At 59.8% G+C, this 112252-nt stretch carries 110 protein-coding genes; 47 read left to right on the top strand and 63 right to left on the bottom strand.

Annotated elements, in window-relative coordinates; genetic code table 11:
• Window positions 1–3: 3 nt before the first annotated feature.
• The 4 genes from AAIS01_RS09265 to zur are packed head-to-tail and all read right to left on the bottom strand — an operon-like array spanning window position 4 to window position 2800.
• Entirely contained in the window at window positions 4–717 is a 714-nt protein-coding gene (locus AAIS01_RS09265; protein ID WP_343468727.1) for a PA5502 family lipoprotein, read from the bottom strand.
• Window positions 718–754: 37 nt separating this feature from the next.
• Window positions 755–1543: a zinc ABC transporter permease subunit ZnuB gene (gene znuB, locus AAIS01_RS09260; protein WP_047229780.1), complete on the bottom strand. Its 789-nt coding sequence runs from the start codon at window positions 1541–1543 to the stop codon at window positions 755–757.
• Complete coding sequence (gene znuC / locus AAIS01_RS09255; RefSeq protein WP_343468726.1) at window positions 1536–2318, bottom strand: zinc ABC transporter ATP-binding protein ZnuC; 783 nt, start codon at window positions 2316–2318, stop codon at window positions 1536–1538. The genes znuB and znuC overlap by 8 nt, the downstream gene beginning before the upstream one ends.
• On the bottom strand, window positions 2318–2800 hold the full coding sequence (zur, locus tag AAIS01_RS09250) for a zinc uptake transcriptional repressor Zur (RefSeq protein ID WP_343468725.1): 483 nt from the start codon (window positions 2798–2800) through the stop codon (window positions 2318–2320). The genes znuC and zur overlap by 1 nt, the downstream gene beginning before the upstream one ends.
• Window positions 2801–2866: 66 nt before the next feature.
• Here zur and AAIS01_RS09245 point away from each other — a divergent pair, with 66 nt between their 5' ends.
• Window positions 2867–3796: a zinc ABC transporter substrate-binding protein gene (locus tag AAIS01_RS09245; RefSeq protein WP_343468724.1), complete on the top strand. Its 930-nt coding sequence runs from the start codon at window positions 2867–2869 to the stop codon at window positions 3794–3796.
• A gap of 158 nt (window positions 3797–3954) precedes the next feature.
• Here the strand turns inward: AAIS01_RS09245 and AAIS01_RS09240 are convergent, their stop codons facing one another.
• Together AAIS01_RS09240 and AAIS01_RS09235 are read right to left on the bottom strand one after the other, a co-directional pair.
• On the bottom strand, window positions 3955–4905 hold the full coding sequence (locus AAIS01_RS09240) for a homoserine kinase (RefSeq protein ID WP_343468723.1): 951 nt from the start codon (window positions 4903–4905) through the stop codon (window positions 3955–3957).
• Between the two features lie 60 nt (window positions 4906–4965).
• Window positions 4966–5253: a DUF2782 domain-containing protein gene (locus tag AAIS01_RS09235; protein WP_047229784.1), complete on the bottom strand. Its 288-nt coding sequence runs from the start codon at window positions 5251–5253 to the stop codon at window positions 4966–4968.
• Window positions 5254–5327: 74 nt separating this feature from the next.
• On the opposite strand from AAIS01_RS09235, the gene polA reads away from it, so the two are divergent.
• Entirely contained in the window at window positions 5328–8096 is a 2769-nt protein-coding gene (gene polA / locus AAIS01_RS09230; RefSeq protein ID WP_343468722.1) for a DNA polymerase I, read from the top strand.
• A gap of 316 nt (window positions 8097–8412) precedes the next feature.
• Here the strand turns inward: polA and yihA are convergent, their stop codons facing one another.
• Window positions 8413–9054 carry a ribosome biogenesis GTP-binding protein YihA/YsxC gene (yihA, locus tag AAIS01_RS09225; RefSeq protein WP_092399677.1) on the bottom strand — a complete coding sequence of 214 codons (642 nt, stop codon included), beginning with the start codon at window positions 9052–9054 and terminating at the stop codon, window positions 8413–8415.
• Between the two features lie 191 nt (window positions 9055–9245).
• Between yihA and AAIS01_RS09220 the strand changes: the two genes are divergently transcribed.
• The 7 genes from AAIS01_RS09220 to AAIS01_RS09190 all read left to right on the top strand — a co-directional run bounded on the left by AAIS01_RS09220 (window position 9246) and on the right by AAIS01_RS09190 (window position 16567).
• On the top strand, window positions 9246–9536 hold the full coding sequence (locus AAIS01_RS09220) for a c-type cytochrome (protein WP_017341757.1): 291 nt from the start codon (window positions 9246–9248) through the stop codon (window positions 9534–9536).
• 46 nt (window positions 9537–9582) lie between these two features.
• Window positions 9583–10191 carry a c-type cytochrome gene (locus AAIS01_RS09215; RefSeq protein WP_343468721.1) on the top strand — a complete coding sequence of 203 codons (609 nt, stop codon included), beginning with the start codon at window positions 9583–9585 and terminating at the stop codon, window positions 10189–10191.
• 197 nt (window positions 10192–10388) lie between these two features.
• Window positions 10389–11033 carry a thiol:disulfide interchange protein DsbA/DsbL gene (locus tag AAIS01_RS09210; protein WP_186653426.1) on the top strand — a complete coding sequence of 215 codons (645 nt, stop codon included), beginning with the start codon at window positions 10389–10391 and terminating at the stop codon, window positions 11031–11033.
• Between the two features lie 14 nt (window positions 11034–11047).
• The gene (locus AAIS01_RS09205; protein ID WP_214916280.1) at window positions 11048–11923 is read left to right on the top strand and encodes an endonuclease/exonuclease/phosphatase family protein; all 876 of its coding nucleotides are present in this window, start codon (window positions 11048–11050) and stop codon (window positions 11921–11923) included.
• Window positions 11924–13996, top strand: coding sequence for a GGDEF domain-containing protein (locus AAIS01_RS09200; RefSeq protein ID WP_343468720.1), 2073 nt, complete (start codon window positions 11924–11926; stop codon window positions 13994–13996).
• Window positions 13997–14098: 102 nt separating this feature from the next.
• A complete protein-coding gene (locus AAIS01_RS09195) occupies window positions 14099–14878 on the top strand; it encodes an N-acetylmuramoyl-L-alanine amidase (protein ID WP_343468719.1) in 780 nt (259 codons plus the stop codon).
• 75 nt (window positions 14879–14953) lie between these two features.
• Window positions 14954–16567, top strand: coding sequence for an EAL domain-containing protein (locus AAIS01_RS09190; protein ID WP_343468852.1), 1614 nt, complete (start codon window positions 14954–14956; stop codon window positions 16565–16567).
• Between the two features lie 6 nt (window positions 16568–16573).
• Here AAIS01_RS09190 and AAIS01_RS09185 read toward each other — a convergent pair whose 3' ends face one another.
• Together AAIS01_RS09185 and algB are read right to left on the bottom strand one after the other, a co-directional pair.
• The gene (locus AAIS01_RS09185; protein ID WP_343468718.1) at window positions 16574–18364 is read right to left on the bottom strand and encodes an ATP-binding protein; all 1791 of its coding nucleotides are present in this window, start codon (window positions 18362–18364) and stop codon (window positions 16574–16576) included.
• Window positions 18361–19707: a sigma-54-dependent response regulator transcription factor AlgB gene (algB, locus tag AAIS01_RS09180; RefSeq protein ID WP_047229793.1), complete on the bottom strand. Its 1347-nt coding sequence runs from the start codon at window positions 19705–19707 to the stop codon at window positions 18361–18363. Before algB ends, AAIS01_RS09185 begins: the two co-directional genes overlap by 4 nt.
• Before the next feature lie 439 nt (window positions 19708–20146).
• On the opposite strand from algB, the gene AAIS01_RS09175 reads away from it, so the two are divergent.
• The 5 genes from AAIS01_RS09175 (at window position 20147) to AAIS01_RS09155 (ending at window position 24527) form a co-directional block, all read left to right on the top strand.
• Window positions 20147–20434, top strand: coding sequence for a hypothetical protein (locus AAIS01_RS09175; protein WP_343468717.1), 288 nt, complete (start codon window positions 20147–20149; stop codon window positions 20432–20434).
• Window positions 20435–20514: 80 nt separating this feature from the next.
• Window positions 20515–20679, top strand: a complete 165-nt coding sequence (locus AAIS01_RS09170; RefSeq protein WP_003177151.1) for a DUF1328 domain-containing protein — start codon at window positions 20515–20517, stop codon at window positions 20677–20679.
• A gap of 2 nt (window positions 20680–20681) precedes the next feature.
• A complete protein-coding gene (locus tag AAIS01_RS09165; RefSeq protein WP_339491078.1) occupies window positions 20682–21146 on the top strand; it encodes an inhibitor of vertebrate lysozyme family protein in 465 nt (154 codons plus the stop codon).
• A gap of 704 nt (window positions 21147–21850) precedes the next feature.
• Window positions 21851–23182 (top strand): glutamate/aspartate:proton symporter GltP, encoded by a 1332-nt coding sequence (gltP, locus tag AAIS01_RS09160; RefSeq protein ID WP_343468716.1) that lies wholly within the window; start codon window positions 21851–21853, stop codon window positions 23180–23182.
• Between the two features lie 115 nt (window positions 23183–23297).
• Complete coding sequence (locus tag AAIS01_RS09155; protein ID WP_343468715.1) at window positions 23298–24527, top strand: nucleoside recognition domain-containing protein; 1230 nt, start codon at window positions 23298–23300, stop codon at window positions 24525–24527.
• A gap of 43 nt (window positions 24528–24570) precedes the next feature.
• On the opposite strand, the gene AAIS01_RS09150 is transcribed toward AAIS01_RS09155, so the two are convergent.
• The 9 genes from AAIS01_RS09150 to AAIS01_RS09110 form a co-directional block, all read right to left on the bottom strand.
• A complete protein-coding gene (locus AAIS01_RS09150; protein WP_343468714.1) occupies window positions 24571–25206 on the bottom strand; it encodes an ABC-type transport auxiliary lipoprotein family protein in 636 nt (211 codons plus the stop codon).
• Window positions 25203–26141, bottom strand: coding sequence for an MlaD family protein (locus AAIS01_RS09145; protein ID WP_343468713.1), 939 nt, complete (start codon window positions 26139–26141; stop codon window positions 25203–25205). The genes AAIS01_RS09150 and AAIS01_RS09145 overlap by 4 nt, the downstream gene beginning before the upstream one ends.
• A 1-nt stretch (window position 26142) precedes the next feature.
• Window positions 26143–26949: an ABC transporter ATP-binding protein gene (locus tag AAIS01_RS09140; RefSeq protein WP_343468712.1), complete on the bottom strand. Its 807-nt coding sequence runs from the start codon at window positions 26947–26949 to the stop codon at window positions 26143–26145.
• Entirely contained in the window at window positions 26943–28091 is a 1149-nt protein-coding gene (locus AAIS01_RS09135; protein ID WP_343468711.1) for an ABC transporter permease, read from the bottom strand. The genes AAIS01_RS09140 and AAIS01_RS09135 overlap by 7 nt, the downstream gene beginning before the upstream one ends.
• 52 nt (window positions 28092–28143) lie before the next feature.
• Window positions 28144–29172 (bottom strand): DUF5924 family protein, encoded by a 1029-nt coding sequence (locus tag AAIS01_RS09130; protein ID WP_343468710.1) that lies wholly within the window; start codon window positions 29170–29172, stop codon window positions 28144–28146.
• 199 nt (window positions 29173–29371) lie between these two features.
• Window positions 29372–30754, bottom strand: a complete 1383-nt coding sequence (locus AAIS01_RS09125) for a M16 family metallopeptidase (protein ID WP_343468709.1) — start codon at window positions 30752–30754, stop codon at window positions 29372–29374.
• A gap of 171 nt (window positions 30755–30925) precedes the next feature.
• Window positions 30926–32584: a Na/Pi cotransporter family protein gene (locus tag AAIS01_RS09120; RefSeq protein WP_343468708.1), complete on the bottom strand. Its 1659-nt coding sequence runs from the start codon at window positions 32582–32584 to the stop codon at window positions 30926–30928.
• Between the two features lie 357 nt (window positions 32585–32941).
• Window positions 32942–33709, bottom strand: a complete 768-nt coding sequence (locus AAIS01_RS09115) for a TerC family protein (RefSeq protein WP_343468707.1) — start codon at window positions 33707–33709, stop codon at window positions 32942–32944.
• 75 nt (window positions 33710–33784) lie between these two features.
• Entirely contained in the window at window positions 33785–35092 is a 1308-nt protein-coding gene (locus AAIS01_RS09110; RefSeq protein WP_186653447.1) for a CitMHS family transporter, read from the bottom strand.
• Between the two features lie 472 nt (window positions 35093–35564).
• On the opposite strand from AAIS01_RS09110, the gene AAIS01_RS09105 reads away from it, so the two are divergent.
• Window positions 35565–36224, top strand: a complete 660-nt coding sequence (locus tag AAIS01_RS09105; RefSeq protein ID WP_343468706.1) for an NAD(P)-dependent oxidoreductase — start codon at window positions 35565–35567, stop codon at window positions 36222–36224.
• Between the two features lie 24 nt (window positions 36225–36248).
• On the opposite strand, the gene AAIS01_RS09100 is transcribed toward AAIS01_RS09105, so the two are convergent.
• The gene (locus AAIS01_RS09100) at window positions 36249–37199 is read right to left on the bottom strand and encodes a choline sulfate utilization transcriptional regulator (protein WP_343468705.1); all 951 of its coding nucleotides are present in this window, start codon (window positions 37197–37199) and stop codon (window positions 36249–36251) included.
• Between the two features lie 114 nt (window positions 37200–37313).
• Between AAIS01_RS09100 and betC the strand changes: the two genes are divergently transcribed.
• The 3 genes from betC (at window position 37314) to AAIS01_RS09085 (ending at window position 41539) form a co-directional block, all read left to right on the top strand.
• Complete coding sequence (betC, locus tag AAIS01_RS09095; RefSeq protein WP_343468704.1) at window positions 37314–38828, top strand: choline-sulfatase; 1515 nt, start codon at window positions 37314–37316, stop codon at window positions 38826–38828.
• 15 nt (window positions 38829–38843) lie between these two features.
• Entirely contained in the window at window positions 38844–39764 is a 921-nt protein-coding gene (choX, locus tag AAIS01_RS09090) for a choline ABC transporter substrate-binding protein (RefSeq protein ID WP_343468703.1), read from the top strand.
• A gap of 206 nt (window positions 39765–39970) precedes the next feature.
• Window positions 39971–41539 carry a SulP family inorganic anion transporter gene (locus AAIS01_RS09085; protein ID WP_343468702.1) on the top strand — a complete coding sequence of 523 codons (1569 nt, stop codon included), beginning with the start codon at window positions 39971–39973 and terminating at the stop codon, window positions 41537–41539.
• Window positions 41540–41669: 130 nt separating this feature from the next.
• On the opposite strand, the gene aroE is transcribed toward AAIS01_RS09085, so the two are convergent.
• Window positions 41670–42491, bottom strand: a complete 822-nt coding sequence (aroE, locus tag AAIS01_RS09080) for a shikimate dehydrogenase (RefSeq protein WP_343468701.1) — start codon at window positions 42489–42491, stop codon at window positions 41670–41672.
• A 12-nt stretch (window positions 42492–42503) separates the two neighbouring features.
• The gene (gene hemF, locus AAIS01_RS09075) at window positions 42504–43418 is read right to left on the bottom strand and encodes an oxygen-dependent coproporphyrinogen oxidase (RefSeq protein WP_214916325.1); all 915 of its coding nucleotides are present in this window, start codon (window positions 43416–43418) and stop codon (window positions 42504–42506) included.
• A 163-nt stretch (window positions 43419–43581) separates the two neighbouring features.
• Here hemF and AAIS01_RS09070 point away from each other — a divergent pair, with 163 nt between their 5' ends.
• Window positions 43582–44559: an NADPH:quinone reductase gene (locus AAIS01_RS09070; RefSeq protein ID WP_343468700.1), complete on the top strand. Its 978-nt coding sequence runs from the start codon at window positions 43582–43584 to the stop codon at window positions 44557–44559.
• A 151-nt stretch (window positions 44560–44710) separates the two neighbouring features.
• On the opposite strand, the gene tsaC is transcribed toward AAIS01_RS09070, so the two are convergent.
• The 3 genes from tsaC to AAIS01_RS09055 form a co-directional block, all read right to left on the bottom strand.
• On the bottom strand, window positions 44711–45268 hold the full coding sequence (gene tsaC, locus AAIS01_RS09065; protein ID WP_092399731.1) for an L-threonylcarbamoyladenylate synthase type 1 TsaC: 558 nt from the start codon (window positions 45266–45268) through the stop codon (window positions 44711–44713).
• 60 nt (window positions 45269–45328) lie between these two features.
• Complete coding sequence (gene dprA / locus AAIS01_RS09060; RefSeq protein ID WP_343468699.1) at window positions 45329–46423, bottom strand: DNA-processing protein DprA; 1095 nt, start codon at window positions 46421–46423, stop codon at window positions 45329–45331.
• A 79-nt stretch (window positions 46424–46502) separates the two neighbouring features.
• The gene (locus AAIS01_RS09055; RefSeq protein ID WP_343468698.1) at window positions 46503–47528 is read right to left on the bottom strand and encodes a LysM peptidoglycan-binding domain-containing protein; all 1026 of its coding nucleotides are present in this window, start codon (window positions 47526–47528) and stop codon (window positions 46503–46505) included.
• A gap of 158 nt (window positions 47529–47686) precedes the next feature.
• On the opposite strand from AAIS01_RS09055, the gene def reads away from it, so the two are divergent.
• The 5 genes from def to AAIS01_RS09030 all read left to right on the top strand — a co-directional run bounded on the left by def (window position 47687) and on the right by AAIS01_RS09030 (window position 52419).
• Window positions 47687–48193 carry a peptide deformylase gene (gene def, locus AAIS01_RS09050; RefSeq protein ID WP_092458005.1) on the top strand — a complete coding sequence of 169 codons (507 nt, stop codon included), beginning with the start codon at window positions 47687–47689 and terminating at the stop codon, window positions 48191–48193.
• A 71-nt stretch (window positions 48194–48264) separates the two neighbouring features.
• Window positions 48265–49224, top strand: a complete 960-nt coding sequence (gene fmt / locus AAIS01_RS09045) for a methionyl-tRNA formyltransferase (RefSeq protein ID WP_343468697.1) — start codon at window positions 48265–48267, stop codon at window positions 49222–49224.
• Window positions 49221–50531 (top strand): 16S rRNA (cytosine(967)-C(5))-methyltransferase RsmB, encoded by a 1311-nt coding sequence (gene rsmB, locus AAIS01_RS09040; RefSeq protein ID WP_343468696.1) that lies wholly within the window; start codon window positions 49221–49223, stop codon window positions 50529–50531. The genes fmt and rsmB overlap by 4 nt, the downstream gene beginning before the upstream one ends.
• A gap of 24 nt (window positions 50532–50555) precedes the next feature.
• Window positions 50556–51929, top strand: a complete 1374-nt coding sequence (gene trkA / locus AAIS01_RS09035) for a Trk system potassium transporter TrkA (protein WP_092399743.1) — start codon at window positions 50556–50558, stop codon at window positions 51927–51929.
• Between the two features lie 178 nt (window positions 51930–52107).
• Window positions 52108–52419 (top strand): tetratricopeptide repeat protein, encoded by a 312-nt coding sequence (locus tag AAIS01_RS09030; protein WP_343468695.1) that lies wholly within the window; start codon window positions 52108–52110, stop codon window positions 52417–52419.
• Between the two features lie 8 nt (window positions 52420–52427).
• Here the strand turns inward: AAIS01_RS09030 and AAIS01_RS09025 are convergent, their stop codons facing one another.
• The gene (locus AAIS01_RS09025; RefSeq protein WP_343468694.1) at window positions 52428–52694 is read right to left on the bottom strand and encodes a DUF2790 domain-containing protein; all 267 of its coding nucleotides are present in this window, start codon (window positions 52692–52694) and stop codon (window positions 52428–52430) included.
• A gap of 287 nt (window positions 52695–52981) precedes the next feature.
• On the opposite strand from AAIS01_RS09025, the gene AAIS01_RS09020 reads away from it, so the two are divergent.
• The 6 genes from AAIS01_RS09020 to AAIS01_RS08995 all read left to right on the top strand — a co-directional run bounded on the left by AAIS01_RS09020 (window position 52982) and on the right by AAIS01_RS08995 (window position 58856).
• Window positions 52982–53722, top strand: coding sequence for a response regulator (locus AAIS01_RS09020; protein WP_343468693.1), 741 nt, complete (start codon window positions 52982–52984; stop codon window positions 53720–53722).
• Window positions 53719–55032 carry an ATP-binding protein gene (locus AAIS01_RS09015; RefSeq protein WP_343468692.1) on the top strand — a complete coding sequence of 438 codons (1314 nt, stop codon included), beginning with the start codon at window positions 53719–53721 and terminating at the stop codon, window positions 55030–55032. The genes AAIS01_RS09020 and AAIS01_RS09015 overlap by 4 nt, the downstream gene beginning before the upstream one ends.
• 208 nt (window positions 55033–55240) lie before the next feature.
• The gene (locus AAIS01_RS09010) at window positions 55241–55888 is read left to right on the top strand and encodes a ferric reductase-like transmembrane domain-containing protein (RefSeq protein WP_343468691.1); all 648 of its coding nucleotides are present in this window, start codon (window positions 55241–55243) and stop codon (window positions 55886–55888) included.
• A 126-nt stretch (window positions 55889–56014) separates the two neighbouring features.
• A complete protein-coding gene (locus tag AAIS01_RS09005) occupies window positions 56015–56893 on the top strand; it encodes an alpha/beta fold hydrolase (RefSeq protein ID WP_343468690.1) in 879 nt (292 codons plus the stop codon).
• A 37-nt stretch (window positions 56894–56930) separates the two neighbouring features.
• On the top strand, window positions 56931–57734 hold the full coding sequence (locus AAIS01_RS09000; protein WP_343468689.1) for an alpha/beta fold hydrolase: 804 nt from the start codon (window positions 56931–56933) through the stop codon (window positions 57732–57734).
• Window positions 57735–58241: 507 nt separating this feature from the next.
• Window positions 58242–58856 (top strand): alpha/beta fold hydrolase, encoded by a 615-nt coding sequence (locus AAIS01_RS08995; RefSeq protein WP_343468688.1) that lies wholly within the window; start codon window positions 58242–58244, stop codon window positions 58854–58856.
• Between the two features lie 121 nt (window positions 58857–58977).
• Here the strand turns inward: AAIS01_RS08995 and AAIS01_RS08990 are convergent, their stop codons facing one another.
• Complete coding sequence (locus tag AAIS01_RS08990) at window positions 58978–59877, bottom strand: LysR family transcriptional regulator (protein WP_343468687.1); 900 nt, start codon at window positions 59875–59877, stop codon at window positions 58978–58980.
• Window positions 59878–60102: 225 nt separating this feature from the next.
• Between AAIS01_RS08990 and AAIS01_RS08985 the strand changes: the two genes are divergently transcribed.
• Window positions 60103–60729, top strand: a complete 627-nt coding sequence (locus AAIS01_RS08985; protein WP_092458019.1) for a hydrolase — start codon at window positions 60103–60105, stop codon at window positions 60727–60729.
• Between the two features lie 410 nt (window positions 60730–61139).
• Entirely contained in the window at window positions 61140–61796 is a 657-nt protein-coding gene (locus tag AAIS01_RS08980; protein ID WP_343468686.1) for a peroxiredoxin-like family protein, read from the top strand.
• 36 nt (window positions 61797–61832) lie between these two features.
• Here AAIS01_RS08980 and AAIS01_RS08975 read toward each other — a convergent pair whose 3' ends face one another.
• From AAIS01_RS08975 to AAIS01_RS08965, 3 genes are all read right to left on the bottom strand, one after another.
• Window positions 61833–62729, bottom strand: a complete 897-nt coding sequence (locus AAIS01_RS08975; RefSeq protein ID WP_343468685.1) for a LysR family transcriptional regulator — start codon at window positions 62727–62729, stop codon at window positions 61833–61835.
• 115 nt (window positions 62730–62844) lie between these two features.
• Window positions 62845–63567, bottom strand: coding sequence for an SDR family oxidoreductase (locus AAIS01_RS08970; protein WP_343468684.1), 723 nt, complete (start codon window positions 63565–63567; stop codon window positions 62845–62847).
• A 64-nt stretch (window positions 63568–63631) separates the two neighbouring features.
• Window positions 63632–64186, bottom strand: coding sequence for a carboxymuconolactone decarboxylase family protein (locus tag AAIS01_RS08965; RefSeq protein ID WP_343468683.1), 555 nt, complete (start codon window positions 64184–64186; stop codon window positions 63632–63634).
• Between the two features lie 565 nt (window positions 64187–64751).
• Here AAIS01_RS08965 and AAIS01_RS08960 point away from each other — a divergent pair.
• Window positions 64752–65402, top strand: coding sequence for a DUF2459 domain-containing protein (locus tag AAIS01_RS08960; protein WP_343468682.1), 651 nt, complete (start codon window positions 64752–64754; stop codon window positions 65400–65402).
• A gap of 130 nt (window positions 65403–65532) precedes the next feature.
• On the opposite strand, the gene AAIS01_RS08955 is transcribed toward AAIS01_RS08960, so the two are convergent.
• Window positions 65533–66228 carry a DUF1963 domain-containing protein gene (locus tag AAIS01_RS08955; RefSeq protein ID WP_343468681.1) on the bottom strand — a complete coding sequence of 232 codons (696 nt, stop codon included), beginning with the start codon at window positions 66226–66228 and terminating at the stop codon, window positions 65533–65535.
• A 664-nt stretch (window positions 66229–66892) separates the two neighbouring features.
• Between AAIS01_RS08955 and AAIS01_RS08950 the strand changes: the two genes are divergently transcribed.
• Complete coding sequence (locus tag AAIS01_RS08950) at window positions 66893–68326, top strand: P-loop ATPase, Sll1717 family (protein ID WP_343468680.1); 1434 nt, start codon at window positions 66893–66895, stop codon at window positions 68324–68326.
• 378 nt (window positions 68327–68704) lie between these two features.
• Here the strand turns inward: AAIS01_RS08950 and AAIS01_RS08945 are convergent, their stop codons facing one another.
• The 6 genes from AAIS01_RS08945 to AAIS01_RS08920 form a co-directional block, all read right to left on the bottom strand.
• Window positions 68705–69064, bottom strand: a complete 360-nt coding sequence (locus AAIS01_RS08945) for a DUF6124 family protein (RefSeq protein WP_343468679.1) — start codon at window positions 69062–69064, stop codon at window positions 68705–68707.
• Between the two features lie 728 nt (window positions 69065–69792).
• Window positions 69793–70428 (bottom strand): SCO family protein, encoded by a 636-nt coding sequence (locus AAIS01_RS08940; protein ID WP_343468678.1) that lies wholly within the window; start codon window positions 70426–70428, stop codon window positions 69793–69795.
• Window positions 70425–71324 carry a heme o synthase gene (gene cyoE / locus AAIS01_RS08935; RefSeq protein ID WP_343468677.1) on the bottom strand — a complete coding sequence of 300 codons (900 nt, stop codon included), beginning with the start codon at window positions 71322–71324 and terminating at the stop codon, window positions 70425–70427. Before cyoE ends, AAIS01_RS08940 begins: the two co-directional genes overlap by 4 nt.
• On the bottom strand, window positions 71312–72391 hold the full coding sequence (locus AAIS01_RS08930) for a COX15/CtaA family protein (protein WP_343468676.1): 1080 nt from the start codon (window positions 72389–72391) through the stop codon (window positions 71312–71314). Before AAIS01_RS08930 ends, cyoE begins: the two co-directional genes overlap by 13 nt.
• 10 nt (window positions 72392–72401) lie before the next feature.
• Window positions 72402–72995, bottom strand: a complete 594-nt coding sequence (locus AAIS01_RS08925; RefSeq protein WP_343468675.1) for a hypothetical protein — start codon at window positions 72993–72995, stop codon at window positions 72402–72404.
• A complete protein-coding gene (locus AAIS01_RS08920) occupies window positions 72961–73698 on the bottom strand; it encodes an SURF1 family protein (protein ID WP_343468674.1) in 738 nt (245 codons plus the stop codon). Before AAIS01_RS08920 ends, AAIS01_RS08925 begins: the two co-directional genes overlap by 35 nt.
• A gap of 70 nt (window positions 73699–73768) precedes the next feature.
• Here AAIS01_RS08920 and AAIS01_RS08915 point away from each other — a divergent pair, with 70 nt between their 5' ends.
• Complete coding sequence (locus tag AAIS01_RS08915) at window positions 73769–73972, top strand: twin transmembrane helix small protein (RefSeq protein WP_343468673.1); 204 nt, start codon at window positions 73769–73771, stop codon at window positions 73970–73972.
• Window positions 73973–73995: 23 nt separating this feature from the next.
• Here AAIS01_RS08915 and AAIS01_RS08910 read toward each other — a convergent pair whose 3' ends face one another.
• From AAIS01_RS08910 to coxB, 4 genes are all read right to left on the bottom strand, one after another.
• The gene (locus AAIS01_RS08910; RefSeq protein WP_343468672.1) at window positions 73996–74883 is read right to left on the bottom strand and encodes a cytochrome c oxidase subunit 3; all 888 of its coding nucleotides are present in this window, start codon (window positions 74881–74883) and stop codon (window positions 73996–73998) included.
• 24 nt (window positions 74884–74907) lie between these two features.
• Window positions 74908–75459, bottom strand: a complete 552-nt coding sequence (locus AAIS01_RS08905) for a cytochrome c oxidase assembly protein (protein ID WP_343468671.1) — start codon at window positions 75457–75459, stop codon at window positions 74908–74910.
• Between the two features lie 121 nt (window positions 75460–75580).
• Window positions 75581–77167 (bottom strand): cytochrome c oxidase subunit I, encoded by a 1587-nt coding sequence (gene ctaD, locus AAIS01_RS08900; RefSeq protein ID WP_092399773.1) that lies wholly within the window; start codon window positions 77165–77167, stop codon window positions 75581–75583.
• 82 nt (window positions 77168–77249) lie between these two features.
• The gene (coxB, locus tag AAIS01_RS08895) at window positions 77250–78377 is read right to left on the bottom strand and encodes a cytochrome c oxidase subunit II (RefSeq protein WP_343468670.1); all 1128 of its coding nucleotides are present in this window, start codon (window positions 78375–78377) and stop codon (window positions 77250–77252) included.
• A 373-nt stretch (window positions 78378–78750) separates the two neighbouring features.
• Here coxB and AAIS01_RS08890 point away from each other — a divergent pair, with 373 nt between their 5' ends.
• Window positions 78751–79401, top strand: a complete 651-nt coding sequence (locus AAIS01_RS08890) for a hypothetical protein (protein WP_343468669.1) — start codon at window positions 78751–78753, stop codon at window positions 79399–79401.
• Window positions 79402–79561: 160 nt separating this feature from the next.
• Here the strand turns inward: AAIS01_RS08890 and AAIS01_RS08885 are convergent, their stop codons facing one another.
• From AAIS01_RS08885 to prlC, 6 genes are all read right to left on the bottom strand, one after another.
• Entirely contained in the window at window positions 79562–81091 is a 1530-nt protein-coding gene (locus tag AAIS01_RS08885) for a SulP family inorganic anion transporter (protein ID WP_343468668.1), read from the bottom strand.
• Between the two features lie 92 nt (window positions 81092–81183).
• The gene (locus AAIS01_RS08880) at window positions 81184–81915 is read right to left on the bottom strand and encodes a carbonic anhydrase (RefSeq protein WP_047230057.1); all 732 of its coding nucleotides are present in this window, start codon (window positions 81913–81915) and stop codon (window positions 81184–81186) included.
• A gap of 195 nt (window positions 81916–82110) precedes the next feature.
• Window positions 82111–83169, bottom strand: a complete 1059-nt coding sequence (locus AAIS01_RS08875; RefSeq protein ID WP_343468667.1) for a PA0069 family radical SAM protein — start codon at window positions 83167–83169, stop codon at window positions 82111–82113.
• A 108-nt stretch (window positions 83170–83277) separates the two neighbouring features.
• Window positions 83278–85305 carry a M3 family metallopeptidase gene (locus AAIS01_RS08870; RefSeq protein WP_343468666.1) on the bottom strand — a complete coding sequence of 676 codons (2028 nt, stop codon included), beginning with the start codon at window positions 85303–85305 and terminating at the stop codon, window positions 83278–83280.
• Window positions 85306–85423: 118 nt separating this feature from the next.
• Complete coding sequence (locus AAIS01_RS08865; RefSeq protein ID WP_343468665.1) at window positions 85424–85702, bottom strand: YheV family putative zinc ribbon protein; 279 nt, start codon at window positions 85700–85702, stop codon at window positions 85424–85426.
• Complete coding sequence (gene prlC, locus AAIS01_RS08860) at window positions 85699–87777, bottom strand: oligopeptidase A (RefSeq protein WP_343468664.1); 2079 nt, start codon at window positions 87775–87777, stop codon at window positions 85699–85701. Before prlC ends, AAIS01_RS08865 begins: the two co-directional genes overlap by 4 nt.
• 72 nt (window positions 87778–87849) lie before the next feature.
• On the opposite strand from prlC, the gene AAIS01_RS08855 reads away from it, so the two are divergent.
• The 3 genes from AAIS01_RS08855 to AAIS01_RS08845 all read left to right on the top strand — a co-directional run bounded on the left by AAIS01_RS08855 (window position 87850) and on the right by AAIS01_RS08845 (window position 90235).
• The gene (locus AAIS01_RS08855) at window positions 87850–88395 is read left to right on the top strand and encodes a gamma carbonic anhydrase family protein (RefSeq protein WP_343468663.1); all 546 of its coding nucleotides are present in this window, start codon (window positions 87850–87852) and stop codon (window positions 88393–88395) included.
• Between the two features lie 281 nt (window positions 88396–88676).
• Entirely contained in the window at window positions 88677–89498 is an 822-nt protein-coding gene (locus AAIS01_RS08850) for a DUF3800 domain-containing protein (protein WP_343468662.1), read from the top strand.
• 86 nt (window positions 89499–89584) lie between these two features.
• Window positions 89585–90235 (top strand): HAD family hydrolase, encoded by a 651-nt coding sequence (locus AAIS01_RS08845; RefSeq protein WP_343468661.1) that lies wholly within the window; start codon window positions 89585–89587, stop codon window positions 90233–90235.
• A gap of 134 nt (window positions 90236–90369) precedes the next feature.
• Here AAIS01_RS08845 and AAIS01_RS08840 read toward each other — a convergent pair whose 3' ends face one another.
• Together AAIS01_RS08840 and AAIS01_RS08835 are read right to left on the bottom strand one after the other, a co-directional pair.
• On the bottom strand, window positions 90370–90828 hold the full coding sequence (locus AAIS01_RS08840) for an REP-associated tyrosine transposase (RefSeq protein WP_343468660.1): 459 nt from the start codon (window positions 90826–90828) through the stop codon (window positions 90370–90372).
• Between the two features lie 192 nt (window positions 90829–91020).
• Window positions 91021–92112, bottom strand: a complete 1092-nt coding sequence (locus AAIS01_RS08835) for an aminopeptidase (protein WP_343468659.1) — start codon at window positions 92110–92112, stop codon at window positions 91021–91023.
• A gap of 59 nt (window positions 92113–92171) precedes the next feature.
• On the opposite strand from AAIS01_RS08835, the gene AAIS01_RS08830 reads away from it, so the two are divergent.
• Both AAIS01_RS08830 and AAIS01_RS08825 read left to right on the top strand, forming a co-directional pair.
• Window positions 92172–92585, top strand: coding sequence for a PA0061/PA0062 family lipoprotein (locus AAIS01_RS08830; RefSeq protein WP_343468658.1), 414 nt, complete (start codon window positions 92172–92174; stop codon window positions 92583–92585).
• A 38-nt stretch (window positions 92586–92623) separates the two neighbouring features.
• Complete coding sequence (locus tag AAIS01_RS08825; RefSeq protein ID WP_343468657.1) at window positions 92624–93049, top strand: PA0061/PA0062 family lipoprotein; 426 nt, start codon at window positions 92624–92626, stop codon at window positions 93047–93049.
• 6 nt (window positions 93050–93055) lie between these two features.
• Here AAIS01_RS08825 and AAIS01_RS08820 read toward each other — a convergent pair whose 3' ends face one another.
• Together AAIS01_RS08820 and AAIS01_RS08815 are read right to left on the bottom strand one after the other, a co-directional pair.
• A complete protein-coding gene (locus AAIS01_RS08820; RefSeq protein ID WP_343468656.1) occupies window positions 93056–93289 on the bottom strand; it encodes a DUF1161 domain-containing protein in 234 nt (77 codons plus the stop codon).
• Between the two features lie 129 nt (window positions 93290–93418).
• Window positions 93419–93850 carry an OsmC family protein gene (locus AAIS01_RS08815; RefSeq protein ID WP_092399799.1) on the bottom strand — a complete coding sequence of 144 codons (432 nt, stop codon included), beginning with the start codon at window positions 93848–93850 and terminating at the stop codon, window positions 93419–93421.
• A gap of 240 nt (window positions 93851–94090) precedes the next feature.
• Here AAIS01_RS08815 and AAIS01_RS08810 point away from each other — a divergent pair, with 240 nt between their 5' ends.
• Entirely contained in the window at window positions 94091–95092 is a 1002-nt protein-coding gene (locus AAIS01_RS08810; RefSeq protein WP_343468655.1) for an LLM class flavin-dependent oxidoreductase, read from the top strand.
• A 54-nt stretch (window positions 95093–95146) separates the two neighbouring features.
• Here AAIS01_RS08810 and AAIS01_RS08805 read toward each other — a convergent pair whose 3' ends face one another.
• The gene (locus AAIS01_RS08805) at window positions 95147–95371 is read right to left on the bottom strand and encodes a DUF1161 domain-containing protein (protein WP_343468654.1); all 225 of its coding nucleotides are present in this window, start codon (window positions 95369–95371) and stop codon (window positions 95147–95149) included.
• Between the two features lie 117 nt (window positions 95372–95488).
• Window positions 95489–95704: a dodecin gene (locus AAIS01_RS08800; protein ID WP_003177209.1), complete on the bottom strand. Its 216-nt coding sequence runs from the start codon at window positions 95702–95704 to the stop codon at window positions 95489–95491.
• A 156-nt stretch (window positions 95705–95860) separates the two neighbouring features.
• Between AAIS01_RS08800 and AAIS01_RS08795 the strand changes: the two genes are divergently transcribed.
• Window positions 95861–96187, top strand: a complete 327-nt coding sequence (locus tag AAIS01_RS08795) for an ElaB/YgaM/YqjD family protein (RefSeq protein ID WP_003196426.1) — start codon at window positions 95861–95863, stop codon at window positions 96185–96187.
• Here AAIS01_RS08795 and AAIS01_RS08790 read toward each other — a convergent pair.
• On the bottom strand, window positions 96160–97077 hold the full coding sequence (locus AAIS01_RS08790) for a LysR family transcriptional regulator (protein ID WP_343468653.1): 918 nt from the start codon (window positions 97075–97077) through the stop codon (window positions 96160–96162). The genes AAIS01_RS08795 and AAIS01_RS08790 overlap by 28 nt on opposite strands.
• A 112-nt stretch (window positions 97078–97189) precedes the next feature.
• Between AAIS01_RS08790 and trpB the strand changes: the two genes are divergently transcribed.
• Together trpB and trpA are read left to right on the top strand one after the other, a co-directional pair.
• Window positions 97190–98422: a tryptophan synthase subunit beta gene (gene trpB / locus AAIS01_RS08785; RefSeq protein ID WP_343468652.1), complete on the top strand. Its 1233-nt coding sequence runs from the start codon at window positions 97190–97192 to the stop codon at window positions 98420–98422.
• Complete coding sequence (gene trpA / locus AAIS01_RS08780; RefSeq protein WP_343468651.1) at window positions 98422–99234, top strand: tryptophan synthase subunit alpha; 813 nt, start codon at window positions 98422–98424, stop codon at window positions 99232–99234. The genes trpB and trpA overlap by 1 nt, the downstream gene beginning before the upstream one ends.
• A 115-nt stretch (window positions 99235–99349) precedes the next feature.
• On the opposite strand, the gene AAIS01_RS08775 is transcribed toward trpA, so the two are convergent.
• The 10 genes from AAIS01_RS08775 to AAIS01_RS08730 form a co-directional block, all read right to left on the bottom strand.
• Complete coding sequence (locus AAIS01_RS08775; RefSeq protein WP_343468650.1) at window positions 99350–101311, bottom strand: DUF7844 domain-containing protein; 1962 nt, start codon at window positions 101309–101311, stop codon at window positions 99350–99352.
• On the bottom strand, window positions 101308–101628 hold the full coding sequence (locus tag AAIS01_RS08770; protein WP_047230076.1) for a DUF2388 domain-containing protein: 321 nt from the start codon (window positions 101626–101628) through the stop codon (window positions 101308–101310). The genes AAIS01_RS08775 and AAIS01_RS08770 overlap by 4 nt, the downstream gene beginning before the upstream one ends.
• Window positions 101629–101654: 26 nt before the next feature.
• Window positions 101655–101963 (bottom strand): DUF2388 domain-containing protein, encoded by a 309-nt coding sequence (locus AAIS01_RS08765; RefSeq protein WP_305387232.1) that lies wholly within the window; start codon window positions 101961–101963, stop codon window positions 101655–101657.
• Between the two features lie 109 nt (window positions 101964–102072).
• Window positions 102073–102390: a DUF2388 domain-containing protein gene (locus AAIS01_RS08760; protein WP_343468649.1), complete on the bottom strand. Its 318-nt coding sequence runs from the start codon at window positions 102388–102390 to the stop codon at window positions 102073–102075.
• Window positions 102391–102720: 330 nt separating this feature from the next.
• The gene (locus AAIS01_RS08755) at window positions 102721–102936 is read right to left on the bottom strand and encodes a DUF1127 domain-containing protein (RefSeq protein WP_047230079.1); all 216 of its coding nucleotides are present in this window, start codon (window positions 102934–102936) and stop codon (window positions 102721–102723) included.
• 318 nt (window positions 102937–103254) lie between these two features.
• Entirely contained in the window at window positions 103255–104748 is a 1494-nt protein-coding gene (scpC, locus tag AAIS01_RS08750; protein ID WP_092399811.1) for a succinyl-CoA:acetate CoA-transferase ScpC, read from the bottom strand.
• Window positions 104749–104946: 198 nt separating this feature from the next.
• Window positions 104947–106383 (bottom strand): NAD(P)(+) transhydrogenase (Re/Si-specific) subunit beta, encoded by a 1437-nt coding sequence (locus AAIS01_RS08745; protein WP_092399813.1) that lies wholly within the window; start codon window positions 106381–106383, stop codon window positions 104947–104949.
• Window positions 106383–106706 (bottom strand): NAD(P) transhydrogenase subunit alpha part 2, encoded by a 324-nt coding sequence (locus tag AAIS01_RS08740; RefSeq protein ID WP_003187010.1) that lies wholly within the window; start codon window positions 106704–106706, stop codon window positions 106383–106385. Before AAIS01_RS08740 ends, AAIS01_RS08745 begins: the two co-directional genes overlap by 1 nt.
• 15 nt (window positions 106707–106721) lie before the next feature.
• Window positions 106722–107843, bottom strand: a complete 1122-nt coding sequence (locus AAIS01_RS08735; RefSeq protein WP_343468648.1) for a Re/Si-specific NAD(P)(+) transhydrogenase subunit alpha — start codon at window positions 107841–107843, stop codon at window positions 106722–106724.
• Window positions 107844–108274: 431 nt separating this feature from the next.
• The gene (locus AAIS01_RS08730; protein ID WP_343468647.1) at window positions 108275–109174 is read right to left on the bottom strand and encodes a LysR family transcriptional regulator; all 900 of its coding nucleotides are present in this window, start codon (window positions 109172–109174) and stop codon (window positions 108275–108277) included.
• A gap of 157 nt (window positions 109175–109331) precedes the next feature.
• On the opposite strand from AAIS01_RS08730, the gene AAIS01_RS08725 reads away from it, so the two are divergent.
• The gene (locus AAIS01_RS08725; RefSeq protein WP_025216186.1) at window positions 109332–110513 is read left to right on the top strand and encodes an acyl-CoA dehydrogenase; all 1182 of its coding nucleotides are present in this window, start codon (window positions 109332–109334) and stop codon (window positions 110511–110513) included.
• 12 nt (window positions 110514–110525) lie between these two features.
• Complete coding sequence (locus AAIS01_RS08720; protein WP_343468646.1) at window positions 110526–111746, top strand: CaiB/BaiF CoA transferase family protein; 1221 nt, start codon at window positions 110526–110528, stop codon at window positions 111744–111746.
• The last annotated feature ends 506 nt before the right edge of the window (window positions 111747–112252 follow it).

Below are 112252 nucleotides of genomic sequence, written 5' to 3'. Positions count from 1 at the left end.
CTGTTAAGGCCTGCGCGGTGTCAGCACCATCTGCGCCGGTACGCTGCGCAAAATCTGCTTTTGCACTTTCAGATCAAACCCCGGATCAAGCTTCTTGACCCGCTTGGTCAGCAGAGTCGCCAACCACGGATAATCGTCGGTGCGCGGCGCTTGAATGCTGACGTCACATTGAAAACTCACCACATCGGCGGCAATGGCATCCAGTTGACGACGCATTTCCTGGATATCGCCGATGTTAAGCGCAACGGTGGTGCTTTTGGCACTCGGATCGATCACTTTGGCGACCGGTTGGGCTTCGGCGGCCTTGAGGGCGGCCTCGGCTTTTTCCAGCTCTGCCCGGCGGGCTTCGGCAATTTCGCTGTTGACCTCACCGGTGAGCGCTGGCGCTTTGGGCATCAAGGCGCGGGCACGGCTCAGGGCGGTGGCGGCGGCATTGACGTCACCTTTTTGCAGATCGATCTGGCTGCGGCGCAAATACGCCTCGGCCAGGCGCCGCTGATAGGGTTCCAGCGTCGGATCCTCGGGCGTCTGGGCTTGCAGTGCGGCCAGTTGACCTTCAGCGGTGGCCAGCTCATTGCCGGCCAGGCTCTGTTCAAACTGCGCGATGGCCGGGCCTCGGGTATCGGGGGCTTCGGCGACCGGCGGCGAACTCTGGCATGCGCCCAGCAGCAGGGAAAATGCGACAAGGAGCAGATAACGGGAGGCGAACGGCTTCATTCCTGCGACTCTCTATTTGCGCAAAAAGCGAGCAAGTCTACACCCCTCGACGGGGCAGGACAAAACTCAGCAGAAATAGCGCGGCGGCGCTGACCACAATCGACGGCCCGGCCGGGGTGTCCTTGAACCACGATAGCGCCAGCCCACCGCACACCGCGAGCATGCCCAGCAGGCTCGCGCCCAGGGCCATCTGCTCCGGGGAGCGGGCGTGCCGCTGTGCTGCGGCCGCCGGGATAATCAGCAAAGAAGTAATCAGCAACACACCGACGATTTTCATCGCCACGGCAATGACCACCGCAATCAACAGCATCAACGCCAGCCGTAAACCCACCACGGGCAAGCCTTCGACCCGCGCCAGTTCCTCATGCACAGTCACGGCCAGCAATGGGCGCCAGAGCGCTACCAGCAGCAGCAGGACCGCCGCGCTGCCGCCCAGGATCCATGAAAGATCCATGGGGCTGATGGCAAGCAGGTCGCCAAACAGGTAGGCCATCAGATCAATCCGCACGTCATGCATGAAGCTTAGTACCACCAGCCCGAGAGACAGGGTACTGGGCGCCAGAATGCCCAGCAGCGTGTCGGAGGCCAACGGTTGACGCTGTTGCAGGGTCACCAGCAGCACCGCCAGCAACAGGCAGCCGACAGTCACCGCCACGGCAGGGCTGACGTCCAGCAAAAAGCCCAGGGCCACGCCCAGCAAGGCCGCATGGGACAAGGTGTCACCGAAATAGGCCATGCGCCGCCAGACCACGAACGAGCCCAGAGGGCCGGCCACCATCGCGAGGGCCAGGCCTGCGAGCAGGGCGTACAACAGAAAATCAGCCATGCTTGCAGCCATCTCCATGAACATGGGTAGAAACAGATGAGTCGCTGACCACCGAACCATGCAGGTCATGGGCATGGTCGTGATGGTGGTGATAAATCGCCAGGCTTTGTGCGTTCTTTCCGAACAGTTCGACGAAGGCCGGATCGCCGCTGACCTGCTCGGGATGCCCGGAACAGCAGACGTGGCGATTGAGGCAGACCACCTGGTCGGTGGTGCTCATGACCAGGTGAAGGTCGTGGGAAACCATCAGCACGCCGCAGCCATGACGGTCGCGCAGGCGGGTGATCAGGCTGTACAGCTCGGCCTGACCGGCCACGTCGACCCCTTGCACGGGCTCGTCGAGCACCAGCAGCTCAGGCTCGCGCAGCAGGGCTCGGGCCAGCAACACGCGCTGCATTTCGCCGCCGGAAACACTTTGTACCGGGCTATCGATTACGTGTTCGGCGCCGACTTCGTTGAGCGCCGCCAGGGCCCGTTCGCGATCCACGCCAGGCACCAGGCGCAAAAAGCGCAGTACCGACAGGGGCAGCGTCGGGTCGACATGAAGCTTTTGCGGCATGTAACCGACCCGCAGCTTCGGCTTGCGCCAGACGGTGCCGCTGTCGGGCTTGAGCAACCCCAGCACGGCACGCACCAGGGTTGTCTTGCCGGCGCCGTTGGGGCCGATCAGGGTGACGATCTGCCCCGGCTCGACGCTCAGGTGGATGTTATCCAGCACGCTCTGGCCGGCGAACGTCACGGCGACGTGCTCGAGACGGATCAACGCATTGCTCATCAGGCCCCCTGGCAACCGGAGCAGAGCCCGACCACTTCAACGGTCTGGGTATCCACCACGAAGCCCACCTCTTGGGCGCTGGCAACGATGGCATCGCTGATGGACTTCTGCTCCAGCTCGATGGCAGCGTGGCATTCGCGGCAGATCAGGAACTGGCCCTGGTGGGCGTGCTCCGGGTGATTGCAGCCGACGAAAGCGTTCAACGACGAGATGCGATGCACCAGGCCGTTTTCCAGCAGGAAATCCAGCGCCCGATAAACCGTGGGCGGCGCGGCGCGGCGGCCGTCCTGCTCACTGAGGACTGCAAGTATGTCGTAGGCGCCCAGCGGCTTGTGGCTTTGCCAGACCAGCTCGAGCACGCGTCGACGCAAAGCGGTCAGGCGCAACCCTTGGCGCGCGCAGATGGCGTCGGCCTCGGACAGCGCCGTGTGCACGCAGTGAGAATGATCATGAGGACGACTGGCAAGGGGCGTAATAGGCATGGGCAGCGACGATTTTAGTGAGAGACGTTATTATGTTACCCGTTCTCGCCTCTTCGAGTGGTCATCGTGTCCCGAATTTTTTCGATCTTTGTCGCTTTTGTTGCCAGTTTTCTACTGATCGGCCCAGCCCAGGCCGAAGTCAAAGTGCTTACCAGCATCAAGCCATTGCAACTGATTGCCGCCGCCGTGCAGGACGGCGTGGCCGTTCCAGAGGTGCTATTGCCGCCCGGTGCCTCGCCTCACCATTACGCCTTGCGGCCATCCGACGTACGGAAGGTGCAGTCGGTGGATTTGCTCTACTGGATCGGCCCCGACATGGAAGGCTTCCTGCCGCGCGTGCTGAACGGTCGTACGCGTCCTTCGGTGGCGGTGCAGGATGTGCCGGGGCTCACGTTGCGTCATTTTGCCCAGGACAGTCATTCCCACGCCGAAGATGACCATGGCGCCGATGAGCATGATCATGACCATCGCCCCGGCACCATTGATGCCCACTTGTGGCTCTCGCCAGTCAATGCACGGGTGATTGCCACCAGAATGGCTGCCGACCTGAGCGCGGCCGATCCGGCCAATGCCAGCCGCTATCAAAGCAACCTCAAGGGCTTCAACCAGCGTCTTGATGCGCTGGATGGGCGTTTGAAGCGCCGTCTGGCCGGGGTCGCGGGCAAGCCGTATTTTGTGTTCCACGAGGCGTTCGACTATTTCGAAGACCACTACGGCCTCAAGCACGCCGGGGTGTTTGCCGTGGCCGCCGAAGTCCAGCCGGGTGCCCAGCATGTGGCGGCGATGCGCAATCGCTTGCAGACCGTGGGCAAGACATGCGTCTTCAGCGAACCGCCCCTGCGCCCGCGCCTTGCCGAAACCCTGGTGGCCGGGTTGCCGGTGAAGCTGGCGGAGCTGGATGCCCTGGGCGGCTACACCCCGGCGACGGCGCAAGGGTATGAGCAGTTGCTGGAGAAGCTGGGGAATGACTTGGCTGGGTGCCTGGAGTCGTTATAACGCAAAACCTGTGGCGAGGGGATTTATCCCCGTTGGGGCGCGAAGCGGCCTCAAGAAATATCTGCCACCGCAGTCCGTCAGACCGAAAGCAAAGGGCTGCTGCGCAGCCCAGCGGGGATAAATCCCCTCGCCACAAAGGCATTCAGATCTGCTTGCTGTCAGAGGGCAAATGGCAACATCGCGCTGACCGTCTGCCGCTGTGCCAGGCGCTGCTGGAACTCCATCGGGTCGTGAATCAACACGTCCTGCCCGGCAAACGATTCGGCGGCGATCAACCGCGACAGCCAAAACCGTACGCAGGCCACGCGCAGCATCGTCGGCCATGACTCGGCTTCGGCGGCCGTGAATGGCCGTAGCGCCGCATAAGCTCCCAACAAGGCCCGCGTCCGTGGGCCATCGAGCACACCGTTGTCATCCGAACACCAGTCGTTCAAGGCGATGGCGACGTCATACAGCATCGGGCCGGAGCAGGCGTTGTAGAAGTCGATCAGCCCGGTCAGGTGCGTACCCTCGAACATCGCATTGTCGCGGAACAGGTCCGCGTGGATGTTGGCCCGGGGCAGTGCCAGGATTTTTACCTTTTGTTGCGCGATTTCATCCAGCGCAGCTTCCAGCAACTGACGGGGTTCGGTCTCGAGGTGCGTCAACAGCTTCGCGCCCTCCTCCTGCATCCAGTCCAGGCCGCGGTCGGTCTTGCGCTTGATCATGTTGTCCTGGGTCGCCAGGTGCAGATGGGCCAGCAACTCCCCCACTTGGGCGCAATGTTGCGCGTTGGCCTGTTTGATGTGCTTGCCCGCCAGGCGCGGCTGCAGCAGCGCCGGTTTGCCGGCCAGTTCACGCAGCGCTATGCCGTCGGTGGTACGCAAGGCGTAAGGCACTGGCAGGTTGGCATCATGCAGCACGTCCAGCAGTTCGATGAAGAACGGCATTTCCTGTACCGGGCCGCGCTCCACCAAGGTCAGGACAAACTCGCCCTGCTCCAGGCTGACAAAGAAATTGGTGTTTTCGCTGCCGGCGGCGATCCCCTGGAAATCAAGCAGGCGGCCGAGCCCATAAGGGGCAAGAAAGGTTTCCAGCTCGGGCCGAGCCAGGGGAGTGAACACAGACATGGTTAAAAACTGCCAGTACGGGCGCCCATCAGCGAGCGCCGGTTGAAGTCGAGAGCGGTATTACCACTCAAAGATTTTCCACGATGGAATCAGCATATCCGGCTGATCCGAGCGGATGAAATTCCCGTCGCTGCCGTCGGCACGTACCAGGAAGTAAGGCTTGCCGTTTTTGGGCGTGACCTTGATCGCGTACAAAAAGCCGTTTTGCCGGTACTCCTGAATGGTTCTATCGCCTTCGGTGCGGATGGTGACATCCGGGTCCGCCGAGGGGGCGTCGTCCGCCGCCATGACGGCCAGCGGGGTGATTGCAAACAAGCCAGCGAGTAACAGGCGATTTAGTGTACGCATGATAACCTTGTCCCTTTGTCGTCAACGGTCCCGCTATTCTAGCCCCGGACCCGCCGAAAAGGTTGATCCTGCTCATGAGCCAAGCCCCCCTCGTCCTGGTGGACGGTTCTTCTTACCTCTATCGCGCCTTTCACGCGCTACCACCGTTGACCACTTCCAAAGGCCTGCCGACCGGCGCGGTCAAGGGCGTGCTGAACATGCTCAAGAGCCTGCGCAAGCAGTATCCGGACAGCCCGTTCGCCGTGGTGTTCGATGCCAAGGGTGGAACGTTTCGCGATGAGCTGTACGCCGAATACAAGGCCAACCGCCCTAGCATGCCCGATGACATGCGCGTGCAGATCGAGCCGCTGCATGCCAGCGTCAAGGCCCTGGGCTTCCCCCTGCTGTGCGTGGACAACGTCGAAGCCGATGACGTGATTGGCACCCTGGCCCGCAGCAGCGCGGCAGCCGACCGCCCGGTGGTGATCTCCACCGGCGACAAAGACATGGCGCAACTGGTCGACGGGCACATTACCTTGGTCAATACCATGACCGGTAGCGCCTTGGACGTGGCTGGCGTGAAGGAGAAGTTTGGCGTCGCTCCGGAGCAGATCATCGATTATCTGGCGTTGATGGGCGATTCTTCCGACAACATCCCGGGCGTTCCGGGTATTGGACCGAAAACCGCCTCCGGCCTGCTGGTGGGCGTCAATGGCGGCCTGACCGAGCTGTATGCGCAACTGGACATTGTCGCCACGCTGCCGATCCGTGGTGCCAAGACCCTGGCCGCCAAGCTCGAAGAACACAAGGAAATGGCCCTCCTCTCCTACGAGCTGGCGACCATCAAGACCGACGTGCCGCTGGATGTCGGTCTCGACGACCTGAAAATGGGCCAGCCGGATCACGAGAAACTCGCCGAGCTGTATACCTTGCTGGAGTTCAAGAGCTGGTTCGAGGAAAACCAGCGCGATGCCAAGCGTGCCGGTCAGGAGATCGTCGAAGCCGCCGACGAGCAACCCGATGGCGTCGAGGTGAAGTACGAAACCATTCTCGACCAGGCGCGTTTCGAGGCCTGGCTGGCCAAGCTTGAACAGGCGCCGCTGTTTGCATTCGTCACCGAGACCAATGGTAACGATGCGCAGCATTCGCAACTTGTAGGATTGTCATTCGCCATCGCGCCTTTTGAGGCCGCCTACATTCCCTTGACCCATTCCTACATGGGGGTGCCTGAGCAACTGGATCGCGACACGGTGCTCAAGGCGCTCAAACCGTTGCTGGAGAACCCGAACAAGCTCAAGGTCGGCCAGCATGCCAAGTTCGAAACCAACATCCTGGCCAATTGCGCCATCGGTGGTGATCAAAACAACGGCATTCTTGTACAAGGCATTGCCTTCGACACCATGCTTGAGTCCTACGTGCTGGACTCCACGGCCACCCGTCACGACATGGACAGCTTGGCGCTCAAGTACCTGGGACAAAGCAAGACCGATATCCAGGGCATCGCCGGCAAAGGCGTCAAGCAGCTGACCTTTGACCAGATTGCCCTGGAACTGGCCGGCCCTTATGCCGCCGAAGACGCAGACGTGACGTTCCGTCTGCACCAGGCCCTGCAGGAAAAACTGGCCGCCACGCCCAGTCTGGGCAAGGTGCTCAACGAAATCGAAATGCCGCTGATGCCGGTCCTGGCGCGGATTGAGCGCCAGGGTGCGTTGGTCGATGCCAACCTGCTAGGGGTGCAGAGTGTCGAGTTGGGCGAGAAGCTGGTGGCCTTGGAGCGCGAGGCATTTGCCATCGCCGGGGAAGAATTCAACCTGGGCTCACCCAAGCAACTGGGGGTGATCCTCTACGAAAAACTCGGTTTGCCGGTACTCAGCAAAACCGCCAAGGGCCAGGCGTCTACCGCCGAAGCGGTACTGGCCGAACTGGCCGAGCAGGATTATCCGCTGCCCAAGGTATTGATGCAGTACCGCTCGCTGAGCAAGCTCAAGAGCACCTACACCGACCGCCTGCCGGAGCAGATCAACAGCCGCACAGGGCGTGTCCATACCAACTATCAACAGGCCGTTGCCGCCACCGGGCGCCTTTCGTCCATCGACCCGAACCTGCAGAACATTCCTATCCGCACCGCCGAAGGCCGCCGGATTCGTCAGGCATTCGAGGCGCCGAAAGGCTACAAGCTGCTGGCGGCGGACTACTCCCAGATCGAACTGCGGATCATGGCGCACCTGGCCAAGGATGAAGGCCTGCTCCACGCGTTTCGCAATGACCTGGATGTGCACCGGGCTACTGCCGCCGAAGTTTTCGGCGTTGAGCTGGACGCCGTCACCCATGACCAGCGCCGTAGCGCCAAGGCGATCAACTTCGGTTTGATCTACGGCATGAGCGCGTTCGGCCTGGCCAAGCAGATCGGCGTCGATCGCAAGCAATCCCAGGCTTATATCGACCGCTACTTTGCTCGCTACCCAGGTGTACTGGCGTACATGGAGCGCACTCGCACCCAGGCCGCCGAGCAGGGGTTTGTCGAAACCATTTTCGGTCGCCGGTTGTACCTGCCGGATATCAATGCGAAAAACCCTGCTTTGCGCAAAGGGGCCGAACGCACGGCCATCAACGCACCGATGCAAGGCACCGCGGCAGATATCATCAAGAAAGCCATGGTGGCGGTGGATCGCTGGCTGACTGCGTCGGGGCTGGATGCCAAGGTCATTCTGCAGGTCCACGACGAACTGGTGCTGGAGGTGCGCGAGGATCTGGTCGACCAGGTGCGCGAGGAAATTCGCCAGCACATGAGCGCCGCTGCCACGCTGGATGTGCCGCTGCTGGTGGAAGTGGGCGTGGGAAACAACTGGGACGAGGCGCACTGAGTCGTAGGGCCCTGAAGCTGGTGCAAGTCCCGTGGCGAGGGAGCGAGCTCCCTCGCCACATGGGCTCACTGAAAACCCGGGGACGATGTGATGCCTTTAGGTCGGAAAATTCCTAAGGTTATTTCCAAAAATAATCTGAACTAAAACCGTGAATTGCTACTCAGAGTTTCTGAAAGGCTGGTGAAGCCCTTCAATGCTCCTATGTTGTGTTAAGTGTTGGCAGATATCTGGACCCCGCCCTAGCGGTCCGGAACTTGGACCCCGAACTTCCCCCTCCCCATAAGAAGTCCGGGGTTTTTTTTGCCTGCGAGTTGGCTTATTCCGCCTCTTCGCTGCCCTTGTCTGCCAATTCCATCCAGTCGGCCAATACAGTGTAGGCCTCTTCCAGGCCCATGCGCTTGGGCGCCGAGAACAACTGGATGGTGATCGCCTCACCCCACCCCTTGCGGATTTCCGACTGCACTTTGAGCAACGTATTCTTGGCCGCGCCGTAGGTCAGCTTGTCTGCCTTGGTCAGCAGAATGTGCATCGGCATGCCGCTGGCCACGGCCCAATCCAGCATCAGCAGGTCGAAGTCGGTCATTGGATGACGGATGTCCATCATCAAAATCAGACCCTTGAGGCTCTCGCGGCTGCCCAGATAGGCTTCCAGATGGCGCTGCCAATGTTGCTTCAGCGGAATCGGCACCTTGGCGTAGCCGTACCCGGGCAGGTCGACCAAACGGCGTTCATCGTCTAGCTTGAAGAAGTTCAAGAGCTGTGTGCGACCCGGGGTTTTCGAGGTGCGTGCCAGGCTTGCATGGGTCAGGGTGTTCAGTGCGCTGGATTTGCCAGCGTTGGAGCGCCCGGCGAAAGCCACTTCGAAGCCTTCATCGTCGGGGCATTGATCGACTTTGGCGGCGCTGAGCATGAAGGTGGACTGTTGGCACAGGCCAAGGATGGGGTTCTTCAGTTGCATGGGATTTCCGATGTGGGTGGCGTCGGGAATGGACGCGGCAAGCTGTGTCGTTTCCGTTTCAGTGACGCCAGTATATAATGCCGCAGATTTTGTGTGCGCTTTGTCCCAGCGTAGGATGAAGCTCACGGGAGCGACCGACTGAAATTGCGCACTAGAACGCAGCTCGCTCTCAACCCTGAAAAGGTCGTTTTATGACGAAATGGCTGCTAGCTGCCGGTGTCTTGATGCCGCTTTACAGCGCTCAGGCTACACAGGATCCGGAAGCTGTGTACAACCGTGTTTGTGGTGCCTGTCATTCCGGCCAACTCCCCATGGCGCCCCGCAAGGGTGATCAGGAAGCTTGGACGCCGAGGTTGGCGAAAGGTATGGAGACGCTGGTGCAACACGTAACCCAGGGTTTCAAGGCGATGCCGCCGCGTGGTTTGTGCATGGACTGCAGTGCCGAGGATTACCAAGCCATCATCCAGTGGATGAGCGAGTAAGCCCGGTCCATAACTCTTTAACCCTTAGCCGTAGTTGGATTAGCTGATGAACAAACTGATCGTGAGTCTGCTGTTGACATTGGGGATATCCGGCGTAGCCCATGCCGCTGGCGATGCCGCCGCCGGCCAGGCGAAAGCCGCCGTATGTGGGGCCTGCCATGGTCCGGATGGCAACAGCATGGCACCAAACTTTCCGAAACTGGCGGGCCAGGGCGAGCGTTACCTGATCAAACAGTTGAAGGACATCAAGGACGGCAAGCGTGTCGTGCTGGAAATGACCGGCCTGCTGACCAACCTTAACGATCAGGACCTGGCGGACATGGCGGCTTATTTCGCCAGCCAGAAGGGCAGCGTCGGCGCCGCCGATCCAAAACTGGTCGCACGGGGTGAAGCGCTGTTTCGCGGAGGCAACCTGGAAAAGGGGCTTCCAGCCTGCACGGGTTGCCACTCGCCTGATGGCAAAGGTAACGCGGCTGCCGGCTTCCCGCACCTTGGGGGCCAGCACGCTCAATACGTTGCCAAGCAGTTGACTGACTTCCGCAAGGAAGCAGACGGTCGTACCAATGATGGCGAAGCGATGATGCGCACCATTGCCCGCAAGCTGAGCGACGAAGAGATCGCGGCGGTGGCCAGCTACATTCAGGGCCTGCACTAAGACCGCTGGCGGGGCGTTGTGAGGGTTTACATCTCTTGCAACGTTAACGCTCGATTAATCCGTCGATGCAAACATCAAAAGGGTGGCTTTGGCCGCCCTTTTTTGTGGCCGCTGCCGTTACACTAGCGAACTTGAACCTGCCACGGCCTGTCTTAAAAAAGGCCTTGCGGGGTCCCCTCATTGTCCAGGAGTAAAGCATGCGTAATCTGATCATCAGCGCCGCGCTCGCCGCTGTCAGCCTGTTCGGCATGGCCGCCCAAGCCAACGCCGACGAATCGAAGGCCCCCTACGTCGAATTGAGCAATCCCGTTCCGGTGGCCGTGCCTGGCAAGATCGAAGTGGTGGAGCTGTTCTGGTACGGCTGCCCGCATTGCTATGCTTTTGAACCGGTTATCAACCCATGGGCTGAAAAACTGCCTTCGGATGTGAACTTCGTACGCATCCCCGCCATGTTCGGCGGTCCATGGGACGCCCATGGTCAGATGTTCCTGACCCTCGAGGCCATGGGCGTCGAGCACAAGGTTCACGCTGCAGTGTTCAACGAGATCCAGGTTGAGAAGAAGCGCCTGACCGATCCTGAAGAAATGGCTGAATTCCTCGCTACCCAAGGGGTGGACAAGGACAAGTTCCTGGCGACTTTCAACTCCTTCGCCATCAAGGGCCAGATCAACAAAGCCAAAGAACTGGCCAAGAAATACGAGATCACCGGCGTACCCACCATGGTCGTCAACGGCAAATACCGGTTTGATATCGGTTCGGCCGGTGGTGCGAACCAGGCGCTTGAGCTGGCCGACCAACTGATTGCCAAAGAGCGAGCGGCAACCAAGGCCGCCGCCAACTAAGCGCGGCGCTGACCATGGCCCGCTGGAGCACCGAACGCGTCGTTGGCCTGCATGAACCGCGGGTCAATGAGCACCATATCGCCTCCACGGGCCTGCCGGCCGACAACTGCCTGCGCCTGCTCAGTTTCAATATTCAGGTGGGCATCAGCACCGAGCGCTACCGGCATTACCTGACCCGTGGTTGGCAACATCTGCTACCTCACACCGGACGTGCCGTTAACCTGCAGAAGATCGGCGACCTGCTGAAAGACTTCGACCTGGTGGCTTTGCAAGAGGCCGACGGTGGAAGCCTGAGGTCAGGCTACGTCAATCAAGTGGAGCATCTGGCTCAACTGGGTGCTTTCCCCTACTGGTATCAACAACTCAATCGTAACCTCGGACGCCTGGGCCAGCACAGCAATGGTGTGTTGAGCCGCCTGCGACCGTGGGCGATCGAAGACCATCCGTTACCCGGCCCCAAGGGGCGCGGCGCGATCCTGGCGCGTTTTGGCGAAGGTCCGGAGGCGTTGATCGTGGTCATGATGCACCTGGCCCTTGGGGCTCGTACCCGGACGATGCAACTGGCTTACATCCGCGAGCTGATAGGTGATTACAAGCACCAGGTCTTGATGGGTGACATGAATACCCATGCCAATGACTTGCTGCAAAATTCGCCTCTGCGCGATCTTGGTCTGCTCGCTCCACAAGTCGAAGCCACGTTCCCGAGCTGGCGCCCCCAGCGCTGTCTGGACCATATTTTGCTGAGCCCCACCTTGACCCTCGAACGGTTCGAGGTGCTGGCTCACCCCATTTCCGACCACCTGCCTGTCGCGGTCGAAATTCGTCTGCCGGGTTCGCTCACGGCTGATGCATTCCCCGCGCTGAGTCCTGCCCCCTCGCGGATCCCATGAATGAGCGACGAAGCTGAACGCTGGAGAGAGAAGTACTTAAAGAGCATCGAACAGCAGGAAAAGCTCGAGCGCCGCTGGGCGGCCCGGCTCGACTTGCTGCGCCGCGGCCTGGTGCGCAGCACGCTGGCCGCAGAAGGCTCTGACCGGGCGGTTGATCAGTGCATGAAAGAAATGCGCGAAGTGGTGCGCACCGATGACATGGATGCCGCCCTCGCCGCTCTTTTGCCTCGCCTGGAGAAAGCCGTACTCGATTCCGAGCAGCGCCGCGAGACCCGGGTTGAACAGGTGAGCGCAGCATTGACTTCCCTGGTTGCTCAGTTGCAAACCTTGCCCCTGCCGAAGGAAGTCAGCCGGCCACTGAAGAAATTCTCCAAGCAGTTGGAGGACCGGGTGGACCAGGCTCGGGAGATTCCTTTGCTGCTCAGCGAATTGAGCAGCTTGCAGGGCCAGGCGCTGAGTGTGTTGGAGGCGCCCACTGAACCGAATCGTCCTGGCCTGTTGCAACGGTTGTTTGGCGGCCACGGCCAGCAAGAAGCGGCGCCCCAGCCGCATGAACCTGCCCAGCCCAGCGCGGTGCCGGTATTGGAAACGGCGCCGCCGACACCGGCACCGACGCAGCCAGCCACTGAGGCTGTGCCCGTCATAATTCCAGCTCCAGCATTGGTAGCAGGGCCTGCTGCAACGGTCGATGAGGCGCCTGAACCGGTCGTGTTCATTCCGCCGATGTTCGATCCTGATCCAGAACCCTCTTCGTCGCCGGTATCCGAAGCTGGCGAGCCGACTCTGGAACAAGTTGAAGCTCCCAAGCAGGACGAAACCACCGAGCCGGCGCCGCTTCCTGTGGAAAATGCAGTGCAGGTAGCCGCCCTTGAAAACCCTGATGAGCTGATGCCCGAGCAGCCGTCGCAAGGGCTGAACGAAACGCAGCCCCTCCCGGAGGAGCCCGTCGAACCCTCGGCAGCTGTTGAGTCGGAAACGTCTGATCTGGATGACGGCCATTATGAACTGCCCGACTCACCGGAGCCTTCCTACAGCTCGGTGGCCAGGCATATCGAAGACACCCTGTTGGGCCTGCTGGGTGACCTGACCCTGCCCGAGCGACATCGCCCCCAAGCCGAGGCCATGCGTGAGCGGCTGCAAAATGGCTTGAACTGGTACGAATTACTGCCAATTCTCGACGATCTGGCTGTGCTCATGCTGGCCATCACCGATACCGGGCAGCATGAGTTCGAAGCGTACCTACAGCGGCTCAACGATCGCCTTGAGTCATTCCAAAGCAGTTTACGGGCGGCCAGCGCAGACCATGCCGATAACCAATCGGCCTCCAGGGAGATGGACACCCAGATTCGTGAGCAAGTGGATGGCTTGCAAAGCAGCGTGCAGGAAGCTGATGACCTGGAAGGCCTCAAGCAAGTGTTGGAGAACCACCTCGAAGGCCTGCTCGGCACGATGGACCAGCACCAGAAGCAGCGCGATCAGCGCGAGCGGGAGGTTTCGGCTCGCCTCAAAAGCCTGGCCGAGCGCGTCGCGCTGATGGAGCAGGATGCCCAGGTTGTGCGGGATAATCTTGAAGAGCAGCGGCAAAAGGCGCTCATTGATCCGCTCACCGGGCTGCCTAACCGCGCCGCCTGGTCCGAGCGTCTCGAACAGGAAGTTGCCCAATGGCAGCGGCACGGCAACAGCCTGTTGCTGGCCATGCTCGATCTGGATCACTTCAAGCGCATCAACGATAACTACGGCCATCTGGCCGGTGACCGGGTGCTGAAGATCATCGCCTCGGTGCTGCGCAGACGGCTGCGTGGCGGTGATTTCATCGCCCGCTTTGGCGGGGAGGAATTTGTTCTGCTGGTGCCCGACACGCCACTGGCCAGCGGTGCAGGGCTGGCCGAGACACTGCGCGCAGCCATCGAGGCCTGTCCGTTTCATTTCAAGGGTGAGCCGGTCACGATCACCGTCTCCGTGGGCATGACCGCGTTCAAAAGCGGGGAGCACAGCGATTCAGTGCTTAAAAGAGCCGATCAGGCGCTCTATAGAGCTAAAAATGCTGGACGGAATCGAGTCGAGTTGGGTTGAAGGTAATTGTTCCATTTTGTGAATCCGCAGATACGAGCCAGATCATCGCAACGTGATACGTTACACTGTTGCATTATCTTCAGCGCGTAATGCACCTTTGCCATGAAATTTTTCTCGCTCATTGCTTCGTTATTGGTTCTGGCCGGCTGCGCCAGCGGCCCCAGGCTCGACACCAGCCACCCTTCAGTCAATCATGACAACCGTATCCAGTTCGTGGTGCTGCATTACACCTCCGCTTCCCTGGAGCGGTCCCTGGCCTTGCTGACCCACGGCGAAGTCAGTGCGCATTACCTGATCGGCGATGATAAAAGCGCGACCGTCTATAAACTGGTGGATGAAAGCCGGCGCGCCTGGCACGCCGGAGACAGTGAATGGGATGGGCGGACCTGGCTCAATTCCAGCTCCATCGGCATTGAGATCGTCAATCCGGGTTTCGTCGATACGCCCAATGGGCGCCTTTGGTATCCCTACAGCGAAGCTCAGGTCCAGGCCTTGATCGCATTGCTCAAAGACATCTCCCAGCGTAACGGGATCAACCCGCGCAACATCATTGGGCACAGCGATATTGCCCCCACGCGCAAGCTTGATCCTGGGCCGCTGTTTCCCTGGAAGCGCCTGGCGCAAGCCGGGCTGGGGATTTGGCCAGACGAGCAGGCGGTCATGCGCCAGCAGGCGGTTTTCGCGGCGCAGCTGCCGAACGCCAGTTGGTTCCAGGCCGAACTGGCCCGTTTCGGCTACCCGACGCCCCGCACCGGCGAATGGGATGTTGCCACTCATCATGTGCTCGCCGCTTTCCAGATGCGCTTCCGGCCGACCCGGTTTGACGGCATGCCGGATGCGCAAAGCGCGGCTATCCTGCAGGTGCTTAACCAGACAAAATAATGACGCCCGTCCGACGGTCAGGGCTAAATTCAAATCAGAAGCTATAACTCATTGGTAACTTTCGGATTACCAATGATGACGCCTGCCCGCGAAACCCTGCAAAGCTGGCTCCATCGCCCGTTTCTCCTGGCGATGATGGCGGCTGTCCTGAGTACCGTGCTGTTGCTGGGGGCCAGTCTGTTTGTCGTGATACAGCAAATCCAGCAGCGTGAAAGCGACCAGATGAATGCTCAGGGCGAACGCTTTTTGCAACGACTTGAGCAGCTTTTCGGACAGTTGCGCGAAAGCCTCGACGATCTGCAAAACCAGCCGCTACGCCGATGCGACGACGACATGATCGCGACGCTGCAACAGGTCAGCTTCAACTACCGTTTTGTCTACGAAGCGGCGTATATCGATAGCAGCGGGGTTTGTTCCAATCGCCCTCGCCTCAGCGGATTATCGGTGGTTCGACCGCCTGACATCCGGGGACCGACCTACAGTTACTGGCTCAATACCACCACTGAGCCCGATGAAAACCGTGCGGCATTGATGCTGGGTCGCGGCAATTTTCGTGTTGCCACTTCCCGCGGGCATCTGACCGATGTCGTTGATTTGCCGCCCGGCAGCAGCCTGTTGGTGGTGCTCGATCAGGGCCAGCGGGCTATACCGGTGCTGGGTACCGATCAATACTGGCCGCCCACGGAGCCTTGGCCTTCGGAAAGCCGCAATGCACTGCAAGTGACGCAGAATCGCCTGATCTATCGGATGCAGACCGACAGCCCGGAGTATCAACTGGTGCTGATTGCTCAGCGCAACGGTTTCAATATCCCCTCCAACGCCTGGTGGCTAATGCCCATCAGCCTGATGCTGGGTCTGGGGATTGGTTTCCAGGTATTCCTGCTGGCGCGTCAGCGTCAGTCGATGGACGCCGAATTGCACGGGGCCATCCGGCGCGGAGAGCTGCAGGTGCTGTACCAGCCGATCTTCGACCTGCGCAGTCGCAACTGCGTCGGCGCTGAAGCCCTGCTGCGCTGGCGGCGACCGGACGGCACGCTCACCAGTCCGGACCTGTTCATCCCGATGGCGGAGAACACTGGGCAGATCCGCCAGATCACAGACTTCGTGTTGCAACGCCTGTTCGACCAACTGGGCCAGTTACTGCGGGCCAATCCGCAGCTGTACATCTCGGTGAACCTGGCGGCGTGTGATGTGATGGTGCCACGCATCGGCGAAGTGATCGCCCGCCTACTGGCATTGCATCGGGTATCGGCGCACCAGATAGCGTTTGAAGTGACCGAGCGCGGATTGGTCGATGTCCTGGTCGCCCGGGACAATCTGCAATCGCTGCGCGATGTCGGGCATCAGGTGTTGATTGATGACTTCGGCACGGGCTATTGCAGCCTCGCTTATCTGCAAACCTTGCCGGTGGACTGCCTGAAAATCGACAAAGCCTTTATCGACGCTTTGGGACACGACGCCGCCAGCAGCGGCGTGGCCCCGCATATTATCCGCATGGCCCACGCGTTACAGCTCAAGGTGATTGCCGAGGGCATCGAGCATGAAGCCCAGGCGTCTTACCTGAGCAGCGAAGGGGTGACTTTCGGGCAGGGTTGGCTGTTTGCCCACGCGCTCAGTGCCGTGCAGTTGATCGAGCTGATTACCCGCGGCCGGCGTCGGCTGGGACGACGTATGGACGATGAGGCTTGAGCCAGCTTAAACCGTCAGCGCCATGTAGAACTGAGTGCCCTGCCCCGGACGTGAATAAACGCCCATGCGCCCGCCGTGGAGCTGGACGATTTCCTTGCACAGCGCCAGACCCAACCCTGCGCCGCCCTTCTTGCGCCCGACCTGGACGAAAGGTTCGAAGATCCGGCCCTGCTGGCCGTAGGGAATGCCTTCCCCATTGTCTTCGACGCTGATGATTACCCGCTCGCCGTGGCGACGGGCCTGCAGGCGGATCTGACCATGGTCGCCCGTGTGACGCATGGCATTGTCGATCAGGTTATCCAGCACTCGATCCAGTTGCGCAACATCGGCATGCAAGTGTGGCAACGGGCCTTGGATCGCCACGAGCAGTTCGATCCCCTTGGCTTGGGCGGGTGTGGCAAACCGCAGCCGTGCCGACTCCAGCAACTCTTCGATGGAGCAAGGTGCCAAGGTCAGCTTTTGCAGGCCGTTCTGGTAGCGGGAGAAGTTCAGCAGGTCATTGATAAGCTGCATCAGGCGCTGCATTTCTTCGTTGACGGTATTGAGCAGGTCGGCTTCGCGCGATTCTTCAGGAAAATGCACGCGCTCCTGCAACAAGCCAAACGCCATGTGCATACCGGTCACTGGCGTGCGCAGCTCGTGGGACGCGCGCAACACGAACTCACTGCGCACCCGTTCGAAAGCGCGTTGCTCGGTGACATCGTGCAACACCATCACCGCCCCGAGGATGTGCCCCTGAGTATGGCTCACGGGGGTGAGGCTGTAAGTCAGCAACCGCGACTCGCCATCCACGTCGATACTCAAATCCTCCGGCGCCCGTTCCAGCGTTCCCCCGCGCAGAACCAGTCGCAGTTCCTCATCCAGCTCCTTGCGTTCCAGCGCCTCGCCCAATCCCTGGCCCAGGCGCTCCTCGTCCCAACCCAACTGACGCTGGGCTACCGGGTTGAGGTGCTCCAGGCGCCCCTGGCGGTCGATCATCAGCAAGCCGTCGTCGATGCTGTCGAGTACCGCTTGCAAGCGTTGCTGGCCGGCGAGTAGCTCATCGACATTGGTGGCCTGATGCTCACGCAGGGCCTGAGCCATGATGCCGAAACGGCGAGTCAGCAGGTTCAACTCGGCGGCCGAGGAAATCGGCAGCGTCACTTCGAAATTGCCCTGGCCGATGTCATCCGCCGCCGCTGCCAATGCTTCGATCGGCGCCCCGAAACGTCGGGCGATGCCATGGGCCGTGATGAAGCCGATGATCAGCACCGCCAGTCCCACCAGGCCCAGTAAACTGGAAATCAGCAACGCGCGCTCGCGCGCCTTGTTCTGGGTGTCGCTGATGTTGTTCAAGGCCCGCCGATAAGCGTCAATCAAGCCCGTGCGCAGCACGTTGAATTTTTCGGTGAGGTTCTGGATCCCCGTGAGTTGGGTCGGTAGCTGGCGAGAGGCTGAAAAAGCCTCGAGAAAACTGATGTAATCGGCTTTGGCCTTGCTGAAGCTGTCGGCTGAATCATCCAGTACTTGTTCGTGGGCGATGCCTTCGTCAAGCAACTCGAAATATTGCCGTTTGGATTCTTCCAGAGCAGCCAGGTCGGGCTTGTCATCGAGCATGATGATCAACTGGTCGCCCAAGGTCTGGCGCAGCTTGAGGCCCAGATCGAGCAGGATGAAGTTGTCGCGCACCGATTGTTCCTGGGTATTGGCCATCTGTACCACGCTGACCAAGCCAAGCATCAGCCCCAGCAATGCCACGGTAATCAGCGCCGAGATACTCAGAAACAGCCGTGTGCGCAGCTTCATCGCCAGTTTCATAGGTTGTATTGCTTGCGTTTGCGATACAACGTGGAGGCATCGATACCCAGGGTCTTGGCGGCCTGATCCAGCGTGTCGGCCGTGGCCAGCACTGCGCCAATATGCGCCTTTTCCAGTTCGTCGAGGCTGAGCGCAGCGCCGATTCGCGGGGCATTGTTGACGGGTTGCTCAGCCATGCCCAAGTGGCTGATTTCGACTTTTTCCTGCGCGCAGATGATGCTGGCGCGTTCGACCACGTTGCGCAGCTCCCTGATATTGCCAGGCCAGCGATAGCCTAGTAGGGCTTCGCGAGCCTCGTCGCTGAAGCCGCGTGCCGGGCGGGCGTACTCCTTGACGAAGCGGGCCAGGAAGCGATCAGCCAATGTCAGAATGTCTTCGGCCCGTTCGCGCAACGGTGGCAGGTGCAGGGTGATGACATTCAGGCGGTACAGCAGGTCTTCGCGAAAGCGCCCGTCACGCACCATGTCTTCAAGGTTCAGGTTAGTCGCTGCGAGAATCCGCACATCGGCACGCCGGGTCACCGGGTCGCCGACCCTCTCGTATTCCTTGTCCTGAATGAAACGTAGTAACTTGGGTTGCAATGTCAGGGGAAAATCGCCGATTTCGTCGAGAAAAAGCGTGCCGCCGTCGGCCTGGTTGACCCGTCCCAGCGTGCTCTCACTGGCGCCGGTAAACGCGCCGCGGCTGTGGCCGAACAGTTCGCTTTCCATCAGTTCAGCGGTCAGCGACGGGCAGTTGATCGTCACGCAGGATTTCTTCGCGCGCTTGCTCCAGCCGTGGATGGCTCTGGCCAGTTCACCCTTACCTGTGCCGGACTCGCCAAGGATCAGGATGTTGGCGTCAGTGCTGGCGACCTGGCGAGCGGTTTCGAGGACGACCTTCATCGCCGGGCTGTGGGAGTCGAGGCCATCATTGGGTTTGCGCACTTCCCCTTCCAGCGCTTCCAGACGCGCCGACAACTGGCGCACCTCCAACTGTTTGGCGGTCGCCAGACGTAGTTGATCAGGGCTGCAAGGCTTGACCAGATAGTCGGCGGCGCCGGCCTGGATCGCATCGACCGCAGTGTCGACCGCCGAGTGGGCGGTGACGATCACCACCCGCATCCAGGGTGCCTGGATGCGCATTTGCGCCAGGACATCCAGACCGTTGTCTTCTCCCAGGCGCAAGTCCAGAAAACACAGGTCAAACACCTGCCGCTGCAGCAGGGTATCGGCCTGGGCAGCGCTGTTGGCAGTGGCGACGCTGTAGCCTTCGTCTTCCAGGCAGTAACGGAATGTACGCAGGATGGCGGACTCATCGTCTACCAGCAGAATACGGCCTTGATGCTCAGTGGCGGATTCCATTTTTCCTACGCTCCTTAAATGAATGATGATGGTTAGTGTCAGAAAAATCGGGCAAGTTGCATGGTCGTTTCTGAGGGGGATATTACCCACCGACAGCCTACCTGTGGGTATCTGACTCCTAAAAGATTGATTTGGGTCCTTTTTTTGCTCCTACACCCGCCTCGTACGGTACGGCTTGCTCCTTCCGACATCTATTTCCGACGAGCAATTCAAAAAAGATTCTATCGCGTCTGCCCCCGTCGTTCGTGCATTACGCACGACGCTTGACGGGACCATCGTGCAGGATGCGCTTCGGTGGTTTCGTAGTGTCTTCATAACTTGTTGATTTTAAAGGTTTTTGTTTCAGTAAAAGTTCTGGCATGGCGACTGCAATGGTCAGGTAAACGTGGCGTCAAGGCGCCTCAACCAGATCGCCACTCGGGGTGGGAGGAATTTCAGGATGAATCGTCAACGTGCCGCTCAGTTTCGAATCTCTGCCTTGCCTGTTCAGCAGGGTTTGTGGGCTGTAGTGGCCCTGTTGATCACGCTTGTGGCAGGCCAGCAGTTGATGCTTTGGCACCAGAGCCAACAACCTGAAGCGCCTCTGCTGTCGATTCAGCGAGCCCCGCAAACTCATTTCAGCGCGGTCAGCAGCCTCTCGGATGTTGCGGCCTCGATGCGGATGATGGAAGTCGACCAGGTTCAGCCTGAGCATGACCTGCCCCGGCAGGAGCGCTGGGTGTTTTAACTCGATGAACCGGTCGTCCACTGCACCGGAACCATCACCGCAAGACCCTCACTAAATAGAAAAGCGTAAGGAGAATCACCATGTTGAGCTGGGCAATTACATTCCTGATCATTGCCATCATCGCTGCGGTACTGGGCTTCGGTGGTATCGCAGGCACCGCCACGGGCATCGCCAAGATTCTCTTTGTCGTGTTCCTGGTGATGTTCATCGCTTCGTTCTTCTTTGGCCGCCGCGGTCGAGGCTGACCATGAGCGTCGCATTGAAAGGACTGGTCGCCGCCCTGCTGTTGGGCGGCGGTACCATGGCCATGGCTGCCAATGACGGACAGATGCGGGTCAATCAGTTGCTCAAGGCCGACCCGCAATATGTCGAGACTTGGCAGCAAGTGGTTAAAAAGGAAGAGCGTCTGCCCGAATGGGTGATGAACCTGTCAGGCGATTCGCAACAGATGAATGCTGTTGAGGAAGATGGCGATAAATACCTGGTAGGCCCGTTGTGCGAAACCGAGGCGACCTGCCGCAGCAAGCGCCTGTTTGTCGCTTTCAGTTTCGACAAGGATGAGGCCTATGCGCTGTTGGTTGAAGTCCCTGCCGGACTGCCCGCCGACAAGTCGCCGACCCGCCATGCCGATTACCGGTTCCTCGGCAATCCCGATGAAGGTATGCAAGAACTGTTAATGGAGCAACTCAAGAAAGACCCAAACTGGTACTGATTCTGAAAGCGAGAAAAGCACGGTGCTTTTCTCCTCTGCACAGTCCGATGAGGGCCGATGCATGACCAGGGGGCCGGGACGCTCTGCCTGCTTTTGGGGCGCAGTGACCTACGGGCACAAGGGGTGCCTGCGCAAGGGCCGGGTCAGGAAAAAGCGTCCACGCAGGTTCGCACAATCATGATGATTGACGAACTTGCGTGGAGCTTCGTGCCTTGTAAAACTCTTGCTAGAGCGGTTGCCTGGTCTGGTGTCTGTGCTGCCTCCCCCGTATCGCCCTCATTTTTCAACGCCGCCCCACTCCCGCGAGGCTGACCGTATATCGGAGATTTATCCGGCCGGTCCGCTCTTTCGGCCCCGCTTCATTCTTCTGACGTTTGACTGTTTTTAGCAGCACGGGACAAAAAGCCCGCGGCTCTGATAGGGCCGGTTCACGGCACTTTTGCCTGCTGAAATGGCGTATTCGCACCGATGGGTCCAGACGTTTTATTTCCCAATCTTCATGCCGATTCGGCATAGGGTAGGCGTTTACGGCATTAGACGCCCCACCTTTGCATCGCAATAGTTGCGCCTTTTTTCGCCTGCCAGTGCGCCTGTGGCGCGTACTCGGGGTGACCTTATAGGGGGCAGCGGCACGCATTCGTATCGCCATTGGGTGGTTCAGTGTGTGGCAGTTGCCCGAGTCCAACTGCAGTAAGGGTAATGATATGAAGAAGGCAAGACTCAGCCTCGCCTGGCAGATCCTCATCGGTCTGGTGCTCGGGATTGCGATTGGCGCGTTGCTCAACCATTTCAGTGCCGAGAAGGCCTGGTGGATCAGCAACGTGCTGCAACCGGCAGGCGATATCTTTATCCGTCTGATCAAGATGATCGTGATCCCGATTGTGATTTCCTCGCTGATCGTTGGTATTGCCGGGGTCGGCGACGCCAAGAAACTCGGGCGTATCGGCCTCAAGACCATCCTTTATTTCGAAATCGTCACCACTATCGCCATTGTCGTCGGCTTGTTGTTGGCCAATTTCTTCCAGCCAGGCAACGGCATTGACATGAGCACCCTGGGTACGGTGGATATTTCCAAGTACCAGGCCACGGCCGCCGAGGTACAGCATGAACATGCGTTCATCCAGACCATCCTCAATCTGATCCCGTCGAACATCTTCGCGGCGGTTGCTCGCGGCGAGATGCTGCCGATCATTTTCTTCTCCGTATTGTTCGGCCTGGGTCTGTCCAGCCTGCAATCGGACCTGCGCGAGCCGCTGGTGAAAATGTTCCAGGGCGTGTCGGAAAGCATGTTCAAAGTCACCCACATGATCATGCAATACGCCCCGATTGGCGTGTTCGCCCTGATCGCGGTGACGGTGGCCAACTTCGGCTTTGCGTCCCTGCTGCCGCTGGCGAAGCTGGTGATCCTGGTTTACGTCGCCATCGCGTTCTTCGCCTTTGTGGTGCTGGGTCTGATTGCACGCCTGTTCGGCTTCTCCGTGATCAAACTGATGCGCATCTTCAAGGATGAGCTGGTGCTGGCCTACTCCACCGCCAGCTCCGAAACCGTGTTGCCACGGGTGATCGAGAAGATGGAAGCCTACGGCGCGCCGAAGGCGATTTGCAGTTTCGTGGTGCCGACCGGTTATTCGTTCAACCTTGACGGTTCGACCCTCTACCAGAGTATCGCGGCGATTTTCATCGCTCAGTTGTACGGCATCGATCTGTCCATCAGCCAGCAATTGCTGTTGGTGCTGACCTTGATGGTGACTTCCAAAGGCATCGCCGGCGTACCGGGTGTTTCCTTCGTGGTGTTGTTGGCGACCCTTGGCAGTGTCGGTATTCCGCTGGAAGGTCTGGCATTCATTGCCGGTGTCGACCGCATCATGGACATGGCCCGTACCGCGCTGAACGTGATCGGCAATGCCCTGGCCGTGCTGGTCATTTCCCGCTGGGAAGGCATGTACGACGATGCCAAGGGCCAACGCTACTGGAACTCCCTGCCCCACTGGCGCAGCAAAGAGCCGTTGCCGATGGGGGAAGTTTCCAGTCGCTGACACACAAGGATCTTTGTGATCCCCTGAAGCAACAAACGAACCCCGGAGAAATCCGGGGTTTGTCGTTTCTGCCAGCCCCGCTATCATTCGCGGCATCTTCCGGGGGACTTAACCGATGCTCAATGGCCTGTGGCTTGGCTTCTTTATCGTGGCAGCCGTGTCGGCGCTGGCGCAATGGCTGATCGGCGGTAACGCCGGGATCTTCGCCGCCATGGTGGAAAGCATTTTTGCCATGGCCAAGCTATCGGTGGAGGTGATGATCCTGCTGTTCGGCACCTTGACCCTGTGGCTGGGGTTTCTGCGCATCGCCGAAAAGGCCGGTATCGTCGACTGGTTGGCCAAGGCGCTCGGGCCTTTGTTTTTGCGGCTGATGCCGGAGGTGCCGGCGGGCCATCCGGCGATCGGCCTGATTACCCTCAACTTCGCGGCCAACGGCCTGGGGCTGGACAACGCCGCGACCCCGATCGGCCTGAAGGCCATGCGGGCCCTGCAGGACTTGAACCCCAGCCCGACCATCGCCAGCAATGCACAAATCCTGTTCCTGGTGCTCAACGCGTCATCGCTGACGCTGCTGCCGGTGACTATTTTCATGTACCGCGCCCAGCAAGGCGCGCCAGACCCGACCTTGGTATTCCTGCCGATCCTGCTGGCCACCAGCGCCTCCACCCTGATGGGGCTGCTGTCGGTGGCCTTCATGCAGCGCCTGCGCCTGTGGGACCCGGTCGTGCTGGCTTATCTGGTTCCGGGGGCGTTGGTACTGGGCGGTTTCATGGCCCTGCTGGCGACGCTCTCAGCCACGGCGCTGGCCGGGCTTTCCTCGATTCTCGGTAACCTGACGCTGTTTGGCTTGATCATGTTGTTTCTGGTGGTCGGCGCGCTGCGCAAGGTCAAGGTGTATGAAGCTTTTGTCGAAGGCGCCAAGGAAGGCTTTGACGTCGCCAAGACGCTGCTGCCATATCTGGTGGCGATGCTGTGCGCTGTCGGCGTGCTGCGAGCCTCGGGGGCGCTGGATTTCGGTCTGGACGGGATACGGCACCTGGTGCAATGGGCCGGTTGGGATACCCGTTTTGTCGACGCCTTGCCGACTGCCATGGTCAAGCCATTCTCCGGCAGCGCCGCCCGGGCCATGCTGATCGAAACCATGCAGACGTCCGGCGTGGACAGCTTCCCCGCGCTGGTGGCCGCGACCATTCAGGGCAGCACCGAAACCACCTTCTATGTGCTGGCGGTGTACTTCGGCGCCGTGGGTATCCAGCGGGCGCGGCATGCGGTGGGCTGCGCGCTGCTGGCCGAGTTCAGCGGAGTCGTGGCGGCGATCGGCGTTTGCTACTGGTTCTTTGGTTGAACCCCATCCCCTTGCCACTGGCTCGGATGGCCATGCCGGGCCTTTAGGGGTGTGCCGGTAGCGCCAGGCGCTGGCCTTGTTCCACCGTCCAGCTCACAACCTCGGCCGTCAGTCGGTCGCTGGCCTGGCCGAAACCTTGCACCACGGCTGGCACTTGCACGTCGCTCAACGGCTGACGGACTTCAAAGCGATGACTGGCAAGAATGCGTTGGTCAAATCCCCGTACCAGCAATGCGTCCAGGCGAATCACCACGCTGGCCTCTGCACCTTGGTATTCGGTCTGGAAGGCCTGCAATTGGCCACCCAACTCCAGATCCGTTTGCAGGTTGCTGTCGGCGACACTCAATAGCCCGACACGTCCATCCTGGGCGAAACCATCGAGCAAGCGATTGCGCAGCAACACCGGTGCCGGGTCGCTCCAGCGGGAGGCGGCGTAGCTGCTCAACAGATTGCCGTGGGGAATGACCGCTATTTTAGGGCTGTTGAGCACTTCGCTGGCCTGCGGGCTGGCCAGGCGCAATGACCATTTCACAGGGGTGCCCGGTGCTATCGGCGCCTGTGTGGCGGGTAAGCGATAGATGTCCGAAGGCTCGGCCTGGGGCAGAATCGAGCAACCGCCAACCAGGACACATCCTGCCAGCAAGAGGATAGGGCGGACGAACCGGTCAAACGGCTTCATGGCGTGAATTCCTTGTTCTTGTCACTGCCCAGCAAATAGCCGCTGGGGTTGGCATCCAGGCGCCGGGAAATACCCCGCAATGCGCTCAAGGTGTCGCGCAGCTCCCGCACGGCCGGCGACAGGGCATTGAGCCCCTGCATGCCGTTATTGAGCGCGTCGCGATTGTCGTTCAGCAGTTTATCGAGGGTCGCGGTGCTGCGGGCCAGCGATTGCATGGCCTGGTCTGCGCTGCTCATGACCTCTTTGCCCTGATCGTTGAGCAGGCCGTTGGCGCTGCGCATCAATGCCGTCGTCTGCTCCAGTGTGGCGCTGGCCTGTTTGCCGACCGCTGCCAGTTGCTGCATGGCCTGGCGAATATCGCCGCGTTGATCGGCGATGACCCCGGTGGTTTGCTCCAAGTGTTCAAGGGTCTTGCCCAGCCGCTGGACATTGTCCGAGGAAAACACCTCGTTGGCGTTATGCAGCAGCAGGTTGATACTGGTCATCAGGTCATCGCTGTTGTTCAGCAGGCGGGCGATAGGCGAGGGCGCTGCGATGATCACGGCGGGCTCGCCATCGTGCCCGGTCAGTGGCGGGCTATTGGGAGTGCCGCCGCTGAGTTGGATAATCGAGGTGCCGGTGATGCCGGTCAGTGCCAGTTTGGCCTGGGTGTCCTGTTTGACCGGTGTTTCAGCACTCAACCGGACCCGCGCCAGTACCCGGCGCGGGTCGTTCGGGTCCAGGCGCAGATTGACCACGTCTCCGACCTTGATGCCGCTGTACTCCACCGCGCTGCCTCTGGACAAGCCGCTGACCGCTTCGTTGAACACCACTTCGTAATCCTTGAACTCGCTGTCCACGCTGGACTTGGCCAGCCACAACCCAAACAGCAGGGCCCCGACCACCACGATCACGGTGAACAGGCCGATCAATACATGATGGGCTCGGGTTTCCATGTCAGACCTCGTTCAATTGTGTCGCGGCCGTCAAGGCCGCGCGGCCGCGAGGGCCGTGGAAGTATTCATGAATCCACGCATCGTCGGTTTCCGACACTTTGTCGATAACGTCGGCCACCAGCACTTTTTTCTGGGCCAGCACCGCCACCCGGTCGGTGATGGTGTAGAGCGTGTCCAGGTCATGGGTGACCAAAAATACGCTCAAGCCCAAGGCGTCGCGAAGCGTCAGGATCAATTGGTCGAACGCTGCCGCGCCGATGGGGTCGAGGCCGGCGGTGGGTTCGTCGAGAAACAGGATGTCCGGGTCCAGGGCCAGCGCCCGGGCCAAGGCTGCACGCTTGATCATGCCGCCGGACAGCGAGGCGGGGTATTTGTCCGCCGCCGATAGCGGCAGCCCGGCCAACGCCAGTTTCACCGCCGCCAGATGCTCGGCATCGGCCCGGCTGAGCCCGGCGTGTTCGATCAGGGGCAGGGCGACATTCTCTGTCACGGTCAGCGAAGAAAACAGCGCGCCTTTTTGAAACAGCACCCCAAAGCGTCGCTCCACTTGCGAACGCTGGGCCTGGGGCAGGCTCGGCAGGTCCTGGCCGAACACTCGCACGGAGCCTTCACTGGGCCGGTTCAAGCCGACAATGCTGCGCAACAGCACTGATTTGCCACTGCCGGAACCGCCCACCACGGCAAGGATCTCGCCCTTGTAGACGTCCAGGTCGAGGTTCTCGTGCACGCTCTGCCGGCCAAAGCGATTGCACAAACCACGTACCTGAATCACCGCCTCGGTGGGCGGCCTGGAAGGTCGACTCACCATTGCATCTCCATGAAAAACAGCGCGGCCACCGCATCAAGCACGATCACCACAAAAATTGATTGCACCACGCTCGAGGTGGTGTGAGCCCCGACAGATTCGGCGCTGCCGCTGACTTTGAAGCCTTCCAGGCATCCCACCGCGGCAATCAGGAAGGCAAAGATCGGCGCCTTCACCATTCCCACCACGAAATGCTGGACGCCGATGTCCGACTGCAATAGCGTCAGGAACATCGCCGGAGAAATATCCAGCGACAGGGCACATACCACTCCGCCGCCGACAATGCCCGAGAGCATGGCCACAAAGGTCAGCATCGGCAGTGCCACCAACAGTGCCAGCACTCGCGGCACCACCAGCAACTCGATGGGATCGAGGCCCAGGGTACGAATCGCGTCGATCTCTTCGTTGGCCTTCATCGAGCCGATCTGGGCGGTGAAGGCGCTGGCGGTGCGACCTGCCATGAGAATCGCAGTCAACAACACGCCGAATTCGCGCAGAAACGAGAACGCCACCAGGTCCACGGTGAAAATACTGGCGCCGAAATCGGCCAGCACCGTCGCCCCGAGAAACGCCACCACCGCGCCCACCAGAAACGTCAGCAGGGCGACGATAGGGGCTGCGTCCAGCCCCGTCTGTTCGATGTGAACCACCATTGGGGTCATGCGCCAGCGTTTCGGGCGAAACAGGCCCCGGGCCAGTGTTTCAAGGATCAAGCCGACAAAGCCCAGCAATTGCAGGGTATCTTGCCAGACCTTGTCCACGGCTCGACCGATGCGTGTCAACAACTGGGTCACGACACTCACCGTCGGCTCTTTGACCGGCACGCAGAAGTCGGTCAGCGAGCAATAGACCGTCTGCAACAGTGCCCGATCGGCGGACGACAAAGTGCAGTCGCGGTGCTCGGCGGTCTTGCCCAGCCGCTCGGCGCCCAGCAGTTCCACCAGCAACGAGGCGCCGGCGGTGTCGAGGGCACCCAAGCCATTGAGGTCGATCAGGGTGTTGTCGTCGTACTGGCCGCGCAGCGAGTCGCTCAAACGCTTGAGCTGCGTGTAGTGAGCCAGTGTCCAGTCCCCGCTGATCCATAGCTGCGCCGGGGCGCGAGACCGATCCAGTCGGGCACTGCCAACAAGCGTGTCAGGGGTCATAAGCGCCATGCTCGTTCGGCTCGAAAAGTACTAGCTAATAGCACGACCGGCATTATTTTGCCCCAGGCTCGATTGCACCGCTGACCTTGAAGCGCAAGACACCAATCACCTGGCCATTTTCCGTCAGCACCCGCACCTGCCATTTACCCGTGGGGTTTTCCGGGAAGTTCTGCTTGTGGGTCCAGGCGCGATAGCCTTCCTTGCGCCCACCATGAATGTCCAGGGCGATGCGGTCCACTTCTTTGCCGTTGAATTGCCAGACGTGATAAATCCGCTCATCAAGGCCTCGGGGCGCGTTGATAGCGGTGTAGGCATACAGACCGTTGCCGCGGATCTGCTCAGCGCTGACTTCCTTCAGGCTGGCGCCCGGTGTGCGGTCCTCCAACTGGGTGCTGATCGCCACCTCGGTCATCCACAAGGTTGCCGGCGGCACCCAGGAGCGCAGCACCCACCCGGCGGCGCCGATCCCCACCGTGATGCACAGAATCGCCAGGGCGTTGCGCACGGTGCGGATCGGAAAGATCGAAGCCAGGCTGGGGAACGACAACAGCATGGCAATGCCCAGCGCCAGCTTGAAGCTCTGGTCGGTGGTCAGGTGCAGGATGATGGGCAGCGCGGTGAGCAGGGCGGCAAACAGCGTCAGGGTGTGCAGTGCCAGGAACGCCCAGCGCCGGGGCGCCAGCCATTTGTAGTACAGCGGATCAATGATCGAGACCAGTGCCGAGGCCGCCAGCAGGCCGGTGAAAATCACTTGGCTGCTGTTCCAGGTGGTGGTGATGAAAAAGAACGGCAGGACGAAAAACAGGCTTTCCTGGTGAATCATCTGCGTGGCGTAACGCAACAGCGGCTGCGGGATTTCCCGTTTGAAGATGCGGGTAAAAAGCCGGGTCAGGCTATTCTCCAGCATCAGCCAGAGCCAGCTCACCAGCATGATGATGGCGATCCAGGTGGCCAGGCCCTGCTGGCGGTCCACCAGCATGAAACTGCCGACCCCGGAGATGAAGCCACCGAGCGCAATGACCCCTGGATAGCGCTTCATCAATTCAAGGATGCGCTGGATATAGACCGTCAGGTTTTGCATTCGGTAGTTTCACAATAAGTCGTAGGAAATATCCCTGACAGAGTATCGCCAGGACCTCGATGTGACGAGCACTCTTGTGGTGAGGCCTGTAGGAGCTGCCGAAGGCTGCGATCTTTTGATCCTTTGATCTTTGATCTTTCGCTTGCGATTCAATTGCCAGGGGAAAGATCGCAGCCTCGTTGCACTCGTCAGCTCCTACTCAGCTCCTACGTCGTCGGCGTACCTGCCATGTCACCAAGCCGAGCAGCAACAGCCCCAGCAAACCGCCTACCCCCCATACGAACTCATCATCACCGAGCAAGGGCTTCTCGATACGCAGGTAACCGGGATCCTTGAGCAATTCACGCAGGGCTTGGTTGGCCTGCTCCAGGCTCACCGCCTGAAGGCGAACGGCCGGATTGGTGAAGCGGCCGTCATCGTAATCGCCAAGGGCACCCCAATAGTAATCGGCCAGTGCGCTGTTGCCTTGAACCGCCCAGGACTGATGGGCGATGGCGGCGCGTTTGATGCGCACGAAACTCTCCGGGTCCAGGCCATCCTTGAGCAAGGTGGTGCGCATTTGCTCCAGCGCCTGCTCGGCCTGGGGCAGGTCATCGCGGGCCAGGTCCGCGTTCAGGCTGAAGAAGCCAACGCCGCCAAACACCTCGCGCTCCACCCAGGGCCCGTAGGACAGGCTACGGGCCAGGCGCAGTTGGCGATAGAGCGCCCAGTCCAGATAGTCCTTGAGCAGGTCGAAGGTTTCGTCGTGCTGTTGTTCGAGCACCGGTTCCGGAAACAGCCAATGAAGCTTGGCGCTGTTGCCCACCAGGCCGCGCATCAGGTTGCGCTTGGTGACCGCGCTGTAGCGGATCTGCGGTAACGCTGCGTGAGCGCTGGGCTCGACCGGCTCCAGTTCACCGAAGGTTCGTTCCAGATAGGCCGGTAACAACCGGTCCAGGTCGCCGACCACGATCAGCGTCATGTTGTTCGGTGCATACCAGGCCTTGCGGGCCTGCTCGATCCTGGCAAGGGTGAGGTGACCGACCTCGGCGCGCTCCGCACAGCGCAGTCCCAATTCCACTGCCAGTTGATTGCCTGCCTTGTGGCCCAGGTCCTGATGATCGAGCCAGCGTTGCAGATGGGTGTAGTGGCCGCCATCCTCGCGTTCCACCACCCGTTTGGCCGCCTGCAGGGCGTTGTCGTCGATGCGAGTACGTGTCAGCAGTGCCATCAACAGGTCCAGGACCTTACGTTGGTTGCGCGCCGGTGCCTCGATGACGAACGCCGTGTCGGCGTTGCTGGTGAAGGCGTTCCATTCGCCGCCCAATGCCTGCATGCGCTCTTCCAGCCCGCCTTCGCCGCTGTCATCGACGCCGCTGAACAGCAAATGCTCAAGCAGGTGGGGCAGTTCCTTATCGGTGCAACTGAAGTCGTCCAGCCCTACGCCCACCACCAGGCGGATCGCCACATGCCCGCGCTCGTTGCCCGGCTTGAGCAGCAATTGCATACCGTTGGGCAGTACGTACCCTTCGACCTGGAATCGATCCAGCGCGAACACCGGCAGTGAACCGAGCAAAAGAACGGCGAGCAACAGACAACGCATAGCGAGCTTCCTGGCGGCTGATTGGAGGTCCATGTGCCGGGCAGGCCGTTGACGCAGGCATTACGCGGCCCCCCTCGAGCCAGGTGAATGTTCATGGCGACGTGGGGCCGGCTTGCGCGCGAAGGGTTTAGGCCCAGGCCAATCTTACTGACTGACCAATACGCCAGTCGTTCAAGGTGAATGGGTGACGTCGGACATTTCATCCACGGCGAGCGCACCGGTCTCGGATGTCTCCAGCACGACGTAGGCGCTGCCGCAGAACAGCGAGTTGAGGCGTTTCATGTCGGCGATCAGCTCAAGGTGCAGGGAACTGGTTTCGATGCTTTGTACGATTTTTCGCTGTAGACGGCTGACATGTGCGTGGGCCAGTCGTCTTTCTTGCGCTCGAAAGCGACGTTTCTCACGCAACAGCTGACGGGCGCTCTCCGGATCGGCACTGAGAAACACCGACAATCCCAGCCGCAGATTGGCGATCAACTGGCTGTGCAGCGCCGCCAACTCTTCCAGGCCCACTTCGGAAAAGGACCGACGTTGCGCGGTTTTCTGCTGCTGGACCTTGCGCAACATGCGTTCAATGAGGTCGCTGGCCAGCTTCAGGTTGATCGCCAGCTCAATGATTTCCGCCCATCGGCGGCTGTCCTGTTCACTGAGGTCCTCACGGGGCATTTGGGCCATATACAGTTTGATGGCGCTGCACAGGGCCTCGACGTCATCGCCCATGCTCCGTACTTGTTGGGTCACCGCCGTCTGCCCGCCGCGCAGTACGTCGAGCATGGCTTCGAGCATGGTTTCGATCAGATCGCCGATGCGCAGGGTTTCCCGGGCAGCGTTCGCCAAGGCCAGGCTCGGCGTGGCGAGGGCGGTGAGGTCCAGGTGCCGGGGCTTGGCCGTGCCATTGGTGTCGGGGCGCTCCGGCAGCAGCCACGCACAGAGCCTGGCCATCGGCCCGACGCTGGGCAGCAGCACCAGGCAGCGCACGGTGTTGTAGAGCAGGTGAAAACCGATCACCGTTTCCTGGTGGCTGAAATCCAGGCCGTCCAGCCAGCCTACGAGTGGATCGAGCACCGGAATAATCAACAACAGGCCGATCAGCTTGTACAGCAGGCTGCCCAGCGCCACCTGGCGGCCGGCGGCGTTCTGCATGCTGGTGCTGAGAAAGGCCAGCACGCCGCTGCCGATGTTGGCGCCGATCACCAGGCCGATGGCCACCGGCAGGCTGATCACCGCCGCGCCGGCCAGTGTCGCGGTCAGCAGCACGGCGGCGAGACTGGAATAGGAGATCATCGCGAACAGCGCTCCCACCAGCGCATCGAGCAGGATGTCGCCGGTCAGCGAGGCAAAGATGACTTTCACGCCTTGGGCCTGGGTGATGGGCGCGGCGGCTTCGACAATCAATTGCAGCGCCAGGATGATCAAGCCCAAGCCGATGCCGACCCGGCCCATTTGCCCCAGGCGGGTCTGTTTGCGCGACAGGAAAAAGATCACCCCGAGGAAAATCAGCAGCGGCGATAACCACGACAGGTCCAGGGTCAGTACCCGCGCCATCAGCGCCGTGCCGACATCGGCGCCAAGCATGGTCGCCAGGGCAGGGGTCAGTGCCATCAGGCCCTGGCCGACGAACGAAGTGACCAGCATGGCCGTGGCATTGCTGCTCTGGACCATGGCAGTGACCATGATGCCGGCGACGAACGCCAGCCAGCGTTTGGACATGTTTTGGCCAATGACATGGCGCAGATTCGTGCCATAGACCCGCAAAATGCCGGTACGGACGATGTGCGTACCCCAGATCAGCAGGGCCACGGCGGAGAGCAAGTTCAGCAGGGTCAGCATGAGAAGCCCCCTGTTAGCGTCCCAAAGGGACCAATTGACGGTGCCACATTTTTTTTCGTTGTACTTAAGCTGTAGTTGGCCAACGGTTCGAGCGCCAGCATTGCATAGCTAAAGACGGGTTGAAACAAAACTGTCATAAAAAGCCGATGGATCGGAAGTGTCAGTGATCTTGTGGGAGCAACTGTCCCTGTGGGAGCAAAGCTTGCTCGCGATAGCAGTGATTCAGCTTGCATCCAATGTTGAATGTGCCTCTGTCATCGCGAGCAAGCTTTGCTCCCACAGGTTTTGCATCCGGTTGCTTTCCGGCAGGCATGAAAAAGGGGCTCGAAAGCCCCTTCGTTCATTGCCCTTTGCCGCTTACTGACCCGGCATATCCTTGCGCAGTTTCACCGGATCCTGCTGCTTGCGCTTGCGCGCCATGGCGGTGCGCATCTTGATGTTGAACGCTTCGACCGCCAGGGAGAAGGCCATGGCGAAGTAGACGTAGCCTTTTGGTACGTGCACGTCGAACGATTCGGCGATCAGCACGGTACCCACCACCAGCAGGAACGACAACGCCAGCATCTTCAGCGATGGGTGCTTATCGATGAACTCACTGATGGTGCCCGCCGCCAGCATCATCACCAGCACAGCCACGATGATTGCCGCGACCATCACCGGGACATGGGAGACCATGCCCACGGCGGTGATGACCGAATCCAGGGAGAACACGATGTCGATGATCGCGATCTGGACGATGGTGTAGATGAAGTTGCCGCCCTTGCCCGTAGGCGTCTCGCCGGTTTCATCTTCGCCTTCCAGCGCGTGGTACATCTCCTGGGAGCTTTTCCACAGCAGGAACAGGCCACCGAAGAACAGGATCAGGTCCCGCCCGGAAATGCCCTGGCCGAACACTTCGAACAGGTCGGCGGTCAGGCGCATGACCCAGGTAATGGACAGCAGCAACAGGATCCGCGTGATCATGGCCAGGGCCAGACCGAAGATCCGGGTGCGTGCCTGCATGTGCTTGGGCATGCGGCTGACCAGGATCGAGATCATGATGATGTTGTCGATGCCCAGGACAATTTCCAGGGCGGTCAGGGTAAAGAAGGCAACCCAGATTTCCGGGTTGGTCAGCCATTCCATGTGAGTTCCTTTAGCGAGTGTTGGGCCGCGCCGCGCCTTCGATGATCGAAAGGGGCGACGCAACGGGCATTGCTTTTATAGAGTGCTGAACAGCGGAAAAATCCCCATCAGCAAGGCGGCAAACATTATGCACAGGCAAACCAATACTGCCCACTTCAAGGTGAAACGTTGATGGTCACCAAACTCGATTCCGGCCAGGGCCACCAGCAGGTACGTCGACGGAACCAGCGGGCTGAGCAGATGGACGGGCTGGCCAACGATCGAGGCGCGGGCCATTTCAACGGCCGTGATGCCGTAATGGCTGGCCGCTTCGGCCATGACCGGTAGCACCCCATAATAAAACGCATCGTTCGACATGAAGAAGGTGAACGGCATGCTCACCAACGCGGTGATCACCGCCAGGTAAGGGCCGAGGAAGTCAGGGATCACCGCCAGCAGGCTCTTGGACATGGCGTCGACCATGCCGGTGCCGGACAGGATACCGGTGAAGATACCCGCCGCGAAAATCAAACCGACCACTGCCAGTACGCTACCGGCATGCGCTGCAACGCGGTCTTTCTGCTGTTGCAGGCAAGGGTAGTTGACGATCATCGCGATGCTGAACGCCACCATGAACAGCACCGGCAGCGGCAGCAGGCCGGCGATCAGCGTGCACATCAGCGCCAGGGTCAACGCACCGTTGAACCAGATCAGCTTCGGACGGCGGGCGTCCGGGAATTGGGAAACGCTGATTTCGCTGTGGTCGATGTCATCACCGGCCAGGTGCAATTCACCCAGACGGGCGCGCTCGCGTTTACCGTACATGTAGGAAATCGCCAGGATCGCTGCAACGCCGGCCAGCATCGCAGGAATCATCGGCACGAAGATGTCGGACGGATCGACATGCAGCGCACTGGCCGCACGGGCTGTCGGGCCACCCCAGGGGGTCATGTTCATCACGCCACCGGCCAGAATGATCAAACCGGCCATGATCCGTGGGCTCATGCCGATGCGGCTGTAGAGCGGCAGCATCGCCGCCACGCAAATCATATAAGTGGTCGCGCCGTCACCATCAAGGGAAACGACGAGCGCCAGAACGGCGGTGCCGACCGAAACTTTCAACGGGTCGCCCTTGACCAGCTTGAGGATCTTGCGCACGGCCGGGTCGAACAGGCCGGAGTCGATCATCAGGGCAAAATAAAGAATCGCGAACATCAGCATCACCCCGGTCGGGGCAAGCTTGGTGATGCCTTCGAGCATCATCGGACCGATCTTGGGAGCAAAACCACCGAACAGGGCGAACAGGATCGGGATGATGATCAGGGCAATCAGCGCGGACAGGCGCTTGGTCATGATCAGGAACATGAACGTGATGACCATGGCAAAGCCAAGGAAAGTCAGCATAGGAAATACTCCAGGCGTGGCGCGACGGGCAAAGGCGAACCGGACAGGTCAGCGCAGGATGCAGAGCACGGGACGGACGGAGGGAGTTGACGCGACGGGACGGGTAGCAGCGGACATCAGAATCACCATTGTTGTTGTTAAAAGGGCCTGGCGAGCATTCGAAACTCACTTCTGGCCGACCGGTCTGTTGCCGGTAGTGGGGGCGATCCTAATCGCGCAAGCTTTCAACTACCTTTCGTTGCAGACAATGGTGTTTTTGTAGGGGAGCAAGCTTTGCTCCCACAGACAATCTGTGCTCCACCGATAAGTCAAACCACTGAAGGATCCAACGGCCGCGCCGCGCCCATCCAGATCGCATGGTCGCGGTAGCCCTTGATCCGATGCATGTGCCGCTCCTCGAAAACTGGCCGAACCGAGGTCGTCTCCCTCGGGTCAGAGCCTTTACACGCAGGACAAAAAAGGAAAAACAGCCATGAAAAATGCCGAAACCCCGGTCACCAAAGTGGTGCTCTATGGCGCCATGAGTAGCCTTGGCGGTGCGTTGATGGCTGAAATGTTACGGCGCCAGCACGAAGTCATCGCTGTTCTCGACGACCTTACGGCCCTGGCGCCGCGCCCCGGCCTGCGGACCAAGACCGGCGACCTCTACGATCCCCAGCGGGTCAAGCAAAGCGTTGCCGGTGCCAATGCCGTGGTGTGTCTGTTGAACGCCCCGGGGTTGCCGATGAACAGCGAGCATGTGGAGCGCACGCTCATTCCTGGTCCCGTGGAGCAGGTGTTGGCCGTGGATGCACTGATCGCCGGGATGGAAGCGGCGAGTGTTCCCCGGCTGTTTCTGGTGGGCGATTTCGCCGTGCTCGACGAGGAGCAGGCGGACGATGTATTGCAGCGCCATGCCGCCGAGGAAGTCCTCGACGCCCTGAACAACAGCACGTTGCAATGGACCCTGATTGACTCACCCTACGCAACGCCCGGCTTGAGCATCGAGCACTTCAGCCAGGTCAGCACGAGCCTGGAACCCGGCATGGCCGAATCACTGGAGCGGCTCGGCCGTGTAGCCGTAGGCATTGCCGATGAGCTGCGCTTGAATCTGCATGTGGGCGAGCATGTCAGTTTTGTCGCCGCCCTGTAGGCGCTGTCCAGGGCTACGACCTGTTCAAACCGCAATGGAAGGTAATGCCAAACCCGTTAGCGATTCGGCGCTGTTGGCCTGCTCCGCCATCAACCAGTCCACAAACTGCCTGATCAACACTCCGCGCCGTTTACGCTGGGGCAAGACCACGTAATACCCTGACCGCGACAGCACCGTTTCCGCGACCGGTCGGCACAGCAGCCCTTGGGCCAGTAAGTTATCCACAAGGTATCGCCAGCCGATGGCGACACCCTGACCGCCAATCGCCGCCTGGATCAACAAGGTGTAGTTGTCGAAGCGCAATTGCCCGGGCGCCGGTGGCGAGGTGATGCCCAGTTCGCGGAAAACGCCACTCCAGTCGAACCAATGGCTACTGTTTTCCCCGCGCAAATGCAGCAGCGGGAATTCTGACAAGGCTTGAGCCGACAAGGGCAGGGAGCGTTCTTTGAGCAACAGCGGGCTACACACCGGAAAGACTTCTTCGCTGAACAGCCAGCGACTTTCGCCTTGTTTGAAGCGACCGTCGCCAAACAGCACCGCAACGTCGATGTCCGTGCGCAGCATGTTGTGGTTGCGTTCGCTGGTCACCAGGCTGACGTCCACCTGCGGGTTGGCCGCATGAAACCGATGCAAGCGTGGCATCAGCCAATAGGCGGCAAAGGCGAAGTCTGTGGCGACTTGCAGCACTTCATGCTGATGCTGGGCGGTGATCGCGTTCAATCCTGCGTCGATATTCTGTAAACCGGCCTGGACCTGCTCGAAAAGGATCATGCCGGCCTCGGTCAGTTCGATACCGCGGTAGATGCGATCAAACAAGCGCGTACCCAGCTGCTCTTCCAGGCGCTTGATTTGTTGGCTGATGGCCGGTTGCGTGGTGCCCAGCTCGATCGCCGCCGCCGTGAAACTGCGGTGGCGGGCTGCGGCTTCAAAGGCGCGGAACAGGTCGAGGGACAGGTTGCCCAAGGCTTCATACATAAGCTGTGCTTATCCTAGTCATTGCCTTACATGGGCTTTACCCATAAAGACGGGAGTTACATGCTCAATCGCAGCAATTTCGCATAACTGTTTACTATGGAATGCCGCGAATACATGAAGCGCAAGAACATTCTTTTCATCATGGCCGATCAAATGGCCGCGCCAATGTTGCCGATCTACGGTCCTTCGCCGATCAAGCTGCCGAACCTGTCGCGTCTGGCCGAGCAGGGCGTGGTGTTCGACGCCGCGTATTGCAACAGCCCACTCTGCGCACCGTCGCGCTTTACCCTGGTGAGCGGCCAGTTGCCCAGCAAGATCGGCGCCTACGATAACGCGGCGGATTTTCCTGCGGACGTGCCGACCTACGCCCACTATCTGCGGCGCCTGGGTTACCGCACGGCGCTGTCCGGCAAGATGCACTTTTGCGGGCCGGACCAGTTGCATGGCTATGAAGAACGCCTGACCAGTGACATTTACCCGGCCGATTACGGCTGGTCTGTGAACTGGGACGAGCCCGACGTGCGGCCAAGCTGGTACCACAACATGTCCTCGGTGTTGCAAGCCGGACCGTGCGTGCGCACCAACCAGTTGGATTTTGACGAAGAAGTGGTGTTCAAGGCCCAGCAGTATCTGTTCGACCACATCCGCGAGGATGGCGACCAGCCGTTTTGCCTGACGGTGTCCATGACCCACCCACACGACCCGTACACCATTCCCAAGACCTTTTGGGATATGTATGACGACAAGGACATCCCGTTGCCGCAAACCCCGGGGCAAGCGGAACTGGACCCGCATTCCCAGCGTCTGCTGAAAGTGTATGACCTGTGGGACAAGCCGCTGCCTGTGGATAAGATCCGTGATGCCCGCCGCGCATACTTCGGTGCGTGCAGCTACATTGACAGCAACGTCGGCAAGTTGCTGCAAACCCTCGAAGACACCGGCTTGATGGACGACACGATCATCGTGTTCTCCGGCGATCATGGAGACATGCTCGGTGAAAAGGGCCTCTGGTACAAAATGCACTGGTTCGAGATGGCTGCTCGTGTGCCCCTGTTGATCAGTGCACCGGGCCAGTTCGCCAGCGGGCGGGTCGGTGCGGCGGTGTCCACTGCCGACTTGCTGCCGACCCTGGTGGAGTTGGCCGGTGGCACGCTGGAGCCCGGACTGCCACTGGATGGCCGCTCGCTGGTGCCCCATTTGCAGGGGCAGGGCGGGCATGACGAGGTTTTTGGTGAATACATGGCCGAAGGCACCATCAGTCCGTTGATGATGATCCGTCGTGGACCATGGAAATTCATCTACAGCGAAGATGATCCGTGCCTGCTGTTCGATGTGCGCAATGACCCCAAAGAACTGGAGGACCTCAGTCAATCGGCTGAGCATCAGTCCCTGTACGCCGACTTTCTCGCCGAGGCGCGAGCCAAATGGGATATCCCGGCCATTCATCAACAGGTGCTCGCCAGCCAGCGCCGTCGCCGTTTCGTCGCCCAGGCATTGACCCTGGGCAAACTCAAGAGCTGGGATCACCAGCCGCTGGTGGACGCCAGCCAGCAGTACATGCGTAACCACATCGACCTCGATGATCTGGAACGCAAGGCCCGTTATCCACAACCCTGCCAAAACCAATAACGTAAGGGGAAGCACATGCAAAAGTTATCCACAGTACTGACCGCCGGGCTGTTGGCGTTGAGCAGTGTTTCGGCGTGGGCCGAGCAAAGCTGCGAGACGGTGAAAATGGCCGACCCAGGCTGGAGTGACATCGCTGCGACCAATGCCATCACCGGCTTCCTTCTGGAGGGCATGGGCTACAAGGCCAAGGTCGACACCCTCGCGGTGCCGATCACCTTCGGCGGCCTCAAGGATGGTCAGGTTGATGTATTTCTGGGTAACTGGATGCCGGCGCAGCAGGGTTTCTACGACAAGTTCGTAGCCAATGGTGATGTCACCCAACTGGCCAAGAACCTGGACGGCACCGAATTCACCCTGGCGGTCCCGGACTATGTCTGGGACGCGGGTGTGCATAACTTTGCCGACCTGAACAAATTCGCCGACAAGTTCGACAAGAAGATCTACGGCATCGGTTCAGGCGCCCCGGCCAACCTCTCCCTGAAGGAAATCATCAAGACCAATGATTTCGGCATGGGCGAGTGGAAACTGGTGGAATCGAGCGAGCAGGCCATGCTCGCGGAAGTTGCCCGGGCAGTAAAGAAACAGAAGTTCGTGACCTTCCTTGGCTGGACACCACACCCTATGAACGTGCAGCTGAAAATGCACTACCTCAAGGGCGGTGAGAAGTATTTCGGCGACACGGGCAGCGTCTATACCCTGACGCGCAAGGGTTATGCACAGGCCTGCCCGAACGTCGGCAAGCTGTTGACCAACCTGAGCTTCACCCAGGAAATGGAAAACAGCATCATGGCCGAGGTGGTGAACAACAAAGTCAGCAACGCCGACGCGGCCAAGGCCTGGATCAAAGCCAACCCGGCGGTGCTGGATAAATGGCTGGAGGGCGTGAAGACCCTGGATGGCAAGGATGCGTTGGCGGCGGTGAAGGCCAAGCTGTAAAGCCTGTGTCCAGTGAGCCGGCTTTTGTGGCGAGGGAGCTTGCTCCCGCTGGGTTGCGAAGCAGCCCCGAAACCTGAAGGCGCAGTATCAGATAGCTCTGCGTGATCGGTTTTGGGAGCGCTACGCGCTCCAGCGGGAGCAAGCTCCCTCGCCACGGGTGGTCGCTCGCCTGATACTCTTGCGCCAAACCCAGTCTTTGAGGCCCCATGGCATTTCCCACCCGCCATTCACTCTTTCCATTCCTGAGCTGGCTGCCGCGGCAGACCCGCGCCAGTGTCGGCCGTGACCTGATCGTCGGCCTGAGCGGCGCGATTCTCGCGTTGCCACAGTCCATTGCCTACGCCCTGATCGCCGGATTACCGCCAGAGTACGGCTTGTATGCGGCGATTGTGCCGGTGTTGATCGCCTGCCTGTGGGGATCGTCGTGGCACCTGATCTGCGGCCCTACCGCGGCGATTTCCATTGTCCTGTATGCCAGCGTCAGTCCCCTGGCCATGCCGGCCAGCCAGGACTACGTCACCTTGATCCTGTTGCTGACGGTGCTGGCGGGGGTTTTCCAATGGTTGCTGGGGCTGTTGCGTTTCGGTGCGTTGGTGAATTTCGTCTCACACTCGGTGGTGTTGGGCTTCACCCTGGGGGCGGCGGTGGTGATCGCCCTGGGACAATTGCCCAACCTGCTGGGTCTTGATCTGCCCAACGAAGCCACGGCGTTGAAAGGGTTGTTGATGTTGATCAGCCACATCGAGGCTGTGGATAAACCTTCGTTGTTCCTGGGTCTGGGAACGCTGGTGCTGGGCGTGGTGCTCAAACGGCTGCTGCCGCGCTGGCCGAGCCTGTTGATTACTTTAGTCATCAGCAGCCTGGTGGTCTGGCTCTGGCCAGGGATGTTCGGGCATGTCGCGTTGGTCAGCGCCTTTGCCGGGCACCTGCCGCCTTTCTCTGCGCTGCCGCTGGACCTGGACCTGATTCTGCGCCTGCTGCCCGGCGCCGTCGCGGTGGGCATGCTTGGGTTGGTGACCAGCCTGTCCATCGCCCGTTCGTTATCGGTACGTTCCGGGCAACTGCTGGATGCGAACCAGGAGGTCAGGGCGCAGGGGCTTTCCAATATGGTGGGGGGCTTCTTTTCCGGGTCCTTGTCAGCGGGTTCCTTTACCCGTTCCGGCCTCAGCTATGAGGCGGGCGCCTGTTCGCCCCTGGCCGGGGTGTTCTCGGCGCTGTGGGTGGCCTTGTTTGCGGTAACCGGTGCGAAGCTGATTTCCCACATTCCGATTCCGGCCATGGCCGGCAGTATTCTGCTGATTGCCTGGGGGTTGGTGGACTATCGCGGTGTCCGGTCGCTGTACCGCGTGAGCCGCGCCGAATTCGTGGTGATGGGCCTGACCTGCCTGGCCACGCTGCTGCTGGAGCTGCAAACCGCTATCTACGCCGGTGTGCTGGCGTCGCTGTTTTTCTACCTCAAGCGCACCTCGCAGCCGAGGGTGCAACATTCCCACGAGGGAGAAGCCGACATCCTGCGGGTGGGCGGCTCGATCTTTTTCGGTGCCAGCCACTACCTGCAAGTGCGCCTGCAACGGTTGCAGGCACAACGGGTGGTGATCGATGCGCAGCAGATCAACTTCATTGATTATTCCGGGGTGGAAATGCTCCACCAGGAAGCCCGGCGCCTGCGGGGCCAGGGGCGTAGCCTGACGTTGCGCAGGGCCAGGCCGCATGTGGTGGAGGAGTTGAAGAAGCTGGAAGGGCCGGAGCACTGCCCGATTCTTTTCGAGGACTGAAAAGCTTCAGATGAATGCAATTTGTGGCGAGGGTTTATGTGGGAGCAAAGCTTGCTCGCGATGCAGGCACCACGGCTTTTCCAGAGACCGCGCCGAATTCATCGCGAGCAAGCTTTGCTCCCACAACCGCTTAAAGTGCGAGCTGGCGGCGCAGCTCGGCCAGTACCGGCGCGGTGTCCGGGCGTACCCCGCGCCACAGGTGGAACGCTTCACCCGCCTGTTCGGCCAGCATGCCCAAGCCATCCATCGCCACCGCCGCACCCTGTTCGCTGGCCCAGCGACAGAATGACGTCGGCTCCTTGCCATACATCATGTCGTAGCAGAACGTCATACCGGGTTCGATCAGGCTCGCGGCGATCGGCGGCACATCCCCGGACAGGCTCGCCGATGTGGCGTTGATAATCAGGTCCACCGGTTCCTGCAGCCAATCGAAGCCACTGGCCGAGACCGGGCCCAGGTCCGCGAACAATTCGGCCAGCAATTCGGCTTTTTCCACCGTGCGGTTGGCGATGATCACCGAGGCCGGCGCTTCGGCCAGCAGTGGTTCCAAGGCGCCGCGCACGGCACCGCCGGCGCCCAGCAAGAGGATGCGTTTGCCCTTGAGGTTCAAACCGGCGTTGACGGTCAGGTCCCGTACCAGCCCGGCACCGTCGGTGTTGTCACCCAACAGGCGGCCGTCGGCCAGCTTGCTCAGCGTGTTCACCGCCCCGGCCCGCTGGGCTCGCTCGGTCAGGCTGTCGGCCAAGCGGAAGGCGTCTTCCTTGAACGGCACGGTGACATTCGCCCCACGACCCTCGCGGAAGAATTCCCGTGCGCAACCGGCGAAATCGTCCAGGGGCGCGAGCAGCGTGCTGTAGTCCAGCGCTTGCCCAGTCTGCTCGGCGAAGAGACGGTGGATCAGCGGCGATTTGCTGTGGCCGATCGGGTTGCCCATTACAACGTAGCGATCCATGGAGTTCTCCGTTCAGGCCGTCGCCAGCCAATCGCGATCCTGCAGGAAATACTCGGTCAGCCGCGCTTCTTCGCTGCCCGGTTCGGCCTTCCAGTCATAGCCCCAGCGCACTTGCGGCGGGAGGGACATCAGGATCGACTCGGTACGCCCGCCCGATTGCAGCCCGAACAGGGTGCCGCGGTCGTAGACCAGGTTGAACTCCACGTAGCGCCCGCGGCGAAACTCCTGGAATTCCCTTTGTTTGGCCGTGAACGGGTCGTGCTTGCGCCGGCGCACGATAGGCAGGTAAGCCTCGATGTAGGCGTCGCCGATGGCGCGCATGAAGGCGAAGCTGGTGTCGAAATCCCACTCGTTCAGGTCATCGAAAAACAGGCCGCCGATGCCTCGGGGCTCGTTACGATGCTTGATATGGAAATAGCTGTCGCACCAGGCCTTGTAGCGCGAATACACGTCGGGGCCGAATGGGGCACAGGCCTGCTCGGCAACGCGGTGCCAATGCACGCAGTCTTCTGCCACGCCGTAGTACGGTGTCAGGTCGAAGCCACCGCCGAACCACCAGACCGGTTCTTCGCCTTCCTTTTCCGCGATGAAAAACCGCACGTTGGCGTGGGAGGTGGGTACGTGGGGATTGTGCGGGTGGATCACCAGCGACACGCCCAGCGCTTCGAAGCCGCGCCCGGCCAGTTCCGGCCGATGGGCGCTGGCCGAGGGTGGGAGACCGCTGCCGAAGACGTGGGAAAAATTGACGCCGCCCTTTTCAATCACTGTGCCGTTTTCAATCACCCGCGTACGCCCGCCACCGCCGGCGGGCCGTGCCCAGGCATCTTCGACGAAACGAGTGCCGCCGTCTTCGGTTTCCAGGGCCGCACAGATGCGGTCTTGCAGGTCGAGCAGGTAGGCTTTCACGGCCTCGGTGCGAGTGGTCATGACATCACCTTGATCAGGGCTACGCTTCGCGGCTTGCAGCGGGCCGGTGGCAAATGGGCGCACAGGATACCACCGCACTTGCCTACGCCACAGTTGACGAAGGTCAAGCTTAGGAGTCCGATAGCAGGCTTGGTAAAAAGTCCACGGCAAGGAGAAAGAGAAGATGGCCAAACGTATCCAGTTCAGTTCCCACGGCGGTCCCGAAGTGCTCGAGTACGTGGGCTACCAGCCTGCCGAGCCGGGCCCGCAGCAGGTGCGGGTCAGCAACAAGGCGATCGGCCTGAACTTCATCGATACCTATTACCGCAGCGGTCTTTACCCGCCACCGGCACTGCCGTCGGGCCTGGGGGCCGAGGGGGCGGGTGTGGTCGAGGCTGTCGGCTCAGACGTCACGCGGTTCAAGGTCGGTGACCGGGTGGCTTATGGCAGCGGTCCGCTGGGGGCCTACAGTGATCTGCATGTGTTGCCCGAGGCCAACCTGGTGCATTTGCCCGAGTCCATCAGTTTCGAACAGGCAGCCGGCGTGATGCTCAAAGGCCTGACTGTGCAATACCTGTTGCGTCAGACCTATGAACTCAAGGGTGGCGAAACCATTCTGTTCCATGCTGCCGCCGGTGGCGTGGGCTCGTTGGCCTGCCAATGGGCCAAGGCCTTGGGCGTGAAGCTGATCGGTACCGTCAGCTCGCCGGAAAAAGCCGCCATCGCCAAATCCCACGGCGCTTGGGAAACCATCGACTACAGCAAGGAAAACGTCGCACAGCGTGTGCTGGAGTTGACCGACGGCAAGAAAGTCCCGGTGGTCTATGACGGTGTTGGCAAGGACACTTGGTTGACCTCCCTGGACTGCGTAGCGCCCCGTGGCCTGCTGGTGAGTTTCGGCAATGCCTCCGGTGCGGTGGAGGGCGTGAACCTCGGGATACTCGCGGCCAAGGGCTCGCTGTACGTCACCCGCCCGACCCTGGCGACCTACGCCAATAACGCCGAGAACCTGCAGCGCATGGCCGATGAGCTGTTCGGCATGATCAGCAGCGGCAAACTCACGGTGGACATCAACCAGCGTTACCCACTGGCGGAAGCGGCCAAGGCCCAGGCCGAATTGTCGGCGCGGCGCACGACGGGGTCGACTATTCTTTTGCCTTGAATGACTGGGTGTTTCTGATGGCCTCATCGCGGGCAAGCCTTGCTCCCACAGAGTAAAACCTGTGAGAGCAGGCCCTACTCCCACGTGTGAGAGCAAGCTCCACTCCAACCTGTGGGAGCAAGGCTTGCCCGCGATGAACGATGACGCGGTATCAGTCCGGGCGAACGACTTTGCCGGTCGCCAGGTCGCGAATCACACTGGGGTTCTTGCGCCCACCCAGGTTGCCACCCAGCACCAGGTCGATCTGCCCGCGGAAATACTGCTCGACGCGAATCCGCGTGCGCGCCGCCGGGCGGCCCTGGGGGTTGGCCGAGGTGGACACCAGCGGCCCCACCAGTGAGCACAAATCCCGCACGGTGGGGTGATCGCTGACCCGCAGGGCAACCGTGTCGTGTACGCCGGTGATCCATTCCGGCAGCAGATTCTGGTGCGGCACCAGCCAGGTGTTGGGCCCCGGCCAGGTGCTGGCCATGCGGTCCATCCAGGTTTCGGGGAAATCTTCGAACAGAAAGTCGAACTGGTGGATATTGTCAGCCACCAGGATCAAACCCTTGTCGGGCAGCCGCGATTTGATCGCCAGCAAGCGCTCCACCGCGTCTTCGTTCCACGGGTCGCAGCCCAGGCCCCAGACCGCTTCGGTTGGATAGGCAATCACCGCCCCGGCGCGAATTTCTCGCGCGGCTTGTTGCACACGCCAACTGTTGACCATGAAAGACTCTCCACAACGCAAATAAGGCTGTGCGCAGTTTACCGATCTTCCTCATAAAACCTAGCGCGCAAACCAGCGCCCATTGTCACAGACCGCCCGTCCCTCCATTTCCAGCTCAGTCAGCGCCGCCAGTACTTTGGGCAAGCTCCAGCCGCTGGCAGCGGCCAGCGCTTCGCTGCCAAGCGGTGCGGCATGGAGCAAACGCAACAACGGATGGGTGACGGGCGCCGGTTCCATGGACAACGGCAATTGCTGCCAACCCCGCAGTGCTTCGAGAATGTGCTCGACGGTTTCCACCAGCGCCGCGCCGTCGCGGATCAACTGATGACAACCACGGGCGCCGGGGTGATGGATCGACCCCGGAATGGCGTACACCTCGCGGCCCTGTTCGGCCGCCAAGCGTGCGGTGATCAGCGAACCGCTGGCGACACTGGCCTCCACCACCAGCACGCCGAGGGACAGACCGCTGATGATTCGGTTGCGGCGCGGAAAGTTGCTGGCGTGGGGCGGTGCGTCCAGCGGGAACTCCGACAGCACCGCGCTGCCTTGGGCGATCATCGCGTCCGCCAGCCGACGATTGCGCTGTGGATAAAAGTTTTCCAGCCCGGTGCCCAGCACGCCAATTGTTTGCCCGCCCACGTCCAGCGCCGCCTGATGGGCCGCCGCGTCGATGCCCAGCGCCAGGCCGCTGGTAATGACAAATCCGGCACTGGCCAGGCTTCGGGAAAACGCCGCGGCGGTGTCCATGCCCGGCCGCGATGCCCGGCGGCTGCCGACCATCGCCAGCTGTGGTTTTTCCAGAATGGTCGCGTTGCCGGCGACGAACAACAGCGGTGGCGCATCGCTGATCTGCGCCAGCAGCGCGGGGTAGTCGGGCTGGTCCCACATCAGTAAATGCTGGGCCGGAGCCTCAAGCCAAGCCATTGCGTGGGCGGCGCCGTCACGCACATCCGGGTTGCGCCGGGCCTCGGCACATGCCGCCGGCAACCTCAGCGCTCGCCAGGCGCTGGCCGGTGCGCTGATGGCTTTGGAGGCCGAGCCAAAGGCCTCAATCAGGGTCATGAAACGTTTGGGCCCCAGTTCCGGCAAGCGGTGCAGGCGCAGGCGGGCCTCCAGTTCCGCAGGGGAAACCGAAGCAGATTCAGGCAATGGCATGGATCATCCTTGATCGTTATAAGCCCCGTCGAAACGGGAACAAGCTGTGGATAACTCTGTTGGTAACTTGTGAGAGCCGTTATGGATTGCGCACCTTGTCGAGGATCGCCAACGAGCGCGAGGCGTATAACACTAAGCCATAGCTGAGCTTGTCGTAGGTGCGAAAAACCATCAGCAGGCCAGCACGTTCATCGGGAATTTTCACCTGCTCGCCGGTGATTCGATCGCGCACGGTCTCGCCGGTCTTCATCACCGCCAGTACATTGCCCTCGGCCAGCCCGTCGCGCCGACCCTTGTTCAGGGTGACCACATCCAGGGCGCCGATCTGGGTGACGCCGCGGGGTACATCGAGGATCAGCCCGTTGATGTCCGACGTCGGTGCGCTGGGCATGAACGTTGAGTTGATCGAGCGTTCTTCGCCACTGAACAGGCGATCACCCAGGCGCACCTCCTGGGTGGTGCGTTGCAAGGCAAGCGTGGTGACATCACCCTCGGTGGCAACGACTTCACCGCTGCCGATGTCATCAGCGTTGATGCCCAGGAACTCCTTGGTTTCGGGATCGGTGTAGACCTTGCCCTGCCGGAAGATGCCATACGCCGACTGGTTCGCGTCGAATGAGCCGCGGGCAAAGATCCGGTCGCCTGTGCCGCTGAGCACCCGTTCGGCATCGCCGGCGACGATATAGGGCGCCTTGTCGAAATCTTCGGCCGCGTCGACGATGCGGTTGCTCAGCAAAAAACTGTTGATGGCCTGCAGCGGGATGCTCGGGATCGCGTCGGCCACCGGCGAGCTGCGAATGCGCGGCGACAGCTTGATGGTGCCCCGAGAAGCGCCGCGATTGAGGGTCAGCCGTGGTTGGCCATTGACGTAGACCAGCGACAGGGTGTCGCCGGGATAAATCAGGTTGGGGTTTTCGATCTGTGGGTTGGCCTGCCAGAGTTCGGGCCATTTCCACGGTTCGCGCAGGTATTTGCCGGCGATGTCCCACAGCGTATCCCCTGTCATCACCGTGTATTGCTGGGGAAAACCTTCCCGAAGTTGCACTTGCCCGTGCGCGATACCGGCCGAGGCCAGAAGCAGCAGGGCGAGTAGTGATTTCCTCATGCGGTGAATCCCTTTATTATGTGCGTTCGCGTAAAACGCCAGAGCCCCCGTGGCTCGCTCCGTGATTTGAGGAGCAACGTTTTACAACGGTAGCCTGCATCCCAAGACACGCCAGGCCAGCCACCCGACTTTACCTCACACGTGCATTTATCAAGCTTATGGCCATTTTGAACATTCTCGAATTTCCGGACCCGCGCCTGCGCACGATCGCCAAACCGGTGGCCGTAGTGGACGACGAAGTGCGTCAGTTGGTCGATGACATGTTTGAAACAATGTATGAGGCGCCAGGCATCGGCCTCGCCGCGACCCAGGTCAACGTGCACAAACGTATCGTCGTAATGGACCTTTCCGAAGACCGCAGCGAGCCCCGGGTGTTCATCAACCCCGAGTTCGAAACCCTGACCGACGAGATGGACCAATACCAGGAAGGCTGTCTTTCGGTGCCGGGCTTCTATGAAAACGTCGACCGCCCGCAAAAAGTCAGGATCAAGGCCCTGGACCGCGACGGCCAGCCTTACGAACTGGTTGCCGAAGGTTTGCTGGCGGTGTGCATCCAGCACGAATGCGACCACCTCAACGGCAAGCTGTTTGTGGATTACCTGTCTACCCTCAAGCGTGACCGGATCAAGAAGAAACTGGAAAAACTTCATCGCCAGAATGCTTGATGCCCCCCTTCAAAGGCTTGCCGCGGCAAGCCTTTTTCTTTTTGCGACTGCTTTGTAACTGAGAGCTTCCCATGACTGAGCCACTGCGCATCGTCTTTGCCGGCACTCCCGAGTTTGCCGCCGAACACCTCAAGGCCCTGCTGGCCAGCCCCCACGAAATCATCGCGGTCTACACCCAGCCGGATCGGCCGGCCGGCCGCGGGCAAAAACTGATGCCCAGCCCGGTCAAGCAACTGGCCCTGGAAAATCACATCCAGGTATTGCAGCCGCCGACCCTGCGGGACGCTCAGGCCCAGGCCGAATTGGCCGCCCTCAAGCCCGACTTGATGGTGGTGGTCGCCTACGGTCTGATCCTGCCCCAAGTGGTGCTGGATATTCCGCGTCTGGGGTGCATCAACAGCCACGCCTCGCTGCTGCCACGCTGGCGCGGTGCGGCGCCGATCCAGCGCGCCGTGGAAGCCGGCGACGCCGAGAGCGGCGTAACGGTGATGCGCATGGAAGCCGGCCTGGACACCGGGCCGATGTTGCTCAAGGTCAGCACGCCCATCAGCGCCGAAGACACCGGTGGCACTTTGCACGACCGCCTCGCGCTCATCGGCCCGCCCGCTGTGGTCCAGGCCATTGCCGGCCTGGCCGCCGGTACGCTGGAAGGTGAAGTGCAGGATGACAGCCTCGCCACCTACGCACACAAATTGAACAAGGACGAAGCCCGCATCGACTGGAGCCGCCCGGCCGTCGAGCTGGAGCGCCTGGTGCGCGCGTTCAACCCGTGGCCGATTTGCCACAGCACGTTGAACGGCGAGGCGCTGAAAGTGCTGGCCGCCAGCCATGCCGAAGGGAAGGGCGCCCCGGGTGAAATCCTCGGTGCCAGCAAGGACGGTCTCGTCGTCGCCTGCGGTGAGCAAGCGTTGTGCCTGACACGTCTGCAATTGCCCGGCGGCAAGGCGCTGAACTTCAGCGATTTGTACAACAGCCGTCGTGAGAAGTTTGCCGTCGGCACTCATTTGGGCCAAGCGGCGGACGCTTCATGAACCCGCGTCTGGCCGCCGCCAAGGCACTTGCCGCCGTCCTCAGTGGCAAAGCCTCCCTCAACAGTTCCCTGCCGACCCAACTGGACAAGGTTGACGACCGTGATCGCGGCTTCACCCAGGACCTGGCGTTCGGCACCGCCCGCTGGCAGCCACGGTTGTCGGCCCTGGCGGCCAAGCTGTTGCAGAAGCCGTTTAAAGCTGCCGATGCCGACGTCGAAGCGCTGCTGCTGGTGGGGCTTTATCAACTGCTCTACACCCGCGTTCCCGCCCACGCCGCCATCGGCGAAACCGTGGGCTGTGCTGACAAGCTGAAAAAGCCCTGGGCCAAGGCCCTGATCAATGCCGTGCTGCGCCGCGCCCAACGGGAAAGCGAAACCCTGCTGGCCGAGCTGGAACACGACCCAGTGGTGCGCACCGCCCACCCGCGCTGGTTGCAAAAATCGTTGAAAGCCTTCTGGCCCGAGCAATGGGAAGCCATTTGCGCGGCCAACAACGCCCATCCGCCGATGATCTTGCGGGTCAACCGGCGTCACCATACCCGCGATGCGTATCTGGCCTTGCTGGGCGAGGCCGGCATCCCGGCCATCCCGTGCCAGTACAGCCGCGACGGTATCGTGCTGGAAACCCCCGGCGATGTGCGCGCTCTGCCGGGCTTTGCCGACGGTTGGATCAGCGTCCAGGACGAAGCCGCGCAGTTGGCTGCCGACCTGCTGGAACTGGCACCCGGCCAACGAGTGCTGGATGCCTGCTGCGCACCGGGTGGCAAGACCTGCCACATCCTCGAGGTCGAGCCGAAGCTGGCCGGCGTGGTGGCGGTGGACCTGGAAGCCAAGCGCCTGGTGCGCGTGAAGGAAAACCTCGAACGTCTTGGCCTGGACGCCGAGCTGATCGCCGCCGACGGCCGCGACACCGCCACCTGGTGGGACGGCAAGCCGTTCCAGCGCATCCTGCTGGACGCGCCGTGCTCGGCCACCGGTGTGATTCGTCGTCACCCCGACATTAAACTCACCCGTCAGCCGGACGACATTGCCGCCTTGGCCGCGTTGCAGGGCGAACTGCTCGACGCGCTATGGCCAACCCTGGAAGTCGGCGGCATGCTGCTGTACGCCACCTGTTCGACCTTGCCGACCGAGAACACCGAAGTGATCGAAGCGTTCCTCGCTCGTACGCCGGGCGCACGGGAGCTGGACATCGCCAGCAATGCCGGCCTCAAGCAGCCCCATGGACGCCAGTTGCTGGCCCAGGAGGGCGGACATGACGGTTTCTACTACGCCAAACTGATCAAGATCGCCGCCGCACGCGGTTAAAACCGATTCGATAGGAGTGACCGGATGAAAATCATCATCCTCGGCGCAGGGCAGGTCGGCGGTTCGCTGGCTGAACATCTGGCCAGTGAAGCCAACGACATCACCGTGGTCGACACCGACGGTGAGCGCCTGCGGGATTTGGGCGACCGTCTCGACATCCGCACGGTACAAGGCCGTGGTTCCTTGCCGACCGTGCTGCGTCAGGCCGGTGCGGACGATGCCGACATGCTGGTGGCCGTGACCAACAGCGATGAAACCAACATGGTGGCCTGTCAGGTCGCTCACACGCTGTTTCACACCCCGACCAAGATCGCCCGGGTGCGCGAGGGGGCCTACCTGACCCGCGCCGAGTTGTTCGACAACGAAGCGATTCCGGTGGATGTGCTGATCAGCCCCGAGCAAGTGGTGACCAACTACATCAAGCGCCTGATCGAACACCCCGGCGCCTTGCAAGTGATCGACTTTGCCGAAGGCAAGGCGCAACTGGTGGCGGTCAAGGCCTACTACGGCGGGCCACTGGTGGGTCAGCAACTGCGCCAGCTACGCGAACACATGCCCAATGTGGAAACGCGGGTCGCGGCGATTTTCCGGCGTGACCGGCCGATCCTGCCCCAGGGCGACACGGTGATCGAAGCGGACGACGAGGTATTTTTCATCGCCGCCAAGGCCAACATTCGCGCGGTGATGAGCGAAATGCGCCGTCTCGACGAAAGAAACAAGCGCATCGTGATTGCCGGTGGTGGGCAGATTGGCGAACGTCTGGCCGAAGCCATCGAAAGCCGTTATCAGGTCAAGATCATCGAGATGAGCCCGGCGCGTTGCCGCTACCTCTCGGACAACCTGAACAGCACCGTGGTACTGCAGGGCAGCGCTTCGGACCGTGACCTGCTGCTGGAAGAAAACATCGCCGACGCCGACATCTTCCTGGCCCTGACCAACGACGACGAAGCCAACATCATGTCCTCGCTGCTGGCCAAGCGCCTGGGGGCGAAGAAGGTGATGACCATCATCAACAACCCGGCCTACGTCGACCTGATCCAGGGCGGCGAGATCGACATCGCCATCAGCCCGCAACTGGCAACCATCGGCACCTTGCTGGCCCACGTGCGCCGCGGCGACATCGTCAGCGTGCACTCCCTGCGCCGCGGCGCGGCCGAAGCCATCGAGGCGATTGCCCACGGCGATGCCAAGTCGAGCAAAGTGATCGGCAAGGCCATCCGCGACCTCGGCCTGCCGCCCGGCACCACCATCGGCGCGATCATCCGCGACGAAGAAGTGCTGATCGCCCACGACGACACCATGATCCAGACCGGCGACCATGTGATCCTGTTCCTGGTGGACAAGAAGCACATTCGCGACGTCGAAAAGCTGTTCCATGTGGGGTTGAGCTTTTTCTGACCCAAGATGTGCAGGGGCAGGAAGGGCCCCATCGCGAGCAAGCTCGCTCCCACAAAGGGTTCAATGCTGTTCACAAGTTTTGTGTTCACCCTAGATCCCCTGTGGGAGCGAGCTTGCTCGCGATAGCTATCCAGCAGCCAACTGATCAATCCCTGACACAACAGATAAGGGCGCCGCCATGCTCGAATCCCTGGAAAAAATGCTCGCCAAGGGCGTGGACAACGCCCTGCTGCGCTTCGGCCTGGGCAAGGGCTACCTGGACCTCGGTGAATTCGCCCGAGCCGCCGAACACTTCCAACGCTGCGTCGAACTCGACCCCAAGTACTCAGCCGCCTGGAAACTACTGGGCAAGGCCCACCAAGGCCAAGGCGACCTACCGGCCGCCCGCCAAGCCTGGGAACAAGGCCTGGAAGCCGCCCGCGCCCACGGCGACAAACAGGCGGAAAAGGAAATGACCGTGTTCCTCAAAAAACTGGATCGCCATCCCTGAGCCTCCCCTCAGCCCCCTTCATTGTTGCAATTGGCCGCGTGCTTGAGATACGTCAGGGCTCGCTGCTCACCCATCGAATCGAGGTAGGTGATTTGCGCATTCACCAACCCGCAGGTCTGGCCACTGTCTTCGGTCAGCGAGAGCACTTTTTCAATGTCCAGATGGGTGCCGTAGGCGTAGGTTTTGCTTGCTGATTTGTCCTGGGCCATGGCGGGTAATGCGCCGGCGCTCAGGGCCGTCATCAGGCAAGCAGTAGCGATGTTTTTCAAGTTCATGGTCGTTTCCCTTCAATGAGTTCGATGGTGTCATCGAGGCGATTCGTGTTGTCTCGATGGCGCTCATTAAAGGCCCGTGAGGTATCTCGGCTGTGTCGAGAAATGCCTCGGTTGGATGGGTTACGTATCTGAGGTGGATTGCGATACAGAGCGATACAATCGCCACTATTTTTTGCCTGGCTCTGGCTTGATCCTGGGCTGGAGAAGCTGAACGGCGGTGCGCTGCCAAGCTGCAATAGAGCGTCGCCACACTGCGCAATAGATGCGCGCATTTCGGAGAGCAGGGCATGGAACATGTCGATCACGTATTGATCGTGGATGATGATCGGGAGATCAGGGAGTTGGTCGGCAGCTACCTGAAGAAGAATGGTTTGCGCACCACCGTCGTCGCGGATGGCCGCCAGATGCGGGCCTTTCTCGAAGCCAACCAGGTGGATCTGATCGTGCTCGACATCATGATGCCGGGGGATGACGGACTGCTGCTGTGCCGCGAACTGCGCGCCGGAAAGCACAAGGCGACACCCGTGCTGATGCTGACGGCTCGCACCGACGAGACCGACCGCATCATTGGCCTGGAAATGGGCGCCGACGACTATCTGGCCAAGCCCTTCGCGGCCCGGGAGCTGCTCGCGCGCATCAACGCTGTGCTTCGGCGTACCCGCATGCTGCCGCCCAACTTTGTCGTCAGCGAAAGCGGCCGCCTGCTCAAGTTCGGTCGGTGGCGCCTCGACACCACCGCCCGCCATCTGCTGGATGAAGACGACACGCTCGTTTCCCTGAGCGGCGCCGAGTACCGGCTGCTGCGGGTATTTCTCGATCATCCTCAGCGGGTACTGAGTCGCGACCAGTTGCTCAACCTGACCCAGGGCCGTGACGCGGACATCTTCGACCGTTCCATTGACCTGCTGGTCAGCCGCGTGCGTCAGCGCTTGCTGGATGACGCGCGCGAACCGGTCTACTTGAAGACGGTGCGCAATGAAGGCTACGTCTTTACCTTTGCCGTCGAAATGCTTGAGGAGCAAGCATGAAACTCGCCTTGCAATGGCCTCGCACGCTGGCCTCGCGGCTGTGGCTGGTGTTCCTTGTCGGTCTGATCCTCGCCCAGTCCCTGACGTTCGCAGCCCAGTACTACGAACGCTACCAAAGCACCAAGATCGCCATGTTGGGCAACTTCGAACACGACACGGCGACCTCCATCGCCATCCTCGACCGTCTGCCGGCCGCCGAGCGCCCGGAGTGGACCAAACGTCTGCAGCGGCGCAACTATGACTATTTGCTGCGTGAACATGATCCTGGCATTCCACTCGCCTCGAACGATCTCGCGGCGACTGCGGCGCAATCACTTCAAGTCGCGCTTGGCCGCAACTATGACCTGACCTTTGTCGAAATCCCGGGTCCACGTCAGCATTTCCAGGCCCAGGTGCGACTGGCTGACGGCAGCCCGGTCACCATCGATGTGCGCCCGTCGGTCAAGCCGTTGTCGCCCTGGTTGCCCTTTGTCCTGTTCGGTCAGCTGGTGTTGATGATCGGTTGCACCTGGCTTGCCGTGCGCATCGCGATACGCCCCCTCAGCCGCCTGGCCGAGGCGGTCGAGAATCTCGACCCGAATGCACATCCCGTGCAGTTGGATGAAACCGGCCCACGTGAAGTGGCCTACGCCGCCCGGGCCTTCAACAGCATGCAGTCGCGCATCGCCGCTTACCTGAAAGAACGCATGCAATTACTGGCGGCCATTTCCCATGACTTGCAGACGCCCATCACGCGCATGAAGCTGCGCGCCGAGTTCATGGACGACTCGCTGGAGAAAGACAAACTGGGCAACGACCTGAACGAAATCGAGCACTTGGTGCGCGAAGGTGTGGCCTATGCTCGCAGTGTCCACGGTGCGACTGAAGCCAGCTGCCGCATCAGTCTGGACTCCTTTCTCGACAGTCTGGTGTGCGACTACCAGGACACCGGTCGTGAGGTCAGCCTGCGCGGCAAGAACGGCGCGATCATCGAGACACGTCCCCATGCCTTGCGCCGTATTCTGGTGAACCTGGTGGATAACGCGCTGAAGTACGCCGGCACCGCCGAGGTGGAAATCCGCCGCGACACGAGCGCTGGCGTTTCGATCGATGTCCTTGACCGTGGCCCGGGCATTCCTGAGGAGGTCCTGGCCGAGGTGGTCAAGCCGTTCTATCGGGTGGAAAGCTCACGCAACCGCAGCACAGGCGGCACCGGCCTGGGCCTTGCCATCGCTCAGCAGTTGGCCGTCGCGATTGGTGGCTCACTGAGCCTGCGCAACCGCGACGGCGGCGGCCTTTGCGTGACCCTCAACTTCGGCCCCGACCGATAGGCCGCCCTGGCTGCACGTCAAGTGCAGCCGCTACCGTTCGGATTCAGGGGCATTTGTAAGCCACTGTATCCAGCGCCATCGCAGACTCAAAACAACGCATAACCGCCGGTTGCCGAACATAGCCGGTATACATCCCCTTGCAAGAATTCTCCCCATCGAATCGCCATCGGACCCCGTTTGGCGAGCCCTGACGTAAGGAGACCTTGTCATGAATACCCAATCCTACCGCCCTCAAGGCTGGCAGCTGTTCGGCCTGATTGCAGCCTTAGTGGTGGCGATGAGCATCGCGGCCGTCGCGGCACAACCCGACCTTGTCGAGGGCCTGCGCAGCGCCATCCGCGCCACCGCACGTTCCTCCTTCGCACTGTTTCTGATCGCGTTCACCGCGTCGGCCTTTGCCGTACTGGTGCCTTCACCGCTCTCCAAGGCACTGGTTCGCGAGAGGCGCTTCATCGGCCTCGCCTTTGCCTTCTCCCACCTGATACATGCCGTGCTGATCTACGGGTATGGGCAGCTCAATACCGAGTTCTGGCCAGCCCGCACCGTTGCCAACAACATCCCGGGTGGGACCGCCTACGCCTTCATCCTGCTGATGGCCATGACCTCATTCAAAGCGCCCGCCCGACTGCTGGGACCCAAGGCATGGAAGACATTGCACGTCACCGGCATGTGGGTCATCGCCGCTGTATTTGCCTTCTCCAACTTCAAACGTATCCCGATGAGCGACTGGTACGTGCTGCCTTTCGGCCTCATCTGCGCCGCCGTGGCGATCCGACTGGTCGGCAAGCTGGCCATGGCCAACAAACGCAGCCAAGCCAGGCAAGCGTCGATGCGCCGGGCAGCGCTCGCCTCCTGATCGTCCAGACGAGCGGCCCGGCATAGCGGTCCGGAACAAGCAAAGCGGCTTTCTCAAGCGCGACATATCTCTGCATTAGATTTTTCAGAAGCAATCATCCCGATTGCCGACATCAAGGAAGCGAAAATGAGCCCTAGCACCCATACCTCTCAGGCAGTCCATCCAGCCCAGGCCGGCAGCTACATCACCACCCAGGACGGCGTACAGCTCTACTACAAAGACTGGGGCCCGAAAGATGGGCAAGTGGTCACCTTCAGCCATGGCTGGCCGCTGAATTCGGATAGCTGGGAATCTCAGATGTTGTTCCTGGCGGACAAAGGCTATCGGGTAATCGCCCACGACCGCCGCGGCCATGGCCGCTCCAGCCAGCCGTGGGAGGGTAACGACATGGATCACTATGCCGATGACCTGGCCGCTGTGATCAACACCCTGGATCTTAACGACGTCACCCTGGTGGGTTTCTCAACCGGTGGTGGAGAGATCACCCGCTACATCGGCCGCCACGGTACCGGTCGGGTGAAGAAAGCCGCGCTGATCAGCGCCGTTCCACCGATGATGCTCAAGACTGAAGACTACCCAGGCGGCCTGCCGATCGAGGTGTTCGACGGCCTGCGCAGGGCCTCACTGGACAACCGCTCGCAGCTGTATCGCGACATCGCCTCTGGCCCGTTCTTCGGCTTCAACCGCGACGGGGCGAAAGTCTCCCAAGGGCTGATCGATTCGTTCTGGGTGCAGGGCATGCAAGCGGGCCACAAAAACACCTATGACTGCATCGCGGCGTTCTCGGCGACGGATTTCCGCGCCGACCTGGCCAAATTCGACGTGCCGACACTGATCGTGCACGGCGACGACGACCAGATCGTCCCGATTGACGCCTCCGCCCATGCCGCCGCCAGGCTTGTGCAGAACGCCGAGTTGATCGTCTACCCGGGCGCGCCACACGGTCTGACCGACACCCACAAGGACCGCCTCAACCAGGATCTGTTGGACTTCCTGGGCCAGTAAGCCCATCGCACCCTCCAATAAATGAAAAGGAATGATCATGCGCACTATCAAATCGCTCTTGGCCGTCACCCTCACCGCTGGACTGGCACTGACATCACTCCATAGCGCCGCCGCGCAACCCGACGCCGCCAAGCCCACCGTCGTGCTGGTGCATGGCGCATTCGCCGAATCGTCCAGTTGGAATGGGGTTGCCGCTCAGTTGCTGAACCAGGGTTACCCGGTTGTTGCAGCGGCTAACCCGCTGCGCGGGGTAAAGCAGGACGCCGATTATGTTGCCGACATCGTCGAGCAGACCGCTGGCCCGGTGATCCTGGTGGGTCACTCCTACGGCGGGGCCGTGATCACTAACGCAGTGCACGACAACCCCCGGGTCAAGGCGCTTGTCTACGTCGCGGCGTTCGCGCCGGACAAAGGCGAAACCGCCATCGAACTGTCCGGTCGTTACCCTGGCGGCACCCTTGGGCCGACCTTGGCCGCTCCGGTGCAGTTGGACGACGGCAATAAGGACCTCTACATCCAGCAGGACAAATTCGGCCAACAGTTTGCCGCCGAGGTTCCGGCAGCCGACTCCGCGCTGATGGCTGCCACCCAACGTCCCATCAGCGAGGCTGCCTTGAAGGAAGCGTCGGGCGACCCGGCCTGGAAAAAACTGCCGTCCTGGTTCATCTACGGTTCGGCGGACAAAAACATCCCCGAGGCCGCCCTGAAGTTCATGGCCGAACGCGCTGGCTCGAAAAAGACCGTCACCGTCCAAGGCGCCTCCCATGTGGTGATGACGTCCAACCCGGGGAAAGTGGCGGAGCTGATCATTGAAGCGGCGCAGGCCAGTTCCAAAGGGTGATCGCGTAAAGCGGGTCGACTGACCCAAAAAGCCTGGTTCGTTCACCCGTTAGTTGCTTCGAGAAGAACCGAAAAACCCGGCGCAGGAGGCCGGGTTTTCATTGCGAAGCACTCATAAAAAAGTCCACCCCCCAATCCACTGTCGATCCGCTAAAAGCTCAGACGGCGCAAAACCTGTGGGAGCAAAGCTTGCTCGCGATAGCGGTAGATCAGCCAGACCCGTTGTCGACTGACCTGCCCCAAACGCGAGCAAGCTTTGCTCCCACAGGTTTGTGGCTGAACTGACCGGCATTCCCCGCTCCCCGGTCCAGCAAGATGAAATGATTTGAATCCAATCCGCCCCTTGGAGAGAATCGCCACCTCTACCCCAAAAGGATGCGGGCTATGAAGTTCGAAGGGACTTTCGGCGGTTTGAGTCGGTTGGCTGAAGATGAGAAGAGGACTGAATATCAAAAAATAAATCCCCATATTCCCAACTCTTTCAATCCCACCTTCAAGGACCGAACCCGTGATTGCATCCCCCACCAAACTGCTCTTCCTACCCGGCGCCTCGGGTAACACCCGGTTCTGGCATCCGGTTGCCGAACGCCTGACCCTTCCAGCGCGGCAGGTCCATATCGGCTGGCCCGGCTTTGGAGACACTCCGCCCGTGCCTGGCATAACCGGCATGGAAGACCTGGCGACTCGCGTGCTGGCCGAGATCGACCGGCCCACAGCGCTGGTGGCGCAGTCCATGGGCGGTATCGTTGCCGTGCTTGCGGCGCTTGAGCGCCCCGAACTGATCACGCACCTGATACTGACCGTCACCTCTGGCGGAGTGGATATGTCTGATCTGGACGCGCAGGACTGGCGCGCGGATTTTGCTGCCGCCAACTCGACGCTGCCGAGGTGGTTTCTCGACGACCGCACCGACCTCACGCGCCGGTTGGCCGAGTTGCGCATGCCGGTCCTGCTCCTCTGGGGAGACGCTGACCCTATCAGTCCCGTTCGTGTCGGCCAGCGTCTTGCTGAGCTGTTACCCCACGCGGATCTACACGTTTTCTCTGGAGCCGATCATGACCTGGGTTTAACTCACGCAGATGAGGTGGCGAGGTTGATTGAGAGGCATCTGGGCTGTGGGTGAGCGAAGTATCGTTGAGTAAAAAAGGGAGCTTATTTTCTGGAAGTAAATCTGTCCCCCTATTCCTAGGATTGCCTGCTCAAGGTTCTCCGGGACACCGCCGCCATCCCACAGTGGAAAGTCCTCAGGCACCGCTTGCCGGCTTTGCAAAGTGCGGAGACTGCCCGAACGACTCAATCAACAGTTCTGTGAGGACGTGGATTTTGCGAGCCGGATGGAGCCCCGGTGGGCGGACAACATAGGCACCTGCCGGAGGCGGTGGGTACCGGGTCATGATGGGCACCAGCGCCTGCGACCTCACGCTTTCATAGGTCAGGCAATCCGGCAGATAGGCAACCCCCAACCCTGCGACGGCGGCGGCGACCAGAGCGATGCCATTATCAGCCTTGAAGCGCCCCTGTGGACGAACCGTAACCACCTTGTCGCCATCCATGAACTGCCAGGATTCGGTGCCCTGCATGAGCGCCTCATGTGCGGACAGCTCCTCGGGCGATTCAGGTGCGCCATGGGCGCTGATATAACCGGGGCTGGCGACGAGCTTCGTATAAATCGGGCCGATACCCCTTGCAATAAGGTTTGAGTCCGGCAGGTAGCCAACGCGTATCGCACAGTCAAAACCCTCGGCGATCAGATCGACGAAGCGATCACTGTAGCTGGTCTGGATATGAAGCAAGGGATGACGGCGGGCCATTTGCGCCAGCATCGGCGCAAAGTGAGTCGGCCCAAAAGAAAGCGGGGCGGCAATGCGCAACCGACCGCGAAGGGGACCGGAGGGCAGCATCGTTTCCTTTGCTATGTCGATCTCGGCGCAGACCCTGGCCGCATGCTCGCGAAAAGTGATTCCAGCCTCGGTGAGGGCGGCCCCGCGAGTCGTCCGCGCCAGCAACTGGATACCCAGTTCCGCCTCCAGCCGCACCAGCCTGCGGCTGACGATCGATTTGGATACGCCTAGCCGGAGGGCCGCAGGCGAAATACCGCCGGCGTCAGCGACTTCTACAAAGGTTTGCAGCGCTTCGACATCCAAAATCAGCGTTCCTCATTCTGCAACACAGAAAGCCTCGAGATGCTACTACTGGGTCAAGTGACGCAACAGCACAATCCTGCTTCCTGATGACGCTGTCTCTTGATGGCAGGTCGTCCGGAAAGTGAATCACCTTCAACGCAGTGCAGACCTCAACCGTTCGCCCATCCATCAAGCGAGCGCTTGAACCGTCCACACGCAAATGACAACTAGAAGCAGGAGCAGCAAATGACAAGCGAGGCAATCCGCAACCCTCTGACCGACCACCTCTTGTCGCCTGAAAACTCGGCGCTGATCATCATCGACTACCAGCCCATCCAAGTGTCCTCGATCCGTTCGATGCCGCGTGACGAATTGGTGTTCAACATCACGAGCGTGGCCAAGGCGGCCATCAACTACAACCTTCCGATTATCCATTCGACGGTCAATGTCGCTACCGGTCGCAACAAACCGCCCATTCAGCAGTTGCAGAACGTACTGGGACATTTGCCTACTTACGATCGGACATCGATCAACAGTTGGGAGGACGTCGAGTTCAAACAGGCGGTCAAAGCCACTGGCCGCCGCAAACTCATCATGACCGCGCTCTGGACTGAAGCGTGCCTGACCTTTCCGGTACTCGATGCCATACAGGAAGGTTATGAAGTCTACGTGCCGGTTGATGCCGTCGGCGGTACATCCGTTGCCGCGCACGAGGCCGCGTTACGGCGAATCGAGCAAGCGGGGGCGAAACTGATCAGTCGCGTGCAGATGTATTGCGAACTCCAGCGCGATTGGGCGCGTGAATCGACCGTCCCAGGCTTTATGGGCGTGTTTGAAAACGCTGATGGTTTCAACGCCGAAAAGGCCTTGTAGGCTTCAACCAAGAACGTCTGTGGCCGATGAGGTGACGACGGTGAGACCTGTGGGCACAGGTCTCATTTCTAATTCTTGATCGGGTGTGCAGGATTGCCCTAGGCAGATGAATCCAAGGTGGGTTTACTGAACAGGTCCCCTTTCACACCTAACAACTCGAACCCCGTGGCGAGGGAGCTTGCTCCCGCTTGAGTGCGAAGCGCTCATAAAAAATCACCAAGCCCAAGGCTGTTTCACGCCCAGCGATACAATGTGATATTCCGCTAAATCACCTTTGCTGAAAGAGGGAAGCAGGGCAGTACCGAAGGGCATTCCCAACGGGCATAGCAACTATGCTGGCCAGCTTTCTACTGGCCTGGCCCCCGTGTAGCGATCATGAGTCTCGACACTCACCTACCGAGGAAACACTCATGACCCTTCAAGCCAAACTGGACGCCTTCAAGGCAGACTTCGTAGCAGGCAAGCCACCCTACAACGCCCCCGCACCGGTGCATGCCGTCATGCAGCGTGCCACGGCCGAGCTGATTGCCAGTGGCCAAGCTGAACGAGCACTCAAGGCCGGAGACACGGCGCCAGACTTCAGCCTGCCGGATGCCCAAGGCAATCGGGTCGCCTCAGCAGAATTGCTCGCGCGCGGGCCGCTTATCGTCAGCTTCTATCGCGGCGTCTGGTGTCCTTATTGCAACATGGAACTGCAAGCCTTGGAGCAAGCGCTGCCTGCCTTTCAAGCGCACGGCGCCAGTCTGGTGGCTATCTCGCCACAGAGCCAGGCAAACAGCCGTAAAGCGCAGCGCGAGAATGCCCTGGGGTTCCCTATTCTCAGTGACAGTGGCAATGAAATCGCGGCTGCCTTCGGCCTGCGCTTCAAGCTTCCCGACTACTTGGTGGAACTCTATCTGAGCCTGGGCAATAACCTCCCGGTCATCAATGGGGAGCAGAGCTGGACCCTTCCCATGCCAGGGCGTTTCGTCATAGGTCAGGACAGCATCATTCGTTACGCCGAGGTCAACCCCGACTATACCTTGCGCCCTGAGCCGTCTGAGCTGCTGCCTGCCTTACGCGGTTGATCCCGCCTCAACCGGGCCGCCTTCGAGCGGCCTGGTCTATTGGCTTTTCTGACGCGCCATCAACCCTTCGACAAAGTCCACAAATGCTCGTGCTTTGGCGCTAGCCAAGCGGCCCGTAGGGAATACCGCCCAGAGGTCCAGAGGCGGCAATTGCCACTGCTCCAGCAATGGCCGCACTTCACCGCTGGCCAGCTCTGCGGCAAACATCCACTCAGACGTCATCGCTACCCCTAGATGGGCAAGCACTGCGACGCGCAACCCCTCTGCTGCACTGACACGCACACGCCCACTGACGGTGACCGATTGCACCGTACTGCCTTGTTCGAAGGCCCAATGCTCACCCCCTCCTGCCTGCGAGAAAATGACTGCTTGATGCTGCGCCAACTCGCTGGGGCTGGAAGGTTCACCATGGGCTTGGACGTAAGTTTGCGTGGCCAGTACCAGGCGCTGGCATTCGCCGATCTTGCGTGCGATCAGGTTGGAATCCGACAACGCACCCATGCGCAACGCGACATCTATCCCTTCCTCGATGAGATTGACGGTACGGTCGTCCAGCACGATGTCGATATCCAGATCGGGATGGGCTTGCAGGAACTCGCCGAGATAGGGCAGCACGTGCAGCCGAGCAAAGGTCACTGCCGCACACACGCGCAGGGTACCTTGAAGGCCGCTGCCCGCGCCTCGCGCGGCGAGGTCAGCTTCATGGGCTTCTTCGATGGCACGCTTGGCTCGTTCATAGAAGGCAGTACCGGCCTCAGTCGGTGTCAGTCCTCGGGTAGACCGCAGTAACAAGCGAACGCCGAGGCGCTCTTCCAGCTGTGCAATGGTTTTTGACACGGCGGGTTGACCCAGCTTGAGACGTCGCGCTGCTGCCGAAAAAGAACCGGCTTCAAGCACGCTCACGAACGTTTCCATCGCCGCCAATCGATCCATGGGTACTCCACGCAACGGGAAAAGAAAAAAGCCACCGCAAAAAAAGCGAGCGAAGCAGGTGGCTTCGCTCGCAACGAGTGGTTTATCTCAACAGACCAGAACAAAGCAACCTTGTCTAGAAAGCGGCTTTACCGATTGAAGCGCCGCCATCGACGAACAGTGTCTGGCCCGTGATGAAACCGCTGCTTTCGGATAACAGGAAGCCGATGGCCGCCGCGATTTCTTCGGGTTGGCCGAAGCGCCCCATAGGCACTCCTGAAAGGTATCGGGCTTCCCCCTCGCTACCGGGAGGATTGTTCGCGCGGAACAGTTCTGTTTCGGTCGGCCCCGGTGCAACGGCGTTGACGGTGATACCGGTCGTGGCCAGCTCCAGCGCCCAGGACCGGGTAAAGCTGATGATGGCGGCTTTGGCAGCAGCGTAGGCCGTGCGATGGGTAATGCCCAGGACCGTCAGGCTGGAGATGTTGACGATCCGTCCCCAACCACGCTCGGTCATGCCCGGCAGCAAGGCCTGCGTGGCCTGGATCGCCGGGTGCAGGTTGACCCGCATGACGGCATCAAAATCGTCCAGACTCACATCGCCAAGCAATTGCGGACGGACAAGCCCGACGTTATTGACCACGCCGTCAAAACAGTACTGTTCGGCCAAGGTCGCGAGCACTTGCTCGGTTTTCTCGCGATTGCCAAGGTCGACCGGCACCAGAATACCTGGAAAATCGATCCCCTCGGCCTGCCGAGCGAGGCCCACGACCAGATGACCTGCGTCTGCCAGTGACTGAGCCAACGCACGTCCGATGCCCTTACTGGCGCCGGTTATCAGAAAAGTCCGCTTGTTCATGAGTGCTCCTTGAGACCAGCCCGTGAGCGGGCTGGAGAAGTGAAGACCAATGCAAGGTCAGGGTTTATACCGGCTTGGTCCATTCATTGCCTTTCATGAACGGGTCAAGCTGAGTGTGCACAAGGTGGTTGGTGTAATTGCTCATCACCTTGGTCGCAACACCCAGCACAACTTCAAGCACGTTGCGGCGAGTAAATCCCGCTGAGAGGAAGGCTTCGACACCCGCATCGCTGACAAAGCCGCGATCACGTACAACGGCGGTGGTGAACACATGCAGGGCTTCCAACCGGGCGTCAGGGATCACGTCGCCAGCCCGCAGGGCCTCGATCACGGTTGGCGACATGTCGAGCATTTTGGCCAGGGTGGTATGACCGGCCATACAGTAATGGCAGTTGTTCTCGAAGTTGGATGTCAGGTACACAACCTGCTGTTCGTGGGGCGTCAGTGTGCTCTTGCCAAACAGGTCCCACAGTTGGCTGTAGCCCGCCAACAGCTCTGGCGACTCAGCCATATGGCCCTGAAGGTTCGGCACAAAGCTGAAAGCGTTTTTTACCGCCTCCAGAATAGGCTTGGCGGCAGCAGGGGCGGTCTCGGTTGTATAACGGGTGAAAGTGGTCATCGCAGGATCCTTCAGAGGGTTAGCAAGAGCGCTGGGGCCATACTGCTGTTCTTCGCCGGGCTGCGGAACGCAGGAGGCGGGCATATAAGCCATGCCTCTGAGGAATAAAGCGCGGCAACAAGTAGTGATCGAGCACGCGTTTGGTGGTTTCGTCTTGCTGCTTGGCTTTGGATTTTGCGGACGTAGAAGTGGAGTCTGCTTCTGGTGGGTTCGGGGTTATTTTGAACATAAGCTTCGGTTCCTGATGTGGTGCCGAACCCCGAAGCTACTAAACAAGGGGGTGGCAGCTGTACGCAAGTTAGTAGACCGGGGAACCGAAGAAGCCGGCGCGCCTGAGCGCCCTTTCATCGCGAGCAGGCTCCCCTCAGGGGGGCTGGAAGGCCCTCGCCCTGCCCCCGTTTCCGCGCGGCCTCCGGGTTTCCTGAATGCTAGGCTTGGTCTCTGAGATACCTTGTGGTGTATCGCTTTGAGTGTCTAAGCGCCATAGTTGCTTCTGGCCGAGATCCAGCGCCAACCCCGCTGGGATTTTCCCACGTTTCGTTAGCGAGCCTCCAAGCCCTTGTGTATGCGCATTGCAGTGCTGGCCCTGGTCCTCACGCTGTTCGGCTGCGCTACCGCGTCGGACCCGCCGAGGGGCGAGGGTGGTGATTGGCGGTCCTTCTATGTGGTGAATCATGGCCTGCATACCGGGTTGCTCATTGCGCGCCCCGATCTACTTCAGGTGCTTCCCGCACTGGCCGAAGCGTTCAGCGACGGCGACTTTGTTGAGTTCGGTTGGGGTGACGAGGATTTTTACCGAGCCCCACAGGCCACCTTGAGCCTCGCCCTGCGAGCCTTGTTCGGGTCGACGGCAACCGTGCTGCATGTGGTCAAGATTGACGGGGACCCCAGGCGGCGTTTCGCCGCAAGCGAGGTCATCGAAGTGCGGGTGACGGAGGACGCCTACCAACGACTGCTCGCGTTCGTGGCCGGGACCTTCACCCGTTCAGCGACGGGCACCTTGGTGGTGCTCGGGCCTGGGCTGTATGGAGAGAGCCGGTTCTACCAGGCCGAGGGTCGCTATTCGCTGTTTTATACCTGCAATACCTGGGTTGCTGAGGCGCTGACCGCGAGCAGTTGCCCCCTATCGCCTACGGCGGTGATTACGGCGGGGAACGTCATGTCGCAGTTACGCCGGGCGACAGCGGTCGGTGCATCCTGCTTGGCTGCCCGCTAGCCTGTGCCTGACGGCGGGTGTGTATTTCAGTGATGCTGACATTCAGATTCCAGTGAATGTGACTCACCCAAAGTCCTGTTTGCGAAATTGCATCCCACGGGTATCAGAAGTAAATCCGTCCCCCTATTTTTTAGTAAAAATCGTAATAAAGCGCCCACTCCCCAGTTTCGTTGTGCTTCCAGAACATCAGGCTCCCACTGTCGACCACATTCAGATTGATCTTCGCATCCGATGAGATCTGGAACACAAATTCGAAGCCTTCACCCGGATCAACACCCGACTGGCAAAACGAAGGGTAACCGCCGAACTTGTGTTCGTAGGTGTGGGTGACCAAGTCGTAATAGCTCTGTATCTCGCCCGCGCGTTCCAGCGTGAGGATTGCTTGCTCAAGATCCTCCGGGACACCACCGCCATCCCACAGTGGAAAGTCCTCCGGCACCGCTTGCGCTGTCAGTGGGAAGGGTTTGAGGAATGTACCTGCCACCGGCAAAGACTTGCGCACCAGCACATCATCCGGCCCATATTCGCGGATGACCCAATTATTTCCCATCGGCTCAAAGTGCTCGGGGAACGGGTTTGAAATGAACACCGTCAATACACGAACTCCCGCCAGCAGCGGGCTGTGGACGGGAAGGGCAGGCAGGTAAAACTGCGCATAGGGAAGCAACGGTTGCCCCGCCTGGTTGGTGGGCACATCTTCATCAGGCCGGAACAGGAAGACGTTGCCCAGCCAGCTTTCTTCATCGGTGCCGGCAGGACGAAAGCCGCCGGCAATGAGCTTCACGGCGGGGCGGGCCAGGCGTTGCTTGATTTCCTGGATGTCCATGGCGATGTAACCCTCCTTTTTTACTACAGGTATTAAGATCGCAGATTGGCAGTGTACGAGAGTGGATAGCAGCGCTTTCTGCCGAGCTAGGCCGCATTAGCGTCCTTCACGGATAAGAGGGTGGGCCCTCCTCCAGTCCCCTGGGCCAATGACTTTCCCGAGGGTTCCTAGCGTACCTGAGTGTCATCGATACTGGCTCGGCCAGTGGTAAGGAAACGATAGAGCCTGAGGGCAAGGCTGCAAAGCCGGCGGATTCTGGTGCAGTTGTAGGCAAAGGCGTGAGGAAGCGTGGCTTGGAGGTGCAGTGCTCAGGTCCTGGCTGGCTTGGCCCACAGAAGGTGGGGAAGCAGGAGCAAGCATTCATGCGAATGCTTTTGAAGGGTAAATCTGCGGAAAATAAATCTGTTCCCTTATTTAAGGCAGGTAGGGATAAGGAGGAACCCAGCAGTTAAAAGCTGCAAGGCGAGTTGGCTTTTAGCCTTGACTTGAGACCGGCTAATGGGTGACCCCCATTCTCGGCTATTGGATCGGGATTCGAAATGTGGTGCTCTCGCACGCCTCAGGAGCTTAAGATCAGCAAATGCGAGCGCTCTGCTGGTATAGAGCGTGCGCCTACGAAGGGTAAATTTTAACTGTCATAAATATTATGGATAATTGGTGAAGTATGAATTCATTGCTGGAAGAGATTGAAGAATGGAAACTTGAGGCGAAGCTTGAGAACTCTGATCGATACTTTTATCACACGCGCATAGTCAATCGAATATTGAGCGGTAACAAACTATATGTTGTGGGTAGGAAAGGAACCGGAAAGACCGCAATCAGCGAGCATCTCGACAATAAACGCGAGCCTGGATATCACTCGCAAAAACTGACCTTTAAGAATTTCCCATTTAACAATCTATATGAGCTTCAAGACAAGGGCTTCACGAAGCCCAATCAGTATATTACGCTGTGGAAGTACTTAATCTATTCAACGATTTGCAAGTTGATGTCAAAAAACACCTCGGTCGGACTCGAAACTAGGGAGAGGCTTCAACATATATTTAATGACGATATCGAGAATGCCCTTCCTAATGCAATTGATCGCTGGACTTCACTTAAATTTGATATCAAGATTTTAGGGACAGGAATAGGGTTCGGCACCGACAAAAAAACTGAGGACAAAGGTGGGAGTGATAACTGGATCGAGCGAGTCGATATACTGGAGCATTTCTTAAAGGGACAAATAGGTGCTGATAAATATTTGATAATGTTTGATGAGTTAGATGAAGATTATAAGGATATTATTGAGCCCGAAAAATACAAGCAGTACACGGATCTTTTAACGAGTTTATTCAAAGCGGTGCAAGATATTCGCGCACGATTCTCGGATCGTAAGCTATATCCAGTAGTTTTCATCAGGGACGACATCTACGAGATTCTACAAGATCCGGACAAGACGAAATGGCTTGATTATAAAGCAGACCTTGAATGGGATGAGGATTCCATCAAAAATATGCTTGCATTCAGACTATCGAGGGCTGCTTCTAAAACAGGCGAAATTCAAGAGTTTTCTAAAATTTGGCAATCCTTGTTTACTCAAGGGAATGTTCGATATGGTGATCGTAAAAGAAAGTCGATGACGCCATTCGACTATATAACTAGAAGCTCATTTCTGCGACCTCGCGACTATATAAGGTATTTGCAGGTATGTGCTGAAATGACGCTGGAAAAGGGCTTTGATTATATAGAACCAGCTACACTAAGTGAGGCGGATACTGCTTTCTCCAACTACTTGAGAAGCGAGTTGGAGGATGAGATACATGGTGCAATTCCAGATATACATAAGATATTGGACATTTTCACCACGTTGAGAAAGCAAACTCTAAGAATCGAGGAATTTATTGTTTCTTTCAATCAAGCAAACGAAAACGGCTTGATTAAAACAAATGACAGCCAATTTGTTCTTCAAATGCTTTTTCATTTTAGTATAATTGGGAATCAGCCTAAGCAAGTTAGCTATCAAGTTTTTAGGTATAGAAATAAAGAAGCTCGACTAAATATGAGTGAAAACATAATTTTGCATAGAGGGCTATTTCGCTCACTGCAAATACTGTAATAATCGCGTGCGTTGACTTTCGTGTATGCGAGGGCAGGAATTTGTTCTGCTTTCGCCAGGCAATTCAAAAAATAGCTAGCGAGCCTCTTTCTGTACTCCTTTTTTGAGTTGCAGGCCAAGCATATTCGTTAAGCCTTAATCTGAAGGGGGCCGCCCATCTTTGGGAGGTTTTGATTGGCTGCTCTTTTGCCGTGGCCTTAGGGGTAGGGTTGTTTCTGAAGCGGCGGCGGTTTGAGGAGATTGGCTGAGCGGGAAAAGCTGGCAGATCTAATATCAGAAAATATAGAAAATAAATCTGTCCCGTTATCTCTGGTTAAGGGCCTGCAATGTGTGGCGAGGGGGATTATCTCCTCGCCACACAGCTTGAGGGTGTTGCGGTTAACGTGGATCGACGTTATCCAACACCCGATTCGCCAGCAGCGAACTGAGCTCAATCAACTGCTGAATACCCTGCGCCACATGGCGCCTCGATCCATCCAGATCAAACGCCAGATCACTCACCATCGCATCAGCCGAGGCCAATGTCTCGCTGAGGTTGGCGAGCAAGCATTCGTTATCAAGGCCTTTCACGACGGTGAATAGCTGGCCCGGTTTGGGGGCGTCTTGGGATTTTTCAGATTTCGGCAGCAAATAGTGATCGAGCACGCGTTTGGTGGTTTCGTCTTGCTGCTTGGCTTTGGATTTTGCGGACTGTGCGGTGGAATCTGCTTCTGGAGGATTCGGAGTTATTTTGAACATCGTTGCGTTACCTCTGATTAGTAGGCCGCAACCATCTCGCTACTAAACGAAAGGAGGCAGCTGTGCGCAAGTTAGTAGACCGGCAGAGGCAACGGAAACCGGCGCGCCCGAGGGCGCCATGCGCACAGCCACCATCGAGTGCAGGCGATGCCTGACTGATGAGACTCATGCAACCGTTGCTATTACCGGGCTACTAAACCCGACCACTGATGGGCAGTGGCAGGAAAACAATAGAACCCGGAGACAAGGCGCACAAGCGGGCGGATTCTGGCGTAGTTGTAGGCAAAGGCGCAAGGATGCGTGGGTTGGTGAAAGTGTGTAGCCGGGGTCTGTAGGAGCGGGGTTTGCTGGCGATGCGGGTGACTTGTTTTGGTCTGGAACCGCGTCGATTTCATCGCGAGCAAGCTCGCTCCCACAGGGATTGGGGGCTGTTGCAGATACTGTGTTCACCATCACCCGGTGTGGGAGCGGGCTTGCTCGCGAAGAGGGCGGTACATTCAATATTGATGCAAGCTGACCTGCCGCTTTCGCGAGCAAGCCCGCTCCCACAGAGAGATTGGGGCAGGAGGCTCATCGCCCTGACCCCGGCCATCGCGTTGTGCCATGTTGATCGTGTTCAGCCTTTTGGGGGGCTGCTGCGCAGCCCAGCGGGGATAAATCCCCTCGCCACAAGGGGCTTCCTCACAAGGAATCGGCATGGCTTAGCTGAGCGGCTTGCCCCTCGGAGGTTATTTGCGCTTAAGCATCTCCGGCAACTGCGCCACCAGCTTCTGGTTATTCAACGGCGCACGAATAAACCCACGCTGGGTACCGTCCGGGCCGATGACGGCGAGGTTGCCGCTGTGGTCGACCGTGTAGTTGGGTTTGCTGGTGTCCGCCGGGATGAACGGAATGCTCACCGCGTTGGCCAGCTTCTGCAGGTCTTCGATGGATGACGGGGTCAGGCCGATGAACTGCGGGTCGAAGTAGCCCAGGTACTGCTTGAGTTGCTTGGGCGTGTCGCGGTTCGGGTCGACGCTCACCAGTACGATCTGCAACTTATCCACAGCTTCCTTCGGCAACTCGCTTTTAATCTGGCGCAGTTGGGCGAGGGTGGTCGGGCAGATGTCCGGGCAGAAGGTGTAGCCGAAGAACAGCAGGCTCCATTTGTCTTTCAATTCGTCCATCACCACAGGCTGACCGTCCTGGTCGGTCATTTTCACGTCCGGCAGGTTGCGGCTCTGGGGCAGCAGGATGATGCCGGCGTCGATGAGTGCCGTCTGGGCGCCCTCGCCTTTACCGGACAGCACTTTGTTGATGGTCAGGCCCATGATCAGCGCGATCACGGCCACGAGGATGAAGACGGTTTTCTGGGTTCGAGTCATAGGCTCAACAGTAAGTAGTGATCTACAAGCAGGGCGATGAACAGCAGGAACAAGTACCAGATAGAGTACTTGAACGTGTTGATCGCCGCGTGCGGCCGACTGCCACGGTACAACACCACGGCCCATTGCAGAAACCGGGCGCCCAGCACGAGGGCGCAAACCAGATACAGCACCCCGCTCATCTGGATCACGAAGGGCATCAGGCTCACCGCCAACAGCACCAGGGTGTACAGCAGGATATGGATCTTGGTGTAGTGCTCGCCGTGGGTCACCGGCAGCATCGGGATGTCGGCCTTGGCGTATTCCTCTTTGCGATGAATCGCCAGGGCCCAGAAGTGCGGTGGGGTCCAGGCGAAGATGATCAGCACCAGCAGCAACGGTTCGGCGCTGACATGCCCGGTGGCGGCCACCCAGCCCAGCAGCGGTGGCGCCGCGCCGGCGAGACCGCCGATGACGATGTTCTGCGGCGTCGCCCGTTTGAGGAAACCGGTGTAGATCACCGCATAGCCGAGCAAGGAGGCCAGGGTCAGCCAGGCGGTCAGCGGGTTGGTGAACGCCAGCAACAGCGCTTGGCCGGCCACCGCCAGGGCCAGGGCGAAGGTCAGTGCGGCGGCCGGCGAGACCCGTCCTTCGGCCAAGGGGCGTTTGTGAGTCCGGGCCATCACCGCATCGATGCGCCGGTCCACCACATGGTTGACCGCCGCCGCGCCGCCGGCACACAGGGCAATGCCCAGGTTGCCGAACACCAGGACCGTCCACGGCACCCCGGCGCGGGTGGCGAGGAACATGCCCACCAGCGAGGTGATCAGCATCAGCACCACCACTTTGGGCTTGGTCAGCTCCAGATAATCGCGCCAGATCGCCTGGCTGTGGCGTTCACCGGTCAGGGTTGCCATGGCATCTCTCCTTTTATAGTGATGGGGCTGACGCCGTGTTTATGCGGGTTGAACCGCCAGCGCAGCGGGACTTGATGCTTGACCCGAACCAGGCTGGTGCGGGCGTGATAATTGACCAGCACCAGGGTCAGCAGCAGCGCGGCGCCCCCGGCGTTGTGCGCGACGGCCACCGGCAGCGGTAGATGAAAGAGCACGTTGCTGATGCCCAGGGTGATTTGCGCCGCCAGTGCGATCAGCACCAGCCCGGCCAGCCGGGTCATGCCGACGGTTTTCAATTGCCAGGCCAGCCCCAGCAGCACCACGGTCACCAGCAGCGCGCCGATGCGGTGGGTCAAGTGAATGGCGGTGCGCGCATCGCTGTCGAGCTGGCCGCCCAGGTAGTTCGGGCCGATGTGCTGGGTCAGGTGGAAGCCGTTGGCAAAATCCGCCGGTGGCAGCCATTGGCCGTGGCAGGTCGGGAAGTCGATGCAGGCTACGGCGGCGTAGTTGGAGCTGACCCAGCCGCCGAGGGCGATCTGGCCGATCACCAGCAGCAGGCCGGCGGTGGCCCAGTGTTGCAGTCGCTTGGGCACGGTCAGCGCCGGCAACACACCGGATAATCGCAACGTGAGCAGAAACAGCAGGCTCAGGGTGGCGAAGCCGCCCAGCAGATGCCCGGTCACCACCTGCGGCCACAGCTTGAGGGTGACGGTCCACATGCCGAACGCCGCCTGGGCAACCACCACCGCCAGCAGAAACAGCGGCAGTTTCAATGGCAGGCCGGGGTGGCGCCGGTTCATCCAGGCCCGGGCGGCCAGCGCGGCAATCATCAGCCCCAGCAGGCCGGCGAAGTAGCGATGGACCATCTCGTTCCAGCCCTTGTGGGCTTCCACCGGGGCGTCGGGAAAATGCAGTTCGGCATGGGCCAGTTGGGCTTCGCTCTTGGGCACGCTGATGAAGCCGTAGCAACCGGGCCAGTCCGGGCATCCGAGGCCGGCGTGGGTGAGCCGGGTGTAGGCGCCCAGCAGGACGACGACCAGTGCCAGCAAGGTGGCAAACAGCGCGAGGCGAAATCCAGGTTTGGCCATGTCGATGCCCTCATCCGATGTTCGACAGTTTCAGCAGATGTCGCAGGTCGTTGAGCAGCGCCTTGCCCTTCACCCGGGCGTCATAACGCAGCACCAGGTTGCTATGGGGGTCGATGATCCACAGCTGCGCGCCTTCGGAGCCCTGGGCGCCTTTCTGGTAGGCCGGCAGGTCCAGCGGATAACGTTGCAGTTGCGGGTATTCGCGCTGCAACTGGGCGTCATAGTCGGCGTCCAGCGGTTGCGCGATGGCCAGGGCATGGCTGGCGCGGGAGGCATCGCGGCCCAAGCCGATCTGCACCTGACGGGCCAGGTACACCAGTTGCCGGCAATCCTCGGAGCACACTTGCGGCGCCGTGACCAGGATCTGCCAGCGTTTCTCGTCAGCCTGTACGCCGATCTCGGCGCGGGTCTGGCCGGTGCCGATCAGTTCGCCGTGATAGCTGCGGCTTTCCGGGACCCAGAACTGGAATTTGTACATGATGGTGGCCAGGATCATCGGGCCGATCACCCCGAGCACGATCAGCAGCAGTTGCACGCGGCCGCGTCGACGGTTGTGCGCCGTGGGCGCCTCAGACGTGTTGGTTGGATTCATGGTGTTCCCCATGGTGTCTCCCTGCGTTGTGCCATCCGAGATAAAGAAAGAGGCCGAACAGTGCCGCCGCCATGGCGAACCACTGCACGGCATAGCCGAGGTGTTTTTCCGGGCCCATGGCCACGACCGGCCATTCGGTCCGGTAGGCACCGGGGCCGCTTTGTTGGCGTAATTGGTAGGCGAAGCCGTTGCGGCCCAGTTCGGCCCAGAGTTTGTCCGGCTCGATGGTGGTTACCAGGCGCGGCCACGGGGCGTCGGCCGGGTCGGCGTGGAGCTGGAACGTGGCGCCTGGAGCCACATAGACCCAGGCTTGAAGGCTCACCGGTTGTTCCGGTGTACTGAAGGCCGGCGGGGTGCGGCGGTCAGGCCAGGGTAACCAGCCGCGGTTGACCAGCAGCCACAGCCCGGTGGCATGGTCGAGAAAGGGTTGCAGCAACTCCACGCCGACCTTGCCGTCGAGCTGGCGGTTATCCAGCAGGATGCTGTGTTCGGCGTCGAACTGGCCTCGCAGGCTGACCGGTCGAAAGGCCGGATCCGCCGTCTGTTGCAGTTCGCCGCTGTCCATGGGCGGCGCCACGCGACGCTCGGCATAACTGTGCATGAGCTCGCGTTTCTGCTCGCCCCGGCTCAGTTGCCAGAAACCCAGGCACACCATCACCGGCAGCAGGATCGCCACTACCAGAGACGGCACGATGCCTGGTCGAAAGCCTTTCATGGCGCCGTTCCAAAGCTGTCGAGCGAGATAGCTATACTCACGTGCATCGCGTCCCCCCGGAGTGTCCCTAATGCTAAAAGCAGCCATCGTCCTGATGCTGATTGCCACGATTGCGAGCCTGTTCAGCGGCCTGTTTTTTCTGGTCAAGGACGAAGGCAATTCCAATCGCCTGGTCATCGCCCTGACGATTCGGGTCAGCTTGGCCGCCATCACCGTCGGCTTGATCGCCTGGGGCTTTTTCAGCGGCCAGTTGGTGTCGCATGCTCCTTGGTAAAGAGCCGCCTTGGTAACGGTGCCTCAGAGGATGTAGACGAAGAAGAACAAGCCGATCCACACCACATCGACGAAGTGCCAGTACCAGCTCGCCGCCTCGAAGCCGAACTGATGCTCGTTGTCGAAATGCCCACGCATGACGCGCATCAGCATCACGAACAAAATGATCGTGCCGATGGTGACGTGGGCGCCGTGGAACCCGGTGAGCATGAAGAACGTCGCGCCGTAGATCCCCGAGCCCAAGGTCAGGCCCAGCTCTTTATAGGCGTGGATGTATTCCTCGGCCTGGAAGCCCAGGAAGGCGCAACCCAGCAGCACCGTGATCGCCAGCCAGATTTTCAGCGCGCCGCGATGGCCTTTTTTCAGGGCATGGTGGGCGATGGTCACGGTGACGCTGGAACTGACCAGCAGAATGGTGTTGAGCAACGGCAAGCCCCAAGGGCTGATCACATCCTTGGGTGGTGGGAAGAGTTTCGGGTCGGGGTTGTTCAACAACGGCCAGACGTATTCGAAGTTCGGCCAAAGCATCTCCGACAAACCCTTGCTGCCTTCGCCGGCCAAGCCTGGCGCCGAGATCATGCGCACATAAAACAGCGCGCCGAAGAACGCGACGAAGAACATCACTTCGGAGAAGATGAACCAGCTCATGCCCCAGCGGAATGAGCGGTCAAGCTGCGCGCTGTAGAGCCCGGCGCGGCTTTCCTTGATCACCGCGCCGAACCAGCCGAACAGCATGTAGGCCAGCAACAGGCCACCGACGAAAAAGATCAGCGGGCCGTGGGAGTCAGGCCGGTCGGCTTTCAGGTCGTTGAACCAGGTCGCCAGGCCATACACCGTGACGAACATCCCGACGGTGGCGATGATCGGCCATTTGCTCTGGGCCGGAACGTAATAGTGCTCGTGAGTTGCCATTTATTGTTCTCCTTATCGGGCACGCTATCGGTCAGTGTTTACAGCCACCGGTGGATGACGAGCGGTGATATCGAACAGCGTGTAGGACAGCGTCAGGTGCTTCACTTCCTTGGGCATGTCCCGGTCAACGATGAAGCGCATGGGCATTTCGATACGTTCGCCGGGTTGCAGCACTTGCTGGGTAAAACAAAAGCATTCGGTCTTATGGAAATAGGCCGCCGCGTTGCTCGGCGCGATGCTCGGAACGGCCTGGGCGCTCATCGGCCGATCGGTAGGGTTGTGGGCAACGAAGACCATCTCGTTCACCGCCCCCGGCTTAACCACCAGTTCATCGCCCTTGGGATAGAAATCCCAGACCATGTCCACCGAGTTGGTCGACAGGAACTGCACGCGCACCTGGCGGGATTCATCCACGGTTTGCTCGCCTTCGTACTGCCCGGCAGTCTTGCCGTTGATGCCGAAGGCCTTGCACATCACGTCGTAGATCGGCACCAGGGCAAACCCGAAGACAAACATGGCCACCACCACCACAAGCAGGCGAGTGACCAGTTTCTTCAGTGAGATTGAATCAGCCATGGTTTCCAGTCCTTACCAGGAACCCTGTGGGAGCGAGCTTGCTCGCGATAGCGGTGTGTCTGACACACCGAGTCGCAGCCATCGCGAGCAAGCTCGCTCCCACACAGATTCCCAGCGTCATCTATTTCACTTCCGGCGGTGTAGTAAAGGTGTGGTACGGCGCCGGCGACGGCACGCTCCACTCCAACCCTTCGGCCCCATCCCACGGCTTGGCCGGCGCCGGCTCGCCGCCGCGAATGGTCTTGATCACGATGAACAGGAAGAAGATCTGCGTGGTGCCGAACATGAAGGCGCCGATGGACGAGACCATGTTGAAGTCGGCGAACTGCAGGTTGTAGTCCGGGATCCGCCGGGGCATGCCCGCCAGGCCAACGAAGTGCATCGGGAAGAACGCCAGGTTCATGCCGACGAACGACAGCCAGAAGTGCAGTTTGCCGAGGGTTTCGTCGTACATGTGGCCGGTCCATTTCGGCAGCCAGTAGTAGGCCGAGGCAAAGATCCCGAAGATCGCGCCGGGCACCAGCACATAGTGGAAGTGCGCGACCACGAAGTAGGTGTCCTGGTACTGGAAGTCCGCCGGGGCGATGGCCAGCATCAGCCCGGAGAAACCGCCAATGGAAAACAGGATCACGAACGCCACGGCAAACAGCATCGGCGTCTCGAAGGTCAGTGAGCCTTGCCACATGGTGCTGGCCCAGTTGAACACCTTCACCCCGGTGGGCACGGCGATCAGCAGGGTGGCGTACATGAAGAACAGCTCGCCCACCAGCGGAATGCCCACCACGAACATGTGGTGCGCCCAAACGATGAACGACAGGAACGCAATGGCCGCCGTGGCATAGACCATCGAGGTGTAGCCGAACAGCGGCTTGCGGGAGAACGCCGGGATGATCGAGCTGACGGCACCGAAGGCCGGCAGGATCATGATGTACACCTCGGGATGCCCGAAGAACCAGAACACGTGCTGGAACAGCACCGGGTCACCCCCGCCGGCGGCACTGAAGAAGCTGGTGCCGAAGTGGATGTCCATCAGCATCATCGTCACGCAGCCGGCCAGCACCGGCATCACCGCGATCAGCAGGAACGCGGTGATCAGCCAGGTCCAGACGAACAGCGGCATTTTCATCAGGGTCATGCCGGGGGCACGCAGGTTGAGGATGGTGGCGACCACGTTGATCGCGCCCATGATCGAACTGATGCCCATCAGGTGGATGGCAAAGATGAAGAACGTCACGCTTTCCGGCGCATAGGTGGTGGACAGCGGCGCGTAGAAGGTCCAGCCAAAGTTCGGCCCGCCGCCTTCCGTGAAGAGCGTGGACACCAACATCAGGAACGCCGCCGGCAACAACCAGAAACTGAAGTTGTTCATGCGCGGCAGGGCCATGTCTGGCGCGCCGATCATCAGCGGGATCATCCAGTTGGCCAGGCCGACGAAGGCCGGCATCACCGCGCCGAAGACCATCACCAGGCCGTGCATGGTGGTCATCTGGTTGAAGAACTCCGGCTGCACGATCTGCAGGCCGGGCTGGAACAGCTCGGCGCGGATCACCATGGCGAACGAGCCGCCCAGCAGAAACATGGAGAAGGCGAACCACAGGTACAGCGTGCCGATATCCTTGTGGTTGGTGGTCAGTACCCAGCGCATCAGCCCTTTGGCGGGGCCGTGGGCGTGGTCGGCATGACCGTGGTCATCGATCACAGCACTCATGTCCTGTCTCCTTCGAACGAGTGGGCTGGGCGGCGCGCGGCTGTGAGCTGCGACCGGTTGCGGGAGCAAACGTCAGGCCGGCTCATTGGCTTTCCGCCTGTTTGAGTTCCAGCACTTCTTTAGGCGTCACCATGTCGCCCTTGTTGTTGCCCCAGGCGTTACGTTCATAGGTCACGACCGCCGCGATATCGACTTCCGACAATTGCTTGCCGAACGCAGCCATGGAGGTGCCCGGTTTGCCGTGGAAGACAATGTTCAGGTGATCCTTGATCGGCCCAGTGGCGATTTTCGAGCCCTTGAGCGCCGGGAACATCGGCGGCAAGCCCTGGCCTTCGGCCTGGTGACAGGCCACGCAGGTGGTGTGATAGACCTTGTCGCCACGCTCGATGAGCTCTTGCTGCGTCCATTCCTTGCTGGTCAGCTCTTTGAGCTGCGCCGCTTCGGCCTTGCGTTCGGCCAGCCATGCTTCGTAGTCGGGTTTGCTCTTGACCTCGACCACGATCGGCATGAACCCGTGGTCCTTGCCGCACAGTTCGGCGCATTGGCCGCGATACAGGCCGGGCTTGTCGACGCGGGTCCAGGCTTCGTTGACGAAGCCGGGAATCGCATCGCGCTTGACCGCGAACGCGGGCACCCACCAGGAGTGGATCACGTCGGCGGAGGTCACCAGAAAGCGCACCTTGGCATCGACCGGCAGCACCAGCGGCTTGTCGACCTCCAACAGGTAGTGCTCGCCTTTGGCGCTCTGGTTATTGATTTGTTCGGAGGGAGTGGACAGGTTGCTGAAGAACTCGACGTCCTGGCCCAGGTATTTGTAGTGCCACTTCCATTGATAGCCGGTGACCTGGATATCGATGTCCGACTCGCTGGAGTCGTACATCTTGATCAGGGTGGCGGTGGCGGGAACCGCCATTGCGACCAGGATCAGGAAAGGCACGATGGTCCAGAGAATTTCGACGCGGGTGTTTTCGTGGAAATTGGCCGCGTTCTGGCCGGTTGAGCGGCGGTGCATCATCATCGACCAGAACATGGCGCCGAAGACGATGATGCCGATCACTACACAGATCCAGAAGATGGTCATGTGCAGGTCGAACACTGCATTGCTGATCTGTGTCGCTCCAGGCGCCATATTCACAGTCCAGGCTGCTTGCGCCTGGCTGAAAATCGACCACAACAGGAGGCCCATCCATACGTGTGGATGTCGCGTCATTGCGGGTTCCCCTTATCGTTCTTGTTATCCCGTCGGCGTAACGCCAGCGGCAAGGGATCGGCTACTTCAGACTACCAACTTGACTCGCCGCGCCTTGCTGCACATGCAATCGGGTGTCATCAGCTAACTCCATTCCAAACCGAGTATAGACAGCACCTGCAACCTCGCAACGCGATGGCGTAAATCGTTTGAAACAGGCAGGGCTTGCGCTAGAGCCCACGAATGGAGAAGGATGCGAACCTGAGTGATGGCAAACCGATATAACAGCGACGTATCAAGGACGAACCGGTTATGAAAAATAGGTCTGAGGAGTGTCTTTTCGCCAGCTAAGTTATGTCTTCCTTATTTCATTGCCTTGTTCCCTGGAGTTGTCATGAACACCGCCGCATTGCGCGAGCAGATCCAAAAAGCCCAACAACATGAGGCCGAGACCGGCCAACTGACGCGTCAGCTGGAGGCCCAGCTGCCGAACCTGCACCGTGCTATCCAGTTGCCGGACGCGGACGCCAACGACGTCCTGACGCGTTTCGTCGCCGCCTACATTGATGAAGTGCCCGATCTGCTGGATGCGGCCAATGAAGTCGCCAGGGAGGCGGGTATCGAGTCGCAGATCAAACCCGTACTGAAGATTGCCGAACAGTACTTCCTCCAGCCGCCGACGATCATGGCCGGCCATGTCGGGCTCGACAGCCTGCTGGACGAAGCCTATCTGGCGCACCGGTTTGTCGAGGAGGTCAATGACCTGTACATCAAGCATTTCGGCCAGCCACTGATCCCCTTGGACATGACGGTCGCCAATCTGATTGCCCACCAGTTGATCGGGGAGGAGTTTGCCAATCAACTCGATGAAGTGGTGCACCACACGTTCGATGAGATGCTCAATGACGAGACGTTTGCATTGGAGTCGGTAGAAACCTACCGCGAGAAGCTCAGCAGTCCGCAAACCGGCGCGGCCTGGAAGCGCTGGCCGTGCATGTCCCGTCGCTTGGGCGTGGGTCTGGAACTGGATCAGCCGGCGGCTTGATCCATCAGGAAAACATGAAACCCTTGTGGGAGCGGGCTTGCTCGCGAAAGCGGTGTATCAGCTAACGAATGAGTTGCCTGACACGACGCCTTCGCGAGCAAGCCCGCTCCCACATTGGATCTGTGTTGTTCGTGAATAATGGGTTCCACAGAGGGAGAGGTTATCCCGCCGCTGCGCCCACCCCCACCGTGGTGCGCAAGCGCCCTTCCAGCCTGCGCTTGAGCCCGCGGGATTCGATCAGCAGTTTCGAACCCTTGCTGGCATTCGCCCGGCCCCATTCTTCCAGCAATTCCAGACACGAATGGTCGATGTAGCTCAGGTTATTGAGCGGCACATGCACCGTCGCGCCTGTGGGAATGGTGCCCAGCACCTGGGTCAGCGCCGGAACCTTCAGGAAGGTTGCCGCCCCCACCAGGCGCAATTCCATTTCACCCTCCTGGGGCAGATCGATCAGGCTGATTTTCAGTCGGGAGGCTTTCCAGGCCAGTTTTGCGAGGGTCAGGCCAAAACCGATCAATACGCCGGTCAGCAGGTCGGTGAAGATGATCGCCAGCGCCGTTGCGGCATAGGTGAACATCGGCATCCGGCCATAACGTCCCAGCCCGCGAAACGCCTTGAGATCCACCAGTTTGAAACCGGTGTACACCAACACACCCGCCAGGCTCGCCACCGGAATGCTCTGGAGCACACTGGACAGCAGAAGCACGAAGAGCAACAGCCATAGGCCATGAAAAATCGTCGACATCCGCGTGGTCGCCCCGGCCTGGACGTTGGCCGAACTGCGCACGATCACACCGGTCATCGGCAGGGCGCCGAGCAGACCGCAGAGCATGTTGCCGATGCCCTGGGCCGACAGTTCCCGGTCGAAATCGGCACGCTCACCGCTGTGCATGCGATCCACGGCGGCGGCCGACAGCAGTGTTTCGGCACTGGCGATGAAAGCGACAGCGAACGCGGCGATCAGCAGCGTCGGGTCGGCCAGGTTCAGCAGGTCCGCCGGGCGCAGCCAATCAATGGCTTCGGCCATGTTCTCCGGCACTTCCACACGCTTGACCTGCAAGGCCAGCAGCAGGCTGGCGACGGTCGCCAGGCCGACACCCAGCAAGGCGCCAGGAATGAAGCGCAGGCTGTGGGGACGAAATTTTTCCCACAGCCACATCACTGCAATCGTCGACAAACCGAGCAGACCCGCCTGCCAGCCGAACGACGGTAAGGCCTGAGCCACTGCCGCAGGGAACGCCGCCAGATTATCCAGCCCCGAGGGCTTAGGCACCGCGTCGAGCATCACATGGACCTGGGACAACACGATCAGCACACCGATACCCGCCAGCATCCCGTAGACCACCGCCGGCGCTGTCACCCGGAACCAGCAGCCCAGGCGAAAGCGCCCGGCCAGCAACTGTAGTAGACCGGCCAGCAGCAGGATCGGCCCGAGCATCGCGACGCCGTGCTGGCGCACCAGTTCGAAAACCAATACCGCCAACCCGGCGGCCGGGCCGCTGACTTGCAACTTGGAGCCGGCCAGAAAACCCACGACCAGCCCGCCGATGATGCCGGTGATCAGACCTTTGGCGGGTGGTAGGCCAGACGCAATGGCAATGCCCATGCACAAGGGCAGCGCCACCAGAAACACCACCACGGAAGCCAACAGCTCCCGTGGCAGAACAGCTTTTAATTGAGCAGCACGCATGGCGACTCTCCCGAAGTTTTCTTCAGGCATGGCGAGGCCCTACCGCGTAAACAGCGGTAAGGCTTGAACCATGCAAGGATGATTAGGAGTGGTTAGAAGCGCGCTTTAGGCGTCGCCACCGGTATCGGATGGCTGCCATCGAGCGGCAGGAAACAACCCTGGTCCGCGTCGTAGGCTTTGATCTCGCTGGTCTCGATGTTGTACACCCAGCCATGGATGAACAACTGGCCGTTGGCCATGCGAGAGGCGACCGAGGGATGCGTTCGCAGATGTTGTAACTGCGCAATCACGTTCTCTTCGGTAAGGATCGGCATGATCTGTTTTTCGTCACCGCACGGGCAATTGTCATGAACCATGGTCTTGGCCACTTCGGCGTGGCGCAGCCAGGCTTTGACCGTGGGCATTTTTTCCAGAGTGTCCGGATTCAACACGGCACGCATGGCGCCGCAGTCGGAGTGACCGCAGACGATGATGTGCTGCACACCGAGGGCCAGCACGGCGTATTCGATGGCGGTGGAGACGCCGCCGTTCATCTGGCCGTAAGGCGGAACGACGTTGCCGACGTTGCGGGTCACGAACAGGTCGCCTGGGGAGCTATGGGTAATCAGCTCGGGCACGATGCGCGAATCGGCGCAGGTAATGAACATCGCCCTGGGCGCTTGCGCCGTGGCGAGTTTCTTGAAGAGTTCTTCCTGCTGGGGAAAGATTTCGTGATGAAAATGCAAAAAGCCGTCAACAATATGCTGCAGCGCTGCATCGGCGGTTTCCGCCTCGGGTTGGGCTGAAGCCGACGCAGCCAACGGCTGTTTATCCTTGTCACTCATGATTCATCCTCTTTGAATAGCGCCAGTGGCTGGAAAAAAAATCCAGGTCGAGGTGTTCGACCTGTCAGTCACTCGATGAACAAGGTAGCGGCCGAAACTTAACTCAAACTGAATCAAAGGCTCTAGAACAACGATTACAGGTGACCGGGAACGCAAGTGCCGTTCATGCAGCCTATGCTCTACGTTCAACTTTAATCAAATCAAAGACATCTGTCGGCCCGGCGGACAAAAGGCGTCGCAATCGAGATTGTAACCTTCCCGGCGCTCCAGCCCCAGACGCTTGAGCGCCTTGGCGAAACGCTGGGCCAACAGGTCGGCGAAGGGGCCTTCACCACGCATCCGAGAACCGAAGCGGCTGTCATACAGTTCGCCGCCACGGCTCTGGCGAACCAGGCTCAGCACATGAGCCGCGCGTTGCGGGTAGTGCGCCTGCAGCCATTCTTCGAATAGCGGTGCCACTTCCAACGGCAAGCGCAGCATCATGTAGGCGGCACTCTGCGCGCCGGCGGCGTGGGCTTCGGTCAGCAGGCTTTCGATCTCGCTGTCGTTGATCATCGGGATCATCGGTGAACACAGAACGCCCACGGGAATGCCCGCCTCGCGCATGACCTTGATTGCTCGCAGCCGCGCCTTGGGTGCTGCCGCGCGCGGTTCGAGGATGCGCTTGAGTTCATCGTCCAGGGTGGTGAGGCTGATCATGACCTTGACCAGGCGTTGTTGCGCCAGCTCGGTCAGCAGGTCCAGGTCACGCAGAATCAGCGAGCCTTTGGTGACGATGGTCACCGGATGGCGGTAGCGCAGCAGCACTTCGAGAATCCGGCGAGTAATGCATTGCTCACGTTCGATCGGCTGGTAAGGGTCGGTATTGGACCCCAGGTTGATCGGCGCGCACTGATAACCACGCCTGGACAACTGCTCCTCCAGCACGTCGGCGGCATTGGTCTTGGCGATCAGCTTCGTTTCGAAATCCAGCCCGGGCGACATGTCCCAATACGCGTGGCTGGGCCGCGCATAGCAGTAGATACAGCCATGTTCACAACCCCGGTAAGGATTGATGGAGCGGTCGAAAGGGAGATCCGGTGAGGTGTTGCGAGTAATGATGGTCTTCGCCGTTTCGATGCGCACTTCGGTGCCCTGGGTTTGCGGGACTTCCTGATACCAACCGTCATCTTCGGCCACCGAGCGACGCGGGGCGAAGCGGTTGTGCGGGTTGGTCGCGGTGCCACGGCCGCGAGGCGGAAATGACGAGGACATGGTTCATGCTCCGAATTGGCTGTATGTATGTACAGTATTCGGTTGGGCCGATTTTAACCAGTGCCGTTCAGCTGTCAGACGGCTGGCGGCACGGTTGAGACGGTTAGGTCATTCACCCTCGCGTTTGCCCAAGGGCCCGAGGGCCGATCCTCCTCCCAGGAAGGCTGTGATGGAGTCGAGCAGAGGCCGCGAATCACCTGGGCCCAACACGGTCTCGCGTAATGCTCGCCCTGTCGTGCCGTTGAACACCCCCTCGCGCCGGAACCTCTCGAACACCAGCTTCGCCAGTTCCTTCGCCCAGCCGTAGGTGTAAATCCCCGCCGCGTAGCCTGTCACCATATAGTCCAGGCCATTGGGCCACCGCTCATTAGCCAGCCGTGGCAGCAACCCCACCTGTGCATTGGCATGATCGAATATCTGCTGGGCGGTACGACCGTCGCCATGGCTGCGGTGCAACTCCAGGTCGAATAGTGCTTTGCGCAGGAAATCAGCGGTGTCCCAACTGGTCTGGGTATGGAGGTAAACCAGCAACCGATCAACCATTTCCTCTGGCAGGGGCGCCCCGGTCTGATGATGCTTCGACAAGCGGATCAGACATCGTTTGGAAAAGCACCATTGCTCGAACAGAATCCCGGCGAACTCGGCCGTATCCCGGGGAAGCTCGGTGATTCCGGAAATCTCGCGATATTCGACGCGGCTCAATACGTGATGCAGGCAATGGCCGAACTCATGGAAGAGGATCCGTAGCTGTTGGTGGTCCAGCAGTAGGGGATCGGTGCCTGAGCTGCGCGGCAGCCAGCCGTGCAAAACAGCGATAGGGTGGCGGGGGCGACCCTCGGCCGTGATGCGGCGGTTCCGCGGGGCCGTGGTATGGGGGAAACCGTCCTGACCGGCCGTTTCGAACGGGTCGAAATAAATGTAGCCAATGGTTGCGTCCCACTCTCGGACTTCCAGGAGACGCACATCCGAGTGCCAGGTCGCCACGTCCGGACGCTCGACGATGGTCACACCAAACAGCTCCTTGGCAATCTGCAACAACCCGTAAAGCGTCGGCTCCAGGGCAAACCAGGCGCTGATGGTCTGTTCCGATATACCGGCCGTTTGACGGCGTAGTTTTTCCGCCAGGTATTGATAGTTCCAAGGTTGCAGCTCGCGAAAGCCTTCCTGCAGGGCAAATGCTTCCAATTGCCGGGCGTCGCGGTCGAATACGTCTTGCTGCCGTCCAAGTTGTCCTTCCAGGAACGCCAGGACCTGTTCGGGCGATTCGGCTTGCTCCGACTCGATCGCCATTTGCGCGTAATTCTCGTAGCCCAGCAGGTTGGCGTACTGATGGCGATCCCGCAGCAACTGCCTAAGCACATCGCCATTGTCGTACACGCCTGCATGCGGTCCTTGATCCGATGCGCGGGTGCTGTAGGCAACGTAGATTTGCTTGCGCAGCAGGGGATCGTCAGCGTAACGGGTGACGGTTCGGTACGAGTCGTCGTTAAGGGCCAGTAACCATCCCGTATGCCCTTTTTCACGCGCCTGGTCGGCCATGCGTTGTTTGAAAGGCGCCGGTAGACCGCTCAATCGGGCCTCGTCGTGGAACGCTTTGCTCCAGGCCTTGTTGGCCTCGTGCAAATGTTCCAGGAACAAACTGCAAGCGCCCCGGATTCGCAACTTCAGGTCCTCCACGTCTGCTTGGGCAGTGAGCGCCAGGCCATGCTCGTGGAACTGGCGGAGGATCTTTGCCAAGGCTCTTTTTCTCGCCGGTGCAAAATGAAGGGCTATCTGGCTGTCTGCCAAGCGCTGGTAGAGTTCGAACAGTTCACGATGTTGCCTCAGCGACCTCTGGTATTGCTCCAGTCGCTCGCTGCAATCGAGCGATGCCTGCTCCCAGGCCCGTCCTGTCCTGGTCGTCGTCAGACGGTGCAGCACATAGCCGAAACCTTTCAATCGCGCATGGATTTCATCCATGGCCAGCACCAGGTCGTCCCAGGTGGGAAACGGCGCCTGGGTCTTGATGATCTGGGCCACCTGGGCGCGGCTCTCCGTAAGAATCCGGTCGAGGGCCGGTGAGAAGTGTTCAGCTTGGATCTGCGAAAAGGGTGGCAGGTCATAGGCCTGCAGCAGCGGGTTGTCATCGTTGAGCATGGGAAACCTTCCGGCCTGTCTTGTCTGAGTCGACAGTCTGGGGAGGAAGGTGAGGAGCCTTGCGGTATATATGTATCGCTCCCGGGCCGGGGCGGCCCGGAAGGTGATGCTGGATAATTCAGTCGGGCTTTTTCTTCAACTTGGGGTTGGGAAAAAACTGCACGGCCTGGACTTTGGCGTCCGGCGCTTTAAGCGCCGAGGTATTGACCCGGGTGCCCAATTCCTTGGGCACCGACAGGCCTTGTTCGTTGAGCGTGTCGGAATAACCGCAGGCCACGCATTCACGGTGCGGCACGCCGTCTTCATTCCACATCATCAACTTGTCCGGTTCGCTGCACGCCGGGCAGACCGCCCCAGCGATAAAGCGTCTTTTGGTAATCACAGGCCCCTCGCTCATGCTGCTGCGTCCTCGGTCAGGCCGCTGTGGCGCAAGAGTGCGTCAATCGATGGCTCACGGCCACGGAAGTCGACGAACAGCACCATCGGCTCCTGGGAGCCGCCACGGGCCAGGATCGCTTCACGGAAGGCGCGACCGGTGTCGGCGTTGAGTACGCCGTCCTCTTCGAACTTGGAGAACGCATCGGCCGACAACACTTCCGCCCACTTGTAGCTGTAGTAGCCCGCCGCATAACCGCCGGCGAAGATGTGGGCAAAGCTGTTGGGGAAGCGGTTGTAGGCCGGTGGACGCATCACCGAGACTTCGTCGCGCACGCCTTCGAGCACTTGCAGCACGCTACGGCCATCGCCGTGGGTGGCGTGCAGCTCGAAGTCGAACAGCGAGAACTCCAGTTGGCGCACCATCATCAGGCCGGACTGGAAGTTTTTCGCCGCGAGCATTTTTTCCAGCAGGTCCTGGGGCAGCGGCTCGCCGGTTTCGTAGTGACCGGAAATCAGCGCCAGGCCTTCGGGCTCCCAGCACCAGTTTTCCATGAACTGGCTCGGCAGTTCCACGGCATCCCAGGCCACGCCGTTGATGCCGGACACGCCGGCATGTTCGACGCGGGTCAGCAGGTGGTGCAGGCCATGGCCGAACTCGTGGAACAGGGTGGTAACTTCGTCGTGGGTCAGCAGCGCGGGTTTGCCGCTGTCGGCCGGGGTAAAGTTGCACACCAGGTTGGCGACAGGGCTTTGCAGCACGCCATCGAAGGTGCGCCGACGGTCGCGGGCGCCGTCCATCCAGGCGCCGCCGCGCTTGTTGGCGCGGGCATAGAGGTCGAAGAAGAAACGGCCGACGTGCTGGCCGTTCTCCTTGATTTCGAACAGGCGCACGTCCGGATGCCAAGTGTCGAAGCCCTTCAGTTCGGCAATCTCGATGCCATAGAGCCGCTGCACGATGGCGAACAGGCCGCCCAGCACTTTGTCGATCGGGAAGTACGCGCGCAGGGCTTCCTGGGCCACGCTGTAACGCTGCTGGCGCAGTTTTTCGCCATAGAAACCGCTGTCCCAGCTTTGCAGGTCGGGGCAGCCCTGTTCGGCGGCGAACGCCTTGAGCTGTTCCAGGTCCAGGGCCGCGAACGGCTTGCTGCGCTTGGCCAGGTCTCGCAGGAAACTGAGGACCTGATCGCTGGACTCGGCCATCTTGGTCGCCAGGCTCAACTCGGCGAAGTTGGCGAAACCCAGCAATTGAGCCAGTTCCTGACGCAGGTCGAGGATCTGCTCCATCACCGGGGTGTTATCGTTCTGGCCGGCATTTGGGCCTTGGTCTGACGCACGGGTGCAGTAGGCCGCGTAGACTTCTTCACGCAGGGCGCGGTCTTCGGCGTAGGTCATCACTGCGAAGTAGCTGGGGAATTCCAGGTTGATCAGCCAACCGTCCAGCTCTTTGGCCTGGGCGGCTGCGGCCATTTGCGCCTTGGCCGAATCGGTCAGGCCGGCGAGGGTGGCCTCGTCGGTGACGTGCTTGGTCCAGGCCTGGGTCGCGTCGAGCAATTGATTGGAGAAGCGGCTGCCCAGTTCCGACAGTTTGCTTTGCACTTCGGCGTAGCGCTGCTGCTGCTCGGGCGGCAGATCAATACCCGACAGACGGAAGTCACGCAGGGAATGTTCCAGAATGGTTTTCTGCGCCACGTCGAAACCGGCGGCCTCGGGGCTATTGGCCAGGGCTTCGAAGGCCTGGAACAACTCGCGATTCTGGCCCAGCTCGGTGGAATAAGCACTCAGCGCCGGCAGGCAGGCCTCGTAAGCTTCGCGCAGTTCGGGGCTGTTGCGCACGGCGTTCAAATGGCTCACCGGGCTCCAGGCGGCGCCCAGGCGATCATTGAGCTCATCCATCGCCAGCACCAGGCCGGCCCAGGTAGGTTGTGTGCCCTGGGTCTTGAGGATCTCGGCAATGGCGGCACGGTTGTCAGCCAGGATCTGCTCGATGGCCGGTTGCACGTGCTCGGCACGGATCGCCGAGAACGGTGGCAGGTCGTAGGGTTGCAAAAGAGGGTTGTTCACGCTCACGGTTGACACCTTGGCTGGAAGAAACATGGACCCATCTTAATTACAATCGACGTTCACCGCAGCTAGCAGCGCCTATCACCGGATAAGAGAGAGCCTATCGTGACCCTTCGCACGTACCAGAATCACCGCCCACGGCTTGCCCGCGGCGCTTTTGTCGACAGCACCGCGGTGGTGATCGGCGACGTAGAAATCGGCGAAGACAGCTCCGTCTGGCCGTTGACGGTCATTCGCGGCGACATGCACCGCATCCGCATTGGCGCCCGCACCAGCGTCCAGGATGGCTGCGTGCTGCACATCACCCACGCCGGCCCCTTCAATCCCGATGGTTTCCCGCTGCTGATCGGCGATGACGTGACCATCGCCCACAAGGTCATGCTCCATGGCTGCTCGGTGGGCAGCCGCGTCCTGATCGGCATGGGCAGCATCGTCATGGACGGGGCGGTGGTGGAAGATGACGTGATCATCGGCGCGGGCAGCCTTGTACCGCCGGGAAAACGCCTGGAAAGCGGCTTCCTGTATGTAGGCAGCCCGGCAAAACAGGCCCGGCCTCTGACCGACAAGGAACGTGCCTTTTTTACCTACAGCGCGGCGAACTACGTGAAGCTCAAGGACCTGCATCTGGCCGAAGGCTACGACCGGGTCTGATTGGTTTGATCCCTCGTGGCGAGGGAGCTTGCTCCCGCTTGAGTGCGAAGCGCTCACAACATCGTAATACTGCTCAGGAAACTGCCACGCATTACCAAGCCGGTGTCACTGAAAGCCCCGGAAGCTCACGGGCATTCATCAAACGTGATTGACATAGTGATTGCGCCGTAATAATAATTATCCCAACGCATGAGGGGTGACTCTCGTGCCTACCTTCCGAGGCCCGCTTGAGAGAAATCTCTGCGGGCTTTCGTGTTTCTATGGCAAGGAATCCGGTCACTATGACGCATTACGTCGCGTACCTGGACGAATTCGGGCACGTTGGCCAGTACGTCTCACGCAACCATCCAAGGTACAAAACGCATCCCGCTTTCGGGTTTGCTGGCCTGATCCTTCCGGCTACCGAAATCCGCGAGTTCGCAATCTATTTCTACAAGCTCAAATGCCAACTCCTAGCGTTCGACCTTGCCAACAATAACCCCAAGAATCTGCCGGCATATCAGTGGGAAAAAAAGGGTTCTCAGCTCTATGCCCTCCGGAACGTGACCAAGTACGAGCAGCTCCGACGCTCCACGTTCCGCCTCTTGAGTCACATTGAGAAAATCGGTGGCCACGTGTTCTACACGGGGGAGCACAAGAGCACTGACCCTGATGCCCATGACTCCACCGAGACGTTCAAACGGCAGCTCCTGCAGTCGGTGCGCAAGATAGACCGATTCTGCGTGCAGAGTGGCTCGACCTTCCTGTTGATGCTCGATGAACAACGCTGCGGTAACGAATGGCGGGAAACTAACGTGGAGGTCTGTACGCTGGCCATGTTTGAGGATGCCTCGGAGAAATGCAGGGCACTCATTGAGCCGCCAATTCAGGCCGAAAGCCACCTGTTCCAAACCATCCAATGCGCGGACTGGATCTGCGGCCTTATCGGGCGCCTGACAGCTTTGTTGATTGCACCTGATGAATATCCAGAATTGGAGCCATTTGACAAATATTTTTCAGATCGTATCGCCAACGTCACCATGCCAGGCAGCGGCCTGGAATATCAGAAGGCCGCTGAGATGCCCGTCGAGCAAGCCGCAGAGGCTATGCCCGACCAGGCCTGAGTCGTTTGATCCCTCGTGGCGAGGGAGCTTGCTCCCGCTTGAGTGCGAAGCGCTCACAACATCGTAATACTGCTCAGGAAACTGCCATGCTTTACCAGACCGTACTCTTCGACCTCGACGGTACCCTCACCGACCCCCGCGAGGGCATTACTCGTTCGATCCAATTCGCCCTGAGCCAACTGGGCATCGACGAACCCGACCTGACCCGCCTCGAACACTTCATCGGCCCACCGCTGTTGCAGGCCTTCATGCAGTTTTATGACTTCGACGAAGCCAAGGCCTGGGAAGCGGTGAACTTCTATCGCGAGCGCTTCAAAGTCACCGGCTTGTATGAAAACCGGGTATTCGATGGCGTGATGCCGCTGCTGGAAACCTTGGGCGGTCAAGGCCGGCACCTGTACATCGCCACTTCCAAGCCTTGGATCTTTGCCCGGGAAATCGCCCGGCACTTCGACTTCGCCAAACATTTCAAAGTGATCTACGGCAGTGAGCTGGACGGTACGCGGACCGACAAGGTCGAGTTGATTGCTCACCTGATGGCTGAAGAAGGGCTCGACCCGGCGAGTACCTTGATGGTTGGCGATCGCAAGCATGATCTGATCGGCGCGCACAGCAACGGCCTGGACGCGGCGGCGGTGGGGTATGGGTTTGGCAGCTATGAGGAGTTGAGTGCGGAGAAGCCTGTGCATCATTTTCAGACGTTGGAGGCGTTGCATCAGGCGTTTTTGCGGGGTTAGCCCTATTGCTATCGCGGGCAAGCCTTGCTCCCACAGAGCGGTACCCAGAATGCCTGAGGATCAAGGCATACCCTCCGCCTGTGGGAGCAAGGCTTGCCCGCGATGAGGCCCTCATGGACACAGCCTGAACCGACTCATACCCATACGGCATCCCACAATGAATAATCCCCAATTTTCTTAACTAAACCCGCCCGTAGCGGATTCGCCACGATATACCGTGCAACTGCTTGTAAATCTTCCTCCTTGCGAATGGCTCGGTCATGGAATCCCTCCTGCCAAAGCGATCCTTCCCTCTGCATCAATCGATTGAAGGTGACCGTGGTCCGAGACTTCGTTCTCGCCATCAGCTTTGAAATTCCGATCCCCTGCAACTCGATCAACCAGTGAAAATGGTCCGGCATCACCACCCAGGCCAACGAATGGGCAAATTGCTCTTCCTGAGCCTTGCGAAAGGCATCAACCACCAAGCGTCCTGTCTTGAAACGGCCAAAAAGCGGCTCGCGGTTGCGCGTATTCACGGTCAGCAAATAGATTTGCCCAGACTGCGAATAACGCCCGAAACGCAACTGATTGGAGTGAGGCGGTATCGTCATAAGTGATCCTCCTTGATCTGTCCTTTGTCTCAAGGCTAGGACAGCCGCAACGGATCTGACTTGGAATGTTGGAGCAGGATGTATCTGGGCCGACGTCATCGCGGGCAAGCCTTGCTCCCACAGATGACACCCTTAGCGCTTCATTTCGAGTACTGCCCTGTGGGAGCAAGGCTTGCCCGCGATGAGGTCGGTTCAATCACCAGAGGCCTTTGATTCTGCCAGCGTCTTGAGTGCCGCTTTGCGTTCATCAATCGGCAAATTGCCGAGGTTTTCCACTGCGGCATAAAACGCAAGCCAATCCCTGTCCTTTTGCTGGAACAGCGCCGCAAACGCCGGAACCCATTGGCTATACAGCCCGAACGGCAATAGACGCGCATTGTTCAGCGGCGCATAGACCCAGGCATCGTAGCGTTTGTCACCTGCCCACTGAGTGTCGCGCATTTGCTGATAGTCGGTGCGCAGACGGTCGAATTCCTCGGCCTTGCGCTGGCGCATTTGTTCGGCCGGCAGGGGTTGGGTGTAGAGCCGTTCCAGCCGCTGACGCGTGTCGAGGACCAGTTGGATGAACTGATCGCGTTGACGTAGCCGTTTGCCGGTATCCGCCGCCAGCCCTCGACTGGCGCGCCATTGCCGGGTGCCTTCCTGTTCAACGAAGGTGGCGAAGGACTCGTTGAATTCCGTGTCGTCCTTGACGTAGAACCGCTGGTGCGCCAGTTCGTGAAAGATCAGCGTCGCCAGGCGTTCGTCGCCCCAATGCATCATCGAACTCAGGATCGGGTCGTTGAACCAGCCCAGCGTCGAATAGGCCTCTACGCCGCCAATCGCCACGTCCATACCCTTCAATCGTTGTAACGCGGCCTCGCCACGGGCGGCGCCCTGTGTGTAGTAGCCGCGATACGCCACGCAACCGGCAATCGGGAAGCAGTGGTTTTGCGGTGCCAGGGAAAACTCCGGCGTGGCGAAGACATTCCAGACCACGAACGGCCGGCCAATGTCCGCGTACAGGCGATAGCTTTTGTTATCTGGCAGGTGCAAGTGTGAGCTGGCGAACGTTCGTGCTTCCCGTGCCTGGGCCAGATGCGCCCGCAGTCGCGGATCGCGCGCCGGGTCGGCAATGACCTGGTCGATAGGCTCGCGGGCCTGCAACAGCCGCAGCTGTCCGCCGACGAGCTGGCTGTAGTAACCGACGCTTGCACAACCGTTGAGTAACAAAAGCAGGAGGCCTGGAAACAAAATCCGGAAAACACGGTCGAGTAACCGATGGCTTGGATGCGGCCTGATCAATTGGTATCACCTTGGGAAAGTCTGCCCACAAGACTATCTCGCCTGCCCGGAGCTTCGCTATGCGCGTGTTGATGCTGACAAGTGGCCTGTTGCTGCTGACCGGTTGCGCCGGTTTGCCTGACCCTGATCCGTCGCAAGCATGGATCGACCTGGGAAGCCATCGGGACACGGCGCTGCAAGCGCTGGAAGTCGATGACAAGACCTCCGTGGACCGGCGTTATTTCGAAGTCCAGCCCGGCAGCCACGAGTTGACGGTGCGTTATCAATTTGCCGTCGAGCCCGGCAACATCGGCCCGAATGCCGAGCCACTGTGGCGCGATTGCCGGTTGAATGTGAGGTTCAAGGATTTCAACGCAGGCCAGCGTTACCAGTTGCAGGCTGGCAACATCGGTTTCCGGCCATGGGCCAAGCTCTACGACCAGCAGCGAAAAGTCGTGGGCCAAGGCACGCCAGCAGGCTGTCAGCAAAGCTGATCGGCGCTATGCTCATTATCTGACTTCAGGAAATCATCATGCGCCTACCTATGCTGCTATTGGCCTTTGTCTCCATGAGCGGCTGTGCGACCAGCCCGCCGCCCAAGGTTGATCCGAACATGGCCTGGATCGACTTCGCCACGCCCATGCCGGGCGGCAAGATGCTGATGGCTGAAAGCCTGGATGGCCAACGACTGCAGGACGGACGTTTCTTCCAGGTTTCTCCGGGCAGTCATGAACTGAAAGTGCGTTTCGACTTCGAGGTGCCTGGCGGTGGTGGGCTGTCTATGCAGGCCGAGCCGCAGGAGCGGCTGTGCTACATGCTCGTGCGTTACGACCATTTCGAGGCGGGCCAGCGCTATCGCCTGGAGGGTCGCAATCTGGCGTTTACTCCCAGCGCCCGACTCTATAACGCCAAGCGTGAAATCGTGGCCGAAGAACGGCAGGTCAATTGCGTTCCGTAGGACGGCTTAGCTGTCGTTCTTTTGGTAAATGATTTTTTTGGTGCCGTTTTCGCAACTGCCCACGATCATATTTTCATCATGCACTTCATCATTGGTCACGATTTCCAAGGTGTAGGAAGGCACGTTGTTGGCCTGGATCTTCGCTTCGATTTCCGCTTTCAGTTCTTCACAGGATTTGGGGGCCGCGAGGGCCGACGTGGCCAATGCGCAACTGATGACCGCCAGGGCGAATCGTTTCATGCTCGAATTCCTCATGACAGCGCGCACTGCCTGTGCGCTGAAACTGCAGGTGTGCATTCGACCACAATTGCTGCAGGGTAAACAGATCACAGCCTTCAGCCGCAGTTGAAGGCTGTGATGGGTATCGCATCAGCTCACCAGCGTGGCGTCCAGGGTAATCTTGGCGTTCAGCACTTTGGAAACCGGGCAACCTTCCTTAGCCTTGTTGCTCAGCTCTTCGAACTGTTCCTGGCTTGCGCCGGGAATCTTCGCTTTCAGCGTCAGCTTCACGGCCGTGATCGCAAAACCACCCTCGACCTGATCGAGGGTGACGTCGGCGTTGGTATCGATACTGTCGGCCTTGAGCCCGGCATCGCCAAGGATCATCGAAAACGCCATGGAGAAGCAGCCCGCATGGGCCGCGCCGATCAATTCTTCCGGGTTGGTGCCTTTGCCGCCTTCAAAGCGTGCCTTGAAGCCATAGGGGGCTTCGCGCAGCACGCCGGTTTCCGTGGAGATGGAGCCGATGCCGGTTTTCAGGTCACCTTCCCAATGAGCCGATGCTTTCTTGATGATAGCCATGTCTGCCTCCTCAATATCCGGCGCGAGGGTTCGCGCCTGGGTGTTTTTTCGTTGTCAGGGTTGTGAGGATAGACCGCCCGATAAAGTTCATCCTCTCGATTAGCCGACCGATTTAGTAGGAAATTTCGTGGTAGCTATTGAAACTCGGGTATATGCCCACATTGCATGGAACACACCTATTAGAAACGGCAGGCTTTTGCCCGTAGGAAAAGCCTCTCATGCCGTTGGAGATGCCGGCCCATGAAACAGCTGTCCGAAGTGAAGTTCTCAACCCTCGACCTCGTGCCTGTGCGCGCTGATGGCAACGCTGCCCAGTCGTTGCGCAACTCGCTGGACCTGGCGCAGCACGTGGAACAATACGGCTACACCCGCTTCTGGGTGGCCGAGCACCACAACATGGATGGCATCGCCAGCTCCGCGACGGCCGTGCTGCTGGGCTATCTGGCGGGGGGTACTTCGACCATTCGTGTCGGCTCCGGCGGCGTAATGTTGCCCAACCATGCGCCGTTGATCATTGCCGAACAGTTCGGCACGCTCGAAAGCCTCTACCCAGGCCGTATTGATCTTGGGCTGGGGCGCGCGCCCGGTTCCGATCAGATGACTGCCCGAGCATTGCGTCGCGAGCGCTCCGGTAGCGCGGACGATTTCCCCGAAGACGTGGCTGAACTGATGCGCTACCTCGGCCCGCGCACCCCCGATCAACGCATCATCGCCATGCCCGGCACCGGCACCAACGTGCCGGTGTGGCTGCTCGGCTCGAGCCTGTTCAGTGCGCAATTGGCCGGTGAGCGCGGTTTGCCCTACGCCTTCGCGTCGCATTTCGCACCGCGTTTCATGCACGAGGCGATCCGCATCTACCGCAACCACTTCAAGCCCTCGGCGGTTCTCGACAAGCCTTACGTGATGCTTGGCGTGCCCTTGGTGGCGGCGGACACGGACGAGCAGGCCGATTACCTGGCGACCTCGGTGTATCAGCGGATCCTGGCCCTGATGCGCGGCCAGAGCCTGGTCCAGCGTCCGCCGGTGGAAACCATGAACGGTCTCTGGTTGCCCCATGAGAAAGAGGCGGTCGGCGATTTCCTGGGCTTGGCCATGGTCGGCGGTCCGCAGAAAATCAGGGCCAAGCTCGAAGTGCTGATTGAGCAAACCCAGGCCGATGAGCTGATCTTTACCAGCGATCTGTATGAACATGCTGATCGTCTGCACTCATACGAGTTGCTGGCCCACGTCATGAAAGGCTGAATCAGGCGCCTAAAAAAGCCGACGCATGCGTCGGCTTTGACGTTTCAGAACGTATCAGCCCTTCTTGTAGACGATTTCCTTCGTGCCACCTTCGCAGGAGCCGACGACTTCGCCGTCAGTGGCCGTACCTTTGTCGACAATTTCCAGCGTATAACCCGATGCGCCATTGGCATCGATTTTCGCGGCGATCTCGCTTTTCAGCTCCTCGCATGGCTTGCCGTCTGCAAACGCAGCACCCGCAAGGCTCAGCAAACCCAGGGCAACCATCCACTTTTTCATTGCTCGCACTCCTTGGTCGGATCAAATAGGGCAGGGATCGAACAGACATGACGCGCTTGCCAGATAGCGCATCGCCATTCCCTATGGCACTCCGCCAGCGTGCAAGTTCACGGCCGCCTAGCTATTGGCAATTCGGAACCCAACCTTGATGGTCACCTGGAAGTGCGCGGCGCGGCCGTTTTCGATGTGCCCGCGGGTTTCCGTGACTTCGAACCATTCCAGATGCTTGAGGCTTTTGCTGGCTTCGGCCAAAGCATTGTTGATGGCGTCTTCGATGCTGGTGGGAGAGGAGCCGACCAGCTCGACCTTTTTATACGTGTGATGATCACTCATGACGTTCTCCTTGGTTGTCTTTAACAGCCTAGCAGCGAATTTTCGCCTTACGTGTGTCGCCGTTAACCCGGTGAAAGTTCAGATTTACTGCACTTTCAGAAACGGCTGGAGTCCCAATTCACACACGCCACTCAACCACTGCAGGAGAGAGCCACCATGGCCAGCAATTCGTTACGTAAAGCCTCGTTGCAAAGCATGGAAGCGGAGATCGAGAGTCTGCTCAAGTCGTTGGAAAGCCTGAAGGACGACGCTTCGGACGAGTCGCGTAAGACCCTCAAGTCGCTGAAGGCAAACGCCGAGAACGCACTGAAGCATTCCCGGCATCTGCTGAGCGATGCGTATGAAGAGGTCAAGGTGAAAACCCGTGAAACCGGAATCGCCACGCGTGATTACGCTCAGGAGCATCCTTGGACCACGGCGGGTGTCGCGGTCGGGGCACTGGGTTTGTTGGCCGCTTATTTGCTGTGCAAGCGCGGCGACTGAGCCGGTGGGTTCAGCTCATCCCTGAGCCATTGCGCCAATTGCCGAGCGCGCCCGTCCGCGGCCCGCTTGGGTAACCACAACGCCAGTCGCGCCGGGGTTTCGTCAAAGCCCCACGGCGCGACCAGGCGACCGGCGCGCACATCCTCGGCGACCAGCGGTTCGGGTGCGATGGCCACGCCTAGCCCCGCAACGGCAGCCTCCAGCAAGTAATACAAGTGCTCGAAGCCCTGCCCGAATTTCAGCTTATTGGGTTCAAGGGCGTTTTGCCGTGCCCAAGTGGGCCACGCCTGGGGACGAGAGGTGGTATGCAGCAGCGCCTCGCCGAGAATTGCACTCGGCGGGGCGCTTTGCAGGCGGGCGAAACCGGCGTAATGAGGGCTCATGACCGGGCCGATCCGCTCGCTGACCAGTTCATAAACCTGCATGTCTGCCGGCCATGGTGGTTCTGCGAATACCAGCAACGCGTCAAGCCCTGGTCGCCTGGGGTCCAGGTCGCCTTCGCCAGCGGAAAGATGCAAACGCAAATCCGGCAGGTCGGCGTTGAGCCGGCCCAGACGAGGAATGAACCAGCGCGCCAGCAGACTCCCTGAACAGCCCAATACGAAGGGCGCATCTGCGGAGCTTTGCGTCAGTTGCGCACAGACAGTGCGTAATCGCTCGAAAGCCTCGGCGCTGGCGTCTCGCAAACGCATGCCCGCATCTGTGAGTTTAAGGCCGCGGCCCTCCTTGACGAACAGGCTGACGCCCAAATGCTCCTCGAGCACCTTCAGTTGTCGGCTCACGGCACCGTGGGTGACATGCAGCTGTTCCGCCGCCTGGCTCACGCTGTTCAGGCGGGCGGTGGCTTCGAAGGCGCGCAAGGCGTTCAGCGGGGGAAGATCATGGCTCATTTTATCTGTGAGTTTTCCTGACAGGTTGCGGCGATCTTATCGGTTTTCAGCGCGGGATGTCAGGGGTAGAGTGAACCTCATTGTCTTTCTACGCATTCGCCTGGAGCGCCCGATGACCCAGCCTACATCCCCTTTCAACCTGCGCAGTGGCCCGGACGCCAATGGTCTGTTCGGTGCGTTCGGCGGCCGCTATGTGGCCGAAACCCTGATGCCGCTGATCCTTGATCTGGCCCGCGAATACGAAGCGGCGAAGGAAGATCCAGCGTTCATTGAGGAATTGGCCTACTTCCAGCGTGATTACGTCGGACGTCCGAGCCCGCTGTATTTTGCTGAACGTCTGACCGAATACTGCGGCGGCGCCAAGATCTATCTCAAGCGTGAAGAGCTGAACCATACTGGCGCGCACAAGATCAACAACTGCATTGGCCAGATCTTGCTGGCGCGGCGCATGGGCAAAAAACGCATCATTGCCGAGACCGGCGCCGGCATGCACGGCGTAGCCACCGCTACCGTCGCTGCACGTTTCGGTCTGGATTGCGTGATCTACATGGGGACCACCGACATCGAGCGCCAGCAGGCCAACGTGTTCCGCATGAAGCTGCTCGGGGCCGAAGTCATCCCGGTGGTCGCCGGCACCGGCACGCTCAAGGATGCGATGAACGAGGCGCTGCGTGACTGGGTGACCAACGTTGACAGCACGTTCTACCTGATCGGCACCGTGGCTGGTCCGCACCCTTACCCGGCCATGGTCCGCGACTTCCAGGCAGTGATTGGCAAGGAAACCCGCGATCAGTTGCAAGCCCAGGAAGGTCGTCTGCCCGACAGCCTGGTCGCCTGCATCGGCGGGGGTTCAAACGCCATGGGCCTGTTCCACCCGTTCCTGGACGACAAGAGCGTGGACATCATCGGCGTCGAAGCCGCCGGCTACGGTATCGAAACCGGCAAGCATGCGGCGAGCCTGAACGGCGGCGTCCCGGGTGTATTGCACGGCAACCGCACCTTCCTGTTGCAGGACGACGACGGCCAGATCATTGATGCTCATTCGATTTCCGCCGGCCTCGATTACCCAGGGATCGGCCCTGAACACGCCTGGTTGCACGACATTGGTCGCGTCCAGTACACCTCCGTCACCGACGCCGAAGCCCTGGAAGCCTTTCACAAATGCTGTCGGCTGGAAGGGATTATTCCCGCCCTGGAAAGCGCCCATGCCCTGGCTGAAGTATTCAAGCGTGCCCCGAACCTGCCCAAGGATCACCTGATGGTGGTCAACCTGTCCGGCCGCGGCGACAAAGACATGCAAACCGTCATGCACCACATGGAACAGTCCCAGCAGGAGAAACACTGATGAGCCGCCTGCAAACCCGTTTTGCCGAACTCAAGGAACAGAACCGCGCCGCCCTGGTGACTTTCGTGACCGCTGGCGACCCGAACTACGACACCTCGCTGGCGATCCTCAAGGGCTTGCCCGCGGCTGGCGCTGACGTGATCGAGCTGGGCATGCCATTCACCGATCCGATGGCCGACGGCCCGGCGATCCAGCTGGCCAACATCCGCGCCTTGGGGGCACAGCAGAATCTGGCGAAAACCCTGCAAATGGTGCGCGAGTTCCGTGAAGGCAACAGCGAGACGCCGCTGGTGTTGATGGGCTACTTCAACCCGATCCATCGTTATGGCGTGCAGCGTTTCATTGGCGAAGCGCTGGACTCTGGCGTGGATGGGCTGATCGTGGTGGACATGCCGCCCGAGCACAACAGTGAGCTGTGCGAACCGGCCCAGGCGGCCGGCCTGGATTTCATCCGCCTGACCACGCCGACCACTGATGACGTGCGTTTGCCGACCGTGCTCAACGGCAGTTCCGGCTTTGTGTATTACGTCTCGGTGGCCGGCGTGACCGGTGCCGGCGCCGCGACGCTGGAACATGTGGAGGAAGCCGTGGCGCGCCTGCGTCGTCACACCGATTTGCCGATCAGCATTGGCTTCGGCATTCGCACGCCGGAGCAAGCCGCGGCCATTGCACGGTTGGCCGACGGGGTGGTGGTCGGCTCGGCGCTGATCGACCATATCGCCAGCGCTGATACACCGGAGCAGGCGATCGATGGGGTGTTGAGCCTTTGCGCCGCTTTGGCTGATGGGGTGCGTAAGGCGCGGGTCAATTGAGTGCCTGATTCGGTCTGCAAAAAAGGGGGGACAGAACCTGGTTCTGAGCCCCCTTTTTTTGGCCGAAAAGATCGACGACTGATTGCTCAGGCTGGACCCTGGTGGCGAGTGTTCGTCAGGGTAGCTCCAACCCGCCCGCCGCCTTGTGCAATTGGCGCAAGTGCTCGCCGATTGCTTTGACGTTATCCTCACTCGCGGTAATTTCTGCCGCACGGCTTGGTTCGAGCAAGGCCCTGACTTCCTTATCCAGATCCCCTGTCAGTGTTTGAAGTTGTTTCTGACGCAAGCTGCTTTCGGATTCCAATCGCTGCCACTCGCTGGGCTGTGGCAGCCCGTATCCGCTGCTGCCCAGCAACTCGGCGGGACGGCTCAGGAAACCGCTGTTGGCGAGGATCTGCTGCAGTGTCGCGTTGGCCCTTTCCATGCCGCCGTTCTGCAACTCCCGGGCACCGAGGTAGCGCTGTTTGACCTCATCCTGGGCCAGAAGCAACTGCCGGCGATAACTGGCTTGCTCCAGCAGTAGCAACGCCGCGCTGGTGCGCAGGTCGGCCTGTTCAAACCATGGCCGGCGTTCAGCGGCGCTCAGGGCCAGCCAGTCTTCCACTTTTTGTTGCTTGATCGGCAGGTGTTTCTTCAGCACCTCGAACATGGCCTGATAGCGCTCGCGGAACGAGTCGAAACGGTAGCCCAAGCGTAAGGCCTCCTTGGGATCATCGAGCACGCTGGTATCGGCCAGGCCCCGCCCCTTGAGCACTTCCAGCAAGCCGTTGGGCAGGATGCTGTCCAGGCCCTTGAGCTGTTCATTATTACTGCCGCTGCGCAGCAACTTCAGGTTTTCCACTGCGCAGTTATTGGACAGGAAGTAATAGTTGCCGTCGTAGCTCCAGTGCATTTCGGCGGCGCGTTCGACGGTGGCCTCGATCTCGGACCGTGACAGGTTCAGCGGTACCGAGGCCAGGCTGCGCAGTTCGGTCTTGGTGTATTCATCGATGACTTGGGCCAGCGGGAGTACGAACAGGCGCGATGGGTATTTGCCCACCAGGCCGTCCCAGCTCGACAACTGCACATCGCCAACGAAGGCGCGGTAGGACAGCACCAGGTGTTGATCCAGATCCAGCCGACAAGCCGGCCCACGGGGGCGGTCCGGTGCGCAGATCACCAGCCGCAGCATGCTGTGGCCCCAACGGCTGACCCAGTTCTGGTTGGCTTCAGCCAAGAGATAATCGATGGCGTAGACCCGCTCTGGGTCAACCTTGCCCAGCGGTGTCTTGGCAAAGTCGTTGCCGGCGTTGAGGAACGCGAATGACGGGGCGCAGGTATTCTTGGCGGCGGGAGCCCAGCCGAAGTGCTCCTGATAATAGCGATACAGCGCTGGTCGGCGGCAGGCGTAGCTCGGGTCCAGGAGAAAGTACTCCATGTTGACCGCGACGAACTCCTTGGGGCTGCTCGTCTCGTAAATGTCCGGGCTGCGAGCCACCTGGCGATTATGCTGTTCCCGTTCCCCACGACGGCCGACGTATTGCGGCCAGCCGGCGAGGTCCAGCAAGCGGGGATCATCACTGAGGGTGAAGCGGCGATCGTTCTGGCCCCGGCATTCATCGGGAAGACCGATCAGCCCGGCGCTGCTGGTGCGTCGGGTGCAACGTTGGATCAGCGCGCGTTCGGCGTTCGGCCATAAACGCGAGCGATCATAAATGTGGGTCAGTTCATGCAGGACCGTGGCGAGCATTTCCCGCCGCACGGTGCCGTGGGGGCGATGGGTCTTTTGCGTGGCGGCACTGCCGTCGGTGAGGCTGTCGAGCAGGTTGCGATTGAGGTCCAACTGCGACACCAGCGAGGCCTGGCCATAGGCGTTGGCGGGCATCCGGTCGGTCCAGCCCACATTAATGCGTCGGTCCAGTTGTTCGATGAATCGCGGCGGCAGGGCCTGCATCGCTTCATCGAGCAGCGCCTGGCTGGCCTGCTGTTGCGCCGGGGTCAGTCCTTCGTCGTTAAGGTGCAGTTGCAGGCCGGCCTGGGCGGTGCTGCTCAAGAGCAGCACGACCCCGGCCGTCAGCCAGACGGCGAACGGCCTCACAATGCGAGGATGGCTTCGGCGAGAACCTGGTCACTGGCGTCGCGGGCTTCCGGTACGCGGGTGCGCAAGGTGTCGAAGGCGGCCTCGAGGTGAGCGCCACGAATTTCCCCGTTACTGGCGACGAAACTGGCCGCATCGTCATGGGCTTCACGAACGATTTTCGAGTCACGGATGGATGTGGTGGTGTCGGAGGTGAAATCGATCGTGCGCTGGGAAGCGCGAACGACGATGTTACTGGTGGCTACCAGGGTTTGTGCCTGGGCCACATCGGCCAACACCAGCAGGCCTAGGGTGGCAGCAATCAGCGGGCTACGCATGGAACGACTCCGAAGAATAAAGATAACTATTGGACGAGAATTGCCTGTGCCAGTTCAAGGTCGCTGACGTGAAGTTTTGGCTGGGTCCGGTGTAGATAATCCAGGGCCGACTCCAGTCGCGCCCCTCTCAACTGCCCGTCGCTGGCAACGAATGCCGCAGCATCGTCGTGGGCGGCGGCGATCAGTTTATGGTCGAAGGGCGCGGAGGTCACCATGCTCGTGGCATAGCCGCTGATCACCACTTGCTGGGTGGAGACATCGAAGGCATGGGCCGGAACGGACCAGCATAAAGCGCTGAAGAAAAAAGCGATGGACAGATCTGAGTAGAAACGCATGGGACTCGACTGTTGATGGTGAGTCCGAAGGCTAGCGCAAACCACTGCGCCAGAGCCAGCGCTGAAACATCGGAACACCATTGGCGTCCCGATGTTTCATCTTTGGAAATCAGATCACCAGAATGGCTTGGGCCAACTGCGCGTCGCTGGCGTTCAACTGCGGTGCCTGCTGGCGGATGTAATCCAGAGCGCTTTCCAGTTTCACACCGCGGATGGCGCCGTGGCTGGCGACGAAGCTGGCGGCGTCGTCGCGGGCGGCCAGAACAATTTTGTCGTCGCGAAACGACGAGGTGAGATCGGACGTTGCGTCGGATGTGGCCTTGAGCGCACCCACGAGGGAGTCGGTGGTGACGATAAAACTACTGGCATTGGCGTGTGCGGCTACGGCCAGCAGGGCGGCGGCGCTGAGCAGACGAAGACGGATCATGGTGAAACTCCTTGAATAATGAAGTGGTGCCGGTGCGTGTAGCTGGAAGAGAAGACGCATGCTCGACCCGCTTCGCCACGTTCGTTTCGATATTAGGTCAGAACGAGGTGGATGACAGCTCTGCCACTGCCAATTTCGGTCGTTTGTATAACAGCTAGACAGAACTGTACTGGTCGTTGTTAGATTATTTCTAACTGTTCAGTCGCGCCGTCTTGGCTAAAAGCCAGGGTCCTGAAACGACAAAACCCGTCGCGATTGCCCGCGACGGGTCTTGTTTGTTCAATTCGGTGCTGGCGGTGGACCCGGTGGGTCAGGGCCAGCGACGCTGAGTTAGCGCCAGAACGGCTTGCTCAGCTCTTCGTAGCGTTGTGCTTCGCTGATACCGGCGTCAGCCAGCAGGCGTGCATCCAGACGAGCCAGTTGGTGGCGGCTGGCGATGCGGCGCTGCCACAACATCAGGTTAGCGATAACGCGAAGAGGCAGGGAAGCCTGGTTTTTTTCAGCTTTGTCTTCGAAAAACAGCTCGGAACTGAGTGTACGTTCCATGGTTGACATCCTTCCGCTTATGGCGGGATTAGGTAGTGGTTTAACTGGTGCCCATGATCCTCTCGTTTGGCCAGTCTCTCTAGATACAGTTCACCTGTAATGTGAGAGACCAGTTAACTGTTAAATGGCGGTGTACTGGTCAATATTGAGGCAACTGTACCTGTCTGCACTTATATAGTGCATTTTTGCCGAGTAAGCTGGAATGTGTAGGCGTTTACTGTAGGAAAGCACAGGTACAGTAGTACAGTTTTTGTTTTTGACGGGTCAAAACTTGCGGACAACGAAAACTGTATTTGTTATCAGGATGATCCAGCTGTATTACACCGCCAGCATCTGTCCGGTCTCTTCCAGGTTCAAGTGCCAACTCAGTGCATCGCGCAGGATATGCGGCGTATGTCCACCCAAGGCGCACGCCGCCTCAAAATACTCATTCAGTGCCTGGCGATAGGACGGATGCACGCAATTGTCGATGACCACCCGCGCCCGCTCCCTTGGCGCCAGACCGCGCAGGTCGGCCAGACCGATTTCAGTCACCAGGATATCGACATCATGCTCGGTATGGTCCACATGGCTGACCATCGGCACGACGCTGGAAATCGCCCCGCCCTTGGCAATCGATTTGGTGACGAAAATCGCCAGATGCGCATTCCGGGCAAAGTCTCCCGAACCGCCAATTCCATTCATCATCCGCGTACCGCAGACATGGGTGGAGTTGACGTTGCCGTAGAGGTCGAACTCCAGCGCCGTATTGATGGCGATGATGCCCAAGCGGCGTACAACTTCGGGGTGGTTGGAGATCTCCTGGGGACGCAGGACCAGCTTGTCCTTGTACTTCTCCAGATTGCCGAATACGTCGGCATTGCGCCGTCCCGACAGGGTAATTGAGCTGCCAGAGGCGAAGCTCAGTTTGCCGGCGTCGATCAGGTCGAATGTGGAGTCCTGCAGGACTTCGGAATACATGGTCAAGTCTTCGAACGGGGAGTCGATCAGGCCGCACATCACGGCGTTGGCAATGTTGCCGATACCGGCCTGCAACGGACCGAGTTTGTTGGTCATGCGCCCGGCCGCGACTTCCTGTTTGAAGAAACCGATCAAATGATCGGCAATGGCCTGGGTATCACTGTCCGGCGGCATGACAGTCGAAGGCGAATCCGGCTGGTTGGTGATGACAATGGCGGCAATTTTTTCCGGCGGTATGGGGATGGCGGTGCTGCCGATACGGTCGTCGACCTTAACCAAGGGAATCGGTGTGCGCGTCGGGCGATAGGTCGGGATATAGATGTCATGCAACCCTTCCAGATCAGGGTTGTGGGCCATGTTGATTTCAACAATGACCTGCCGGGCAAAAATAGCGAAGCTGGCCGAGTTGCCCACCGAAGTGGTTGGCACGATATGGCCTTGCTCGGTAATTGCTACGGCTTCGATCACGGCAATGTCCGGCAACTTGAGTTGGGCGTTGCGTAATTGCTCGACAGTTTCCGACAGGTGCTGATCGATGAACATCACCTCACCAGCGTTGATCGCCTTGCGCAGGGTGCTGTCGACCTGGAACGGCATGCGCCGCGCCAGCACGCCGGCTTCGGTGAGTTCCTTGTCGAGGTCGTTACCCAGGCTCGCCCCCGTCATGAGGCTGATTTTCAGCGGCGTGACCTTGGCGCGCTCAGCCAGCGCATGGGGCACCGCTTTCGCTTCACCGGCGCGGGTAAAGCCGCTCATGCCGACGGTCATGCCGTCCTGAATCAACAGGGCTGCTTCGGCAGCGCTCACAACTTTGTTCAACAACGAAGGCAGGCGGATGCGGTCACGGTACATGGGGGGTTATCTCGGGCTGGAAGCAAGGTGCGCAGTCTATTGAATTCGCGCCGTGTCCGTCCCGCTACAAAAGTCGCATTTAAGGCGTCTATTACGGGCGTTTCAGGCAAAACATTATTACTGGATCGGTAACGTTGGGCCTTGATACAAATCAAAACGCCCCGACAAGTCGGGGCGTTAGTGACAAAACAGTGGTCGTTACTCCACAGCTTTGACCATGTCTTCAATAACCTTCTTGGCGTCACCAAACACCATCATGGTCTTGTCCAGATAGAACAGCTCGTTGTCCAGGCCGGCATAGCCGCTGGCCATCGAGCGCTTGTTGACGATGATGGTCTTGGCTTTGAACGCTTCGAGAATCGGCATGCCGGCAATCGGCGACTTCGGATCGTTCTTGGCGGCCGGGTTGACCACGTCGTTGGCGCCGAGCACCAGCACCACGTCGGCCTGGCCGAATTCGGAGTTGATGTCCTCCATTTCGAACACCTGGTCGTAAGGCACTTCAGCCTCGGCCAGCAGCACGTTCATGTGTCCGGGCATGCGACCGGCCACTGGGTGGATCGCGTATTTCACGGTCACGCCATGGTGGGTCAGCTTCTCGGTCAGTTCTTTCAATGCGTGCTGCGCCCGTGCCACCGCCAGGCCATAACCCGGGACGATGATCACGGTGTCGGCGTTGGTCAGCAGGAAGGTGGCGTCGTCCGCCGAACCGGATTTCACCGGCCGGGCTTCTTTGGAGCCTGCCGGGCCTGCGGCATCTGCTGTGTTGCCGAAACCGCCGAGCAATACGTTGAAGAATGAACGGTTCATCGCCTTGCACATGATGTACGACAGGATCGCACCGCTCGAACCCACCAGCGAGCCGGCAATGATCAGCATCGAGTTGTTCAGCGAGAAGCCGATACCCGCTGCGGCCCAACCGGAATAACTGTTGAGCATCGAGACCACCACCGGCATGTCCGCGCCGCCGATCGGGATGATGATCAGCACGCCCAGGACAAAGGCCAGGGCCAGCATCAAGGCGAACGCGCCGAGGTTGCCGGTGAACATGAAGGTCAGGCCCAGGCCCAGCGTTGCCAGACCCAGAATCAGGTTGAGCTTGTGTTGCCCGCCAAACTGTACCGGTGCGCCCTGGAAGAGGCGGAACTTGTACTTGCCCGAGAGCTTGCCGAAGGCGATCACCGAACCGGAGAAGGTGATTGCACCAATGGCGGCGCCAAGGAACAGCTCCAGGCGGTTACCGGCCGGAATCGCATCGCCCAGTTGTTGGACGATGCCCAGGGACTGCGGCTCGACTACTGCTGCAATGGCGATGAACACCGCAGCCAGGCCGATCATGCTGTGCATGAACGCCACCAGTTCGGGCATCTTGGTCATCTCGACGCGCTTGGCCATGATCGAACCGGCGGTGCCGCCGACCAAAAGGCCCACAATGACGTAGCCGATGCCGGCAGTCGCCAGCTCAGCACCGAGCTTATAAATGAGGCCCACGGTGGTGAGCACCGCCAGCGCCATGCCGAGCATGCCGAACAGGTTTCCCCGGCGGGACGTGGTGGGGTGCGACAGGCCTTTGAGGGCCTGGATGAAGCAGACAGACGCGATCAGATAGAGCGTCGTTACCAGGTTCATGCTCATTACTTAGGCGCCTCTTCTTTTACGGCTTTCGGGGCTTTTTTCTTGAACATCTCAAGCATGCGGCGCGTCACCAGGAAGCCGCCGAACACGTTCACCGCGGCCAGGGCCACGGCGAGGGTGCCCATGGTTTTGCCCAGCGGGGTCACGGTCAGTGCGGCGGCAAGCATGGCGCCGACGATCACGATCGCCGAAATGGCATTGGTCACCGCCATCAGCGGTGTGTGCAGCGCGGGCGTTACGTTCCAGACCACGTGGTAACCGACATAAATCGCCAGCACAAAGATGATCAGGTTGTAGATACCGGGGGAGATAAGCTCTTCCATTGTCTGAATCCCTGCTTAGGCGTTTTTACGGATGACCTGGCCGTCGCGGCACATCAGGCACGCGGCGACGATGTCGTCTTCCAGGTTCACGTCGAACTGACCTTCCTTGGTGAAGACCAGCTTCAGGAAGTCCAGCAGGTTGCGCGCGTACAACGCCGAAGCGTCGGCCGCGACTTCGCCGGCCAGGTTGGTCGGGCCGACAATGGTTACGCCGTTCTCGACAACCACCTGATCGGCCACGGTCAGTGGGCAGTTGCCGCCTTGGGCTGCCGCAAGGTCAATGACCACTGAGCCGGGTTTCATCTGTGCGACGGTTTCAGCACTCAGCAAGGTGGGGGCCTTGCGGCCAGGAATCAATGCGGTGGTGATCACGATGTCAGCCTGTTTGGCGCGCTCATGCACGGCCTGAGCCTGGCGCTGCATCCAGCTGGCCGGCATGGGCCGGGCATAACCCCCGACACCGACGGCGCATTCACGCTCTTCGTCGGTTTCGTAAGGTACGTCGACGAACTTGGCGCCGAGGGACTCAATTTGCTCCTTCACCGCCGGCCGCACATCCGACGCCTCGATCACAGCGCCCAGGCGCTTGGCCGTGGCAATCGCCTGCAATCCGGCCACGCCGGCGCCAAGAATCAGCACCCGCGCCGCTTTCACTGTGCCCGCGGCGGTCATCAGCATTGGCATGAAGCGCGGGTAGTAGTGGGCAGCCAGCAGCACAGCTTTGTAACCGGCAATGTTCGCCTGAGACGACAGCACATCCAGGCTCTGGGCGCGGGAGGTACGTGGCGCGGCCTCAAGGGCGAAAGCGGTAATGCCGCGCTCGGCCAGCTTGGCGATGGTTTCATTGTTGAACGGATTGAGCATGCCCACCAGAACGGTGCCGCTCTTGATCAGCGTCAGCTCGCTGTCGCTGGGGGCGACCACCTTGAGAATCAGTTCGGCCCCGAAAGCATCACTGGCGCTGCCAATGGTGGCGCCCGCTGCTTCATAAGCACTGTCGATTACGCTCGCCTTGATGCCGGCGCCGCTCTGGACAGTGACCTTATGGCCTTGGCCGATCAGCTTCTTGATGGTTTCCGGGGTTGCAGCAACCCGCGTTTCACCCGTCTGGGTTTCGAGAGGAACACCAATGTGCACGTCAAATCTCCTGCGTGATCTTATTGAGTAAACCCAGGCACTTCGGATGGTGCGGCTGGGGCGGCCGATCAGCACGATCCCGCCGAATCAGGCGGGGCGCGGCATTTTGCAGGCGAAAATTCAGCCCTTCAAGGGATTATGACGGGTGACGGAAAATTAACTACAAGTCACCCTGTGACCGAATGTCGCAACTATCAGTAGATATCCCTTGTGGGCTGGGCTTTTCAGGGATTCAGGCCAAAAATGACGTTTTTTCCATTGGCGACGTGAATGAACCCTGATGAGCTGCGTAATGTGGCTCAAAGCCACGTAGTTGAACGGTTCTGAGACTACTGTACTGATTTCGTAACAGATTGACTGTATGCGACATAAATTTATATCTGTAGCGCTTTTGATTAGCTTACTACCAGAGTCGGATATGCATTTTTACCTTAATAATCAAGGCAGTAACCACCCGCCTGGTTGACCAGCCAATCACGAAAAGCCCGTAAAGAGGCCGATTCGACCTTTCGTTCGGGGATCATCAGGTAGTAGGCCTTGAGGCTCGACAATGCGTTGCGATTGGCAATGACGAGTCGTTTCTCTGTCAGCTCGCGCTGGATCAAGAAGGGTGGAATCAAGGCCACTCCCATGTCGTGCATGGCCGCTTGGGCAAGCATGGAGAATAGTTCATAACGAGGGCCTGTCAGGTCTCGCGCGATATTGAGGTTTTGAGAGTTGAACCACTGGCGCCAGGCATACGGGCGAGTGGTTTGTTGGAGCAAGGGCAGTTCGGCGAGGGCTTGCGGTGTCAGGCTGGTCCGGTTACCCAGTAAGGTGGGGCTGCACACGGGCATTGGATTTTCTCCCATCAGCTTATGGGATTCGGTACCAGACCAGTCCGCATCGCCGAAGTAGATGGCGGCGTCAAAATCCGTATCCGCAAAGAGAAACGGCCGCGTGCGATTGGTCAGATTGACCGTGACTTCTGGATGCTGCTGCTGGAAGTCCTTGAGGCGCGGTAGCAGCCATTGAGTACCAAACGTCGGAACCACTGCCAGCTCGATCACGTTGGCGCCGGTATGCCCCATCACTGAAAGGGTATCGCGCTCCACGGCGTCCAGTTGAGTGGCCACTCGGCGACTGTAGGAAAGTCCGGCCTCTGTCAGCTTGACTCCCCGCCGTGAACGTCGGAACAACTCCACGCCGAGGAAGTCCTCCAGGCTGGCAATCTGTCGGCAAATAGCACCCTGCGTGAGGGAAAGCTCTTGTGCGGCCTTGGTAAAACTCTCATGGCGTGCGGCCGCCTCGAAACTGACCAAGGCGACGGTGCTGGGGATTTTTCTGCGCATGTACGTCAACCTCACACGTCAGAGTTGAAAACGGGGTTCTTTGCACTTACGGAGTGAGAAATTAGCACAAGAGCGTGCGTAATCCTCGTTTGCTCTGGTAGGAAAGCGCGCCTAGGATCAACCCACGATTTTTAATCTGATTGGCGAGGACTCATTCATGGCCGGTAAAGCGAGCTTCAACTGGATTGATCCATTGTTGTTGGACCAGCAACTCACTGAAGAAGAGCGCATGATTCGCGACACTGCCGAGCAGTTCGCCCAACAGAAGCTCGCGCCGCGGGTGTTGGAAGCGTTCCGCCATGAAAAAACCGACCCGGCCATTTTTCGTGAAATGGGTGAGGTCGGCTTGTTGGGTGCAACCATTCCTGAACAGTACGGCGGCAGCGGACTGAACTACGTCAGCTATGGCCTGATCGCTCGTGAAGTGGAGCGCGTTGATTCAGGCTATCGCTCGATGATGAGCGTGCAGTCCTCGCTGGTCATGGTGCCGATCAATGAGTTCGGTACCGAGGCCCAAAAGCAGAAGTACCTGCCCAAACTGGCCTCCGGCGAGTGGATCGGTTGCTTTGGTCTGACAGAGCCGAACCACGGTTCCGACCCGGGAGCGATGATCACTCGTGCGCGCAAAGTGGAAGGCGGCTACAGCCTGACGGGTAGCAAGATGTGGATCACCAACAGCCCGATTGCCGATGTATTTGTCGTCTGGGGTAAGGATGACGCCGGTGACATCCGCGGCTTTGTTCTGGAGAAAGGCTGGAAGGGCCTGAGTGCGCCGGCGATTCACGGCAAGGTCGGTCTGCGCGCTTCGATCACGGGCGAGATCGTCATGGATAACGTCTTCGTTCCAGAAGAAAACATCTTTCCGGATGTGCGTGGGTTGAAGGGGCCGTTTACCTGTCTGAACTCGGCTCGCTATGGCATTTCCTGGGGAGCCTTGGGTGCAGCCGAATTCTGCTGGCACACCGCGCGCCAGTACACGCTGGATCGGCAGCAGTTTGGTCGTCCTTTGGCTGCCACTCAGTTGATCCAGAAAAAGCTGGCCGATATGCAGACTGAAATCACCCTGGCCCTGCAGGGATGCCTGCGTCTGGGGCGTATGAAGGATGAGGGTACGGCCGCTGTTGAAATCACCTCCATCATGAAGCGCAACTCCTGTGGCAAGTCCCTGGATATTGCTCGCATGGCGCGGGACATGCTGGGCGGCAATGGCATCTCCGATGAGTTTGGCATCGCTCGTCATCTCGTCAACCTGGAAGTGGTGAACACTTACGAAGGTACTCATGACGTTCATGCACTGATCCTGGGGCGTGCGCAAACCGGTATCCAGGCGTTCTATTAATAGGGGGACGGCATGGGCGCGCTTTCGCATCTGCGGGTACTGGATTTATCGAGGGTGCTGGCCGGGCCGTGGGCCGGTCAGATCCTGGCGGACCTGGGGGCTGAGGTCATCAAGGTCGAGCGACCAGGTTGTGGTGACGATACGCGCGCCTGGGGGCCACCGTTTCTGAAGGATGCGTCGGGCGAGAACACGACCGAGGCGGCCTATTACTTGTCGGCCAATCGCAACAAGCAATCGGTGACCATCGATTTCACGCACCCCGAGGGGCAAAGGTTGGTGCGGGAGTTGGCGGCAAAGTCCGACATTCTGATTGAGAACTTCAAGGTGGGTGGGCTGGCGGCTTATGGCCTGGACTACGACTCGCTGAAGGCGATCAACCCGCAACTGATCTATTGCTCGATTACCGGGTTTGGTCAAACCGGCCCTTATGCCAAGCGCGCCGGATATGACTTCATGATCCAGGGCTTGGGGGGGTTGATGAGTCTCACCGGCCGGCCTGAAGGCGATGAGGGGGCGGGGCCGGTGAAGGTCGGGGTTGCGCTGACGGATATCCTGACCGGTGTCTATTCAACCGTGGCCATTCTGGCGGCGCTGGCTCACCGCGATCATGCCGGCGGCGGGCAGCATATCGACATGGCCTTGCTGGACGTTCAAGTGGCTTGCCTGGCGAACCAGGCGATGAATTACCTGACCACGGGCAACGCGCCGAAGCGGTTGGGCAACGCTCATCCGAACATAGTGCCTTATCAGGATTTTCCCACGGCTGACGGTGACTTCATCCTTACGGTGGGCAATGACAGTCAGTTCCGAAAATTCGCCGAGGTCGCGGGTCAACCGCAGTGGGCTGATGATCCCCGCTTTGCGACAAACAAGCTGCGAGTGGCAAACCGCGCGGTATTGATTCCTTTGATTCGCCAGGCGACGGTATTCAAGACCACTGCCGAATGGGTCGCGCAGTTGGAGCAGGCTGGTGTGCCCTGTGGGCCGATCAACGATGTGGCTCAGGTGTTTGCCGATCCTCAGGTTCGGGCGCGTGGGTTGGCGATGACGTTGCCTCATGCACTGGCGGGCGAAGTGCCGCAGGTTGCCAGTCCAATCCGGCTGTCTGAAACGCCGGTGGAATATCGCAATGCACCTCCGCTATTAGGGGAGCACACGCAGGATGTCCTGCAGCGAGTATTGGGATTGGATGAAGTGATGGTGGCGGGCCTGAGGGAGGCTGGAGTGCTCTGATTGTTTCTTCTATATAGAAGAGGCTTTTTGAGGGGGCACGGTGCTTTTTCGAATGCCCTGCAACTTATTGATAGAAAAACGAAATTAAGGGTTGACGGCAAATTCTGGAAGTCTATAATTCGCCCCACTTCCGGCGCAGTCGAAACGGAAAACTCCTTGAGTTTCAATGAGTTAAGTAGGTTTCGAAGGCGCAGGGCTTCAGATGATCGAGGCTTGGGAAGTAGTTGGTGGGGCGGTTTTTCTGGCTCCGTTAACGATTCGATCTTCTCGATCGAAAGCGGTCAAAAAGAGGTGTTGACAGCAGCGAGTAACGCTGTAGAATTCGCCTCCCGCTAACGAGAGATCGGAAGCGCAAGTGGTTGAAGTTGTTGATGTTTCTTAAGCGAAACTTTGAAAACTTCTTAAAATAACCGCTTGACAGATACACCGGGCGCTGTAGAATGCGCGCCTCGGTTGAGACGAAAGGCTCAACCCACCGCTCTTTAACAACTGAATCAAGCAATTCG

It is taken from the genome of Pseudomonas halotolerans, assembly GCF_039581215.1.
Taxonomy (GTDB): domain Bacteria; phylum Pseudomonadota; class Gammaproteobacteria; order Pseudomonadales; family Pseudomonadaceae; genus Aquipseudomonas; species Aquipseudomonas tehranensis.
The sequence above is the reverse complement of the archived record's forward strand: the minus strand, read 5'-3'. Positions and strand labels throughout refer to the sequence as shown.

Excerpts from the sequence above, each read along its gene's own strand:
- AAIS01_RS09265 (WP_343468727.1), bottom strand. The coding sequence starts at position 717 with ATGAAGCCGTTCGCCTCCCGTTATCTGCTCCTTGTCGCATTTTCCCTG.
- znuB (WP_047229780.1), bottom strand. The coding sequence starts at position 1,543 with ATGGCTGATTTTCTGTTGTACGCCCTGCTCGCAGGCCTGGCCCTCGCG.
- znuC (WP_343468726.1), bottom strand. The coding sequence starts at position 2,318 with ATGAGCAATGCGTTGATCCGTCTCGAGCACGTCGCCGTGACGTTCGCC.
- zur (WP_343468725.1), bottom strand. The coding sequence starts at position 2,800 with ATGCCTATTACGCCCCTTGCCAGTCGTCCTCATGATCATTCTCACTGC.
- AAIS01_RS09240 (WP_343468723.1), bottom strand. The coding sequence starts at position 4,905 with ATGTCTGTGTTCACTCCCCTGGCTCGGCCCGAGCTGGAAACCTTTCTT.
- AAIS01_RS09235 (WP_047229784.1), bottom strand. The coding sequence starts at position 5,253 with ATGCGTACACTAAATCGCCTGTTACTCGCTGGCTTGTTTGCAATCACC.
- polA (WP_343468722.1), top strand. The coding sequence starts at position 5,328 with ATGAGCCAAGCCCCCCTCGTCCTGGTGGACGGTTCTTCTTACCTCTAT.
- yihA (WP_092399677.1), bottom strand. The coding sequence starts at position 9,054 with ATGCAACTGAAGAACCCCATCCTTGGCCTGTGCCAACAGTCCACCTTC.
- AAIS01_RS09220 (WP_017341757.1), top strand. The coding sequence starts at position 9,246 with ATGACGAAATGGCTGCTAGCTGCCGGTGTCTTGATGCCGCTTTACAGC.
- AAIS01_RS09215 (WP_343468721.1), top strand. The coding sequence starts at position 9,583 with ATGAACAAACTGATCGTGAGTCTGCTGTTGACATTGGGGATATCCGGC.
- AAIS01_RS09210 (WP_186653426.1), top strand. The coding sequence starts at position 10,389 with ATGCGTAATCTGATCATCAGCGCCGCGCTCGCCGCTGTCAGCCTGTTC.
- AAIS01_RS09205 (WP_214916280.1), top strand. The coding sequence starts at position 11,048 with ATGGCCCGCTGGAGCACCGAACGCGTCGTTGGCCTGCATGAACCGCGG.
- AAIS01_RS09200 (WP_343468720.1), top strand. The coding sequence starts at position 11,924 with ATGAGCGACGAAGCTGAACGCTGGAGAGAGAAGTACTTAAAGAGCATC.
- AAIS01_RS09195 (WP_343468719.1), top strand. The coding sequence starts at position 14,099 with ATGAAATTTTTCTCGCTCATTGCTTCGTTATTGGTTCTGGCCGGCTGC.
- AAIS01_RS09190 (WP_343468852.1), top strand. The coding sequence starts at position 14,954 with ATGACGCCTGCCCGCGAAACCCTGCAAAGCTGGCTCCATCGCCCGTTT.
- AAIS01_RS09185 (WP_343468718.1), bottom strand. The coding sequence starts at position 18,364 with ATGAAACTGGCGATGAAGCTGCGCACACGGCTGTTTCTGAGTATCTCG.
- algB (WP_047229793.1), bottom strand. The coding sequence starts at position 19,707 with ATGGAATCCGCCACTGAGCATCAAGGCCGTATTCTGCTGGTAGACGAT.
- AAIS01_RS09175 (WP_343468717.1), top strand. The coding sequence starts at position 20,147 with ATGAATCGTCAACGTGCCGCTCAGTTTCGAATCTCTGCCTTGCCTGTT.
- AAIS01_RS09170 (WP_003177151.1), top strand. The coding sequence starts at position 20,515 with ATGTTGAGCTGGGCAATTACATTCCTGATCATTGCCATCATCGCTGCG.
- AAIS01_RS09165 (WP_339491078.1), top strand. The coding sequence starts at position 20,682 with ATGAGCGTCGCATTGAAAGGACTGGTCGCCGCCCTGCTGTTGGGCGGC.
- gltP (WP_343468716.1), top strand. The coding sequence starts at position 21,851 with ATGAAGAAGGCAAGACTCAGCCTCGCCTGGCAGATCCTCATCGGTCTG.
- AAIS01_RS09155 (WP_343468715.1), top strand. The coding sequence starts at position 23,298 with ATGCTCAATGGCCTGTGGCTTGGCTTCTTTATCGTGGCAGCCGTGTCG.
- AAIS01_RS09150 (WP_343468714.1), bottom strand. The coding sequence starts at position 25,206 with ATGAAGCCGTTTGACCGGTTCGTCCGCCCTATCCTCTTGCTGGCAGGA.
- AAIS01_RS09145 (WP_343468713.1), bottom strand. The coding sequence starts at position 26,141 with ATGGAAACCCGAGCCCATCATGTATTGATCGGCCTGTTCACCGTGATC.
- AAIS01_RS09140 (WP_343468712.1), bottom strand. The coding sequence starts at position 26,949 with ATGGTGAGTCGACCTTCCAGGCCGCCCACCGAGGCGGTGATTCAGGTA.
- AAIS01_RS09135 (WP_343468711.1), bottom strand. The coding sequence starts at position 28,091 with ATGACCCCTGACACGCTTGTTGGCAGTGCCCGACTGGATCGGTCTCGC.
- AAIS01_RS09130 (WP_343468710.1), bottom strand. The coding sequence starts at position 29,172 with ATGCAAAACCTGACGGTCTATATCCAGCGCATCCTTGAATTGATGAAG.
- AAIS01_RS09125 (WP_343468709.1), bottom strand. The coding sequence starts at position 30,754 with ATGCGTTGTCTGTTGCTCGCCGTTCTTTTGCTCGGTTCACTGCCGGTG.
- AAIS01_RS09120 (WP_343468708.1), bottom strand. The coding sequence starts at position 32,584 with ATGCTGACCCTGCTGAACTTGCTCTCCGCCGTGGCCCTGCTGATCTGG.
- AAIS01_RS09115 (WP_343468707.1), bottom strand. The coding sequence starts at position 33,709 with ATGGAATGGCTGACCAACCCGGAAATCTGGGTTGCCTTCTTTACCCTG.
- AAIS01_RS09110 (WP_186653447.1), bottom strand. The coding sequence starts at position 35,092 with ATGCTGACTTTCCTTGGCTTTGCCATGGTCATCACGTTCATGTTCCTG.
- AAIS01_RS09105 (WP_343468706.1), top strand. The coding sequence starts at position 35,565 with ATGAAAAATGCCGAAACCCCGGTCACCAAAGTGGTGCTCTATGGCGCC.
- AAIS01_RS09100 (WP_343468705.1), bottom strand. The coding sequence starts at position 37,199 with ATGTATGAAGCCTTGGGCAACCTGTCCCTCGACCTGTTCCGCGCCTTT.
- betC (WP_343468704.1), top strand. The coding sequence starts at position 37,314 with ATGAAGCGCAAGAACATTCTTTTCATCATGGCCGATCAAATGGCCGCG.
- choX (WP_343468703.1), top strand. The coding sequence starts at position 38,844 with ATGCAAAAGTTATCCACAGTACTGACCGCCGGGCTGTTGGCGTTGAGC.
- AAIS01_RS09085 (WP_343468702.1), top strand. The coding sequence starts at position 39,971 with ATGGCATTTCCCACCCGCCATTCACTCTTTCCATTCCTGAGCTGGCTG.
- aroE (WP_343468701.1), bottom strand. The coding sequence starts at position 42,491 with ATGGATCGCTACGTTGTAATGGGCAACCCGATCGGCCACAGCAAATCG.
- hemF (WP_214916325.1), bottom strand. The coding sequence starts at position 43,418 with ATGACCACTCGCACCGAGGCCGTGAAAGCCTACCTGCTCGACCTGCAA.
- AAIS01_RS09070 (WP_343468700.1), top strand. The coding sequence starts at position 43,582 with ATGGCCAAACGTATCCAGTTCAGTTCCCACGGCGGTCCCGAAGTGCTC.
- tsaC (WP_092399731.1), bottom strand. The coding sequence starts at position 45,268 with ATGGTCAACAGTTGGCGTGTGCAACAAGCCGCGCGAGAAATTCGCGCC.
- dprA (WP_343468699.1), bottom strand. The coding sequence starts at position 46,423 with ATGCCATTGCCTGAATCTGCTTCGGTTTCCCCTGCGGAACTGGAGGCC.
- AAIS01_RS09055 (WP_343468698.1), bottom strand. The coding sequence starts at position 47,528 with ATGAGGAAATCACTACTCGCCCTGCTGCTTCTGGCCTCGGCCGGTATC.
- def (WP_092458005.1), top strand. The coding sequence starts at position 47,687 with ATGGCCATTTTGAACATTCTCGAATTTCCGGACCCGCGCCTGCGCACG.
- fmt (WP_343468697.1), top strand. The coding sequence starts at position 48,265 with ATGACTGAGCCACTGCGCATCGTCTTTGCCGGCACTCCCGAGTTTGCC.
- rsmB (WP_343468696.1), top strand. The coding sequence starts at position 49,221 with ATGAACCCGCGTCTGGCCGCCGCCAAGGCACTTGCCGCCGTCCTCAGT.
- trkA (WP_092399743.1), top strand. The coding sequence starts at position 50,556 with ATGAAAATCATCATCCTCGGCGCAGGGCAGGTCGGCGGTTCGCTGGCT.
- AAIS01_RS09030 (WP_343468695.1), top strand. The coding sequence starts at position 52,108 with ATGCTCGAATCCCTGGAAAAAATGCTCGCCAAGGGCGTGGACAACGCC.
- AAIS01_RS09025 (WP_343468694.1), bottom strand. The coding sequence starts at position 52,694 with ATGAACTTGAAAAACATCGCTACTGCTTGCCTGATGACGGCCCTGAGC.
- AAIS01_RS09020 (WP_343468693.1), top strand. The coding sequence starts at position 52,982 with ATGGAACATGTCGATCACGTATTGATCGTGGATGATGATCGGGAGATC.
- AAIS01_RS09015 (WP_343468692.1), top strand. The coding sequence starts at position 53,719 with ATGAAACTCGCCTTGCAATGGCCTCGCACGCTGGCCTCGCGGCTGTGG.
- AAIS01_RS09010 (WP_343468691.1), top strand. The coding sequence starts at position 55,241 with ATGAATACCCAATCCTACCGCCCTCAAGGCTGGCAGCTGTTCGGCCTG.
- AAIS01_RS09005 (WP_343468690.1), top strand. The coding sequence starts at position 56,015 with ATGAGCCCTAGCACCCATACCTCTCAGGCAGTCCATCCAGCCCAGGCC.
- AAIS01_RS09000 (WP_343468689.1), top strand. The coding sequence starts at position 56,931 with ATGCGCACTATCAAATCGCTCTTGGCCGTCACCCTCACCGCTGGACTG.
- AAIS01_RS08985 (WP_092458019.1), top strand. The coding sequence starts at position 60,103 with ATGACAAGCGAGGCAATCCGCAACCCTCTGACCGACCACCTCTTGTCG.
- AAIS01_RS08980 (WP_343468686.1), top strand. The coding sequence starts at position 61,140 with ATGACCCTTCAAGCCAAACTGGACGCCTTCAAGGCAGACTTCGTAGCA.
- AAIS01_RS08975 (WP_343468685.1), bottom strand. The coding sequence starts at position 62,729 with ATGGATCGATTGGCGGCGATGGAAACGTTCGTGAGCGTGCTTGAAGCC.
- AAIS01_RS08970 (WP_343468684.1), bottom strand. The coding sequence starts at position 63,567 with ATGAACAAGCGGACTTTTCTGATAACCGGCGCCAGTAAGGGCATCGGA.
- AAIS01_RS08965 (WP_343468683.1), bottom strand. The coding sequence starts at position 64,186 with ATGACCACTTTCACCCGTTATACAACCGAGACCGCCCCTGCTGCCGCC.
- AAIS01_RS08960 (WP_343468682.1), top strand. The coding sequence starts at position 64,752 with ATGCGCATTGCAGTGCTGGCCCTGGTCCTCACGCTGTTCGGCTGCGCT.
- AAIS01_RS08955 (WP_343468681.1), bottom strand. The coding sequence starts at position 66,228 with ATGGACATCCAGGAAATCAAGCAACGCCTGGCCCGCCCCGCCGTGAAG.
- AAIS01_RS08950 (WP_343468680.1), top strand. The coding sequence starts at position 66,893 with ATGAATTCATTGCTGGAAGAGATTGAAGAATGGAAACTTGAGGCGAAG.
- AAIS01_RS08945 (WP_343468679.1), bottom strand. The coding sequence starts at position 69,064 with ATGTTCAAAATAACTCCGAATCCTCCAGAAGCAGATTCCACCGCACAG.
- AAIS01_RS08940 (WP_343468678.1), bottom strand. The coding sequence starts at position 70,428 with ATGACTCGAACCCAGAAAACCGTCTTCATCCTCGTGGCCGTGATCGCG.
- cyoE (WP_343468677.1), bottom strand. The coding sequence starts at position 71,324 with ATGGCAACCCTGACCGGTGAACGCCACAGCCAGGCGATCTGGCGCGAT.
- AAIS01_RS08930 (WP_343468676.1), bottom strand. The coding sequence starts at position 72,391 with ATGGCCAAACCTGGATTTCGCCTCGCGCTGTTTGCCACCTTGCTGGCA.
- AAIS01_RS08925 (WP_343468675.1), bottom strand. The coding sequence starts at position 72,995 with ATGGGGAACACCATGAATCCAACCAACACGTCTGAGGCGCCCACGGCG.
- AAIS01_RS08920 (WP_343468674.1), bottom strand. The coding sequence starts at position 73,698 with ATGAAAGGCTTTCGACCAGGCATCGTGCCGTCTCTGGTAGTGGCGATC.
- AAIS01_RS08915 (WP_343468673.1), top strand. The coding sequence starts at position 73,769 with ATGCTAAAAGCAGCCATCGTCCTGATGCTGATTGCCACGATTGCGAGC.
- AAIS01_RS08910 (WP_343468672.1), bottom strand. The coding sequence starts at position 74,883 with ATGGCAACTCACGAGCACTATTACGTTCCGGCCCAGAGCAAATGGCCG.
- AAIS01_RS08905 (WP_343468671.1), bottom strand. The coding sequence starts at position 75,459 with ATGGCTGATTCAATCTCACTGAAGAAACTGGTCACTCGCCTGCTTGTG.
- ctaD (WP_092399773.1), bottom strand. The coding sequence starts at position 77,167 with ATGAGTGCTGTGATCGATGACCACGGTCATGCCGACCACGCCCACGGC.
- coxB (WP_343468670.1), bottom strand. The coding sequence starts at position 78,377 with ATGACGCGACATCCACACGTATGGATGGGCCTCCTGTTGTGGTCGATT.
- AAIS01_RS08890 (WP_343468669.1), top strand. The coding sequence starts at position 78,751 with ATGAACACCGCCGCATTGCGCGAGCAGATCCAAAAAGCCCAACAACAT.
- AAIS01_RS08885 (WP_343468668.1), bottom strand. The coding sequence starts at position 81,091 with ATGCGTGCTGCTCAATTAAAAGCTGTTCTGCCACGGGAGCTGTTGGCT.
- AAIS01_RS08880 (WP_047230057.1), bottom strand. The coding sequence starts at position 81,915 with ATGAGTGACAAGGATAAACAGCCGTTGGCTGCGTCGGCTTCAGCCCAA.
- AAIS01_RS08875 (WP_343468667.1), bottom strand. The coding sequence starts at position 83,169 with ATGTCCTCGTCATTTCCGCCTCGCGGCCGTGGCACCGCGACCAACCCG.
- AAIS01_RS08870 (WP_343468666.1), bottom strand. The coding sequence starts at position 85,305 with ATGCTCAACGATGACAACCCGCTGCTGCAGGCCTATGACCTGCCACCC.
- AAIS01_RS08865 (WP_343468665.1), bottom strand. The coding sequence starts at position 85,702 with ATGAGCGAGGGGCCTGTGATTACCAAAAGACGCTTTATCGCTGGGGCG.
- prlC (WP_343468664.1), bottom strand. The coding sequence starts at position 87,777 with ATGTTTCTTCCAGCCAAGGTGTCAACCGTGAGCGTGAACAACCCTCTT.
- AAIS01_RS08850 (WP_343468662.1), top strand. The coding sequence starts at position 88,677 with ATGACGCATTACGTCGCGTACCTGGACGAATTCGGGCACGTTGGCCAG.
- AAIS01_RS08845 (WP_343468661.1), top strand. The coding sequence starts at position 89,585 with ATGCTTTACCAGACCGTACTCTTCGACCTCGACGGTACCCTCACCGAC.
- AAIS01_RS08840 (WP_343468660.1), bottom strand. The coding sequence starts at position 90,828 with ATGACGATACCGCCTCACTCCAATCAGTTGCGTTTCGGGCGTTATTCG.
- AAIS01_RS08830 (WP_343468658.1), top strand. The coding sequence starts at position 92,172 with ATGCGCGTGTTGATGCTGACAAGTGGCCTGTTGCTGCTGACCGGTTGC.
- AAIS01_RS08825 (WP_343468657.1), top strand. The coding sequence starts at position 92,624 with ATGCGCCTACCTATGCTGCTATTGGCCTTTGTCTCCATGAGCGGCTGT.
- AAIS01_RS08820 (WP_343468656.1), bottom strand. The coding sequence starts at position 93,289 with ATGAAACGATTCGCCCTGGCGGTCATCAGTTGCGCATTGGCCACGTCG.
- AAIS01_RS08815 (WP_092399799.1), bottom strand. The coding sequence starts at position 93,850 with ATGGCTATCATCAAGAAAGCATCGGCTCATTGGGAAGGTGACCTGAAA.
- AAIS01_RS08810 (WP_343468655.1), top strand. The coding sequence starts at position 94,091 with ATGAAACAGCTGTCCGAAGTGAAGTTCTCAACCCTCGACCTCGTGCCT.
- AAIS01_RS08805 (WP_343468654.1), bottom strand. The coding sequence starts at position 95,371 with ATGAAAAAGTGGATGGTTGCCCTGGGTTTGCTGAGCCTTGCGGGTGCT.
- AAIS01_RS08800 (WP_003177209.1), bottom strand. The coding sequence starts at position 95,704 with ATGAGTGATCATCACACGTATAAAAAGGTCGAGCTGGTCGGCTCCTCT.
- AAIS01_RS08795 (WP_003196426.1), top strand. The coding sequence starts at position 95,861 with ATGGCCAGCAATTCGTTACGTAAAGCCTCGTTGCAAAGCATGGAAGCG.
- AAIS01_RS08790 (WP_343468653.1), bottom strand. The coding sequence starts at position 97,077 with ATGAGCCATGATCTTCCCCCGCTGAACGCCTTGCGCGCCTTCGAAGCC.
- trpB (WP_343468652.1), top strand. The coding sequence starts at position 97,190 with ATGACCCAGCCTACATCCCCTTTCAACCTGCGCAGTGGCCCGGACGCC.
- trpA (WP_343468651.1), top strand. The coding sequence starts at position 98,422 with ATGAGCCGCCTGCAAACCCGTTTTGCCGAACTCAAGGAACAGAACCGC.
- AAIS01_RS08770 (WP_047230076.1), bottom strand. The coding sequence starts at position 101,628 with ATGCGTAGCCCGCTGATTGCTGCCACCCTAGGCCTGCTGGTGTTGGCC.
- AAIS01_RS08765 (WP_305387232.1), bottom strand. The coding sequence starts at position 101,963 with ATGCGTTTCTACTCAGATCTGTCCATCGCTTTTTTCTTCAGCGCTTTA.
- AAIS01_RS08760 (WP_343468649.1), bottom strand. The coding sequence starts at position 102,390 with ATGATCCGTCTTCGTCTGCTCAGCGCCGCCGCCCTGCTGGCCGTAGCC.
- AAIS01_RS08755 (WP_047230079.1), bottom strand. The coding sequence starts at position 102,936 with ATGGAACGTACACTCAGTTCCGAGCTGTTTTTCGAAGACAAAGCTGAA.
- scpC (WP_092399811.1), bottom strand. The coding sequence starts at position 104,748 with ATGTACCGTGACCGCATCCGCCTGCCTTCGTTGTTGAACAAAGTTGTG.
- AAIS01_RS08745 (WP_092399813.1), bottom strand. The coding sequence starts at position 106,383 with ATGAGCATGAACCTGGTAACGACGCTCTATCTGATCGCGTCTGTCTGC.
- AAIS01_RS08740 (WP_003187010.1), bottom strand. The coding sequence starts at position 106,706 with ATGGAAGAGCTTATCTCCCCCGGTATCTACAACCTGATCATCTTTGTG.
- AAIS01_RS08730 (WP_343468647.1), bottom strand. The coding sequence starts at position 109,174 with ATGCGCAGAAAAATCCCCAGCACCGTCGCCTTGGTCAGTTTCGAGGCG.
- AAIS01_RS08725 (WP_025216186.1), top strand. The coding sequence starts at position 109,332 with ATGGCCGGTAAAGCGAGCTTCAACTGGATTGATCCATTGTTGTTGGAC.
- AAIS01_RS08720 (WP_343468646.1), top strand. The coding sequence starts at position 110,526 with ATGGGCGCGCTTTCGCATCTGCGGGTACTGGATTTATCGAGGGTGCTG.